General features: G+C 66.3%; 100 protein-coding genes and 2 tRNA genes (2 of these 102 only partly in view). 71 read left to right on the top strand and 31 right to left on the bottom strand.

Going from position 1 to position 115,343, the window contains the following annotated elements:
* From KW836_RS01820 to KW836_RS01740, 17 genes are all read left to right on the top strand, one after another.
* Positions 1 to 88 carry the final stretch of an SfnB family sulfur acquisition oxidoreductase gene (locus KW836_RS01820; protein WP_218342290.1) on the top strand. It extends 1,157 nt beyond the left edge of the window, so only the last 88 of its 1,245 coding nucleotides appear in the window; its start codon lies beyond the left edge, outside the window; its stop codon occupies positions 86 to 88.
* On the top strand, positions 81 to 1,451 hold the full coding sequence (locus KW836_RS01815) for an LLM class flavin-dependent oxidoreductase (RefSeq protein ID WP_218342289.1): 1,371 nt from the start codon (positions 81 to 83) through the stop codon (positions 1,449 to 1,451). The genes KW836_RS01820 and KW836_RS01815 overlap by 8 nt, the downstream gene beginning before the upstream one ends.
* 1,156 nt (positions 1,452 to 2,607) lie before the next feature.
* A complete protein-coding gene (locus KW836_RS01810; protein ID WP_218342288.1) occupies positions 2,608 to 3,414 on the top strand; it encodes a MetQ/NlpA family ABC transporter substrate-binding protein in 807 nt (268 codons plus the stop codon).
* 22 nt (positions 3,415 to 3,436) lie between these two features.
* Positions 3,437 to 4,030 carry an NADPH-dependent FMN reductase gene (ssuE, locus tag KW836_RS01805; protein ID WP_218342287.1) on the top strand — a complete coding sequence of 198 codons (594 nt, stop codon included), beginning with the start codon at positions 3,437 to 3,439 and terminating at the stop codon, positions 4,028 to 4,030.
* A gap of 14 nt (positions 4,031 to 4,044) precedes the next feature.
* The gene (gene ssuD, locus KW836_RS01800; RefSeq protein WP_218342286.1) at positions 4,045 to 5,217 is read left to right on the top strand and encodes an FMNH2-dependent alkanesulfonate monooxygenase; all 1,173 of its coding nucleotides are present in this window, start codon (positions 4,045 to 4,047) and stop codon (positions 5,215 to 5,217) included.
* The gene (locus KW836_RS01795) at positions 5,217 to 6,056 is read left to right on the top strand and encodes an ABC transporter permease subunit (protein ID WP_218342285.1); all 840 of its coding nucleotides are present in this window, start codon (positions 5,217 to 5,219) and stop codon (positions 6,054 to 6,056) included. The genes ssuD and KW836_RS01795 overlap by 1 nt, the downstream gene beginning before the upstream one ends.
* On the top strand, positions 6,056 to 7,276 hold the full coding sequence (locus tag KW836_RS01790; RefSeq protein ID WP_218342284.1) for an acyl-CoA dehydrogenase family protein: 1,221 nt from the start codon (positions 6,056 to 6,058) through the stop codon (positions 7,274 to 7,276). Before KW836_RS01795 ends, KW836_RS01790 begins: the two co-directional genes overlap by 1 nt.
* 10 nt (positions 7,277 to 7,286) lie before the next feature.
* Entirely contained in the window at positions 7,287 to 8,087 is an 801-nt protein-coding gene (locus KW836_RS01785; protein ID WP_218342283.1) for a methionine ABC transporter ATP-binding protein, read from the top strand.
* Positions 8,087 to 8,749 carry a methionine ABC transporter permease gene (locus KW836_RS01780; RefSeq protein WP_056566920.1) on the top strand — a complete coding sequence of 221 codons (663 nt, stop codon included), beginning with the start codon at positions 8,087 to 8,089 and terminating at the stop codon, positions 8,747 to 8,749. The genes KW836_RS01785 and KW836_RS01780 overlap by 1 nt, the downstream gene beginning before the upstream one ends.
* A 15-nt stretch (positions 8,750 to 8,764) precedes the next feature.
* Positions 8,765 to 9,598 carry a MetQ/NlpA family ABC transporter substrate-binding protein gene (locus KW836_RS01775; protein ID WP_239216400.1) on the top strand — a complete coding sequence of 278 codons (834 nt, stop codon included), beginning with the start codon at positions 8,765 to 8,767 and terminating at the stop codon, positions 9,596 to 9,598.
* Between the two features lie 34 nt (positions 9,599 to 9,632).
* Positions 9,633 to 10,532: an ATP-binding cassette domain-containing protein gene (locus KW836_RS01770; protein WP_218342282.1), complete on the top strand. Its 900-nt coding sequence runs from the start codon at positions 9,633 to 9,635 to the stop codon at positions 10,530 to 10,532.
* Positions 10,533 to 10,599: 67 nt separating this feature from the next.
* Complete coding sequence (locus KW836_RS01765; RefSeq protein WP_175123743.1) at positions 10,600 to 10,815, top strand: molybdopterin-binding protein; 216 nt, start codon at positions 10,600 to 10,602, stop codon at positions 10,813 to 10,815.
* A 132-nt stretch (positions 10,816 to 10,947) separates the two neighbouring features.
* Entirely contained in the window at positions 10,948 to 12,477 is a 1,530-nt protein-coding gene (locus tag KW836_RS01760) for a DUF3300 domain-containing protein (RefSeq protein ID WP_218342281.1), read from the top strand.
* A 23-nt stretch (positions 12,478 to 12,500) separates the two neighbouring features.
* On the top strand, positions 12,501 to 13,349 hold the full coding sequence (locus KW836_RS01755) for a DUF2950 family protein (protein ID WP_255595065.1): 849 nt from the start codon (positions 12,501 to 12,503) through the stop codon (positions 13,347 to 13,349).
* Positions 13,350 to 13,545: 196 nt separating this feature from the next.
* A complete protein-coding gene (locus KW836_RS01750) occupies positions 13,546 to 14,526 on the top strand; it encodes a hypothetical protein (protein WP_056565095.1) in 981 nt (326 codons plus the stop codon).
* Complete coding sequence (locus KW836_RS01745) at positions 14,510 to 15,310, top strand: polysaccharide deacetylase family protein (protein ID WP_218342279.1); 801 nt, start codon at positions 14,510 to 14,512, stop codon at positions 15,308 to 15,310. Before KW836_RS01750 ends, KW836_RS01745 begins: the two co-directional genes overlap by 17 nt.
* A gap of 2 nt (positions 15,311 to 15,312) precedes the next feature.
* Positions 15,313 to 16,320: a sterol desaturase family protein gene (locus tag KW836_RS01740; protein ID WP_175123739.1), complete on the top strand. Its 1,008-nt coding sequence runs from the start codon at positions 15,313 to 15,315 to the stop codon at positions 16,318 to 16,320.
* A gap of 128 nt (positions 16,321 to 16,448) precedes the next feature.
* On the opposite strand, the gene KW836_RS01735 is transcribed toward KW836_RS01740, so the two are convergent.
* Complete coding sequence (locus tag KW836_RS01735; RefSeq protein ID WP_218343239.1) at positions 16,449 to 16,955, bottom strand: acyl-CoA thioesterase; 507 nt, start codon at positions 16,953 to 16,955, stop codon at positions 16,449 to 16,451.
* A 77-nt stretch (positions 16,956 to 17,032) separates the two neighbouring features.
* Positions 17,033 to 18,646, bottom strand: a complete 1,614-nt coding sequence (locus KW836_RS01730; RefSeq protein ID WP_218342278.1) for a DUF1254 domain-containing protein — start codon at positions 18,644 to 18,646, stop codon at positions 17,033 to 17,035.
* Positions 18,647 to 18,932: 286 nt separating this feature from the next.
* Between KW836_RS01730 and fdnG the strand changes: the two genes are divergently transcribed.
* From fdnG to KW836_RS01695, 7 genes are all read left to right on the top strand, one after another.
* Positions 18,933 to 22,001, top strand: a complete 3,069-nt coding sequence (fdnG, locus tag KW836_RS01725; RefSeq protein WP_175123734.1) for a formate dehydrogenase-N subunit alpha — start codon at positions 18,933 to 18,935, stop codon at positions 21,999 to 22,001.
* A gap of 10 nt (positions 22,002 to 22,011) precedes the next feature.
* On the top strand, positions 22,012 to 22,911 hold the full coding sequence (gene fdxH / locus KW836_RS01720) for a formate dehydrogenase subunit beta (protein WP_175139597.1): 900 nt from the start codon (positions 22,012 to 22,014) through the stop codon (positions 22,909 to 22,911).
* The gene (locus tag KW836_RS01715) at positions 22,904 to 23,536 is read left to right on the top strand and encodes a formate dehydrogenase subunit gamma (RefSeq protein WP_175123732.1); all 633 of its coding nucleotides are present in this window, start codon (positions 22,904 to 22,906) and stop codon (positions 23,534 to 23,536) included. Before fdxH ends, KW836_RS01715 begins: the two co-directional genes overlap by 8 nt.
* Before the next feature lie 77 nt (positions 23,537 to 23,613).
* A complete protein-coding gene (fdhE, locus tag KW836_RS01710; protein WP_218342277.1) occupies positions 23,614 to 24,546 on the top strand; it encodes a formate dehydrogenase accessory protein FdhE in 933 nt (310 codons plus the stop codon).
* A gap of 24 nt (positions 24,547 to 24,570) precedes the next feature.
* Positions 24,571 to 26,001, top strand: coding sequence for an L-seryl-tRNA(Sec) selenium transferase (gene selA, locus KW836_RS01705; protein WP_218342276.1), 1,431 nt, complete (start codon positions 24,571 to 24,573; stop codon positions 25,999 to 26,001).
* Positions 25,998 to 28,007, top strand: a complete 2,010-nt coding sequence (selB, locus tag KW836_RS01700; RefSeq protein WP_218342275.1) for a selenocysteine-specific translation elongation factor — start codon at positions 25,998 to 26,000, stop codon at positions 28,005 to 28,007. The genes selA and selB overlap by 4 nt, the downstream gene beginning before the upstream one ends.
* A gap of 12 nt (positions 28,008 to 28,019) precedes the next feature.
* Positions 28,020 to 28,115: transfer RNA gene (locus KW836_RS01695), tRNA-Sec, on the top strand.
* 454 nt (positions 28,116 to 28,569) lie between these two features.
* Here KW836_RS01695 and KW836_RS01690 read toward each other — a convergent pair.
* Positions 28,570 to 29,217 (bottom strand): TlpA disulfide reductase family protein, encoded by a 648-nt coding sequence (locus KW836_RS01690; protein WP_255595064.1) that lies wholly within the window; start codon positions 29,215 to 29,217, stop codon positions 28,570 to 28,572.
* A 111-nt stretch (positions 29,218 to 29,328) separates the two neighbouring features.
* Between KW836_RS01690 and selD the strand changes: the two genes are divergently transcribed.
* On the top strand, positions 29,329 to 30,390 hold the full coding sequence (selD, locus tag KW836_RS01685) for a selenide, water dikinase SelD (RefSeq protein ID WP_218342274.1): 1,062 nt from the start codon (positions 29,329 to 29,331) through the stop codon (positions 30,388 to 30,390).
* A 144-nt stretch (positions 30,391 to 30,534) separates the two neighbouring features.
* Here the strand turns inward: selD and KW836_RS01680 are convergent, their stop codons facing one another.
* Entirely contained in the window at positions 30,535 to 31,452 is a 918-nt protein-coding gene (locus tag KW836_RS01680; protein WP_218342273.1) for a LysR substrate-binding domain-containing protein, read from the bottom strand.
* A gap of 171 nt (positions 31,453 to 31,623) precedes the next feature.
* On the opposite strand from KW836_RS01680, the gene KW836_RS01675 reads away from it, so the two are divergent.
* From KW836_RS01675 to KW836_RS01665, 3 genes are all read left to right on the top strand, one after another.
* The gene (locus KW836_RS01675; protein WP_218342272.1) at positions 31,624 to 31,893 is read left to right on the top strand and encodes a DUF2917 domain-containing protein; all 270 of its coding nucleotides are present in this window, start codon (positions 31,624 to 31,626) and stop codon (positions 31,891 to 31,893) included.
* Between the two features lie 2 nt (positions 31,894 to 31,895).
* Entirely contained in the window at positions 31,896 to 32,546 is a 651-nt protein-coding gene (locus tag KW836_RS01670; protein WP_218342271.1) for a 2-hydroxychromene-2-carboxylate isomerase, read from the top strand.
* Positions 32,547 to 32,675: 129 nt separating this feature from the next.
* Positions 32,676 to 32,849, top strand: a complete 174-nt coding sequence (locus KW836_RS01665; RefSeq protein ID WP_218342270.1) for a hypothetical protein — start codon at positions 32,676 to 32,678, stop codon at positions 32,847 to 32,849.
* 6 nt (positions 32,850 to 32,855) lie between these two features.
* Here the strand turns inward: KW836_RS01665 and KW836_RS01660 are convergent, their stop codons facing one another.
* Positions 32,856 to 33,233 carry a DUF779 domain-containing protein gene (locus KW836_RS01660; protein ID WP_218342269.1) on the bottom strand — a complete coding sequence of 126 codons (378 nt, stop codon included), beginning with the start codon at positions 33,231 to 33,233 and terminating at the stop codon, positions 32,856 to 32,858.
* A gap of 90 nt (positions 33,234 to 33,323) precedes the next feature.
* Positions 33,324 to 34,853 carry an aldehyde dehydrogenase gene (gene adh / locus KW836_RS01655; protein WP_175123722.1) on the bottom strand — a complete coding sequence of 510 codons (1,530 nt, stop codon included), beginning with the start codon at positions 34,851 to 34,853 and terminating at the stop codon, positions 33,324 to 33,326.
* A 222-nt stretch (positions 34,854 to 35,075) separates the two neighbouring features.
* On the opposite strand from adh, the gene KW836_RS01650 reads away from it, so the two are divergent.
* Complete coding sequence (locus tag KW836_RS01650; RefSeq protein ID WP_218342268.1) at positions 35,076 to 37,067, top strand: sigma-54-dependent Fis family transcriptional regulator; 1,992 nt, start codon at positions 35,076 to 35,078, stop codon at positions 37,065 to 37,067.
* 122 nt (positions 37,068 to 37,189) lie between these two features.
* Here KW836_RS01650 and trpC read toward each other — a convergent pair whose 3' ends face one another.
* The 6 genes from trpC to rpe form a co-directional block, all read right to left on the bottom strand.
* Complete coding sequence (trpC, locus tag KW836_RS01645; RefSeq protein WP_175123721.1) at positions 37,190 to 37,978, bottom strand: indole-3-glycerol phosphate synthase TrpC; 789 nt, start codon at positions 37,976 to 37,978, stop codon at positions 37,190 to 37,192.
* Entirely contained in the window at positions 37,975 to 39,006 is a 1,032-nt protein-coding gene (gene trpD, locus KW836_RS01640) for an anthranilate phosphoribosyltransferase (RefSeq protein WP_056565041.1), read from the bottom strand. The genes trpC and trpD overlap by 4 nt, the downstream gene beginning before the upstream one ends.
* Positions 39,007 to 39,017: 11 nt before the next feature.
* On the bottom strand, positions 39,018 to 39,584 hold the full coding sequence (locus tag KW836_RS01635; protein ID WP_105237103.1) for an aminodeoxychorismate/anthranilate synthase component II: 567 nt from the start codon (positions 39,582 to 39,584) through the stop codon (positions 39,018 to 39,020).
* Between the two features lie 56 nt (positions 39,585 to 39,640).
* The gene (trpE, locus tag KW836_RS01630; RefSeq protein ID WP_175123720.1) at positions 39,641 to 41,161 is read right to left on the bottom strand and encodes an anthranilate synthase component I; all 1,521 of its coding nucleotides are present in this window, start codon (positions 41,159 to 41,161) and stop codon (positions 39,641 to 39,643) included.
* Between the two features lie 287 nt (positions 41,162 to 41,448).
* Positions 41,449 to 42,156, bottom strand: coding sequence for a phosphoglycolate phosphatase (locus KW836_RS01625; protein WP_056319270.1), 708 nt, complete (start codon positions 42,154 to 42,156; stop codon positions 41,449 to 41,451).
* A gap of 10 nt (positions 42,157 to 42,166) precedes the next feature.
* A complete protein-coding gene (rpe, locus tag KW836_RS01620) occupies positions 42,167 to 42,895 on the bottom strand; it encodes a ribulose-phosphate 3-epimerase (protein WP_056565028.1) in 729 nt (242 codons plus the stop codon).
* 126 nt (positions 42,896 to 43,021) lie between these two features.
* On the opposite strand from rpe, the gene apaG reads away from it, so the two are divergent.
* The 5 genes from apaG (at position 43,022) to KW836_RS01595 (ending at position 47,842) form a co-directional block, all read left to right on the top strand.
* On the top strand, positions 43,022 to 43,396 hold the full coding sequence (gene apaG / locus KW836_RS01615) for a Co2+/Mg2+ efflux protein ApaG (protein WP_056319266.1): 375 nt from the start codon (positions 43,022 to 43,024) through the stop codon (positions 43,394 to 43,396).
* Between the two features lie 40 nt (positions 43,397 to 43,436).
* Positions 43,437 to 44,747 (top strand): murein transglycosylase A, encoded by a 1,311-nt coding sequence (locus tag KW836_RS01610; protein ID WP_175123719.1) that lies wholly within the window; start codon positions 43,437 to 43,439, stop codon positions 44,745 to 44,747.
* A complete protein-coding gene (locus KW836_RS01605; RefSeq protein ID WP_175139586.1) occupies positions 44,744 to 45,913 on the top strand; it encodes a UbiH/UbiF family hydroxylase in 1,170 nt (389 codons plus the stop codon). Before KW836_RS01610 ends, KW836_RS01605 begins: the two co-directional genes overlap by 4 nt.
* A gap of 116 nt (positions 45,914 to 46,029) precedes the next feature.
* Positions 46,030 to 46,818: a DsbC family protein gene (locus KW836_RS01600; RefSeq protein ID WP_175123717.1), complete on the top strand. Its 789-nt coding sequence runs from the start codon at positions 46,030 to 46,032 to the stop codon at positions 46,816 to 46,818.
* A gap of 67 nt (positions 46,819 to 46,885) precedes the next feature.
* Positions 46,886 to 47,842 carry a D-2-hydroxyacid dehydrogenase family protein gene (locus KW836_RS01595; RefSeq protein WP_218342267.1) on the top strand — a complete coding sequence of 319 codons (957 nt, stop codon included), beginning with the start codon at positions 46,886 to 46,888 and terminating at the stop codon, positions 47,840 to 47,842.
* Between the two features lie 77 nt (positions 47,843 to 47,919).
* Here KW836_RS01595 and ttcA read toward each other — a convergent pair whose 3' ends face one another.
* Both ttcA and folB read right to left on the bottom strand, forming a co-directional pair.
* Positions 47,920 to 48,888 (bottom strand): tRNA 2-thiocytidine(32) synthetase TtcA, encoded by a 969-nt coding sequence (ttcA, locus tag KW836_RS01590; RefSeq protein WP_175123715.1) that lies wholly within the window; start codon positions 48,886 to 48,888, stop codon positions 47,920 to 47,922.
* 1 nt (position 48,889) lies between these two features.
* Positions 48,890 to 49,249 (bottom strand): dihydroneopterin aldolase, encoded by a 360-nt coding sequence (gene folB, locus KW836_RS01585; RefSeq protein ID WP_056565007.1) that lies wholly within the window; start codon positions 49,247 to 49,249, stop codon positions 48,890 to 48,892.
* A gap of 121 nt (positions 49,250 to 49,370) precedes the next feature.
* Here folB and KW836_RS01580 point away from each other — a divergent pair, with 121 nt between their 5' ends.
* The 5 genes from KW836_RS01580 (at position 49,371) to KW836_RS01560 (ending at position 53,991) form a co-directional block, all read left to right on the top strand.
* Positions 49,371 to 50,273, top strand: a complete 903-nt coding sequence (locus KW836_RS01580; RefSeq protein ID WP_175123714.1) for an NAD(P)/FAD-dependent oxidoreductase — start codon at positions 49,371 to 49,373, stop codon at positions 50,271 to 50,273.
* A 223-nt stretch (positions 50,274 to 50,496) separates the two neighbouring features.
* A complete protein-coding gene (locus tag KW836_RS01575; protein ID WP_175123713.1) occupies positions 50,497 to 51,465 on the top strand; it encodes a tripartite tricarboxylate transporter substrate binding protein in 969 nt (322 codons plus the stop codon).
* A complete protein-coding gene (locus KW836_RS01570) occupies positions 51,466 to 52,131 on the top strand; it encodes a 3-oxoacid CoA-transferase subunit A (protein ID WP_175123712.1) in 666 nt (221 codons plus the stop codon).
* 1 nt (position 52,132) lies between these two features.
* Complete coding sequence (locus tag KW836_RS01565) at positions 52,133 to 52,843, top strand: 3-oxoacid CoA-transferase subunit B (RefSeq protein ID WP_218342266.1); 711 nt, start codon at positions 52,133 to 52,135, stop codon at positions 52,841 to 52,843.
* Between the two features lie 176 nt (positions 52,844 to 53,019).
* Positions 53,020 to 53,991 (top strand): tripartite tricarboxylate transporter substrate binding protein, encoded by a 972-nt coding sequence (locus KW836_RS01560; RefSeq protein ID WP_175139581.1) that lies wholly within the window; start codon positions 53,020 to 53,022, stop codon positions 53,989 to 53,991.
* A gap of 1,010 nt (positions 53,992 to 55,001) precedes the next feature.
* Here the strand turns inward: KW836_RS01560 and KW836_RS01555 are convergent.
* Positions 55,002 to 56,774, bottom strand: a complete 1,773-nt coding sequence (locus KW836_RS01555) for a M61 family metallopeptidase (RefSeq protein WP_175125095.1) — start codon at positions 56,772 to 56,774, stop codon at positions 55,002 to 55,004.
* A 28-nt stretch (positions 56,775 to 56,802) separates the two neighbouring features.
* Between KW836_RS01555 and KW836_RS01550 the strand changes: the two genes are divergently transcribed.
* The 17 genes from KW836_RS01550 to KW836_RS01470 all read left to right on the top strand — a co-directional run bounded on the left by KW836_RS01550 (position 56,803) and on the right by KW836_RS01470 (position 76,099).
* On the top strand, positions 56,803 to 57,579 hold the full coding sequence (locus tag KW836_RS01550; RefSeq protein WP_175139475.1) for an enoyl-CoA hydratase: 777 nt from the start codon (positions 56,803 to 56,805) through the stop codon (positions 57,577 to 57,579).
* A gap of 258 nt (positions 57,580 to 57,837) precedes the next feature.
* The gene (locus KW836_RS01545) at positions 57,838 to 59,391 is read left to right on the top strand and encodes a DUF1254 domain-containing protein (RefSeq protein WP_175125097.1); all 1,554 of its coding nucleotides are present in this window, start codon (positions 57,838 to 57,840) and stop codon (positions 59,389 to 59,391) included.
* Between the two features lie 394 nt (positions 59,392 to 59,785).
* Positions 59,786 to 60,199: an ATP synthase subunit I gene (locus KW836_RS01540; RefSeq protein ID WP_063955419.1), complete on the top strand. Its 414-nt coding sequence runs from the start codon at positions 59,786 to 59,788 to the stop codon at positions 60,197 to 60,199.
* A gap of 82 nt (positions 60,200 to 60,281) precedes the next feature.
* On the top strand, positions 60,282 to 61,163 hold the full coding sequence (gene atpB, locus KW836_RS01535) for a F0F1 ATP synthase subunit A (RefSeq protein WP_056564907.1): 882 nt from the start codon (positions 60,282 to 60,284) through the stop codon (positions 61,161 to 61,163).
* A 118-nt stretch (positions 61,164 to 61,281) separates the two neighbouring features.
* A complete protein-coding gene (gene atpE / locus KW836_RS01530) occupies positions 61,282 to 61,524 on the top strand; it encodes a F0F1 ATP synthase subunit C (RefSeq protein WP_003815363.1) in 243 nt (80 codons plus the stop codon).
* Positions 61,525 to 61,668: 144 nt separating this feature from the next.
* Entirely contained in the window at positions 61,669 to 62,139 is a 471-nt protein-coding gene (locus KW836_RS01525; protein ID WP_008167494.1) for a F0F1 ATP synthase subunit B, read from the top strand.
* A 12-nt stretch (positions 62,140 to 62,151) separates the two neighbouring features.
* Positions 62,152 to 62,691 (top strand): F0F1 ATP synthase subunit delta, encoded by a 540-nt coding sequence (locus tag KW836_RS01520; protein ID WP_175139473.1) that lies wholly within the window; start codon positions 62,152 to 62,154, stop codon positions 62,689 to 62,691.
* 28 nt (positions 62,692 to 62,719) lie between these two features.
* Entirely contained in the window at positions 62,720 to 64,261 is a 1,542-nt protein-coding gene (atpA, locus tag KW836_RS01515) for a F0F1 ATP synthase subunit alpha (protein WP_105237121.1), read from the top strand.
* 98 nt (positions 64,262 to 64,359) lie between these two features.
* Positions 64,360 to 65,265 carry a F0F1 ATP synthase subunit gamma gene (gene atpG / locus KW836_RS01510; RefSeq protein ID WP_105237122.1) on the top strand — a complete coding sequence of 302 codons (906 nt, stop codon included), beginning with the start codon at positions 64,360 to 64,362 and terminating at the stop codon, positions 65,263 to 65,265.
* A gap of 43 nt (positions 65,266 to 65,308) precedes the next feature.
* A complete protein-coding gene (atpD, locus tag KW836_RS01505) occupies positions 65,309 to 66,709 on the top strand; it encodes a F0F1 ATP synthase subunit beta (RefSeq protein WP_175125099.1) in 1,401 nt (466 codons plus the stop codon).
* A gap of 9 nt (positions 66,710 to 66,718) precedes the next feature.
* A complete protein-coding gene (locus KW836_RS01500; RefSeq protein WP_056327609.1) occupies positions 66,719 to 67,144 on the top strand; it encodes a F0F1 ATP synthase subunit epsilon in 426 nt (141 codons plus the stop codon).
* A 287-nt stretch (positions 67,145 to 67,431) separates the two neighbouring features.
* Positions 67,432 to 68,265: a helix-turn-helix domain-containing protein gene (locus tag KW836_RS01495; protein WP_255595058.1), complete on the top strand. Its 834-nt coding sequence runs from the start codon at positions 67,432 to 67,434 to the stop codon at positions 68,263 to 68,265.
* A 123-nt stretch (positions 68,266 to 68,388) separates the two neighbouring features.
* On the top strand, positions 68,389 to 69,462 hold the full coding sequence (hemE, locus tag KW836_RS01490; protein ID WP_218342265.1) for a uroporphyrinogen decarboxylase: 1,074 nt from the start codon (positions 68,389 to 68,391) through the stop codon (positions 69,460 to 69,462).
* Between the two features lie 336 nt (positions 69,463 to 69,798).
* Positions 69,799 to 71,904 (top strand): primosomal protein N', encoded by a 2,106-nt coding sequence (locus KW836_RS01485; protein ID WP_218342264.1) that lies wholly within the window; start codon positions 69,799 to 69,801, stop codon positions 71,902 to 71,904.
* Between the two features lie 350 nt (positions 71,905 to 72,254).
* Positions 72,255 to 74,318, top strand: a complete 2,064-nt coding sequence (locus tag KW836_RS01480) for a UvrD-helicase domain-containing protein (protein ID WP_218342263.1) — start codon at positions 72,255 to 72,257, stop codon at positions 74,316 to 74,318.
* 183 nt (positions 74,319 to 74,501) lie between these two features.
* Complete coding sequence (locus tag KW836_RS01475) at positions 74,502 to 75,356, top strand: class II glutamine amidotransferase (RefSeq protein ID WP_218342262.1); 855 nt, start codon at positions 74,502 to 74,504, stop codon at positions 75,354 to 75,356.
* Between the two features lie 125 nt (positions 75,357 to 75,481).
* Positions 75,482 to 76,099 carry a hypothetical protein gene (locus KW836_RS01470; protein WP_218342261.1) on the top strand — a complete coding sequence of 206 codons (618 nt, stop codon included), beginning with the start codon at positions 75,482 to 75,484 and terminating at the stop codon, positions 76,097 to 76,099.
* Between the two features lie 75 nt (positions 76,100 to 76,174).
* Here the strand turns inward: KW836_RS01470 and dapD are convergent, their stop codons facing one another.
* The 11 genes from dapD to KW836_RS01415 all read right to left on the bottom strand — a co-directional run bounded on the left by dapD (position 76,175) and on the right by KW836_RS01415 (position 88,739).
* A complete protein-coding gene (gene dapD, locus KW836_RS01465) occupies positions 76,175 to 77,152 on the bottom strand; it encodes a 2,3,4,5-tetrahydropyridine-2,6-dicarboxylate N-succinyltransferase (protein WP_175186071.1) in 978 nt (325 codons plus the stop codon).
* A 1,251-nt stretch (positions 77,153 to 78,403) separates the two neighbouring features.
* Positions 78,404 to 79,534 carry a M20 family metallopeptidase gene (locus KW836_RS01460; protein WP_175186070.1) on the bottom strand — a complete coding sequence of 377 codons (1,131 nt, stop codon included), beginning with the start codon at positions 79,532 to 79,534 and terminating at the stop codon, positions 78,404 to 78,406.
* A gap of 33 nt (positions 79,535 to 79,567) precedes the next feature.
* On the bottom strand, positions 79,568 to 80,473 hold the full coding sequence (locus KW836_RS01455) for a S9 family peptidase (RefSeq protein WP_218342260.1): 906 nt from the start codon (positions 80,471 to 80,473) through the stop codon (positions 79,568 to 79,570).
* Positions 80,473 to 81,483 (bottom strand): ABC transporter ATP-binding protein, encoded by a 1,011-nt coding sequence (locus KW836_RS01450; protein WP_175139462.1) that lies wholly within the window; start codon positions 81,481 to 81,483, stop codon positions 80,473 to 80,475. Before KW836_RS01450 ends, KW836_RS01455 begins: the two co-directional genes overlap by 1 nt.
* A 3-nt stretch (positions 81,484 to 81,486) precedes the next feature.
* The gene (locus tag KW836_RS01445) at positions 81,487 to 82,464 is read right to left on the bottom strand and encodes an ABC transporter ATP-binding protein (protein ID WP_175125110.1); all 978 of its coding nucleotides are present in this window, start codon (positions 82,462 to 82,464) and stop codon (positions 81,487 to 81,489) included.
* Complete coding sequence (locus KW836_RS01440; RefSeq protein ID WP_105237134.1) at positions 82,461 to 83,381, bottom strand: ABC transporter permease; 921 nt, start codon at positions 83,379 to 83,381, stop codon at positions 82,461 to 82,463. The genes KW836_RS01445 and KW836_RS01440 overlap by 4 nt, the downstream gene beginning before the upstream one ends.
* Before the next feature lie 6 nt (positions 83,382 to 83,387).
* Positions 83,388 to 84,365: an ABC transporter permease gene (locus KW836_RS01435; protein ID WP_175139461.1), complete on the bottom strand. Its 978-nt coding sequence runs from the start codon at positions 84,363 to 84,365 to the stop codon at positions 83,388 to 83,390.
* 62 nt (positions 84,366 to 84,427) lie between these two features.
* Positions 84,428 to 85,411: a succinylglutamate desuccinylase/aspartoacylase family protein gene (locus tag KW836_RS01430; RefSeq protein WP_218342259.1), complete on the bottom strand. Its 984-nt coding sequence runs from the start codon at positions 85,409 to 85,411 to the stop codon at positions 84,428 to 84,430.
* 133 nt (positions 85,412 to 85,544) lie between these two features.
* Complete coding sequence (locus tag KW836_RS01425; protein WP_175139459.1) at positions 85,545 to 87,158, bottom strand: ABC transporter substrate-binding protein; 1,614 nt, start codon at positions 87,156 to 87,158, stop codon at positions 85,545 to 85,547.
* 376 nt (positions 87,159 to 87,534) lie between these two features.
* On the bottom strand, positions 87,535 to 87,768 hold the full coding sequence (locus tag KW836_RS01420) for a hypothetical protein (protein WP_218342258.1): 234 nt from the start codon (positions 87,766 to 87,768) through the stop codon (positions 87,535 to 87,537).
* Positions 87,769 to 87,890: 122 nt separating this feature from the next.
* On the bottom strand, positions 87,891 to 88,739 hold the full coding sequence (locus KW836_RS01415; RefSeq protein WP_218342257.1) for an NAD(P)H-hydrate dehydratase: 849 nt from the start codon (positions 88,737 to 88,739) through the stop codon (positions 87,891 to 87,893).
* A gap of 119 nt (positions 88,740 to 88,858) precedes the next feature.
* Here KW836_RS01415 and KW836_RS01410 point away from each other — a divergent pair, with 119 nt between their 5' ends.
* Positions 88,859 to 89,692, top strand: coding sequence for an enoyl-CoA hydratase/isomerase family protein (locus KW836_RS01410; protein WP_175125116.1), 834 nt, complete (start codon positions 88,859 to 88,861; stop codon positions 89,690 to 89,692).
* A gap of 4 nt (positions 89,693 to 89,696) precedes the next feature.
* Here KW836_RS01410 and KW836_RS01405 read toward each other — a convergent pair whose 3' ends face one another.
* A complete protein-coding gene (locus tag KW836_RS01405; protein ID WP_218342256.1) occupies positions 89,697 to 90,434 on the bottom strand; it encodes an enoyl-CoA hydratase-related protein in 738 nt (245 codons plus the stop codon).
* Entirely contained in the window at positions 90,431 to 91,402 is a 972-nt protein-coding gene (locus KW836_RS01400; RefSeq protein ID WP_218342255.1) for a nitronate monooxygenase family protein, read from the bottom strand. Before KW836_RS01400 ends, KW836_RS01405 begins: the two co-directional genes overlap by 4 nt.
* 154 nt (positions 91,403 to 91,556) lie before the next feature.
* On the opposite strand from KW836_RS01400, the gene KW836_RS01395 reads away from it, so the two are divergent.
* From KW836_RS01395 to KW836_RS01380, 4 genes are all read left to right on the top strand, one after another.
* Entirely contained in the window at positions 91,557 to 92,180 is a 624-nt protein-coding gene (locus tag KW836_RS01395; protein ID WP_175139456.1) for a TetR/AcrR family transcriptional regulator, read from the top strand.
* Positions 92,181 to 92,233: 53 nt separating this feature from the next.
* Positions 92,234 to 93,382, top strand: coding sequence for an acyl-CoA dehydrogenase family protein (locus KW836_RS01390; RefSeq protein ID WP_175139455.1), 1,149 nt, complete (start codon positions 92,234 to 92,236; stop codon positions 93,380 to 93,382).
* 177 nt (positions 93,383 to 93,559) lie between these two features.
* Positions 93,560 to 94,789, top strand: a complete 1,230-nt coding sequence (locus KW836_RS01385; protein WP_105237142.1) for a CaiB/BaiF CoA-transferase family protein — start codon at positions 93,560 to 93,562, stop codon at positions 94,787 to 94,789.
* Between the two features lie 88 nt (positions 94,790 to 94,877).
* Positions 94,878 to 96,404, top strand: a complete 1,527-nt coding sequence (locus KW836_RS01380; protein ID WP_218342254.1) for a 3-hydroxyacyl-CoA dehydrogenase — start codon at positions 94,878 to 94,880, stop codon at positions 96,402 to 96,404.
* Between the two features lie 112 nt (positions 96,405 to 96,516).
* Here KW836_RS01380 and KW836_RS01375 read toward each other — a convergent pair whose 3' ends face one another.
* Positions 96,517 to 97,446: a cytochrome c5 family protein gene (locus KW836_RS01375; protein WP_218342253.1), complete on the bottom strand. Its 930-nt coding sequence runs from the start codon at positions 97,444 to 97,446 to the stop codon at positions 96,517 to 96,519.
* A gap of 231 nt (positions 97,447 to 97,677) precedes the next feature.
* On the opposite strand from KW836_RS01375, the gene KW836_RS01370 reads away from it, so the two are divergent.
* Positions 97,678 to 97,752, top strand: a tRNA-Arg gene (locus tag KW836_RS01370).
* A gap of 226 nt (positions 97,753 to 97,978) precedes the next feature.
* Complete coding sequence (locus tag KW836_RS01365; protein ID WP_218342252.1) at positions 97,979 to 98,890, top strand: LysR family transcriptional regulator; 912 nt, start codon at positions 97,979 to 97,981, stop codon at positions 98,888 to 98,890.
* Positions 98,891 to 98,920: 30 nt separating this feature from the next.
* Here KW836_RS01365 and KW836_RS01360 read toward each other — a convergent pair whose 3' ends face one another.
* The gene (locus KW836_RS01360) at positions 98,921 to 99,388 is read right to left on the bottom strand and encodes a Rid family hydrolase (protein WP_175125124.1); all 468 of its coding nucleotides are present in this window, start codon (positions 99,386 to 99,388) and stop codon (positions 98,921 to 98,923) included.
* 382 nt (positions 99,389 to 99,770) lie between these two features.
* On the opposite strand from KW836_RS01360, the gene KW836_RS28055 reads away from it, so the two are divergent.
* The 3 genes from KW836_RS28055 (at position 99,771) to KW836_RS28050 (ending at position 110,524) form a co-directional block, all read left to right on the top strand.
* Positions 99,771 to 102,911, top strand: coding sequence for an autotransporter outer membrane beta-barrel domain-containing protein (locus KW836_RS28055; protein ID WP_304505126.1), 3,141 nt, complete (start codon positions 99,771 to 99,773; stop codon positions 102,909 to 102,911).
* Between the two features lie 389 nt (positions 102,912 to 103,300).
* Entirely contained in the window at positions 103,301 to 106,648 is a 3,348-nt protein-coding gene (locus tag KW836_RS27790) for an autotransporter outer membrane beta-barrel domain-containing protein (protein WP_255595053.1), read from the top strand.
* A 501-nt stretch (positions 106,649 to 107,149) separates the two neighbouring features.
* Positions 107,150 to 110,524: an autotransporter outer membrane beta-barrel domain-containing protein gene (locus KW836_RS28050; RefSeq protein ID WP_304505123.1), complete on the top strand. Its 3,375-nt coding sequence runs from the start codon at positions 107,150 to 107,152 to the stop codon at positions 110,522 to 110,524.
* Positions 110,525 to 110,648: 124 nt separating this feature from the next.
* Here the strand turns inward: KW836_RS28050 and KW836_RS01325 are convergent, their stop codons facing one another.
* Complete coding sequence (locus KW836_RS01325; RefSeq protein ID WP_056327580.1) at positions 110,649 to 110,894, bottom strand: hypothetical protein; 246 nt, start codon at positions 110,892 to 110,894, stop codon at positions 110,649 to 110,651.
* A gap of 217 nt (positions 110,895 to 111,111) precedes the next feature.
* Between KW836_RS01325 and KW836_RS01320 the strand changes: the two genes are divergently transcribed.
* The 5 genes from KW836_RS01320 to KW836_RS01300 all read left to right on the top strand — a co-directional run.
* The gene (locus KW836_RS01320) at positions 111,112 to 112,236 is read left to right on the top strand and encodes a cupin domain-containing protein (protein ID WP_105237147.1); all 1,125 of its coding nucleotides are present in this window, start codon (positions 111,112 to 111,114) and stop codon (positions 112,234 to 112,236) included.
* Positions 112,237 to 112,303: 67 nt separating this feature from the next.
* Positions 112,304 to 113,215: a fumarylacetoacetate hydrolase family protein gene (locus KW836_RS01315; RefSeq protein WP_175125130.1), complete on the top strand. Its 912-nt coding sequence runs from the start codon at positions 112,304 to 112,306 to the stop codon at positions 113,213 to 113,215.
* Between the two features lie 11 nt (positions 113,216 to 113,226).
* Entirely contained in the window at positions 113,227 to 113,982 is a 756-nt protein-coding gene (locus KW836_RS01310; protein ID WP_175125131.1) for a GntR family transcriptional regulator, read from the top strand.
* Positions 113,983 to 114,010: 28 nt separating this feature from the next.
* Entirely contained in the window at positions 114,011 to 114,925 is a 915-nt protein-coding gene (locus KW836_RS01305; RefSeq protein WP_175125132.1) for a LysR family transcriptional regulator, read from the top strand.
* A 218-nt stretch (positions 114,926 to 115,143) separates the two neighbouring features.
* Positions 115,144 to 115,343, top strand: the beginning of a protein-coding gene (locus KW836_RS01300) for a tripartite tricarboxylate transporter substrate binding protein (RefSeq protein ID WP_175125133.1). 793 nt of this gene lie beyond the right edge of the window; the window shows 200 of its 993 coding nt (coding positions 1–200); it begins with the start codon at positions 115,144 to 115,146; its stop codon lies off the right edge, out of view.

Below are 115,343 nucleotides of genomic sequence, written 5' to 3'. Positions count from 1 at the left end.
CCATGCCGTCGGAAACTACTACCTCAACGACGCCCCGCCCGCGCGCGTGGGCACCACAGGATACGCCGGAGCGGCTCGCCATGGCTAAAAAGCAAATCCTCCTGAACGCGTTCAACATGAACTGCGTCGGCCACATCAACCACGGCCTGTGGACGCATCCGCGCGACACGTCCACCCAATACAAGACGCTGGAGTACTGGACGGATCTGGCCAGGCTGCTGGAACGCGGCCTGTTCGATGGCCTGTTCCTGGCCGACATCGTTGGCGTGTACGACGTCTACCAGGACTCGGCCGACATCACGCTGCGCGAGTCCATCCAACTCCCGGTCAACGACCCCCTGCTCACGGTCTCCGCCATGGCCGCCGCCACGCGCCACCTGGGCTTCGGCGTGACGGTGAATCTGACCTACGAAGCGCCGTACCTGCTGGCGCGCCGCTTCTCGACGCTGGACCACCTGACCAACGGCCGCATCGGCTGGAACATCGTCACCGGCTACCTGGAAAGCGCGGCGCGCGCGATGGGCCTGTCCGAACAGATCGCCCACGACGAACGCTACGACCGCGCCGACGAGTTCCTGGAAGTCGCCTACAAACTCTGGGAAGGCAGTTGGGACGACGACGCGGTACACGCCGACAAACGCGCGCGCCGGTACGCAGACCCGACCGCCGTGCGCCCGGTGGACCACACCGGCAAATACTACCGAGTACAGGGCTATCACCTGTCCGAACCCTCGCGCCAGCGCACACCGGTCCTCTACCAGGCCGGCTCCTCCGGCCGCGGCCAGGCCTTCGCCGCGCGCCATGCCGAGTGCGTGTTCGTCTCAAGCCAAACCAAGGAAGGCCTGCGCAAACTCGTCGCCGACGTCCGCGACGCGGTGGCACGCGAAGGCCGCAATCCGCGCGACATCAAGTTCTTCATGGGCGTGACAGTGGTGCCGGGAAGAACGGAAGCCGAGGCACGCGAGAAGCACGCCGAGTACCTGCGCTACGCCAACCCCGAAGCGGGCCTCGCGCACTACGCCAGCTCCACCGGCATCGACTTTTCGCGCTATGCCCCTGACGAGCCGATCCGCTACGTAAAGAACAACGCGATCGAATCGGCCGTCAAGAACCTGACCGTGGCCCGCACCGACCGCACGGTCAACGACCTGCTGGCCGACATGGCATTAGGGGGCAGATATCCGGCGCTGGTCGGCAGCGCATCGCAGATCGCGGACGAACTGGAATCGTGGGTGGCTGAAACGGATATCGACGGATTCAACCTGGCGAGGACGGTGACGCCGGAATGCTACGAGGACTTCATCGACATCGTGGTGCCTGAATTGCAGGAACGGGGGTCGTACAAGCGGGCGTATTCGGAGGGGTCTTTGAGGGAGAAGTTGTTTGGGGAGGGGAGGGGGAGATTGGCGGAGGGACACGTGGGGGCTGGATTTGGAGGTGTGTTGGTTTGAGATGTTTAGGCAGGGATTTGTAGGCGGCGTCAAGGCTACAGAGGCTGATCAGATCTCTGCAGGCTTGCTCAGATATTCCTAGCTGCGTCAGGTCTTCGTCGGCTGCGTCAGATCTTCGTAGGTCGCCCGACGCCGCGGTCCCCGTGGGCACGATCGCCCACGATTGCGGTCCGGAGCCTTCGCTCCGGACTTCCCCTTCGTCATCTTCGTCCGCCTTCGGCTCCCTTCAGATTCCCTCGGGCGCATCGACGGCGCTCGTGCCCACGGTGACCGCGACGCCGTGCTACTAGGGTCTTTGGTATGGGGCGCTGCAAGACCTGTGGTCAGGGAAGGAGATCTGCGGGGCCGCCGGGTTGCTGCCGCCCGGACGGCGGCAACCCGGCATCGGGTCGGTGGGGCGTCGTGGCGGTGTGCGCTTCGCGCCGGCGTTGATTGGTTTGCTAATGGCCCGCCGTCACGGGGGAGGAGCGGTGATGGGCGGCGCGTCGACGTTCAGCCACAACTTGCCGACCCGTACGCGCCGCCCATCGGGCACTGGAGTTCAATTGACGATTACTGCCGTCGTTGCCTGAACCCCTGCCGTCGCTGCCTGAACCTGCCGATGCCGTCTGCCGCTGCAGGTGTCTGACACCCTCGGAAGATGCACTTGGTATGAAGCGAATCTCGCCAGGGTGTCAGACACCTCATTCGGTCTTACGAATTCGAGGCTGTCAGACACCCAAACCCAAAAGCAGCCACACGCGAAGCGTCATCGCCACGACGCAAGACGCCGCGTAAGTCTCCGGAGGCCGCCCGCGCGGCCGAACGGAGACGGGCACCGCAAAATGCTTCTAGCCCGAAGGCATCTGCGCAAAAAGGCCAAGCACGCTGACCGCCCCGGGCCGCCACCGTGCCGGACGTCTTAAAAACTCAATCATCGCGCAAGCCGCCACCGTGCCAGACGTCTTAAGAACTCAATCACCGCGCCGTCCGCCACGTGCCGGACGTCTTAAGAACTCAATCCCACGCCGGCCTCCATCAGCAACCAAATCACCATCCGCGCTAACAACCCCACCCTGTGCACACATAACCTCATATCGACTAAGTATTTTTCGCCCGCAAACCCCGATGACAGAATCACCTCATCAAGCATTCACCTCATCGGACACAAAACGAAATGGCCTCCTTGCTCCGCCTCCTGACCACAGCAGCACTCACGCTCCCGTTCACCACAAGCGCACAAGCCCAGAACAACAGCAAGGACACCATCACAGTAGGCATCTCCGTAGGCACCGCTGAAAAAATCTTCGACGTCGTCAAGCAAGTCGCCGCCCGCGACGGCCTGCAGATCAAGCTCGTCAAATTCAACGACTACCAACTTCCCAACGCCGCCCTCAACGCCGGTGACCTCGACGCCAACGCCTTTCAGCACAAGCCCTTCCTGGACAACCAGATCAAGGCACGCGGCTTCGACATCGTTCCCGTCGGCCTTACCGTCACCGCGCCGCTAGGCTTCTACTCCCGCAAAATCAAATCGCTCGACGAGCTGCCCGAAGGCGCGTCCGTGGGCATTCAGAACGATCCCTCCAACGGCAACCGCGCCCTGCGTCTGCTTGCCGCCTACAAGCTCATCACCCTCAAGCCCGAGGCCGAGCAGAAGAACACCGCCACGCCGCTTGACGTCGTCTCCAACCCCCGCAAGCTCAAGCTGATTGCGCTCGACGCCGCGCAGCTGCCGCGGTCTCTTGATGATCTGACCGCTGCGTCCATCAACAACGACTACGCCGAACAGGCCGGTCTGGTGCCCGCCCGCGATGCCATCGGACGAGAGGCTGCCGATGGCCCCTACGCCAACCTCATCGCCGTGCGCACCAAAGACCGCGACCAGCCCTGGGTCAAGAAGCTGGTCTCCGCGTATCAATCGCCCGAGGTCCGCGCCTACATCGAGCGCGAATTCAAAGGCTCGCTTGTTCCCGCCTTCTAACGCATCGCCCCGGCAGATCACCATGAGCATCCTCACCCTGGCGGGCAGTCCGTCGCAGCGGTCCCGTTCCTCCGCGTTGCTCCGCCACGCCGCACAGATCCTGCGTGCACGCGGGCTAGGCATCAGTGAACTCGGCCTGCGCGACATCCCCGCCGAAGAACTCATCGAAGGGCATTACACCGGCGCGGCCGCCAACGCCCTGCGTGCGCGGGTTGCGGCCGCCGACGCCGTGCTCATTTCCACGCCCGTCTACAAAGCCTCGTTCTCCGGCGGTCTCAAAGCCGTGCTCGACCTGCTCGATGAAAAGGCACTCGCCGGCAAAGTCGTCTTGCCGATTGCCACCGGCGGCAGTCCCGCGCATCTGCTTGCCCTCGAATACGGCCTCAAGCCCGTGTTGTCCGCGCTTGGTGCGCGGCACATCCTGGCCGGCGTCTACGCCACCGACAAACAGGTGCGGCTCGATGAGTCGGGCAACGCCGACATCGACGACGACGTGCGCGGGCGGCTCGAGGATTCCGTCGAGCGTCTGTCCGAACACGTGCAGCCGCGCGCCGGCGCCGTCCACCCTGCCTACGACCTTGGCCGTCTCGCCCTTGCGGGCGGCTTCAGCGTCTGATCCGGAGTTTCAGCATGGATGTTTTCTGGTTCATCCCCACGCACGGCGATTCCCGTTACCTTGGCACCAGCCGTGGTGCGCGCGCCGCCAGCTATGACTACTTCCGCCAGGTCGCCGTCGCCGCCGACACCCTCGGTTATGACGGCGTCCTGCTGCCCACCGGCCGGTCCTGCGAAGATGCGTGGGTCGTGGCCTCCAGCCTCATCGGCGCCACCCGCAATCTGAAGTTCCTGGTCGCCATCCGCCCCGGCGTCAGTTCGCCGCAGGTGTCCGCGCGCATGGCCGCCACCTTCGACCGCCTGTCCGAAGGCCGGCTGCTCGTCAACGTCGTCACGGGCGGCGATCCCGGCGAGCTCGAAGGCGACGGCGTCTTCGTCAGTCATGACCAGCGGTACGCCATCACCGCGGATTACCTCAAGATCTGGCGCGGCATTCTTGAGAACAGCCACCAAGCTGAAGGCTTCAGCTTCGAAGGCGAGCAGCTCGTCTCCAAGGGCGGCAAGGTCATCTATCCGCCCGTCCAGAAACCGTACCCGCCGTTGTACTTTGGCGGCTCGTCCGAAGCCGCGCATGAACTCGCGGCCGAACAGCTCGACGTATACCTGACCTGGGGCGAACCGCCCGACGCTGTCGCGCGCAAGATCGCCGACGTGCGCGCCCGCGCCGCGCGGCATGGGCGCACCGTGCGCTTCGGCATCCGGCTGCACGTCATCGTGCGCGAGACCAACGAAGCGGCGTGGGCCGCGGCCGATGAGCTCATCAGCCATCTCAGCGAAGACGCCGTGCAGGCCGCGCAGGCCGCGTTCGGCAAGATGGATTCCGAAGGCCAGCGCCGCATGGCCGCGTTGCATGGCGGCAAGCTGACCGACGGCAACGGCGGCCGCGCGCACCTGGAGATCTCGCCCAACTTGTGGGCGGGCGTCGGCCTCGTGCGCGGCGGCGCCGGCACTGCGCTGGTCGGCGATCCCGAAACCGTCGCCGCCCGCATCCAGGAGTACGCCGACCTCGGCATCGACACCTTCATCTTCTCCGGCTATCCGCACCTGGAAGAGTCGTACCGCTTTGCCGAACTGGTGTTCCCGCTGCTGCCCGGCAAGGGCGAGCGCAAGCCGGGCAGCACCGTGCTCACCGGCCCCTTCGGCGAAGTCATGGCGACCGAGCTGGTGCCCAAGGAGTCGGCAAGCTGATGTCTGCCCCGCGCAAGCCTCCCAGCCCGAACCTGCGGGCCGCGCCTTGGCTGGTGCCCGTTCTGGCTCCCGCGCTGTCTCCACTGCTGGCCTCCCTGCTCGTTCTCGCCGCATGGCAGGGCGCCGCGCAGGCCGGCTGGCTGTCGGGCCGCCTGCTGCCCGCGCCATCGACGGTTGCCGCCGCCGCGGTGGCGCTGGCGCGCAGCGGCGAGTTGTGGAGCCATGCGGCCGCCAGCCTGGTGCGCGTGCTCGCAGGCCTGGTGTTGGGTGGCGGTGCGGCCTTGCTCCTGGGCGCGATGAACGCCACCGCCCGGCGCGCCGGCAAGCAGGCCGACGCCTTGCTGCAGGCGTTGGGCTTCGTGCCCGTGCTCGCGTTTGCGCCGCTCATCCTGCTGTGGCTCGGCGTGGGCGAGACGGCCCGGCTGGCGCTGTTGTCGCTGGGCGCATTCTTTCCGATCTACCGCCAGACGGTGCGCGGTATCCGCGCGGTGGATCCCGGATTGATCGCCACGGGCAGGTCTCATGGCTTGCACGGCTGGGCGCTGTTCCTGCACGTCATCCTGCCTGGCGCACTGCCGTCGATCCTGACGGGGCTGCGGCAAGGCCTGGGACTCGCGTGGCTGATTCTGGTGGCGTTGGAAGTGTTCGCGGCGCCGTCGGGCGTTGGCATCCTGGCCGAGCAGGGCCGCATCGCCGCGCGCGCCGACCTGCTGTTGCTCGGCATTGCGCTGTACGCCGCGATGAGCGCGGCGTCGCAGGCGCTGGTGCACCTGCTTGCGCGCCACCTGCTCCGCTGGAGCCCGGCGCATCGGCCCGAACTGTTTTCAAGGATCGATTGATGGCCAAGATTTCCCTGTTGCGCCAAGCGCGCCACGATGAAGGCGCAAGCGCCGGAGCGGCCGATGCGGTCGGTGCTGCGTTGGAAGCGTTGGCGGCCGAACTGGCTGTCACCGCAGTCGAACGCGACCGCGCTGGCGGTCATGCGGCCCATGAGCGCGAACGCATCCGCGCCAGCGGACTGCTTCGCCTGTCCATTCCCACCGCCTACGGCGGCACGGGCGCGGACTGGTCCACCGTGCTGGCGGCGGTGCGCCGCCTGGCCGAAGTCGACAGCGCGCTCGCGCACGTATTCGGCTTTCATCATCTGCAGGTCGCCGGCGTGCTGCTGTACGGCACGCCCGAGCAGCAGGCCTACTTTCTGGCGCCCACCGCCGAGCGCCAGCTCTTCTGGGGCAACGCGCTCAATCCGCTGGACCGCCGCGTCATCGCCCGCGCGGAGCTGGACGGCTACCGCATCGACGGCGTGAAAAGTTTCAGCTCCGGTTCGGTCGGGTCGGATCTGCTGACGTTCTCCGCCTGGCACAAGCCTTCGGGCACCGCGCTGATCGCCGCGCTGCCCACGCAGGCAGACGGCATCACCGTCAATCCCGACTGGGATGCGTTCGGCCAGCGCCAGACCGACAGCGGCACGGTGCGCTTCGATCACGTGCGCCTGGAGGCCATCCAGGTGCTGCAGGCGCCGGGCGTCACCCCAACCGCCCGCGCCACGCTGCGTTCGCAGGTGGCGCAGCTCATCATGACCAACCTTTATCTGGGCATCGCGCGCGGCGCCTTTCACGAGGCGCGCCGCTACGTGCGCGACGAGGCGCGGCCGTGGTTTGCATCCGGCGTCGATCGCCATGTCGACGATCCCTACGTGCAGGAGCGCTTCGGCGAATTCTGGCTGCGCGTGCAGGCGGCAGAGGCGCTGGCCGATCTGGCCGGATTGAAGCTGGACGCGGCGCCGGCGCGCGGACCGTCGGTCACGGCGCAGGAACGCGGCGAAGTCGCGGTGGCCGGTGCACAGGCCAAGGTGCTGGCGCATCGCGCCGCGCTGGCGGTGGGCTCGGAACTGTTTGAAGTGACCGGGGCCAGCGCCACTTCCGCGCGTTACGGCTACGACCGCTACTGGCGCAACGCGCGCGTCCACACCCTGCATGACCCGGTGTCCTACAAGATTCGCGACCTGGGTCGGTACGCGCTGCTTGACCAGGCGCCCGAACCCACCGCCTATTCCTGATGCAATCGCAATGACCGATATTTCCGACATCCCCGCCGTGCCGCAGCCCGTCATCCGCCTGGATGCGGTGAGCAAGTCGTTTGCCACGCGTGCGGGACGCTTTGACGCCGTGCGCAACGTGTCGCTGTCGATTCGCGCCGGCGACACGTTCGGCATCATCGGCAAGAGCGGCGCGGGCAAGTCCACGCTGCTGCGCCTCATCAACCTGCTGGAGCGGCCGGACGAAGGCGCCGTGCGCGTGGCCGGCACCGAACTCACCGCGCTGTCCAAGCGCGACCTGCGGTCGGCGCGGCAGAACATCGGCATGATCTTCCAGCAGTTCAACCTGCTGCAGAACGAGACCGTGTTCGAGAACGTGGCCTTTGCGTTGCGCGTGCACGGCGGGCGCAGCAAGACGCAGATCGCTGACCGCGTGCGCGACTGCCTGGAGATCGTAGGCCTGACCGACAAGGCGGCCAGCCATCCCGCGCAGTTGTCGGGCGGCCAGAAACAGCGCGTGGCGATCGCGCGCGCGCTGGCCAGCGAGCCGGCCGTGCTGCTGTGCGACGAGCCTACCTCCGCGCTCGACCCCGAAACCACGCGCTCGGTGCTGAGCGTGCTGCGCGACATCAACAAACGCCTGGGTGTCACCATCGTCATCGTCACGCACGAACTGGCCGTGGTGCGCGCACTCTGCCGCCATGTGGCCGTGATGGAAAACGGCGAGGTGCTGGAACAGGCAGAGATCTCGGGCGCCAACGTGCACCTGTCCTCGCCGCTGGGCCGCGAGTTGATTCGCGAAGCCACCCACCCCTACGAAGAGGTTGCATGATGCTGGACACCTTTGTGCAGTTGCTGCCCGAACTGGGCGTGGCGGTCGGACAGACCTTTCTGATGCTGGCCATTGCATTGGCCGCCTCCATCTTGCTCGGCGGTCCGCTCGGCATTCTCGTATTCCTGACCGGGCCCGGCCAATCGCTGGACCGTCCGGTGCTGCACCGGTTGCTGAGCTGGACGGTGAATACCGTGCGGTCGTTTCCTTTCATCATCCTGCTCGTCGCGCTGGTGCCGTTTACGCGGGTGATTGCGGGCACGTCGATCGGGCCGGTCGCCGCAGCGGTGCCGCTGTCCTTCGCGGCCATTCCGTACTTCGCGCGGCTGGTCGAGCAATGCCTGCGTGAAGTGCCGCGCGGCGTGATCGAAGCCGCGCACGCCGCGGGCGCGTCGGAGTTGCAGATCGTGCGCCGCGTGCTGCTGGTGGAGGCGCGTTCGGGCCTTGTGCTGGCCTTGACGGTGCTGGCCGTCAGCTTCCTGTCGTACTCGGCCGTGGCTGGCGTGGTCGGCGGCGGCGGCATCGGCGACCTGGCCATCCGCTATGGCTATTACCGCTTCCAGACCGACGTGATGGTGCTGACCGTGGCGCTGCTCGTGGTGCTGGTGCAGATCATCCAGTTCGCCGGCAATACCGTCGCGCGACGCATCGACAAACGCTGACCCCAAAGGACGCTCATGCTGCTTACCAATCGCCTCGCCCCGACGCTTGCCGTGCTGGCCGTGTTGGCCTTCGGGGGAACCGCCCACGCGGCCGACCCCGCCAAAAAAGAAATCGTGTTCGGCGCGACGGCCGGGCCGTACAGCGACCAGATCAAGCTGGGCATCAAGCCCATCCTGGAAAAGCAGGGGTATACGGTCAAGATCGTCGAGTTCAACGATTACGTGCAACCCAACTTTGCGCTGGCGCAGGGCGCGCTGGACGCCAACGCGTTCCAGCACATCGTCTACCTGAAGAACTTCGCGGCCAAGAACAAGCTTGAACTGTCCGAACTGGTCAAGGTGCCGACCGCGCCCATCGCCATCTACAGCAAGAAGTACAAAAGCGTCGACGCGGCGCCCGACGGCGTGAGCGTGGCGGTGCCCAACGATCCCACCAACCAGGCGCGCGCGCTGGTCGTGTTGCAGGAATTGGGTTGGGTGAAACTGCGCGACGGCTATGACCCCTTGCAGGTGTCTGAGAAGGACGTGGCGGTCAACGTGAAGAAGATCAAGATCATCCCGCTGGAAGCCGCGCAACTGCCGCGTTCGCTGGAAGACACCGACTTCTCGTTCGTGAACGGCAACTTCGCGCTGGCCTCGGGTCTGAAGCTGACCGAGGCGCTGGCGCTGGAAAAGACGACGCCCACCTACCAGAACCTGGTGGCCGTGCGCACGGCGGATCGCGACAAGCCGTTCGTCAAGGACATCGCAGCGGCCTACGCGTCGCCGGAGTTTCTGGCGGTCACCGAGAAGTCGTTCGCCGGCTTCGTGAAGACCGACTACCAGCAGAAGCTGGAGGCGGCCCGCTAGGGCCGCGGACAGGGGCATACGCCGGCAGGCCGCCATGTTCATCCACCCCAACGAGTTCGAGCTCTTCCAGCACCTGCAGGCGCCTGACCGCGCCGAGCGGGACAACGCGCCGGACGAGGACGCCGCGCGTCCTGCGCCTCTGCGTGTGACGTTGCGCAAGCTGGCCGGGCGTGTTGGCAGCGACGTGCTGCATCCGCTGGACCTGGACATCGCCGCCGGGGAATTTGTGGCGGTGGTGGGGCGTTCAGACAGCGGAAAGCGCGCGCTGCTGCGGATGCTGGCCGGCGACGCCACCCCGACCGGCGAACAGGGCGGCGCGCCGCAACGCTCGCCCGTGCTGTTCGACAACTTTCCGCTGTGGGCGCCAGACCATCGTGTTCGCGCGTTGCGGGCGGATGCCCGCCTGTTGCCGTGGAAGCGCGTGATCGATAACGTCGCGCTGGGATTGCCCGAGCGCCACCGGGCGCTTGCCGCGTTGCGGCAGATGGACCTGGCGCGCCACGCCAACGACTGGCCCGCCAGCCTGACCGACGCGCAGTGCCAGCGCGTCGCGCTCGCCCGCGCGCTGGCGCACCGGCCCGGCCTTTTGCTGCTGGACGAGCCCCTGGGCCGGCTGGACGCGCTGGCCCGGATCGGCATGCAGGGCGAGCTGGAAGCCGCATGGCGCCGGCAAGGCTTTACCGCCGTGCTGGCCACCCATGACGCCGCCGAGGCGGTGGCCGTGGCGGACAGGATCCTGGTGCTGGACGCGGGCCGCGTGACGCTGGACGTGCGGGTGGACCTGCCGCGTCCGCGCGTGCGCGGATCTGCTGCCTTTACGGCGCTGGAGGCGCGCGTGCTGCGCGCCGCGCTGGGACAACCCGACACGCCGGGTCCGGACGGCAGGCCGCTTGCGCCTGTCATCCAGATCCGGCATCTGAGGCTCGCGGTCTGACGCCGCGGGCCGGCAGGCACAACCCGGCGCCGCCGTGGCGCCATCCTCATCTTTCAGGAGCAACACCATGAGCATCCAGTCCATCAATGCCCGCAACCAGTTCCGCGGCAAGATCAAGGAAATCATCCTCGGCCCGGTGGTGTCCGAAGTCGACGTCGACACGCCCGCCGGCATCGTCACGTCGGTCATCACCACCCGCTCGGTCAAGGAACTGGACCTGCAGATCGGCACCGAGGTCCTGGCATTCGTGAAGGCGACCGAGGTGTCCGTCGCCAAGCTGTAGGCCGATAGGCGCGGTTCGGGCGTACTACCGCTGGCGCTTCCAAACGGCCAGCGTTAGGCATATATTGTCTTCGCGATATCCGGCGGTTCCCTCCTGGCTTGTGGCATCTTGCTCTGTGTGCGGAGAACGGAAATGCGGCGACTGCGAACGTGGTTCTTCGGCCTGATTTGCCTGGGGCTGTCACTCTCTTTTCCCGCCATGGCGCAGATCAAGCTGAGCAACGCTCAGCTTGATCAGTTGATGGCGCCCGTGGCGCTCTATCCGGACGCGCTGCTGTCGCAGATCCTGATGGGATCCACGTACCCCGATGACGTCGCGGCGGCGGCCAAATGGTCGGCCGCAAACGCCAACCAGTCCGGCGATGATGCGGTGCTAGCCGTCGACGCCGAAACCTGGGATCCCAGCGTCAAGTCGCTGGTGGCCTTTCCCTCGGTCATGGACATGATGGGCCGCGAGCCCGGCTGGGTGAAGTCCGTGGGCGACGCGTTCCTCGCGCAGCCCGAGGCCGTCATGGATTCCGTCCAGCGGCTGCGCGCCCAGGCGCAAAAGGCCGGCAACCTGAAAAGCACGCCGCAGCAGACGGTCAAGACCACCACCGCGAATGACAAGACGGTTGTGGTGATCGAGCCGGCGGATCCTCAAGTCGTCTACGTGCCCAGTTACAACCCCACGGTGGTCTATGGCGCGTGGGCGTATCCGTCGTATCCGCCTTATTACTATCCCCCGCCGCCGGGGTCGGTGTTTGCGAGTTCGCTGGTGGCCGGGATCGGATTCGGCATCGGCGTCGCGGCGATCAATTCGATGTGGGGCGACGCGAACTGGGGGCATGGCGACATCGATATCGACGTGGATCGCTACAACAACATCAACGTCAACAATCGCATCGACCGCAACAACGTCAACAACAATCGGTCAACGTGGCAACACAACGCCGCCAATCGCGGCAACGCGCCGTACGCGGACGCCGCCAATCGCCAGCGTTTCGACAGCCAGCGGCAGGCCGGCTTGCAGAACCGTGCGCAGGCGGGCGGCCAAGGGCTTGGCGCGGCGGGCTCGGCGCCGCCGGCCGGGTCACGCGATGCCGCCAGGCAGCGGGCGGCGCAGTCTTTTGAAGGGCGGACCGGGCAGCCGATCGCGGGTCATTCCGGCGCGGACGGTGGACGCGGCCAGGGGGCAGGCCGGGGCGACGGCGCGGCGGGCCGGGGGCAAGGGCAGGGGCCGCAAGCCGGACAGGGCGGACGGGACCGCGGCGCCGGGACGGCCGGTGTCTCGACCCAGGATCGCGCTCAGAACCGGTCAACCGGCGTCTCGACCCAGGATCGCGCCCAGAACCGGTCAACGGGCGTCTCGACCCAAGATCGTCCGCGCGACGGCGCGTCCAGCGTCGGGACGGCCGGCATCTCGACCCAGGACCGGCAGGCCGCCGCCCAGCGCCAGCGCGCCGACGAGGCGGCCGCGCGCGACCGGGCGCGCGCGTCGAACAGCCACAACGCGCTGAGCGGGGCGGGCGACGGCGACCGCATGCGGCAGCAAAACCAGCGCGGCGAAATGAGCCGCGGCGGCGGCGGGCATCGCAGCACCGGCGCCAGCGCGCCGCATCGTGGCGGCGGGGCAGGCGTCCATCGCGGCGGTGGCGGCGGGCGCGGCGGCGGCCGGAGATAGGCACCATGGACAAGGGACTTTCTATGACGATCGCTCGTTTGCGCGCGCTGTGCGTGGCTTCGGTCCTTGGGCTGGGCGTGGCGGCGCCCGCCATGTCGCAGGCCGTGTATCCCAGCGCCCAGGCGGCGGCGCAGGCGTTTACCGATGCGCTGGCCTTGAACGACGTCGACGCCCTGCGCACCGTGCTGGGTCCGAACCACCGGCAGCTCGTGCCGGGCGGCGTCGATCAGGAAAACATCTATCGCTACCTGGCGGCGTGGGTGCGCAAGCACGACATCGTCGCTGACGGCGGGCGTTCGTGGGTGGCGGTGGGCGATTCCGGGTGGACGCTGCCGGTGCCGCTGGTGCGCGCCGGCCAGGGATGGCGGTTCGACCCGGTGGCGGGCAAGGCGGAGATCCAGCGCCGCGCCATCGACCGCAATGAGCTGACCGCCATCGAAACCCTGCAGGAACTTCAGGCCGCGCAGACGCGGTATGCGCAAGGGGTCGGCCAGGGCCGGTACGCCACGCGGCTGGTCAGCCGAGCCGGCGAGCGCGACGGCCTGTACTGGCCCGACGTGCCCGGTGCGCCGCAGCAGGCCTTTGGCCCGGATGCGCTGGCGATGGGGCCCGACGTGCCCGTGGACGACGCGTGGTTCGGCTATCGATACAAGGTGCTGCCGGGTGGCGCGGGCAATACGTACCGCATCGTGGCCTGGCCCGCGCGTTACGGGCACACGGGCATCGGCACGTTCGTCGTGGGGCCGGAAGGCGGCGTGCTGGAGAGTGACCTGGGACCGTCCTCGGCTTCCCGCGCGGCGGCCTTGCGAGACGCCGATATCCGCACCGGAAACTGGGTGGACGCGAACGGTCAGCCGGCGCCTGCCAGGTAGGTTTTTCGGGGCCGTATGCCGCTTTTCACGCGCCTGTTGCGGGGTCGCAACAGGCTTGCGTGTTTGCCGTCAAAGCCTGCCGCCGCGCCGCGTTTCCGTCGTCACCTGTGACCCATTTGTCAGGCGCCTGTGCCTAAAATGGCGAGCACCGGGTGCCTGCCCGATTTCCCCTTGCCGGATCTCCAAATTGAACCCCATGTCTTTTGTCCGCTACGCCCTGTTCGGCGTGGGGATGGCGCTTAGCGCCGCGGCGGCTTCCGCCCCGATTTTTGTCCTGAATTCCCTGGACGCCAACGTCAGCATCATCGATCCGGCCACCTACAAGGAACTGCGGCGCGTGCCCACCGGCAAAGAGCCGCATCACCTGTATCTGACGCCCGACGAAAAGTCGCTGATGATCGCCAACGCCACCGGCGATTCCATCACCCTGATGGATCCCAAGACCGGCGAAGTGCAGCGCACGCTGACCGGCATCGTCGATCCCTACCAGTTGCAGTTTTCGCCGGACATGAAGTGGTTCGTCACGGCGGCCAACCGCCTGGACCACATCGACATCTATGCCTGGAAGCCGCTCGAAAAGGGCTTTGACCTGACGCTGGTCAAGCGCATCCAGGCGGGCAAGACGCCCAGCCACATCATGATCGACAAGCACAGCACGACGGCCTACGTCTCGCTGCAGGACAGCGATCAGCTCATCGCCATCGACCTGGCCACGCAGACGCCCAAGTGGACGGTGTCCACGGGCAAGACGCCCGCTGACGTCTTCCTGACCCCCGACCAGAAGACGCTGCTGGTGGCGCTGACCGGCGACTCGTACGTGGAAGCCTATGACGTCAGCAACGGCCCGGCCAAGCTGGTCAAGCGCATCCAGACAGCGGCGGGCGCGCACGCCTTCCGCGCGCAGGGCGACCACCGCCACCTGTTCGTCAGCAACCGCACCGCCAACTCGATCAGCCGCATCGACCTGCAGACGCTGGCTGTCGTCGACACCTTCCCGGTGCCGGGCGGCCCGGACTGCATGGACGTGCTGGCCGACGGCAAGACGCTGCTGGTCACCTCGCGCTGGGCGCGCAAGCTGACGGTGGTGGACCTGGAGCAGAAGAAGGTCGTCAACCAGGTGCCCGTGGGCAAGTCGCCGCACGGCGTATGGACCCTGAATCATGCGCCGACCCGCTAAGGGCAAAGCCCGGTCCGCGGTCCTGTGCCTGGCGCTGGCGACCTCGGTGGCCGGCGCGGCCCCGCAGGCCACCTGCGACAAGCCTGTCTACCTGACGTTCGACACCGGCCACATGGGCGTCGCGCCGCTGGTGGCCGACGTGCTGGCCCGTCACCAGGTCAAGGTCACCTTCTTTCTGGCCAACGAGCGCACGCTGACCGACGGCGCCAGCCTGGACGACGTGTGGGCGCCCTGGTGGAAGGCACGCGCCGCCGAAGGCCACGCCTTTGCCTCGCACACCTACGACCACGTCTACTGGCAGGGCGACCTGCCGGGCGGCAAGTTCCGCGTCAAACCCAGCGCCGGGCCCGACGCCGGCAAGCGCGCCGAGTGGACCGCCGAGCAATACTGCGCCGAAATCAAACGCTCCGTCACCCGGTTCCACCAGATGACGGGCAAGAACATGCTGCCGTTGTACCGCGCGCCCGGCGGCAAGACCTCGCCCGCGCTGCTGAAGGCGGCCAAGGCCTGCGGCTTCGAGCACGTGGGCTGGTCGCCGGCCGGGTTCCTGGGCGATGAGCTGCCCAGCGACAAATACCCCAACGCCAAGCTGCTGGACCAGGCGCTGCGCACCGTCAAGCCCGGCGACATCCTGCTCGCCCACCTGGGCATCTGGTCGCGCCAGGACCCGTGGGCGCCCGGCGTGCTGGAACCGCTGATTGAAGGTTTGCAGCGCAAGGGCTATTGTTTTGCCACCTTGAACACCCATCCGGCCTATCGCGACTGGATCGCTTCGCATCACTGATCATGGATACGCTTAGCCAACTCTTCGGGGACAGCCAGCAATGGCTCTTCGAGACGGCGATTCAGCCCGCGCTGTTCCACCTGGGCCTGAGCAACTTCATCGAGGACGCCTACGACGCCACCATGTGGCTGCTGGTCGGGCTGATCCAGATCGCGGTGCTGGTGCTGGTCCTGGGACCCCTGCAGCGCCTGCGTCCCGTGGAACCGGTGACCGACCGCCGCCAGATCGGCATCGACGTGCTGTACACGCTGATCCACCGTCTGGGCGCCTTCCGGCTGCTGCTGTTCTTCACCATCGACCCGTTCTGGGACAGCATCTTCGGCCAGCTGCACGTGTGGGGCTTTGCGCCGTTCCAGCTGGATCAGTACTGGCCGGGCGTGACCGACAAGGCATGGGTCAGCCTCATCATCTACCTGCTGCTGTTCGATGCGGTGGATTACTTCTACCATCGCGCGCAGCACCGTTTCGGCTGGCTGTGGGCGCTGCATGCCGTGCATCACAGCCAGCGCCAGATGACCATCTGGAGCGACGACCGCAACCACCTGCTCGACGACATGCTGCGCGACGTGCTGGTCGTGTTCGTGTCGCAACTGGTGGGCGTGCCGCCCGCGCAGTTCGTCATGGTGGTGGCCATCACCCAGCTGGCGCAGAGCTTCTCGCACGCGAATCTGCGCATGCACTTCGGCGCGCTGGGCGAACGCCTCCTGGTCAGCCCGCGCTTTCATCGCCATCACCATTCCATCGCCTACGACGCCTCGTCGCCGGGGCCGGTGGGCGGCTACAACTTCGCCGCGCTGTTTCCGATCTGGGACGTGCTGTTCCGCACCGCGCGGTTTGGGGTGGGCTACGGTCCCACGGGCATCCATGACCAGCAGGCCGAGCTGGGCGGACGCGACTACGGACGCGGGTTCTGGTCGCAGCAATGGCTGGGCATCAAGCGCATGATCGGCCGCGACCGCGAACCCGTGGCCGCGCCGCCGGCCCCGCCGGCGGGCATCGAGCGGGCATGAAAAACCCCCGCGGCTGGGTATCAGCGGGCGGGGGTAAGCAGGGCGCGGTCCGGACGACGGGAGCCGGCCAACGGATTCCAGAGCGGGGCAACGGGCAGACAGCTGCGTGCCTGTCTTCCCCGCGATGATCAGGCGCCCGGCGTTTCGTGCGTGGTTTCGCGCTTGATCTCGCCGTGGCGGCGTTCCATTTCCTGGCGCAGTTCGCGGCGCAGGCCGGCGGCCTTGAAGCGCTGCTTTTCCTCGTGCGTGCGGGGCTCCAGCGGCGGCACGGCGGTCGGGGCGCCCTTGTCGTCCACCGCCACCATCGTGAAATAACAGCTGTTGGTGTGACGCACCAGCTTCTTGCGGATGTCCTCGGTCACGACCTTGATGCCGATTTCCATCGACGTGCGGCCCGTGTAGTTCACGGCTGCCAGGAACGTCACCAGCTCGCCGACGTGGATCGGTTCGCGGAACACCACCTGATCGACGGACAGCGTCACGACATATTGGCCGGCGTACCGGCTGGCGCAGGCGTAGGCTACCTGGTCCAGATACTTGAGGATGGTTCCGCCGTGTACGTTTCCTGAGAAATTCGCCATGTCAGGCGTCATCAGGATGGTCATCGACAATTGGTGGCTAAAGGCGTCGTCCATGGCGGGCGGCTCATTCATGAATAAAACGCCAATGGTAGCGGCTGGCGGCTGACATCGCGCCGTATTTTTGGGGGCAGTCAGGGTTTCTTGGCGGGCGGCGTGGCGGCGGCGTTTGCCTGCGGCTTTGCCGCGCCAGACGGCGATGCGGTCTTGTTTGAGACCGGCGCTTCGGACGTTGCCGGGGCATCGGTCTTCGCGGCGTCTTCCGACGCAGGTTCGCCTGCCGCAGGTTCGCCATTTCCCCCATCAGCCGCCTCCGGCACATCCCGCCGCACCGCAGGCGGCGTCCACAAGCCATCCCGCACCGCCGGTCCCGGCAGATAAACCCGCAGCAGCATTCCCACCGGCCCGGCCGCCGGAATCGGCAGCCAGTTCGATTGATCTTCCGGCGGCGGCGCCGAGTGGCTGAAGACAAGATCCAGCGAGCCGTCCGCGTTGTAGCGCAGCGGATCGCGGCTGCCGAGCGCATGGCGGTTGACGGGGTTGGGCACGGGCATGCCCTGGCTGTCATACGCCGTCAGCGACCAGAACGCGCCCGCGTCGGGCAACTGGCCGGTCTCGAGATGCAGCGCATACCGGTGCGCGCCGTCCAGCAGCGCGCCGTCGCTGTCCGTGGCCAGCACCAGCACCGTCAGGTCCTCGGGCAATCCGCTGCCCGGCTGCGCCTGCGCGGCCAGCGCGCGGCGTAGCCAGTCGTTGCCATACACGCCGATGCTGCCTGTTTCCTGCAGCCAGCCGTCTGTGGCGCGCAGCGAATGGCCGGCGGCCGCCGCCATGCGGTCGCGCGCGGCGCGCACGCCGCGGCGCATGCCCTGCTTGGCGGAATGATCGAGCTTGTCGAAGTCGAACGGCCGGCCCGGCGCCAGCCCGACGCGGCGCAGCAGCGCCAGCACGGGCTGATCCGTCGCATGCGGCGGGTGCTTGCGCAGCAGTTCGGCAGCGTAGGTGAAGAACGCGTCGGTGGGCATCGAGTCCACCTGTTCGCTCACCGGGATTTTCAGATCGAGGGACGGGTCGGGCTTGGTGCGCGGCGCTTGCGCAGGCAGGTTCCATTGCGCCAGGGGCGTCAGGACGAAGCCGTCCTGCAATGTGTTTACCGCCGCCTGGTCGGCGGGGCCGTGCATTTCGATCATCCCCTTCGCCCAGACGTGCACGGTGGGGGCGTCGATGCGCGCCATGCCGGAGGGCAGCGTGCCGCTCCAGCCCGGGGGCACGATCACGGTGTTGCCCTTTGCGGTGCCTGTGGTGCGCTTGCCCAGCGTCGCGAAGACGTCGGTCCACATATCCAGCAGCGTCAGTGTGTAGAGCCGTCCCGCCGTGTCGGGCACGGACAGCACGACGGGTCCGTCCGTCAGATCCAGCCACGCGCTGCTGCGCAGCATGTCGACGTTCGCCCACGGCGTGGCCGCGCCCGGGCGGGGCAGGGTGCGCCCGTGATGGAACGTGTTGGCCGGCGCCCCATCGGCGCCCCGCGATGGATGCGTGAACTGCCGGCGGGTCAGGTCCATCGCCACCAGCGGATAGAAATACAGATAGCCTTCTGTCGCCGCCTGCTGGGCCGCCTCGGTGGCGGCGGCCGCGGGCGACAGCGCGGCGGGCGCCGCGTGGGCGGACGCCTGCGGCATCAGAACGAAGGGCGAGAAAGCCAGTGTCAGGGCGAGAACTCGGGCCAAGGGGGCAAGGCGGCGCATCGGCGCTCCAAGGACAAGCGGGAAAAAGGGCAGGCGGCGACCAGCGCAAACATGCTGCCGGATCACCGATGCCGCCGGCCATCGTAGCAGCGCTGCACTGCCGCAAAATCTGTGAAAAAAGCGCATTTTGCCGTCAAATTCGGACCAGCGCCGGCGTCTCCGGCATCGCCAGGCATGACGGACCCCGTATCGAAGGCCTATACTTCCTCACATTTCCCTGGAAGTCGTAGGGCTTTTTCGTCCTGGAAATTTCCGCTTCCTTCATTCACCAGGAGAGGAGTGCTTCATGGTCAACATGAATCGCCGCCAGTTCTTCAAGGTGACCGGTGCGACGCTGGCGGGCTCCAGCCTGGCCTTGTTGGGGGCTGCCCCCGGCACGGCCATGGCCGAGGTGCGCCAGTTCAAGCTTGCGCGCATGACCGAAACGCGCAACACCTGTCCCTACTGTTCGGTCGCCTGCGGTTTGCTGATGTACGGCTTGGGCGATGGCTCGAAGAACGCCCGCGCCAGCATCATGCACATCGAAGGCGACCCCGACCACCCCGTCAACCGCGGCACCCTCTGTCCGAAGGGCGCGGCCCTGATCGACTTCATCCACAGCCCCAACCGTCTTAAATTCCCGGAATACCGGGCGCCCGGTTCGGACAAGTGGGTACGGATGTCGTGGGACGAAGCCCTGACGCGCATCACCAAGCTCATGAAGGAAGACCGCGACGCGAACTTCGTCGAGAAGACCGCGGACGGCAAGACGGTCAACCGGTGGCTGACCACCGGCATGCTGGCCGCCTCGGCAAGCAGCAACGAGGTCGGTTACATCACGCACAAGACAGTGCGCAGCATGGGGATGCTGGCGTTCGACAATCAAGCCCGTGTCTGACATGGCCCGACGGTGGCAGGTCTTGCCCCGACGTTTGGCCGTGGAGCGATGACGAACCATTGGGTCGACATCAAGAACGCGGACATAGTTTTGATCATGGGCGGCAATGCCGCCGAGGCCCACCCGTGCGGGTTCAAGTGGGTTACTGAAGCCAAGGCCCACAACAAGGCCAAGTTGATCGTCGTGGATCCGCGCTTTACGCGTTCGGCGTCCGTGGCGGACTTCTACGCGCCCATACGCACCGGCACCGACATCATCTTCCTGGGTGGCGTCATCAAGTACCTGTTGGATCACGACAAGATCCAGCACGAGTACGTGCGCAACTACACCGACTTTTCGTTCATCGTGCGCGAGGATTTCGCGTTCGACGCCGGCCTGTACTCGGGCTACAACGCCGAAAAGCGCACCTACGACAAACAAAGCTGGGACTACGAGCGCGGCGACGACGGCTACGTCAAGACCGATCCCACGCTGCAGCATCCGCGTTCGGTGTATCAGCTGCTCAAGAAGCACTACTCGCGCTACACGCCGGAAATGGTCGAACGCGTCTGCGGCACGCCCAAGGACAAGTTCCTGACGGTGTGCGACATGCTCGCGTCCACGGCCACCACCAATCGCGCCGCCACGATCCTGTACGCGCTGGGCTGGACGCAGCATTCCATCGGTTCGCAGATCATCCGCACGGGCGCGATGGTGCAGCTGCTGCTGGGCAACATCGGCATCGCCGGCGGCGGCATGAATGCGCTGCGCGGGCACTCGAACATCCAGGGCCTGACCGATCTGGGCCTGATGTCGAACCTGCTGCCGGGCTACATGACGCTGCCCAACGAGCCTGAGCAGGACTACGCCAAGTACATCGACACGCGCACGCTCAAGCCGCTGCGGCCCAACCAGCTTAGCTACTGGCAGAACTATCACAAGTTCCACGTCAGTCTCATGAAGGCCTGGTGGGGCGGTGCGGCGACGGCCGACAACAACTGGGCGTTCGATTACCTGCCCAAGCTGGACAAGCTCTACGACATGCTTCAGGTCTACGAGCTGATGGTCCAGGGCAAGATGAACGGCTACATCGCGCAGGGCTTCAACCCGCTGGCGGCGGCGCCCAACAAGGCCAAGCTGAACGAGGGCTTCGCCAAGCTCAAGTTCCTGGTCATCATGGATCCGCTGGTCACGGAAACGTCCGAGTTCTGGCGTAACGCCGGCGAGGCCAACGATGTGGATCCGTCCAAGATCCAGACCGAGGTCTTCCGCCTGCCCACCACCTGTTTTGCCGAGGAAGACGGCGCGCTGGTCAACTCCGGCCGCTGGTTGCAATGGCACTGGAAGGGCGCCGAGCCCCCGGGCGAAGCCAAGAGCGACATCGAGATCATGGCGCTCATCTACACGCGCCTGCGCAAGATGTACGAACAGGACGGCGGCAAGTACCCCGACCCCATCGTCAACCTGTCGTGGCCCTATTCCAATCCGCAGAATCCCACGGCCGAGGAACTGGCCAAGGAATACACGGGCCGCGCGCTGGTGGATCTGGCCGATCCCAAGGATCCGACGAAGATCATGCGCCGCGCCGGCGAGCAGCTTGCCGGCTTTGCCGAACTGCGCGACGACGGCTCCACCGCCAGCGGCTGCTGGATCTTTGCGGGCGCCTGGAGTCCCAGCGGCAACCTGATGGCGCGCCGCGACAACAGCGACCCCACCGGCATCGGCCAGACCCTGAACTGGGCCTGGGCGTGGCCGGCGAACCGCCGCATCCTCTACAACCGCGCGTCGTGCGACCTGGAAGGCAAGCCGTTCGATCCGCGGCGCAGCGTGGTGTCATGGAACGGCAGGGCGTGGGTAGGCGCCGACATCCCCGACTTCAAGGGCGACGAGAACCCCGCGGGCGGCATGGGGCCGTTCATCATGAACCCGGAAGGCGTGGCGCGCTTCTTTGCGCGGGCGGGCCTGGCCGAAGGGCCGTTCCCGGAACACTACGAACCCTTCGAAAACCCGCTGGGCTACAACCCGCTGCACCCCAAGGCCAAGGGCGTCACCAGCAACCCGGCCGCGCGCATCTTCAAGGATGACCTCGCGGCGATGGGCACGGTGGAAAACTTCCCGTATGTCGCCACCACCTATCGCCTGACGGAGCACTTCCACTACTGGACCAAGAACGTCCGCATCAACGCGATTCTCCAGCCGGAGCAGTTCGTGGAGATCGGCGAGGCGCTGGCCAAGGAGCTGGGCATCCCCAACGGCTCCCGCGTCAAGGTGTCGTCCAACCGCGGCTACATCAAGGCCGTGGCGCTGGTCACCAAGCGCATCCGTCCGCTCACCATCGAAGGCAAGACGGTGCACCAGGTCGGCATTCCCATCCACTGGGGTTTCGTGGGCATCGCCAAGCCGGGCTTCCTCACCAACACCCTGACGCCATTCGTGGGCGACGGCAATTCCCAGACACCGGAATTCAAGTCGTTCCTGGTGAAGGTCGAAAAGGTATAGGAGAACCGACATGTCAATGCAATCCCTGGACATCAAGCGGCGCTCCGCCACCACCACGCCGCCGCCGGGCATCCGTGAACCCGTCACGGGCTCGGTGGCCAAGCTGATCGACGTCTCCAAGTGCATCGGCTGCAAGGCCTGCCAGAGCGCCTGCATGGAGTGGAACGACCTGCGCGACGAGATCGGCGTCAACGTGGGCGTTTACGACAACCCGGCCGACCTCACCGAGCACTCCTGGACCGTCATGCGCTTCTCGGAATTCGAGAATCCCGCCGGCGACCTGGAATGGCTGATCCGCAAGGACGGCTGCATGCACTGCGAGGACCCGGGCTGCCTGAAGGCCTGTCCCTCGCCGGGCGCCATCATCCAGTACAACAACGGCATCGTGGACTTCCACGAGGAAAACTGCATCGGATGCGGCTACTGCATCACCGGCTGTCCGTTCAACATCCCGCGCATTTCCAAAAAGGACAACAAGGCCTACAAGTGCACGCTGTGTTCCGATCGCGTCGCGGTCGGCATGGAGCCCGCGTGCGTCAAGGCCTGTCCCACCGGCGCCATCGTCTTCGGCACCAAGGACGACATGCACCAGCATGCGGCCGAACGCGTCGAAGACCTGAAGTCGCGCGGCTTTGCGCAGGCCGGCGTGTATGACCCGCCCGGCGTGGGCGGCACGCACGTCATGTACGTGCTGCATCACGCCGATCAGCCGGGGCTGTACCACGGGCTGCCTGCCGATCCGAAGATCAGTCCGATGGTGTCGTTGTGGAAGGGCCTGGCCAAGCCGCTAGGCCTGGCCACGATGGCGCTCACCGCGCTGGCGGGCTTTTTCCACTATGCGCGCGTGGGCCGCAACGAAGTGACCGAGGAAGACGAACGCAGGGCTGAAGAGGAGGTGCGCCATGAGTGAAGAACACCACTACCGCCGCATCAAGCGCTACACGCCGGGCGAGCGCACCAACCACTGGATCATCGCGCTCACGTTCATCCTGCTCGCGCTGTCCGGGCTGGCGCTGTTTCATCCATCCATGTATTGGCTGTCCAACCTGTTCGGGGGCGGACCCTGGACGCGCATCCTGCATCCGTTCATCGGGGTGGTGATGTTCGTCTGCTTTGCCGTGTTTGCCGGGCACATGTGGCGCCACAACCTGCTGACGCGCGCGGATCGCCAGTGGCTCAGGCAGCTCGACGACGTGGTCGAGAACCGCGAGGAAAAGCTGCCCGAGGTCGGCAAGTACAACGCCGGCCAGAAGCTGCTCTTCTACGTGCTGATCCTGTGCATGCTGGGGCTGATGGTCAGCGGCATCGTGATCTGGCGCGAGTATTTCGCGTTCTACTTCCCGATCGAAGTGATCCGCGCCGCGTCGGTGCTGCACGCGGTTTGTGCGCTGGTGCTGATTTGCGCGATCATTGTGCATATTTACGCGGCGATTTGGGTGAAGGGGTCGCTCACGGCAATGCTGCGCGGCTATGTCACCGCAGGCTGGGCGTGGAAGCACCATCGCGCCTGGTTCCGGGAGCAGGTGAAGAAGTAATCCCCGGCATGTCGTGATCGACGGCTGCTATCCTCTTTGCAGGCTGGCAGCCGTATTTGTTTTTCTGGAGACGAGAATTGCAGCGAATTCTTCCACGCGGCGAGATCGAAGCGCTAGACCATAACGCCATTCCCCGCATCACCCTGCCGGAACGGACATCCGTTTTCGCGGCGCGGGCGGCGCGCCTGCGGCAGCTTGCCGACGGCAATCCGGTCGGCGACTACCTGCAGCTCATGGCGCAACTGGTCGATGCCCAGCATCGCGCGCTGCAGGACTGCGCCGCGCCGCCCGCCACCGAAGACCGGATTTCGCTCGCGCAGGCGCATGGCATGCCGCCGCTGCAGGCCATCGGCTGGCCGCGCGATGCGCTGTGGCGCCGCATCCTGGGCCAGTTGCTGGACGACGTGTCGCGCGCCCCTGGCGTGCCCGCCGAAGCCCTCGACGTCTGCGCCGCACTGCGGCGCGCGCTGGCCGACGATCCCGAATCGCTTGAAGACCTGGCGCAGGCCGTGCTGTCCGAGCAGGACGAAGGCGTGGACAGCGCGGCCGCGCCCTTCGTCATGGCGGCGCTGCAGGTCTACTGGACGGACCTGGCCAACCGCTTCGATCCCAAGCAACTCCCCGTCGCCAGCCCGTTCGGCGTGTGTCCGGTGTGCGGCAGCCTGCCGGTCGCCAGCATCGTGCGGGTCGGCGGCCAGTACGAAGGCTATCGCTATCTGTGCTGCAGCCTGTGCGCGACGCAGTGGCACATGGTGCGGGTCAAATGCTCGCACTGCGAGGACGTGGAAAAGGTCGCGTACCAGTCCATCGAGGGCCGCACGCCCGCCATCAAGGCCGAAACCTGTGACAACTGCCACACGTACCGCAAGATCTTCTACCAGGACAAGGATCTGTACGTGGAGCCGGTGGCCGATGACCTGGCCAGCCTGATGCTCGACGTGCTGGTCGGCGAGGCCGGTTATTCGCGGTCCAGCGGCAATCCGCTGCTGTGGCATGGCGCCGAGGACTAGCGCCGCTCAATGACGGAGTCTCGCATGGCAGATCAACTGTCCGGCGCCGGCCTTGCCGCCGCGTCCGACATTCCTTCGCTGGACCGCCTGCTGAATGCCGACGCGTTCCAGCCGGCGCTGGCAACCCACGGCCGGACACAAGTGGTGGCGGCCCTGCGCCGTGACCTGGACGCGCTGCGCAAGCGCGCGCTGGACGGCGGCGTGCCGCGTCACGAGCTGGACGCGGCCGCGGTGGCGGCGCGCACATCAGCCGCGCTGGACGAGGCCGCGCGGCCCCGTCTGCGCGCGGTCTACAACCTGACCGGCACCGTGCTGCACACCAACCTGGGCCGCGCGCTGCTGCCCGACGAAGCGGTGGCCTCGGTGCTGCGCGCGCTGACCACGCCCGCCAACCTGGAGTTCGACCTGGACACCGGTGGCCGCGGCGATCGCGACGACCTCATCGACGATCTGCTGTGCGAGCTGACGGGCGCCGAGGCCGCCACGGTGGTCAACAACAATGCCGCGGCCGTGCTGCTGATGCTCAACGCCCTGGCGGATCGCCGCGAAGTCGTGGTGTCGCGCGGCGAACTGGTCGAGATCGGCGGCGCGTTCCGCATCCCCGACATCATGAAGCGGGCGGGCGCCAAGCTCGTCGAAGTCGGCACCACCAACCGCACGCACGCGGCGGACTATGAAAACGCCATCGGCCCGCGCACCGCGATGCTGATGAAGGTGCATTGCAGCAACTACGCGGTGACCGGCTTCACCAAAAGCGTGAGCGTGGCCGAGGTGGCGGCGCTGGCCCATGCGCGCGGTCTGCCGGCCACGGTGGATCTCGGCAGCGGCACGCTGGTGGACCTGACGCAGTTCGGGCTGCCGAAAGAAGACACCGTGCGCGAGACCATCGCTGCGGGCGCCGATCTGGTCACGTTCAGCGGCGACAAGCTGCTGGGCGGACCGCAGGCCGGCCTGTTGGTGGGCCGCGCCGACCTGATCCGCAAGATCAAGAAGAATCCGCTCAAGCGCGCGCTGCGTGTCAGCAAGCTGACGCTGGCGGCGCTGGAACCCGTGCTGCAGCTGTATCGCGCACCGGAGTTCCTGGCGCAGCGGCTGACGACGCTGCGCCTGTTGACCCGCCCGCTGCGCGATATTCAGCCGCAGGCCGAACGGCTGCGCGGCGTGCTGGCGCATGCCGCAGGCCCGGGCTATGCGGTCGAGGCGGTGCCGATGTTCAGCCAGATCGGCAGCGGCGCGTTGCCCATCGACCAGCTTCCCAGTTATGGACTGGCCGTGCGCCATGCGGGAACCGGCCGCCCCGGGCGGCATCTGGACCGGCTGGAGACGCTGTTGCGCAAGCTGCCGGTGCCCGTCATCGGCCGCATCGCGGATGACGCGTTGTGGCTGGACCTGCGCTGCCTGGAAGACCGCGACGAAGCCGCTTTTGCGGCGCAGCTGGCGGAGCCGCTGGCATGATCGTCGGCACCGCAGGGCATATCGACCACGGCAAGACAACGCTCGTGCGTGCGCTGACGGGCGTGGACACGGACCGGCTGAAGGAAGAAAAGGCGCGCGGCATTTCCATCGAACTGGGCTACGCCTACACGCCGCTCGCCAATGGCGACGTGCTGGGCTTCATCGATGTGCCGGGGCACGAGAAGCTCGTGCATACGATGGCGGCCGGCGCCAGCGGGATCGATTTCGGCTTGCTGGTGGTGGCGGCGGATGATGGCGTCATGCCGCAGACGCGCGAGCATCTGGCCATCCTGTCGATGCTGGGCGTGGCGCGCGGCGCGGTGGCGCTGACCAAGACGGATCGCGCGGATGCGGCACAACTGGATGCCGTGCGCGGCGAGATCGCGGCGTTGACGGAAGGGACGTTCCTGCAAGGCGCGCCGGTGTTCGGCACGAGTGCGACGCAGATGGCTCAGGGGAGCCAAACATCCCACGCGGCCCACGCCGAAGCACCAGCCGAGGCGGCGCACGCCGGCGATCCCGGCGTGGCGGCGCTGAAGGACTATTTGCACGCGCAGGCGCAGGCCCTGTCGCGGCCCGAGGCCACGGGCCTCTTCCGGCTGGCGGTGGATCGCGTGTTCACCTTGTCCGGGCACGGCACGGTCGTCACCGGCACGGCGCACGCCGGCCAGGTCCGCGCGGACGACGACGCGACCGATCTGCGCCTGATGCCGGCCAATACACGCGTTCGCGTGCGCGGCATCCACGCGCAGAACCAGCCCAGCGAGACGGGCTCGGCCGGCCAGCGGTGCGCGTTGAACCTGGCGGGCATCGACAAGAACGCTATCTCGCGAGGTGACTGGATCGCGGACGCGCGCTGCTTTCTGCCCTCGAAGCACGTGGATGTGGCGCTGACGCTGCTACCGTCCGCGGATGCGCCGGTGCGGGCGTGGGCGCCGCTGCACGTGCACATTGGCGCGGCGCGCCATGTGGCGCACGTGGTGCCGATCAGCACCGAGTCGCTGTCGCCGGGCCAGTCGGGATGGGTGCAACTGGTGTTCGACGAACCCGTCTGCGCGATGCCGGGCGACCGCTACATCGTGCGCAACGCACAGGCGACGCGCACGGTGGGCGGCGGCCGGGTGCTGGATCCCAATGCGCCGGACCGCAAGCGCCGGTCGGCGTCGCGGCTGGCGGGCCTGCAGGCGCTGACGGACATGCTGGATGGCGGCGGCCTGCAACCGGTGCTGGCGCATGCGCCGCAGGGCCTGGATGAAGCGGCATTGCAGCGTCTGACGGGCCTGCCGGTCAGCGATATCGCGGCGCCCGAGAGTGCGGTGTGGATCGAGCCGCGCAATGCGCAGGGCGCGCGCACGCTGATCCTGGACGCGCATTGGAAGGCGCTGCGCGATCGGACCGAGCAGGCGCTGGCGTCGTTCCACCAAAGCGCGCCCGACGAACCCGGTCCGGACAGCGCGCGGCTGCGGCGCATGGCGTTTCCTGCGATGCCCGACACGCTCTGGACATCGCTGCTCGACGAACTGCAACGCGACAGCCATATCGCGCGCAATGGTCCCTGGCTGCATCTGCCTACGCACACTGCGACGCTGGGAGCGGCCGAATCCGCGCTGGCAGCGCGTCTGTTGCCGCTGCTGGACGCGGGCGCGTTCGATCCGCCGTGGGTGCGCGACCTGGCGAAGCTGCAGGCGCAGCCCGAGGACGCCGTGCGCCAATTGCTGCGCAAGCTGCTGCGGCGTGGCGAGGTGGCGCAGGTAGTGAAGGATCTGTTCTATCACCGCGATCAGGTACGCAAGCTGGCGGCGCTGGCAGCAGACCTGGCCGCGCAGCCGCCGGGCTTGAATGCCGCGGTTTTCCGGGACGCGACGGGCCTGGGTCGCAAGCGGGCGATCCAGATCCTGGAGTTCTTCGATCGCGTGGGCTACACGCGGCGGGTGCGGGATACGCATGTGCTGCGCGGCGAAAGCGCGTACGCGGCGATGCAGCCGCCCGCCGAGCCGGTATCATAGGCGGTCCGCCACGGAAGGCATTCGTGCCCGGCGGCACGGCCGGGCTTCAAACCCGGTTGGGGGCGTCAGACGTTCCCAGGTAGGTTCGACTCCTGCTGCCTTCCGCCATTCGGGTTCTTCTGCCGCTCCCCACGCAGGTGTCTGATTCCCGTGCGAGATAGTCGTCGTGATACTGCGTCGTGTCCGGGTGTTTGACACCGGGGCTGATACTGGGTCGTGTCCGGGTGTCTGACACCGGGCTGTCGGTTTGTGTTCTTCTGCCGCCCGCGGCGTCGCGGGGTTCGCGTTGCGGGCCTCCGATGGCGGTCCGGAGCCTTCGCTCCGGACTTCCCCGTGCTCATCCTCGTCCGCCTTCGGCTCCCTTCGGATTCCGCCGGGCACCATCTAAACGGCCCGCAACGCGAACCCCGCGCCACCACGGGCTCTGTCAGTGGCTGATCGGGCGGTCGTCGGGGTGGACGGCGGACCAAGTGCCGATATACCCCGATGCAGGTGTCTGACACCCTTACGAGATGTCCGTCGCAGTGCGTTGCAGCGCCCCGGCGCAAATGGGGGGGCTCCATCAACTGCGCAGCATGCGCGTCACCACGCCGCCTATCTCGTGCGACTTCCAGTTCAGTTCACCCAGATGCCAGAACCGGATCGTGCCGGCACGGTCGACGAGATAGTTGGCGGGCAGCGCGGCGGCTTCCCACTTCTTCGATGCGGCGCTGTTGCGGTCGTGCAGGACCGTGCCGTTGATGGGGGTCTTTTTCAGGAAGGCGGAGATCTTGGCGGGCGCTTCGCCGACGTTGACGGCGACAAGGCGCAGGCCTTCTTCGCGATGCCGCTTGGCCATGGTCGACAGAACGGGGAGTTCGTCGCGGCACGGCTCACACCAGGTGGCCCAGAAGCTGACGATGACAACGCTGCCGCGCCACGCGGAAAGCCTTTGCTCGCGCCCGCCGAGGTCGGGCAGGACGAGCGGCAAGGCCGGGCCGGTCCATGGCGCCCAGTTGGGGCCGGTGGCGGCTTTCAATGCGTCGGCTGTCGGGGCGGCATTCTGGGCGGCACTGGGAGTGCCGTTCGGGCTGCCATTCTGGGCGCCATTTGCCGGGCCTTTTCCGACGCCAGCCGCGGCGTTGCTTGCCGCATTGTTCGCGGCGCCGGCCCACGCGGGCAGCGCCGCAAGCGACAGACCGGTTTGCAGAAGGCGGCGGCGGCTGATCAAGGCGGACTCCTGCAAGCGAGCGTTCAATGGCGAGGGCCTGGCTGCGTTCGATCATAGGGCCATTCACCGGGCCGGTGCTATCCTTTTTCCGACTGACTCACGGAGACTGAGATGACCCAGGATGTTGCGTCCACCAACGCGCCGCGCTTGACTTCCCTATCGCATGGCGGCGGCTGCGGCTGCAAGATTGCGCCGGGTGTACTGTCGGCGCTGCTGGCGCGGTTTGGCCCCGCCGCCAGCTATCCGAACCTGCTGGTGGGCACGGAAACCGCGGATGATGCGGCGGTGTACCGGCTGAACGACGAGCAGGCACTTATCGCCACCACGGACTTCTTCATGCCCATCGTGGACGATCCCTTCGACTTCGGCCGCATCGCCGCGACGAACGCGCTGTCGGATGTGTACGCCATGGGCGGCACGCCGATCATGGCGCTGGCGATCGTCGGCATGCCGATCAATGTGCTGCCGCACGACGTGATTGCCCAGATTTTGAAGGGCGGCGAATCGGTCTGTGCCGACGCGGGCATTCCGGTGGCGGGCGGCCACAGCATTGATTCTGTCGAACCCATCTATGGCCTGGCCGCGATGGGGCTGGTGCATCCGGACCGCATCAAGCGCAACGCGGATGCGCGCGCCGGCGACGTGCTGATTCTGGGCAAGGGCCTGGGCGTGGGCATCCTGTCGGCGGCGCTCAAGAAGAATCTGCTGGACGTGGACGGTTATCGCGTCATGATCGACACGACGACACGCCTGAATCGTCCCGGCCCCGCGCTGGCCGCGCTGGATGGGGTGCATGCGATCACCGACGTGACGGGCTTTGGCCTGTTGGGCCATGCGCTGGAGATGGCGCGCGGCGCCAAGCTCACGGCTCGCGTGCGGCTGGATGCTTTGCCCTGGCTGCCGGGTGTGCAAGCGTTTGCCGCCGACGGCGTGATCACGGGCGCGTCCGGCCGCAACTGGACGTCGTACGGCGAATCGGTGCGTCTGGGCGCCGGGGTGTCGGACACCCAGCGTGCTTTGCTGACGGATCCGCAGACCTCGGGTGGCCTGCTGGTGTCGTGCGCACCGGAAGCCGCCGATGCGGTGCTCAAGATCTTCCACGAACAGGGCTTCGGCCAGGCCGCCGTGATCGGCGAGATGGCAGCGGGTCCGGCGCAGGTCGTGGTGGACTGACCGGCAAGCTACACAGGGCACGGCGGGCTGCACCCGAGCGGTCTGGTGGTCGCCGGTCTGGTAACCAGGGCATGGGCGGCTGCTGTGCCACCCGCGTTCGCCCCTGCGCGCGCCCGCCGCGCCGTTCGCCGCGGCGACGTCCGCTCAACCCGTCAAATCCCGCGCCGTCGCCGCCGCCTGATCCACCAGCCACTGCGTGACGACGTCGGCATCCGGCGTGCTGCGCCGCGCGTTACGCACCAGCCAGTAGGCGTGTTCGGTGGCGCTGGCCGCGGGGCTGCCAACGAGGGCCAACCGCCGGTCCGTCAGCATGGGCGCAATCAACGCCAGCCGTCCCAGCGCGATGCCGTGGCCGGCCAGCGCGGCATGTACGATCTGGTCGTACTGGTTGAAGCGCAACATGCCTTTCGGGCGCACACGGCCCAGGCCGCGCGCGTTGAGCCATTCCGACCATTGCAGCCAGGGCCGCGTGGGATCGTCGAATTCCAGCAGCACATGGCGCTGCAGCTCGCGCGCATCCAGTTCGCGCGCGTTGAGCGACGGATGGGCCACGGGCACTACCGACTCGCCAAAGAGCCACACGGCGCCATCTGAGACCGTGTTGCGCTCGCTGTAGCGGATGGCGATGTCGACGGCTTCGCGGTCGATGTCGATGAGCCGGTTGTCGGCGGCCACGCGCACGTCGATGTCGGGATGCGCCGCCTGAAAATCGCCCAGCCGGGGCAGCAGCCACAACGAGGCCACGCCGATGGTGGTGGTGACGGTGACAGGCGTGCGCCGCTCGGGGGCGCGCAGTTGTTCGGTCAGGTCGCCGAGCTGACTGAGCCATACATCGGCCATCCGGAAAAGCTGCGCGCCTTCAGAGGTGAACGTCACGCTGCGAAACCCGCGCACCAGCAACGGCACCCCCAGATGGGCTTCCAGCGCGCGGATCTGGCGGCTGACGGCGGACTGCGTGACATGCAGATCCTGCGCGGCAAGCGTGATGCTCATGCGGCGGCCGACGGCGACAAAGCCGCGAACCAGATCAAGCGGAGGTAGTTTCGCTAGCGGATATGGCATTCGTGAAACTCATGCGTGTCGAGCGGAAAAGTCGCTTGAGCAATAGTACGCCGCGGGCGTCCAATATGACTCAGACGTTGGGTGACCGGGACCAGGTCGTGGTCATCCGCCGTGATCGCCGCTGCTGCGGCCGGGAGGGGCGCCATGTTCCAGTTATGTTGCACCGCAGGCATGTCATTCCGTTTGGGCGGCGGCTCGACTATGCTGCTCAAGCGCGCTTCGGGCGTCCGCATCGAGTGTCACGCTGGCGCCGTGTGGGTCTCCGAGTACCGCCGCTTCGACGACAGCGTGCTGCAAGCGGGCGAATCCCTGACCGTGCACAGCGATCGCGACGTCGTCCTCAGCGGCCTGCCGGATGCGCAGGTCGCGCTACTTTCGCAGGGCGGTCAGGCGCAGCGCGCCAGCGCCACGCCCCGCTGTGCAGGCCAACCGGAGTTCTAGCCATGACTGCGTCCTTGCCCGATACGCCCCGCATCGAAATGTGGTTCGACTTCGCCAGCCCGTACAGCTATCTGGCGATCGAGCGCATCGACCGTCTTGCGCGCGAGGCCGAGGTCAAGGTGGATTTGCGGCCGTTTCTGCTGGGGCCGATCTTCCAGGCGCAGGGCTGGAACGACACGCCGTTCCGGCTGTTTCCCGGCAAGGGCGCGTACATGATGCGCGACATCGCCCGCCTGGCCGAGAAGTACGGCGTGGTCTACAACCGCCCGCGCCTCTTTCCGCGCATGAGCGTGCTGCCTGCGCGCATCGCGCTGCTGGGCCAGGATGAACCCTGGGGACGCGATTTCTGCGTCGCGGTGTTCCGCGCGAATTTTCAGCACGACCTGGACATTCAGTCCGAAGACGTCGTGCGCGATCTGCTCATTGGCCTGTCTTTGGATGCCGATGCGCTCATCGCCCGGGCCAAGACGGAAACCGCCAAGGAGGCGCTGCGCAAGCAGGTCGACCGTGCACGTGACCTGGGCATCTTCGGCGCACCGACGCTTTTCGTGGAGGGGGAAATGTTCTGGGGCAACGACCGATTGGAAGACGCACTGGCGTGGACGCGCCGCAAAGCGCCGGCCAGCGCGTGGTCTCCGCATGCGGGCGTGTAGATAGCCGCGCCTGGCCCGCCGCCGCACCTCGCCGGCCGCACCTGGCCGGCCGCACGGCAACGGCTGTACGTCGTCAGCCGCTCCGCCCAATCATCCTTCGCAAGATTTCTCGTCAACGCATCATCAGCAATGAAAAACGCAAGCAGCGCCTATCGCGGTGCGCCCATGCCGGGCGGCCGTTCGTTCACGCAATTCCGCGCCGCCCGCATTCGGCGGGTGTCCTTCCAGTGGAAACAGGCCGAACGCGCCGGCCTTCAAGACGACACCCACTCCAAAGGCGGCGGCCACGGCAAGCGCGGCTAAGGCGCGCTATCCCTTCGTCACCGGCCCGACGTTCGCCCACTCTTCATCCGAGTACAGCCGCGACCGCAGCAGAAACCGCTTGCCCTCCGCGCTGTCCAGCGAAAACGCGCCGCCGCGTCCGGGCACGGCGTCGATGACGAGCTGGGTGTGTTCCCAGTAAGCGAACTGGTCTTCACCGATCCAGAACGGGCAGCCTTCCAGATCGCCCAACAGCACATCGGAGCCGCCCACCATGAACTCGCCCTGGGGATAACACATGGGCGAGCTGCCGTCGCAGCAGCCCCCGGACTGGTGAAACATCAGCGGCCCGTGCTTGGTGCGCAAGGTGTCGATCAGCTGGCGCGCCTCGTCGGTCGCAACCACGCGTGGCGTGTGCTCTGGCATGACGGGATTCCTCTGCAAGCGCGCCGGGCGGACCCGGCGCGCAGGTTGGCCGCGCAAGCGGCTTGGGTTGAAGGGATCAAGCCTGCCGGATCAGAAGAACCCCAGCTTCTTCGGCGAATAGCTCACCAACAGGTTCTTCGTCTGCTGGTAATGGTTGAGCATCATCTTGTGGTTCTCGCGTCCGATGCCCGATTGCTTGTAGCCGCCGAATGCCGCGTGCGCGGGATAGGCGTGATAGCAGTTGGTCCACACGCGACCCGCCTTGATCGCCCGGCCCATCCGGTAGCACGTGTTGGCGTCGCGCGACCACACGCCGGCGCCCAGGCCGTACAGCGTGTCGTTGGCCAGCGCCAGCGCATCATCCGCATCCTTGAACGTGGTGACCGCCACGACCGGCCCGAAGATTTCTTCCTGGAACACGCGCATCTTGTTGTGGCCCTTGAACACGGTGGGCTGCACGTAGTAGCCGCCTTCCAGCCCGCCCTGCATCTGCGCGCGCGAGCCGCCCGCCAGCACGTCGGCGCCTTCCTGCTTGCCGATGTCCAGGTAGGACAGGATCTTTTCCAGCTGCTCGGTGGAGGCCTGCGCGCCCAGCATGGTGTCGGCGTCCAGCGGGTTGCCCTGTTTGATCTCGGCCACGCGTTTCAGGGCGCGTTCCATGAACTTGTCGTAGAGCGATTCCTGGATCAGTGCGCGGCTGGGGCACGTGCACACCTCGCCCTGGTTCAGCGCGAACATGACGAAGCCCTCGACGGCCTTGTCCAGGAAATCGTCGTCCTGCGCGGCCACATCCGCAAAGAAGATGTTGGGCGACTTGCCGCCCAGTTCCAGCGTGACCGGGATGATGTTCTGCGACGCGTACTGCATGATCAGCCGCCCGGTGGTGGTTTCACCGGTGAACGCGATCTTGGCGATGCGCTTGCTCGATGCCAGCGGCTTGCCGGCTTCCAGCCCGAAGCCGGTCACCACGTTGACGACGCCCGGCGGCAGGATGTCGCCGATCAGTTCCATCAGCAGCAGAATGCCCAGCGGCGTCTGTTCGGCCGGTTTCAGCACCACGCAATTGCCGGCGGCCAGCGCGGGCGCGAGCTTCCACGCAGCCATCAGAATGGGGAAGTTCCACGGGATGATCTGGCCGACCACGCCCAGCGGTTCATTGAAGTGGTAGGCCACCGTGTCGTGATCGATCTCGGACAGCCCGCCTTCCTGGCTGCGGATGCACGACGCGAAATAGCGGAAGTGGTCGATGGCCAGCGGAATGTCGGCAGCGCGGGCCTCGCGGATGGGCTTGCCGTTGTCCCAGGTTTCCGCCGTGGCCAGGCGTTCCAGGTTGGCTTCCATCACGTCCGCAATCTTCATCAGCATGCGGGCGCGTTCGGCGGCCGGGGTCGAACCCCATTTCGGCGCGGCGCGATGCGCGGCGTCCAACGCCAATTCGATGTCGCGCTCCTTCGAGCGCGCGTTGCGGCTCAGGGTCTGGCCCGTGACCGGCGTGACGTTGTCGAAGTATTCGCCATCCGCGGGCGACTGCCACTTGCCGTCGATGAAATTGTCGTACTGCGTCCTGAGGTCCAGGCGGGTGCCGTAGGTCTCCGGGGTAACGCGGGTCGCGATATCCATGCTTGTCTCCGTATTGTTGGGATGGTGGCAGTGGGCTGCCTGTCCGGTATCAAGCAAAACGCATGCCAGTCGGGGCATCCCGGCTGGACAGCCCGCCGCACGCGTGCGAAAGTAGTTTTTCGCTTGTTCCATGTCGCAATCCGCGACGATGTCGCGCAACAGGTGTCGCGCAACGGGTGTCGCAGCACAGGCGTCGCAGAACGCCGGTCCCAGGAGACATACATGGCCTCTCACTCCGGTAGGCAGACGCTGACGCAGGCGCGCCTGCTCTTTAACCAGCAGGGCGCGGTGCCGGGCGGCATGGTTGCCGAACCCATCCTGCGTTCCTGGCGCCGCTGCGCCGACCTGGGCTTCGACATGCGTGGCGTGCGCCGCGCCGATCTCATGACGCAGGGCGAACTGCGCGAAGCCCAGCAGCGCAACGAAGCGCTGCGCCGCATGTCCGAACCCGCCATCGCCTATCTACGCCGCCAGGCCGGCGGCAGCAGCAACCTCGTCATCCTGTCGGACGCACAGGGCCTCGTGCTGGACTCGGACGGCGACACGGGTTTTGCGCATCGCGCCTCGCGCGTGGCCCTGATGCCGGGCGCGCCGTGGGACGAAGCCGCCGCCGGCACCAACGCCATCGGCACCGCGCTGGTCGAAGGCCGGCCCATCGCCGTGCACGGCGCCGAACACTATTTCGAACCCAACCGCATCCTGACCTGCGCGGCCGTTCCCATCACCGACAGCGAAGGACGCACGCTCGGCGTGCTTGATCTCTCCAGCCAGGCCCGCGACGTGCGCCCCGATGTGCTGGCACTGGTGCGCGGGGCAGTGGACCGCATCGAACACCAGTTGTTCGAAAGCGCCTATGAACCCTGCACGGTGCTGCGCCTGCATGCCGACCCCGCCGGGCTCGGCCAGCCCGGCGAAGCGCTGCTGGCCTTCCAGGGCGACCTGCTGATCGGCGCCAACCGGCGCGCGCTGCAGGCGCTGGCGCTGGCGGCGACCGCGCTGGGCGTGTACCGCTACGCGGACGTATTCGACGGCGACATCGAACGATGCCCGGACGCGACGGGCAGGGTGCACACACGCACAGGCGCGGTCTATCACGCGCGGCTGCGCATGCCGCGCACGCGCGCACCGCAACCGCCCGCCGCGCCCGCGTCGCGCGCGCCGGGCGCGCTGGCCAGGACGCCAGCCCCCAGCTTCGATGCCGCGACGCTGGGCGCGCTGGCGCGCGCCGTGCATCTGGCGGACGCCGGCGTGTCGATCCTGCTGCAGGGCGAAACGGGCGTGGGCAAGGAAGTGTTTGCGCGGCAGATCCATGCGCGCGGCCAACGCGCGGCCGGCCCCTTCGTGGCGGTGAACTGCGCCGCCTTGCCCGAAAGCCTGATCGAATCGGAATTGTTCGGCTACGAAGACGGCGCCTTTACCGGCGCGCGCCGCCAGGGCAGCAAGGGCCTGTTGCGGCAGGCGCATGGCGGCGTGCTGTTCCTGGACGAGATCGGCGACATGCCGCTGCTGCTGCAATCGCGGCTGCTGCGTGTGCTGCAGACGCGCGAGGTCTCGCCATTGGGCGCGGCGCGGCCCGTGCCGGTGGACTTCACCCTGGTGTGCGCCACGCATCGGCCGCTGGCGCACGAAGGCCCGGACGCACCGGTGCGTCCTGATCTGTACTTCCGGATTGCCGAATACACCGTCACGCTCGAGCCCCTGCGCGCGCGGGCGGACCGCCTGGAATTGCTGCGCGAGCTGTGGGCGGCGCAAGGCGCGGGTCCCGCGCTGCCGCCCGCCATTGAAGCCGTGCTTGCGGCATATTCCTGGCCCGGCAATTACCGGCAACTGGCGTCGGTGCTGCGCACGTTGCATGTGCTGGCGGGACCAGCGGGCAGGGTGGATGCGGACATGCTGCCCGCGGAATTGCGCGGCGCAGCGAGCGCCGCGAAGATCGAAGCCATCGCGTCGGGCGTCGCGACGTCGGGCGCTACTACGTCGGGCGTCGATACGTCGGGCATCGCGACGCCGGGCGTCGATGCATCGCGCACCGCAGCAACGACGAGCGCGCCGGCCATCGGCTCCGGCGATCTGCACGCCATGACGGACGCCGCCATCCGGGCCGCCTTGGCCGAGCACGGCGGTAGCGTCAGCCGCGCAGCGCGCGCGTTGGGCGTGCACCGCAGCACGGTGTACCGGCGCGGCGCTGCGTGGGGACTGGCTCGGCCGAAATAGCCGTTGGAAGTAGAAATGAGCGAGGGATCAGCCGATTGGCCGATCCCTCGTCTGGCGATGCGCCGCATGACGCATGCGCCGTCCGGCAAGGCAAGACGGCAACGCCGCCCGCCGCCGCGGGTTCACCCGATCAGACGCGCCAGTTCCGCGCCAGGATCCTTCGCGCGCATGAAAGCTTCGCCCACCAGGAACGCGTCGACCTTGTGCTCGCGCATCAGCTTCACGTCTTCCGGCTTGAGGATGCCGCTTTCGGTCACGACGCGTTTGCCTGCGGGAATGCGCGGCAGCAGGTCCAGCGTGGTCTGCAAGCTGGTCTCGAACGTGCGCAGGTTGCGGTTGTTGATGCCCAGCAGCGGCGTCTTGAGCGTGAGCGCGACTTCCAGCTCCTTGGCGTCGTGCACTTCGACGAGCACGTCCATGCCCAGCTCGATCGCCAACGTTTCGTAGTCGCGCAGTTGCGCGGGCGTAAGCGCGGCCACGATCAGCAGCACGCAGTCGGCGCCCATCGCGCGCGCGGCGACGATCTGGTAGGGATCGATCACGAAGTCCTTGCGCAGCACCGGCAGCGCGCACGCGGCCCGCGCCTGGCGCAGGTGGTCGTGCGAACCCTGGAAGAACTGCACGTCGGTCAGCACGGACAGGCAGGCCGCGCCGTGCACGGCGTAGGTGGCCGCGATTTCGGCGGGCGCAAAGCCCTCGCGGATGACGCCCTTGGAGGGCGAGGCTTTCTTGATTTCAGCGATGACGCCGGCCTTGCCTTGCGAGATCTTGTCTTCGATGGCTTGGGCGAAGCCGCGCACGTCCTGGCGCGCCTGCGCTTCGCGCAGGACTTCGGCTTCGCTGCGCATCTGGCGGGCGGCGGCGACTTCCTCGGCCTTGACGGCGAGGATCTTCGCGAGAATATCGTTCATTTCTGGAATGTCCGGGTGTATGCGCAGAATTCTTCCAGCTTGGCTCGCGCCGCGCCGGTGGAAATTAGTTCAAATGCTAGCGCTAAGGCTTCGGGAATGGAATCGGCTTTGTTGCCGGCATAGATGGCGAGCCCGGCGTTCAGGGCGACGATGTCTCTGGCCGCGCCTTCGACATTCTCCAGCGCCTCTATGACAAGCTCGCGCGACTGCTCGCGATTGGACACCTTGATGCTCCTGTTGGACATCATGGATAGCCCGTAGTCCTCGGGATGAATCTCGTACTCGCGGACCACGCCGTCCTTCAGTTCGCCGACCATCGTGGCCCCGCCCAGCGAGGCCTCGTCCATGCCGTCCTTGCCGTGCACGACCAGCACGTGGCGCGAGCCCAGGCGTTCCAGCACGCGCACCTGGATGCCGACGAGGTCGGGGTGGAAGACGCCCATCAACTGGTTGGCGGCGCCGGCCGGGTTGGTCAGGGGACCCAGGATGTTGAAGATCGTGCGCACGGCCAGTTCCTTGCGGACGGCGGCCACGTTCTTCATCGCGCCGTGGTGGGCGGGCGCAAACATGAAACCGATGCCGGTCTCCTGGATGCATTCGGCCACCTGCTCGGGCGTCAGCACCAGGTTGGCGCCCAGCGCCTCCAGCACGTCGGCGCTACCGCTGGACGACGAGGCGCTGCGGTTGCCGTGCTTGGCGATCGGCACGCCGGCCGCGGCTGCGACGAACATCGCAGTTGTGGAAATGTTGAACGTGTGGCTGCCGTCGCCGCCCGTGCCGCACATGTCCAGCAGGTCGTTCGGATTGGGCGTGACCACGGGCGTGGCGAACTCGCGCATGACCTGCGCCGCGGCGGTGATCTCGCCCACGGTTTCCTTTTTGACGCGCAGGCCCATCAACAACGCGCTGGCGATCTGCGGCGACATCTCGCCGCGCATCAGCATGCGCATCAGGTGCAGCATTTCGTCGTGGAAAATTTCGCGGTGTTCGATGCAGCGCGTCAGCGCTTCGGAGGGGGAAATCGTCACGGTGCGTCCTTTCAGGCGAGGTTCAGGAAATTGCGCAGCAGGGCGTGGCCGTGCTCACTCAGTACGGATTCGGGGTGGAACTGTACCCCGTATAGCGGCAGGGTCTTGTGCCGCACACCCATGATGTCGCCATCCGGCGCCGTCGCGGTGACCGCCAGGCAGTCCGGCAGGGTGGCCGGATCGATGGTCAGCGAGTTGTAGCGGATGACAGTGTACGGCGTCGGCAGGCCTTCAAAGATGTCAGTGCCCGTGTGCGACAGCTGGATCGTCTTGCCGTGCATGATCTGCTGCGCGCGCACGATGTCGCCGCCGAAGGCCGCGCCGATGGCCTGGTGGCCCAGGCACACGCCCAGGATGGGCTTCTTGCCGGCGTACGCCTGGATCAGCGGCACCGAGATGCCGGCCTCGGCCGGCGAGCACGGGCCGGGCGACACGCAGATCTGGTCGGGATTGAGCGCAGCCACTTCTTCAAGCGTGATCTGGTCGTTGCGCGCCACGCGAACGTCCACGCCCAGCTCGCCAAAGTACTGCACCAGGTTGTAGGTAAAGGAATCGTAGTTGTCGATCATCAACAGCATTTTTTTCTCCTCGGGGCCGTTCTGCGGCCCGGGCGGTGTCGTTTTGGCCGCGAGGCTCAGATGGGTTCGTCCAGGCCGTGTTGCACCTGCTCGGCCGCGCGCAGCACGGCGCGCGCCTTGGCTTCGGTCTCGGCCCATTCGGCTTCGGGGTTCGAATCGGCCACGATGCCCGCAGCCGCCTGCACGTACAGCGTGCCGTCCTTGATGACGCCGGTGCGGATGGCAATGGCCACGTCCATCTCGCCGCCGTAGCTCAGGTAGCCGGCCGCGCCGCCGTAGATGCCGCGGCGCACGGGTTCCAGTTCGTCGATGATCTTCATGGCCTCGACCTTGGGGGCGCCCGTCAGCGTGCCGGCCGGGAACGAGGCGCGCAGGACGTCCATGCTGCTCATGCCGGGGTTCAGGGTGCCGGTCACATTCGACACCAGATGCATCACATGCGAGTAGCGCTCGATCACCATGGTGTCGCTCACCTTCACCGAGCCCACCTGCGCGACGCGGCCCACGTCGTTGCGCGCCAGGTCGATCAGCATGACGTGTTCGGCGATCTCCTTGGGATCGGCCTTCAGTTCGGCCGCCAGCGCCGCGTCTTCCTCAGGCGTGCCGCCACGCTTGCGGGTGCCGGCCAGCGGACGGATCGTGATCTGCGACTTCGGCTCGCCGTTTTCCACCGTGCGTTCCTGGCGCACCAGGATCTCGGGCGATGCGCCCACCACCTGGAAATCACCGAAGTTCCAGAAGTACATGTAGGGGGAGGGATTGAGCGACCGCAGGGCGCGGTAAAGGGAGAGGGGCGAATCGCGGAAGGGCTTGGCGATGACCTGGCCGATCTGCACCTGCATCAGGTCGCCGGCGGCGATATGTTCCTTGGCGCGCAGCACGGCCGCCAGGTAGTCCTCTTTCTTGAAATCGCGCCGTTCCTCGGTCTGCATGCTGGCGTGGCTGTACGGAATCTCCACGGGGCGGCGCAGACGCGCGCGCAGGTCGGTCAGGCGCTGCTGCGCGCGGCTGTAGGCCTCGGGCTGGCTGGGGTCGGCATAGACCATCAGGTAGATACGGCCGGCCAGGTTGTCGACGATGACCAGTTCGTCCACGTGCATCAGCATCAGGTCGGGCGTGCCGCCTTCCATGCCGGCCGGGAACGGCTTGACCGCGGGGCCCAGGCACGGCTCGATGTGGCGCACGGTGTCGTAGCCGAAGTAACCGGCCAGGCCACCGCAGAAGCGCGGCATGCCCGGGCGCAGCGCGACCTTGAAGCGGCTCTGGTATTGCTCGATGAAGGTCAGCGGATCGCCGTCGTGCGTCTCGGCGACCTTGCCGTCATGCAGCACTTCGGTGCGCGTGCCGCTGGCGCGGATCACGGTGCGCGCCGGCAGGCCGATGAACGAATAGCGGCCGAAGCGCTCGCCGCCCACCACGGATTCCATCAGGCAGGTCATGCGGCCGGCCAGGGGACCGGAGTGCGCCAGTTTCAGGTAGATGCCAAGCGGGGTGTCCAGGTCGGCGTAGGTCTCGGCCACCAGCGGAATGCGGTTGTAGCCTTGTGCCGCAAGGGCCTTGAATTCGATTTCGGTCATGTCGGGTCTCGTAAGCGGTGTCTGCTTTCGGACCGGGCACGCAACAAAAAACCCGGTCCAGTTGACTGGTTCCGGGTTGGGCGCTGTTTACACAGTGTCGGCGCTAGGCGGCAAGGTCGCGTCTAGGGCCGGGAAGGGGAATCATCGCCACCCGGAAGACAAACGCCACCAACGCCACGAGGCGCCGAGCATTTGGTTCTGGATGGAAACGTTCATTTAGCGGTTCGGTAATGAAGTACGCGGAAGTGATGCGCGGTAGTGAATTCTTGCCTGGGTTGCGACGTGCTTCAAGCGGGGACTTTTGCTGCGTTCTGGTTTTGATTCCAGAGCGCGACCCACTGGGCGGCGTCAACAAGCGTGTCAACTATACCATCGACATCCAGCTCGCGCACGTCACGTCCTTCGTTGTAGCCATATGGCACCACCAGGACCTGCGTGCCGGCGCTGCGGCCCGCCTGCGCGTCATTGATCGAATCGCCGATCGTCACGGCCTCGTTCACGCCCACGCCCATCAGGTCGCACGCATGGTGGATCTGGTCGGGATCGGGCTTGCGGCGCTCGCAGGTGTCGCCGCACACCACGGCCTCGAAAAAGCCCGCCAGCCCCGTGCGCTGCAAGAGCGGCAAGGTGAATTCCGTGGGCTTGTTGGTGACCACGGCCAGCTTCAGGCCCTGGTCGCGCATGAGTTTCAGGCCTTCGATCACGCCCGGGTAGACCTGCGCGCGCTCGCCGTTGACCAGGTGGTAGTGGCGGTAGAAAGCCTCGCGGGCGCGCTGGAATTCGTCGGGCGCCGGGTCGGCGGCATCGAGCGAACCGGCCAGGCTGCGCCGCACCAGGTTGTCCACGCCCTTGCCGACGAACGTGGCGACCACGTCCTCGCGCAGCGCGATCATGCCAAGTTCAACACGCATGGCGTTGGCGGCAAAGGCCAGATCGGGAATGGAGTCGAGCAGGGTACCGTCCAGGTCCAGCAGCGCGGCGCGAAAAGCGGTCATGTCGGGTTCCTTAGACAGCGGTGGTTTCGCCGATGGCGATCTGGTCGCGCATGGCCTTGATGATGCCGGCGTAATCCGGCTTGCCGAAGATGGCCGAGCCGGCCACGAACGTGTCCGCGCCCGCGGCGCGGATCTCGGCGATGTTGTCGATCTTGACGCCGCCGTCCACCTGCAGAACGATCTCCTGGCCGCCGGCCTGCATCCACGCATCGATGCGGGCGCGGGCCTCGCGCAGCTTGGTCAGCGCCGCCGGAATGAAGCTCTGGCCGCCAAAGCCCGGGTTCACCGACATGATGAGCACCAGGTCGATCTTGTCCATGACGTAGTCCATGTAGGACAGCGGCGTGGCGGGATTGAAGACCAGACCGGCCTTGCAGCCGCTTTCGCGGATCAGGGACAGCGTGCGGTCCACGTGGGCGCTGGCGTCGGGGTGGAAGCTGATGTAGTCGGCGCCGGCCTTGGCGAACTGCGGCACCAGCGCGTCCACGGGCTCGACCATCAGGTGCACGTCGATCGGCACCTCGACGTGGGGGCGGATCGCGGCACAGACCATCGGGCCGATCGTCAGGTTGGGGACATAGTGGTTGTCCATCACGTCCACGTGGATCCAGTCGGCGCCCGCGGCGACGACGTTGCGGACTTCCTCGCCCAGCCGGGCGAAGTCAGCCGACAGGATGCTGGGAGTAATGCGGGTGGAGGCCGTTTGCTTGGACATGATGTTCGGGGTCGGGGAGGGCATAATGTGCCATTATTGCAGTTTGAGGCGCCGCAGCGGGTATGCCCCGGCTGGCGCGCCTGAAATTCCGTCTTTCAAGCGTGGGCGCCCATGTTCCGCCGCCCGCGTGCAGCCACACAGGGAAGGACTGTGAAACCTTACGACCTGAGCGTCTCTGTCTCTCCGCGCTTCGTGCCCGAACAGTCCGACCCCGGCGAACAGCAATTCGTGTTCGCCTACACCGTCCGCATCACCAATACCGGTGAACATCCCGCGCAGGTGATCAGCCGCCACTGGATCATCACCGACGGCAACCAGCGCGTGCAGGAAGTGCGCGGCCTGGGCATCGTGGGGCAGCAGCCCCTCCTGGCCCCGGGCGAGACCTTCGAATACACCAGCGGCTGTCCCCTGCCCACGCCGGTGGGCACGATGCGCGGCATCTATCACTGCGTCGGCGAGAACGGCATTCCGTTCGAGGTGCCGATCTCCGAATTCGTCCTGGCCATGCCGCGCACCTTGCACTGAGTATGGTCCGGCCTTCCGTTGCACGTTTTTCCCTCTGCACATGAAGCGCATTCTTAGCCTGTCCGTGCTGTCGATCCTGCTGGCGGCATGTTCCACCCCCTCCGATATTCCCCCTGATTCCGGATCCGGCCTGCCGGCTACGCCCGGTGCTCGCACGCCCGCGGCCGACGGCCCGCTCGTCGTGCCGCCGCTGGGCTCGTTGCCCGACACCCCGCCGCGCGCGCTGGCCGGCAAGTTGAAGCCGGCCAATTGGTCCGAGCTGCCCGGATGGAGCGCCGACGACCTGTCGCAGTTCTGGCCCCTTTTCCTGCGCAACTGCAAGGGTCTGATGCGGCCCACCAGCGGAAACCTGGCCGCGCCCGCGCGTGCCACGCCGCGCGCCTGGCAGCCGGTCTGCGCCGCGGCCATCGACCCGGCCCGCGCGCCCGCCGCCGGCGACGCCGAAGGCGTGCGCCGCTTCCTGCAGACCTACCTGCAACCGTGGCGCCTGAATGCGGCCGACGGCAAGCCGGCCACCAATACGGTGACGGGCTACTACGAACCCCTGGTGCGCGGCTCGCGCCGCCAGGGCGGTGTCTACCAATGGCCGCTGTACGCGGTGCCCGCCGACCTGCTGACGATCGACCTGGGTTCCATCTACCCCGACCTGGCCGGCAAGCGTGTGCGCGGCAAGCTCGACGGCAAGCGCGTCGTGCCGTACGACACGCGCGCCGCCATCGAATCGTCGTCCGGCCGCCGCCCGCCCGTGGTGGTCTGGGTGGACGACCCCGTGGACAACTTCTTCCTGCAGGTCCAGGGCTCCGGGCGCGTGCAGCTGACCGACGGTCCCGACGCCGGCAAGACCATCCGCGTCGCCTACGCCGACCACAACGGCCAGCCCTATGTGTCCATCGGCCGCTGGCTGATCGACCGCGGCGAACTCACCGCCGACCAGGCGTCCATGCAGAACATACGGGCCTGGGCGCAGCGCAATCCCAAGCGTGTCCAGGAAATGCTCAACGCCAATCCGGCCGTGGTGTTCTTCCGCGAAGAGGCGGTCGTGGATCCTGAACAAGGCCCCAAGGGCGCTTATGCCATCCCGCTGGCGCCGCGGCGCTCGGTGGCGGTGGACGCGACCTTCGTGCCGCTCGGCACGCCGCTGTTCCTGTCCACCACCTATCCCGCGTCGGACCGGCCCTTGCAGCGCCTGGTGTTCGCCCAGGACACCGGCACCGCCATCCGGGGCGCGGCCCGCGCCGACTTCTACTGGGGTTACGGCGAAGAAGCCGGCCAGCAGGCCGGCCGCATGAAGCAACGCGGCCAGATGTGGCTGCTGTGGCCCAAACAGGCCGGGGAGCCTTCCGCACGATGAGCCATCAGATCGTAGTTTGCGGGGCCGGCATCGTCGGCCTGTCCACCGCCCTGGCGCTGGCCCGCCGCGGCCAGCGTGTGGCCGTCCTGGCGCCGCGCGCCGCCGTGCCGCCCGCCGATCCCAACCGCTATCACCCCCGCGTCTACGCCATTTCGCCGGCCAGCCAGCGCTTCCTGGCCGACATCGGCGTGTGGGATGCCATGCCCGCGTCGCGGCTGATGCCCGTGCAGGCCATGGAAATCCACGGCGACGCGGACGGCCAGGTCAACCTCAATGCCTGGCAGGCCGCGCTGCCGCAACTGGCCTGGATCGTCGAATCCGGCGAGATCGAGCGCGTCCTGATCCAGGCCGTGCGCATGTTCGGCATCGCGTGGCTGGAAGACCGCTGCACCGGCTACCAGAACGGCGCGATCGACACCGAGAGCGGCGCCCGCATCCAGGCCGAACTCTTCGTCGGCGCCGATGGCGCGGCCTCGCCGCTGCGCGAGGCGGCCGGGCTGAAGCACGAAGCCCAGTCCTACAACGACACCGGACTCGTCGTGCATCTGGACGCGGAATTGCCGCACCAGGGCACCGCGATCCAATGGTTTCGCGACGACGGCGTGCTGGCGCTGCTGCCGCTGCCCGATACCGCGGACGGCCCCCAGGTTTCGATGGTGTGGTCCATGCGCAGCGAGCTGGCCCAGCAACTGCTGGACCTGCCGCAGGAAGCGCAGACCGCCCGCCTGGAGGCGCTGCTGGCCGAGGCTGCCGAAGGGCGGCTGGGCCGCCTGAAGGTCCGCAGCAAGCTGCACGGTTTTCCGCTGACGCTGGAGCGCGCCCAGATGGTGGCGCCCGGCATCGCGCTGGCCGGAGACGCCGCGCACCGCCTGCACCCGCTGGCGGGACAGGGCCTGAACCTGGGGCTGGGCGACGTCGAGGCGCTGGCCCGCATCGTCGCCGAGCGCGAACCCTACCGGCAGGCCGGCGACCTGCGCGTGCTGCACCGCTACCAGCGGGCGCGCGCCGAACCGGTCCTGGCCATGCGGCTGGCGACCGACGGGCTGCACAAGCTGTTCGGATCGAAGGCGACGCCGCTCGTCTGGCTGCGCAACGCCGGCATGCACTGGGTCGAGGGCGCGCCGCTGATCAAGCGCCGGCTGATCGCGGGGGCGTCGGCCAATTAGGACTGACCCGGCCCCGTCTGATACGGATCCGCCCACCCGCCGCCTGCCGCGGCCGCCCGACCCGGATCGGTTACGCTTTCCGGCTGAGCACACGACTGACAAGACCAGGAGTACCGATGAAATTCCGCATTCCCGCCACGCTGGCGGCCTGTTTCCTCGCCGCGGGTATCGGCTTGTCCGCCACGGCACATGCGCAGGGCGCAAAATCCGTCTCCACCCAGTCCGTGGGGCAGGCGGCCAAGGGCGAAAAAAGCGTCTCCACCACCGAACTCGATCCGCAGTCGGCCGCCGTCAAGGAGCGCTTTCAGCAACGCTTCTCCGGCATGAACGTCACGACCGTGCGCCGCACGCCTTATGGCCTGTTTGAAGTGCAGCTCGGCATGGACCTGATCTACACCGACGAAGGCGTGACGTGGGTCATGGAAGGACCGCTGATCGACGCCGCCACGCGCCGCGACGTCACCCGCGAATCCCAGGAAAAGCTCAGCGCCGTCACGTTCGACCAGCTGCCGCTGGACCTGGCGATCAAGCAGGTCAAGGGCGACGGTTCGCGCAAGGTCGCGATCTTCGAAGACCCCAACTGCGGCTATTGCAAGCAGTTGCGCAAGACGCTCGAAGATGTGGACAACCTGACCGTCTACACCTTCCTCTACCCCATCCTGTCGCCGGATTCCAAGGTCAAGGTGCGCAATGTCTGGTGCGCCAAGGACCAGGGCAAGACCTGGGACGACTGGATGCTGCGCGGCAAGACGCCGCCCAACGCCAATTGCGACGTGCCCGAAGACAAGCTTTTGGAGCTTGGCCAGCAGCTGATGGTGCGCGGCACGCCGACGCTGTTCTTTGCCGACGGCTCGCGCATCAGCGGCGCGCTGCCGCTGGACCAGCTCAAGGCCCGTTTGAACTGACCGGCGCGCGTCGCGCCGGCCCGGGAAAGGGGGGCGCGGCAAGCGCCATCCCTCCCGGAGACAAGACTTGAAAATCGCAATACTCGACGATTACCACGACGTAGCCCGGCGCTATGCGGACTGGACCTCGCTGGGCGGCGACGCCGAGGTGCAGATCTTCAACAACTTCATTCCCGACGACCAGGTCGAGGCCTCGCTCGAGCCCTTCGACGTGATCGTCGCCATGCGCGAGCGCACGCCATTTCCCGCCGAGCGCATCCGCGCCCTGCCCAAGCTGCGCCTCCTGGTCACCACCGGCATGCGCAACAACGCCATCGACATGCAGGCCTGCGCTGAGCAGGGCATCGTCGTGTCCGGCGCGCCCGGCAGTGCCGACGCCAACACCGCCACGGCGGAACTGGCCTGGGCGCACATCCTGGGTCTCTTCAAGCATCTGCCCGCCGAAGACGCCGCCATGCGCCGCGGCATGTGGCAGACGGCCATGCCCGAGCCGCTGGCCGGCAAGCGCCTGGGCGTGGTGGGCCTGGGCAAGCTGGGCGCCGCGGTGGCCAAGGTGGGTCTGGCCTTCGGCATGGACGTGGTGGCCTGGAGCCCCAACCTGACCGACGAGCGCGCCGAGGCCGCCGGCGTCACGCGCGTGGACAAGCACGAACTCTTTTCCACGTCCGACGTGGTGAGCCTGCACCTGATCCTGTCCGATCGCAGCCGCAACGTGGTCGACGCCACCGCGCTGGCCGCGATGAAGCCGACCGCGTATCTGGTCAATACCTCGCGCGCCGGACTCGTCGATCAGGAAGCGCTGATGGACGCATTGATCAAGTTCCGCATCGCCGGCGCGGGGCTGGATGTGTATCCCGAAGAGCCGCTGTCGCCCACCGACAGCGTGCGCGACCTGGACAACGTGATCCTGACCCCGCACCTGGGTTACGTCAGCCGCGAAAACTTCGAGGCCTTCTACCAGAACTGCCTGGAAGCCGTGAAGGCGTGGGCAGCGGGCTCGCCGATCCGGGTGTTGAACGCCTGATTGCGCCCGAGCAAAAAAATGGGGCTGCCTATCGCAGCCCCATTTTCATTTGGGATGGTCGCGTTGCACGCGGCGCATCACCCGCGCGAGAACACCACTTTCTTCTCGACGATCGCGCCCGGTTCCAATGCCGGCGGCGTATCGCCGCACGCATCGTCCGACTCGTCCGTGGGATCGACCGTATCAAACGCCGTGTCGCCGTTGGCATCCGGCACGCCCGTGGGCTTCAAGCCGACGAAATCGAACAGGTCGCGGTCCATCAGATGCGAAGGCACCACCCGCGACAGCGCGTTGAACACGTTCCACGACCGGCCCGGGTGCTGCTTGTCCCATTCCTTGATCATGCGGCCCACTTCCTTGCGCTTCAGGTTCTCTTGCGACCCGCAGAGATTGCACGGAATGATCGGGAACTGCTTGAGTTCGGCGTAGGCGATCAGGTCGGACTCGACAACGTACGCGAGCGGGCGGATCACCGTGTGGCGGCCGTCGTCGGACACCAGCTTGGGCGGCATGCCCTTGGCCTTGCCGCCATAGAACAGGTTCAGGAAGAACGTGGCCAGGATGTCGTCGCGATGATGGCCCAGCGCGATCTTCGTGGCGCCCAGTTCCGATGCGACGCGGTACAGAATGCCGCGACGCAGCCGCGAACAGAGCGAGCACATCGTCTTGCCCTCTTCCAGCACGCGCGTCACGATCGAATACGTGTCCTGCGTCTCGATGTGGAAGGGGACGCCCAATTCCTTCAGGTACTGCGGCAGGATGTGGTCAGGAAAGCCCGGCTGCTTCTGGTCCAGGTTCACCGCGATCAGTTCAAACTTGAACGGCGCGCGCTTCTGGAGCTGCAGCAGGATGTCCAGCATGGCATAGGAATCCTTGCCGCCGGACAGGCAGACCATCACGCGGTCGCCTTCCTCGATCATGTTGTAGTCGGACAAGGCGCGCGTGGTCTCGCGCGCCAGCCGCTTGGTCAGCTTGTTGCCTTCGTGGCGTGCCTTTTCGTCGGCGGGCGTGCGAAATTGCACGCCGGGGGGAGCGATATCGTTCATGTCAGCGATTGATCTGGATTTCCACGCCCACCGCCGCACAGTCGGAGAAGGCCATGGGCTTGCTGATGCGCAAGCGCAGCGCGCGGATTTCCTGGAAGTCCGCCAAGAGGCGCGCCGCTACTTGTTCGGACAGGGTTTCGATCAGGTTCACATGCGCCTGCGTGCATTCCTCGACGATGGCCTCGCGCAGCCGGCGGTAGTCCAGCACGCTGTGGATATCGTGGTCGTCCACCGAACGCTGGATGTCGACGTCGAATTCGGCATCGACGTGCAGGGGCTGGGTGGCGCGGCGCTCGTGTTCGAGGATGCCGATGCGGGCGTCGAGCGCAAGGCCGGAAAGAATGATGCGGCGAGTGGGCATGATGAAAACCTGGGTGGAATAGCCCGAATTGTAAGGCGGCGGCGGATGGGGGGACGCGCTGGCTACAATTCGGCCATGTCCGGGCGCCCGCGAGGCGCCGGCGCAGTCAATAAGGGGTGAAATGCAACAGATGCACGATTCGGTCATTGTAGGCGGCGGCCCGGCCGGCGCCTCCTGCGCCCTCTGGCTGGCCCGCCTGGGCCTGTCGCCGCTGCTGGTCGAGGCCAGCGCCCGTCTGGGCGGGCTGGGCAATGACAACCCGTTCGCCGACGACTGGATCGCCGTCTTGCCGGGCGTGACCGGCCAGCAGGTGGCCGCCAACATCGACACCAGCGTGCGCGCCGCCGATGTGCCGGTACGGCTGGAAACCCGCGTCACCGGCGTGCGGCCCTGCAAGGGCGGCATCGAGGCCACGCTCGCCGGTCCGGACGGCCAGGAAACCCTGGCCCGCGCCCGCACTCTGGTCATCGCCTCGGGCGTGCGCGCCAAGGGGCTGCCCGACCACCCGCCGGGCGCGTCCTGGCCGGGCGTGCTGATCGGCCCCGGCTCGCCCATCGTGGCGCAGGATTATTCCGGCCTGTCGGTCGCGGTGCTGGGCGGGGGCGACAACGCCTTCGAAAACTACGTCTACGTGCGCAACCGCGGCGCGCGCAATGTCCATCTCTACGCCCGCAGTGTGCGCGCCCAACAGCAATGGGTGACGCGCGCCGGTACCGAAGGCGTGCACATCGGACCCTACAAGGTCGACCCGGCCACCCGCAGCGTGGACGGCCGGCAGTACGACCTGATCCTCGTCTTCTACGGCTGGGAACCACAGGCCGCGTTTGCCGACGACCTGAGGCTCGCGCGCGACGAGCGCGGCTACATCCGCACCGACTTCGCCACCGCCGAGACCAGCGTGCCCGACATCTACGCCATCGGCGAGGTCGCGCACCGCATGCATCCGTGCGTGGTGACGTCGATGGCGGACGGCGTGGTCGCGGCCAAGGCCATCCAGCGGCGCTGGGAGCGCGCGGGGGCGTAATACCCGACGCCCGGCGGCCGCCACTGAACACGCCAGTCGGCCGCCGCAGCGTTGGCCGGCAAGGCCATCGTGGCGCCCGCGGCAGTTAAACCGCGTCGGCCAGAATGCGTACTTCAGCCCAGGCGAACCCACACCTCCGGATTCCGGAATAGGCAATTGCCACCCCCGCGCCCACACTCGTGCTCACGAGTTGACCAATCAATGGTCACGCAGGGAGACAAGCATGATGTGTGCGCATCGCTGGCTGGCAGCCGGCGCGATGGCCATCGCCATCGCGAACCCGGCGCAGGCGGCCTGGCCTGAACGGCCCATCACCCTCATCATCCCGGCCGCGCCGGGCGGCACCACCGACATCTCGGCACGCCTCATCGCCGATAAGCTGTCCGCCAAGCTCGGCCAGCAGGTCATCGTGGAAAACCGCGCCGGCGCCGCCGGCATCATCGGCGCGCAGGCGCTGGCGCGCGCCAAGCCCGACGGCTACACGCTGCTGATGGGCAACATCGGCCCCAACGCCATCAACTACGCGCTCTACAAGACGCTGCCCTACAAGCCCGCCGACTTCGCGCCGGTGACGCTCGTGATTTCGGTGCCCAACGTCCTCGTCGTCAACGAAGCCTCGCCCGCCCGCAGCGTGGCCGATCTGCTGGCGCAGGTCAGGCAGGATCCTTCCAAGGTTTCCTTCGGCAGTTCCGGCGCGGGCCAGTCGCCGCACCTGTCCGCCGAAATGTTCAAGCAGCGCGCCGGCATCCCCGGCACGCACGTCGCCTACAAGGGCGCCGGCCCCGCCGTGGCCGCGCTGCTCGGCCAGCAGTTCACCTTCATGATCGACAACCTGCCCAGCTCCATGCCGTACATCCAGGCCGGCAAGCTGCGCGCGCTGGCCGTCACCAGCGACAAGCGCCTCGCCGAATTGCCGGACGTGCCGACCATGGCCGAGGCCGGCGTCAAGGACATGGTGGTCACCGCGTGGTTCGGCCTGGTCGCACCCGCCGGCACGCCGCAGGACGCCATCGACAAGCTTTACGCCGCCACGCGCGACGTGGTGCGCAGCCCCGAGATCAGCGAGCGCTTCAAGACCATGGGCGGCCAGGCCGGCGGCAACACGCCCGTGGAGTTCGCGGCTTTCATCGACCAGGAACGCGCCCGCTGGAAAAGCATCGTGGACGCCGCGGGTCTCGTGCAGGAGCAATAGGTGATCGACAAGATTCAGGAATCCATGGCGCAGGCCGTGGCCGTCATTCCCGATGGCGCCTCCGTGCTGGTGGGCGGCTTCGGCGAAGCCGGCGTGCCCTACGAACTGCTGCACTGCCTGGCCGAACTGGACCGGCGCAACCTCACCATCATCTCCAACAACGCCGGCACCTTCGAACGCGGCATCGCCGCGCTGTTGGTGCGCAAGCAGGTCCGCAAGATCATCTGTTCGCACCCGCGCCCACCCAACTCCGAGGCTTTCGCCCGCGCCTACCGCGCAGGCGAGGTCGAACTGGAATGCGTGCCCCAAGGCACCCTGGCCGAACGGCTGCGCGCGGCCGGCGCTGGACTCGGTCCGTTCTACACGCCCACCGGCTACGGCACCGAACTGGCAGAAGGCCGGCGCCAGGAAGTCATCGACGGCATCGGCTACGTGCTCGAGCAGCCCCTGCGCGCCGACTACGCCCTCATCCGCGCGCACCTGGGCGACCGCTGGGGCAACCTCATGTACCGCCACGCCGCGCGCAACTTCAATCCCGTCATGTGCATGGCAGCGGGACACGCCATCGCGCAGGTCGACGAGATCGTGCCGCTGGGCGCGCTGGTGCCCGAACAGATCATGACGCAGGGCATCTTCGTGAAATCCGTCGTGCGCGTGGAGGCCTGACATGCAAGACATCATCGGCCTGACCCGCCAGCAGATCGCCCAGCTTCTGGCCAGCGACATTCCCGATGGCGCCACCGTCAACCTCGGGATCGGCATGCCGACCCTGGTCGGCGACTACTTGCCCAGCGGCCGCGAAATCCTGCTGCACAGCGAAAACGGCATTCTCGGCATGGGCCCCGCCGCCACCGGCAACGACATCGACCCCGACCTCATCAACGCCAGCCGCCAGCCCATCACCTTGCTGCAAGGCGCGTCCATCACCGAACACACGATCTCTTTCGCCATGATGCGCGGCGGCCACCTCGACTACGCGGTCCTGGGCGCCTTCCAGGTGTCCGAACGCGGCGACCTCGCCAACTGGAAAACCGACGCCACGAACGCCATCCCCGCCGTCGGCGGCGCCATGGACCTGGCCGTTGGCGCCAAGCAGGTCCTGGTCACCATGGAACACCGCGGCCGCGACGGCACGCCCAAGATCCTGCGGCAATGCACCTATCCGCTCACCGGCAAAGGCGTGGTGTCGCGCATCTATACGGACCTTGCCGTCATTGACGTCATGCCCGTGGGTCTGGAGGTGCACGCGATGAAGGCGGGGGTAACCGAAGACTTCCTGCGGTCGGTCACCGACGCGCCGCTGCATTTTCCGCAATCGCCGCGAACGATCGTCGTGGATGACACGGGCGTGCCGCGATACGCGCAATCGACCCGCTGACGCAGACGCGCCGCGACACACGTAAGCGGGATTCTGCGCGGGGCGCGTCGCGATGTGCGTAAGCGACCGGCTTGCGCAGCCACGCCGAGATGTGCGCAAACGACTGGCAGGCGCAGCCGTTCCTGCCGCCCTGATGATGACCCACGTCCGCCCCGCGCTGGGCAAAGGAGCTACCGATGATCCGTTCAATCCTGGCAGCCGCGTCGGCAAGCGTGCTGTGTCTAGGCGCCAGCGCCGTCGCGCACGCCGCGCCAACCTATCCGGACAAGCCCATCACCTTGCTGATCCCGTACCCGCCGGGCGGCAGCGCAGACATGCTCGCGCGCCCGCTGGGCGCAGAACTCCAGAAGAAGTGGGGCCAACCGGTCGTCCTCGAATACAAACCCGGCGCAGGCGGCGCCATCGCATCCGCCCAACTCGCGCGCGCCAAGCCCGACGGCTACACGCTTCTCATGGTGCTGGCCGCCCACACCATCAACCCCAGCCTTTATCCCTCGCTGCCCTACGACACCCGCAAGGACTTCGCGCCGGTCTCCCTCGTCGCCACACTACCCATGCTCGTCGCCGCCCCGCTCGCCACGCCCGCCAACACCGTCAGCGAACTCATCGCCTACGGCAAGGCCAACCCCGGCAAGCTGAGCTTCGCGTCCGCCGGCAACGGCAACACCAGCCACCTGGCCGCCGAGATGTTCAAGAACCAGACCGGCGCCGACATGATGCACGTGCCGTACAAAGGCAGCGGTCCTGCAGTCGTTGCGCTGCTAGGCGGCGAAGTGTCCTTGATGTTCGACAGCATCTCGACCTCGCTGCCGCAAGTGCAGGCCGGCAAACTCAAGGCAATCGCGGTCACCGGCGAACACCGGTCTCCGCTTCTGCCCGACGTCCCGACCGTCGCCGAAACCGTTCCCAACTTCGTCGTCAACGGCTGGTACGGAATATTGGCGCCGGCGGGCACGCCGGGGGCGGTGGTTGATGCAGTCAGCAAGGGAATTGCGGAGGCGGTGGCAGTGCCTGCGTTGAAGGGGCAGTTGGCGGGGTATGGGTATGAGGTGGTGGGGTCTACGCCTGGGGAGTTTGGGGCGCATATCGAGCGGGAGTTGGGGACTTGGAAGAGGGCGGTTGAGGTGTCTGGGGCTAAGGTGAATTGAAGGGCGATAGATCTACGTAGGTCGCCCGACGTCGTGGTCACCGGGGAGGCGATCGCCCACGATTGCGGTCCGGAGCCTTCGCTCCGGACTTCCCCTTCGTCATCTTCGTCCGCCTTCGGCTCCCTTCAGATTCCCTCGGGCGCATCGACGGCGCTCGCCTCCCCGGTGACCACGACGCCGTGCTACGAGGGTCTTTGGTATGGGGCGCTACAAGACCTGTGGTCAGGGAAGGGGATCTGCGGGGCCGCCGGGTTGCTGCCGCCCGGACGGCGGCAACCCGGCATTGGGCCGGTGGGGCGTCGTGGCGGTGGTCGCTTACGCGCTGGTGACGGTTGGTTTGCTAATGGGCCGCCGTCACGGGGGGGGGGGGCGGTGATGGGCGGCGCGGCGACGGTCAGCCAGAACTTGCCGACCGGTTCGCGCCGCCCATCGGGCACTGGAGTTCAATTGACGATTCTTGGCGTCTTTGCTTGAACTTCGCGAGAGCCTCTGCCGCTGCTGGTGTCTGACACCCTTCGCAGACGCACTTGGCCTGACGCGAATCTCATTGGATGTCGGACACCTGAAGCAGAGACGCACTTGGTATAAGGCGAATCACACTTGGGTGTCAGACACCTAGAGCCGAAGCAGCCACACGCGAAGCGTCATCGCTACGCCGCAAGACGCCGCGTAAGTCTCCGGAGGCCGCCCGCGCGGCCGAACGGAGACGGGCACCGCAAGATGCTTCTAGCCCGAAGGTCTCTGCACAAAAAGGCCAAGCACGCCGACCGTCCCAATGGCCAGAAGACTTGAATTGCCAGAGTCCGGTGCGGTGGCGGCCCGGGGCGCGCGGGGCGTCGATAAGCCCGAGGGAATCTGAAGGGAGCCGAAGGCGGACGAAGATGACGACGGGGCAGTCCGGAGCGAAGGCTCCGGACCGCAATCGTGGCCCCGCGCGCCCCGGGCCGCCACCGTGCCGGACGTCTTAAAAACCCAAGCCTAGGGGAAGCCACGGGACCATCCCAAACGCCTCAAACCAACACACACTCCGAAGCCTCAGGCCCACTCAACCGCACCCGAAACTCCCTCAGTTCATCCCGCCGAAACACATGCACATTCACCCGATCCCCAGCCCGGTACTGCGCCAATAACAGCTCCAACCCCGCCGGCGCATCCACCCGCAACCCATCGATCGCCACCAGCACATCCCCGGCAGATAACCCACCCTTATGCCCAGCCCCGCCTTCAAGAACAGTCGCCAGCGTCAGTGACTCACCTTGCTTGCGCGTCCGCACGTCCAATGACGGAATATTGGCCGACGCCTTCCACTGCAGCTTCACTCCCTGCGTTTCAAGCAAGTCAGCCAACGGCACATCCGCCGTCCCGTAAGCATGGCGAGCGATGAACCGGCGCGTATCCACGCCCGTCGCTTCCTCGATCAGCGCGGGCAATCCATCTTCCGGCAACCCCTGCGGCTTGCCCCGATAGAAATCCCGCCCATAGCGATCCCACAACAACCGCATCACATCATCCAGCGAACGCGCGCCAGAAGATTCGTCCCGGATCAGCAGATCCAACCCCAGCGCCACCAACGCGCCCTTCGTGTAATAGCTCACCAACGCGTTCGGCGAATTCTCGTCCTGCTTGTAATACCGCGTCCAAGCATCGAAAGAGCTTTCGGCGACCGACTGCTTATGCCGCCCCGGCGTGCGCGCCACGCTCGTGATCGTCTTGCCCAGCAGACGCAGATAATCTGCACGCGTGATCGCGCCCGAGCGCAACAGCAGCAGATCGTCGTAGTAAGACGTAAAGCCCTCAAACACCCACAACAACCGCGTCAGATCCGGCTGCGAAAGATCGTAAGGCGCGAACACATCCGGCTTGATCCGCTTCACGTTCCAGGTATGGAAATACTCGTGGCTCACCAGCCCAAGGAATCCCCGGTAGCCGTCGCCCTGGCCTTGCTGGCCCAGCACAGGCAGGTCCTTGCGCGCCGTCATCAGCGCCGTACTTGCGCGATGCTCCAGACCCCCGTAGCCGTCGCCCGTCACCATCGTCATGAACACATAGCGGTCCGCGCTGTCCAGGAACGGCGCCCGCTTCGTGCGCGGTTCGAAAAACGCAATCTGCGTCTCGCAGATCTTCTTCACGTCTTCCGTAATCCGCGCCAGATCCAGATTCGGCGCAACCCCCGTGAACACCAGCTCGTGCTCCGCGCCGTGCGCCACAAAGCGCGACACCTGCGGCGTGCCCATTTCGACAGGGTGGTCGATCAGCGCGTCATAGTCCGGCGCCAGATACAACCCGAACCCGTGCCGCCGCGCCGCGCCCTTGTGGCCTGCGGCCTCGGGCAGGCTCGTGTACACCTTCCAGCCGTCGATGCCTCGCGGCGGCGCCAGGTCCACCAGGCAGGGTTCATGGTCCTGGCCCTGCACGCGCAGGAACACGCTCGTACCGTTGAAGAACCCGTGCGTCTCGTCCAGATGCGCGCCGCGCACCGACAGATCCCACGCATACACCGTGTATTCAATCCGCAGCGGCCCCTCGCAAGGCGCTGCCTGCCACGTGTGGTTGTCTGTTTTGTCGACATTCACCCGCCGCGTTCCCGAATACGCGGTCAGCGACTCGATCTGCCGCGAGAAATCGCGAATCAGGTAGCTGCCCGGAATCCATGCCGGCAGCGACAGGCGCTGGCCCGCGGGCGAGGGCGATGCGATCGTAAGGGTTATCCGGTAGCGGTGGCCGGCGGGATCGTGCGGCGCAAGGCGGTAAAGTATGGGCGGTACGTCATCAATTTTTTTCATGGCTCATATCTTATTACCGGAGACATTCATGAGCGAGTCGTTTGTACTGGTCGAAACCCGGGGCCGAGTCGGCCTGCTGACGCTGAATCGTCCCAAGGCGCTCAACGCGCTGAACGATCAGCTCATGGATGAACTCGGCGCCGCGCTGCTCGCGTTCGAGGCCGATCCCGAAATCGGCTGCGTCGTCATCACCGGCAGCGAAAAGGCCTTTGCCGCCGGCGCTGACATCGGCGCCATGAAAGACTGGTCCTACATGGACGTCTACGGCAGCGAATACATCACCCGCAACTGGGAAACCCTCAAGCGCATCCGCAAGCCCGTCATCGCCGCGGTCGGCGGCTATGCGCTCGGCGGCGGCTGCGAACTCGCCATGATGTGCGACATCATCATCGCCGCCGACACCGCCAAGTTCGGCCAGCCCGAAATCAAGCTCGGCGTCATTCCCGGCGCCGGCGGCACGCAACGCCTGCCGCGCGCCGTCGGCAAGGCCAAAGCCATGGACCTCGCGCTGACCGCCCGCATGATGGGCGCCGAAGAAGCGGAACGCGCCGGTCTCGTCTCGCGCGTCGTTGCCGCCGACAAGCTGCTCGAAGAAGCCCTCGACGCCGCCACCGTCATCGCCTCCATGTCGCTGCCCTCCGTCATGATGGCCAAGGAATGCGTCAACCGCGCATTCGAGGGTTCGCTCAACGAAGGTCTGCTGTTCGAACGCCGCGTCTTCCACTCGCTCTTTGCCACCGAAGACCAGAAGGAAGGCATGGCCGCGTTCACCGAAAAGCGCAAACCCGACTTCAAACACCGTTAATCCTTGTTACGTCCAGGCCTGCATCCACAGCAGGCCCTTCATTGCCCCGCGCGCCCTATGACGGCGCGCTTTTTCATGGCCATCTACGGGCAATCCCCAGGTTTCGCCTTGAAACTTCTGGCTAGCACCTTGTTGCAGACTTCGGCCCTATCCTGATTGAGCGTCATCCCGAGGTGCCGCGCCAGAGCGGCTTGCCCCCCACACTGGCAAGTCCCGCGCGGCGGCTCGATTGCAAACAAAATCAAGAAGGAGCCTTGCATGCGTATACCTACCGCTACCCGCCGGCTGTCCACGGCTGCGCTCGCCGGCGCGCTCAGCGTCTGCTTTCTCAATGTTGCCCAGGCTCAATCGCCGCAGTCCACGCTGCGGCTGGTCTCCGAGACGCCTTATCAGGCCGGCCAGGCCGCCGCACCGCAGATGAGCGAGGCCGAGTTGCGCGACACCGCCATCGACGCCTACGTCTATGCGTATCCCATGGTGCTGATGGAACTGGCCCGCCGCCAGGCCACGGCCGTGCAAAGCCCGCTGGACGGCAAGGCGCCGATGAACCAGTTCGGCCACAAGGCCGCCTTCCCCGACCCGCGCGCCACCGACGCGCCGTGGCCCAGCGCCGACGCGCTGTATTCCAGCCTGTGGTTCGACGTCTCGCGCGCCCCGCTCATCATCAGCCTGCCTGACACCGGCGGCCGCTACACCGTGCTGTCCGCGCTGGACATGTGGAGCGACGTCTTCGCCTCGCGCGGCACGCGCACCAACGGCCATGGCGCCCAGTCCTTCGCCATCGTCGGTCCGCACTGGAACGGCACCGTGCCGGCGGGCGTCGACGTGATCCGCGCCCCGACCTCGACCGGCTGGCTGATCGGCTGGACGCAGGCCGGCGGTCCGCAGGACTACGCCGCGGTCAATCAGATCCAGTCCGGCATGACGGCGCGTCCGCTGCTGGTGCCCGTGACCCCGGCCACCACGCCCCGCGGCCGCAATGCCGGCAACGCCTTCCCGCAGACCGGCTCCAGTGTTGGCACCGCACCGATCGGCAGCACGCTGCCCATGCCGGCCCCGGCGACCACCGTACCCGATGGCACCCCGGCCGAGCAGGTCGCGGGCATGGATGCCGCCTCGTTCTTTGCCGTGTTCTTCGACGCGCTGCGCAACAACCCGCCGCATGCCAACGACACGCCCATGCTGGACCGCATGCGCCGCATCGGCCTGGATGACCGTCAGCCCTTCTCGTATGGCCGTCTGAGCCCGGCCGTGCAGCAGGCCCTGACGGATGCGCAACCGCTGGCGGGCCGCCGTATCGCCGACAACGTCTCGCGCCTGGCCACACCGATCAACGGCTGGAACACCGTGCTGACGGGCATCGGCACCTACGGCACCGACTACACGCGCCGCGCCGCCATCGCCTACGCCGGCCTGGGCGCGCCGACGCCGGAAGACGTGCTGTATCCGGTCACCGTGTCTGATTCGAAGGGCCGTCCCCTGGACTCGAACGAAGACTACGTGCTGCACTTCGACAAGGGTCAACTGCCCCCGGCGCAGCTCTGGTCGCTGCATGTCTACAACAGCAAGTACGGCTTTGCCGAAAATCCGGCCAACCGCTACGTGATCCGCAGCACCGACGGCCTGAAGTACAACGCCGACGGCTCGCTCGACATCTACGTCCAGCGCCGTGACCCGGGCGAGTCCAAGCGCGCCAACTGGGTCAGCACGCCGGCCGCCGATGGTCCGTTCGTGCTCAGCATGCGCCTGTACGCGCCGCAGAACAGCGCCCTGGACGGGCAGTGGGCGCCGCCGCCGGTCAAGGAAGACTAAGGTCCGGCAAGGGCGCGTTCGGCAAGCGCCCGTCTGTGAAGCCCATCGGGCGCGCGGTTTCCTGCAAGGGGCCGCGCGCCTTTTCATGAGGGGCGCGCGCTTGCGGACACGCCTCGGCGGGCCGCTCGCTCGTCCCCAATTTTTCTGTCGCAAGCGGGCGTTGTTGCCGCCTTACAAACGGCCGAAAGTTCATTTGCTAGGGTGCAAAAAACCAAGCTATACTCTGCGGGTTTGACGCTTGCGGGATAAGAAACATGCGCCTAAAAAAGCGCGTCGATTCCCTCAGGGCCAAGTTAAGCGGGGAAGTTTGATGCAGCAGAGCTCCATGCAGCAAGGGCAGGGGAAGAAACCCGGTCTGAGGCCCAGCCTGGATCAGGATTCGATCGATCCGGATGTGGTGGAAGTTCTGGTACTCAGTGACGCGGATCGCGCGGCGCTGAATGCACAAGCTAGCCGTGGGCTCTTGTTGGCATTGGCGGCGCAAGGCGCCATGGGGCTCGCAGCAGCAGTAATAGCGGGGGTTGTCGGAGGGGCGGCGGCAGGTTGGTCGGCGCTGGCGGGGGCAGGAGCGTATTTCATACCCAATGCGTTGTTCGCATTGCGCCTGGCTGTCAGCGTTCGGGCCGGTAAGGCCAGTCCCTTTACCTTTCTCTCTGGTGAGTTGATCAAGTTGTTCGCAACGGCATTGCTGTTGTGGCTGCTTTCGCGTGTGACGCATGACTGGCTTGTGTGGCCTGCCGCGTTGCTCGGTCTGATACTCACATTGAAAGGCTATCTCCTGCTTCTGATGTTCCGCAGGCTGTCTTAGCGCCGAGTAAGTTGCGGCAAACGAAATCGTGGAATCGTCCGGTTCGCAAGGACCGGGCATACAGCAAATAGGATAGGTTCAAATGGCTGCTGCCAGCGACGTGTCGCCTCAATCCGCGTATATTCAGCATCACTTGGTGCATCTGAACAATACGGGTGAGAAACAGAGCGCTATTGCTCAGTTCGACATCATCAATTACGACTCGTTGTTCTGGTCCGGCCTGATGGGCCTGATCGTCATTTTCTTCCTGTGGCGCGCCGCGCGCCGCGCCACCAGCGGCGTTCCTTCCCGCTTCCAGGCCTTCGTGGAAATGATCGTCGACATGGTCGATGACCAGGCCAAGGGCATTGTCCACAATGCCAAGAGCCGTCTTTTCATCGCCCCGCTGGCCCTGACCGTGTTCCTCTGGATCATCCTGATGAACGCGCTGGACCTGCTGCCCGTCGACCTGCTGCCCTCCATCTGGCGCCTGACCGGCCTGGGTGCTGAGCACGGCGATCCCCTCTATTACCACCGCATTCTGCCGACCGCCGACCTGAACGTGCCGATGGGCATGTCGCTGGGCGTGCTGCTCCTGATGTTCTACTACGGCATCAAGATCAAGCAGCCGGGCGGCTTCGTCAAAGAACTGTTCACCGCGCCGTTCCATGCGCATGGCCTGGGCGCCATCGTGCTGGCTCCGTTCAACCTGCTGCTGAACCTGATCGAATACGCCGCCAAGTCCGTGTCGCTGGGCATGCGGTTGTTCGGCAACATGTTTGCCGGCGAACTGATCTTCATGCTGATCGCTCTCCTGGGCGGCGCCTGGACCGGCTTCAACGGCGCCAGCATCGGCTTGGGCATCGGCCACATCCTGGCCGGCTCGATCTGGGCAATCTTCCACATCCTGATCGTTCTGCTCCAGGCCTTCATCTTCATGATGCTGACGCTGGTGTACCTCGGCCAGGCTCACGAAGGCCACTGATCCCCCGAATTTCCGGTGTCGGCCACCCGGCCGGCATCGGATAGCAAGATTATCTTGCATTGAGCTGTACCTCTTATTTTTCAATTTTTGACTTCAGATTTCTAACCAAGGAGTTGTCATGACCAACGTCGCTTTCGTTGCCCTCGCTTGCGGTCTTATCATCGGTCTGGGCGCTATCGGCGCTTGCATCGGCATCGCACTGATGGGCGGCAAGTATCTGGAAGCTTCGGCTCGTCAGCCTGAACTGATGAACGCTCTGCAAACGAAGATGTTCCTGCTGGCTGGCCTGATCGACGCGGCATTCCTGATCGGCGTGGGTATCGCCATGCTGTTCGCCTTCGCCAACCCGTTCGTCGGCTAAGGCACCGCCCGCCGGCAAATAGGTGGGTCATGACGCTGTCGGCGATGAGAGCAACGGCTCCATCGCCGGTCAGCAAAGTATCGAGTGCTCCGCGACGCCCCTTTCCGGGTGCGGTCGGAGCCGCAAGGTGTTAAAGGAACGACCGTGAATCTGAACGCGACGATCATTTTCCAGATGCTCGTGTTCTTCGTTCTGGGCTGGTTCACGATGAAATTCGTGTGGCCTCCCCTGACGAAGGCGATGGACGAGCGCCGCCAAAAAATCGCCGACGGCCTGGCCGCCGCCGAGAAGGGCAAAGCCGACTTGGCTCAAGCCCAGGCGCGCGTCAGTCTGATCGAGGCTTCTGCCAAGTCCGAAAACCACGCACGCATCATCGAGGCCGAGAAGCAAGCCGCCTCCCTGATCGAACAGGCCCGCCGCGAAGCGGAAGCCGAACGTGCCCGCATCGTGGCGCAGGCTGCCCAGGATGCCGCGCAGGAAGTCCAGCGCGCCCGTGAAGCGTTGCGCGACGACGTCGCCGCGCTGGCCGTCAAGGGTGCTGAACAGATCCTCAAGCGCGAGGTTGACGCCCGCGCACACGCCGAGCTGCTGAACCAGCTCCGCGCGCAGCTCTAATCCGGGACCGTCATGGCTGAACTTTCCACTGTTGCCCGGCCCTACGCTGAAGCGCTCTTCAGCGCAGCGCGCGACGACAAGGCCGGTTTGCCGGCGTGGGCCGACCTGGTCAGCGTAATGGCTCAGGTCGCCTCCAACCCCGACGTGCGCGAGGCCATGGCCGACCCGCGTCTGGGTGACAAGCAGCGCGTCGAACTGTTTACCGGCCTGATCAAGGCCGATTTTCCGCAGGCCGCCCGTAATTTCATCGAGCTGCTGGTCGAAAACGACCGGCTGCTGCTGCTGCCCGAGATCGCCTCGCAATTCGTCGCGCTGCGGAATCGTCACGAAGGCACGGCGCAGGCGGAAATCACCAGCGCGTTCGAGCTCAGCGATGCCCAGGTCAAGGATCTGGTCGGCGCGCTCGAACAAAAATTCGGCCTCAAGCTCAAGCCCAGCGTTACCGTCGACCCGTCGTTGATCGGCGGCGTGCGCGTGGCCGTCGGCGACCAGGTGCTCGATACTTCCGTACAAGCCCAATTGGTCCGCATGCGCGATCAGCTCGCCGCTTAAGGCTACTAACAGGATTCCAGGAGTCAATATGCAACTCAATCCCTCCGAGATCAGCGAACTGCTCAAGAGCCGCATCGAGGGCCTGGGCGCTTCGGCTGATGTCCGTACTCAGGGCACCGTCGTGTCCGTGACCGACGGTATTACCCGCATCCACGGCTTGTCCGACGTGATGCAGGGCGAAATGCTCGAATTCCCCAACAACGTTTTCGGTCTGGCGCTCAACCTCGAGCGTGATTCCGTCGGCGCCGTTATTCTGGGCGACTACACCGGCGTTTCCGAAGGCGACCAGGTCAAGACGACCGGCCGCATTCTGGAAGTTCCGGTCGGTCCGGAACTGAAAGGCCGCGTGGTCAACACGCTGGGCGAGCCCATCGATGGCAAGGGCCCTGTCAACGCCAAAGAAACCGACATCATCGAAAAAGTGGCGCCTGGCGTTATCGCCCGCCGCTCGGTGTCGCAGCCGCTGCAAACCGGCGTCAAGGCTATCGACTCGATGGTTCCCATCGGCCGTGGCCAGCGCGAACTGATCATTGGCGACCGCCAGACCGGCAAGACCGCCGTGGCCGTCGACACGATCATCAGCCAGAAGGGCAAGGGCGTCACCTGCGTGTACGTCGCTATCGGCCAGAAGGCTTCGACGATCAACAACGTGGTCCGCAAGCTCGAAGAGCACGGCGCGATGGAATACACCATCGTCGTGGCCGCGTCGGCTTCCGACTCCGCCGCCATGCAGTACCTGGCCGCTTACGCCGGCTGCACGATGGGCGAATACTTCCGCGATCGTGGCGAAGACGCCCTGATCGTTTATGACGATCTGACCAAGCAAGCCTGGGCCTACCGCCAGGTCTCGCTGCTGCTGCGCCGTCCGCCGGGCCGCGAAGCCTACCCGGGCGACGTGTTCTACCTGCACTCGCGTCTGCTGGAGCGTGCTGCTCGCGTCAACGAAGAGTACGTCGAGAAGTTCACCGAAGGCGCCGTCAAGGGCAAGACCGGTTCGCTGACCGCGCTGCCGATCATCGAAACCCAGGCAGGCGACGTGTCGGCCTTCGTTCCGACCAACGTGATCTCGATCACCGACGGCCAGATCTTCCTGGAAACCGACCTGTTCAACGCCGGTGTCCGCCCCGCAATCAACGCCGGTATCTCGGTGTCGCGCGTCGGTGGCGCTGCCCAGACCAAGGTCGTCAAGAAGCTGTCCGGCGGTATCCGTACCGACTTGGCGCAGTATCGTGAACTGGCCGCCTTCGCGCAGTTCGCCTCTGACCTGGACGACGCCACCCGTCGCCAGCTCGAGCGCGGCAAGCGCGTCGTTGAACTGCTCAAGCAGCCGCAATACCAGCCGCTGCAAGTGTGGGAACTGGCCGTCACGCTGTACACGGTCAACAACGGCTACCTGGATGACGTGGACGTGGCTCAAGTGCTGTCGTTCGAGAAGTCGCTGAAGGATCAGCTCAAGAGCAAGCACGCTGCTCTGATCCAGCGCATCGAAGACACCAAGGAACTGTCCAAGGACGACGAGGCCGAACTGGCCGCCGCCGTTCAGGAATTCAAGAAGCACGGTGCTTTTTAAGAAAGTGATGGGTTAGGCGTCCCAGGCGCCTCACCCATCCTTCCCGGATGGTTGAGGCGCGAGCGGAACCCATCGGCCAGTCTTCACAGGAAAGCGCAATGCCCGGAATTAAGGAAATCCGAACCAAGATCAAGAGCGTGCAAAACACGCGCAAGATCACCAAGGCGATGGAAATGGTCGCCGCATCCAAGATGCGCAAGGCGCAGGAGCGGATGCGTGCAGGCCGTCCGTACGCCACCAAGGTGCGCGAGATTGCTGCGCACCTGATGCAGGCCAATCCCGAGTACAGCCACCCGTACCTGGTCGAACGCGAAATCAAGGCGGTCGGCGTGGTCATGGTGACGACCGACAAGGGTTTGTGCGGCGGCTTGAACACCAACATCACGCGTGTGACGTTGGGCAAGCTGAAAGAGTTCGAGAAAGCCGGCATCGCCGTGCAGGCGACCGCTTTCGGCAACAAGGGCGTGGGTGTGCTGACCCGTATCGGCGCCAAACTGGTTTCCCAGGAAGTGCAACTGGGCGACAAGCCGCAACTCGACCGCCTGCTGGGCGCGATCAAGGTGCAGCTGGACGCCTACCTGGAAGGCCGCATCGACGCGCTGTACGTGGCCTCGACCCGCTTCGTCAACACGATGAAGCAAGAGCCCCTGTTCCTGCGTCTGCTGCCGTTGGCCAGCGGTTTGGAAGATCCGTACCAGACGGGCGCCGATAGCCTGGCCAAGACCTCGGAAGTGAAGTCGGAATACAGCTGGGATTACATCTACGAACCCGACGCCCGTAGCGTGATCGACGACCTGCTGCAGCGTTACGTTGAAGGCCTGCTGTACCAAGCCGTGGCCGAGAACATGGCTTCGGAGCAGTCGGCCCGGATGGTCGCCATGAAGGCGGCGTCGGACAACGCCAAGAAGGTCATCGGCGATCTGCAACTGGTCTACAACAAGACCCGTCAGGCCGCGATCACCAAAGAAATTTCGGAAATCGTAGGGGGCGCTGCCGCCGTTTGAGGCAGGCAGCATCCCGTCAAAAGCTATCAAGCAAGGAATCGACATGAGCAACGGAACCATCGTTCAGTGCATCGGCGCCGTGGTGGATATTCAGTTCCCCCGCGATCAAATGCCCAAGATCTATGAAGCGCTTACTCTGGCCGACGAGGGTTCCTCGTTCGCCGAAAAGGGTCTGACGCTGGAAGTGCAGCAACAGCTGGGCGACGGCGTGGTACGTACCATTGCGCTGGGCTCCAGCGACGGTCTGCGCCGCGGCATGAAGGTCACCGGCACGGGCGCCCCGATCTCGGTGCCCGTCGGCACCGGCACGCTGGGCCGCATCATGGACGTGCTGGGTCGTCCCATCGACGAAGCCGGCCCGATCCAGCACGAAGAAAAGCGTGGTATTCACCAAGCCGCTCCCCGTTTCGACGAACTGTCGCCGTCGGTGGAACTGCTGGAAACCGGCATCAAGGTTATTGACCTGGTGTGCCCGTTCGCCAAGGGCGGCAAGGTCGGCCTGTTCGGCGGCGCCGGCGTGGGCAAGACCGTGAACATGATGGAACTCATCAACAACATCGCCAAGCAGCACAGCGGTTTGTCGGTGTTTGCCGGCGTGGGTGAGCGTACCCGTGAAGGCAACGACTTCTACCACGAAATGGAAGAGTCGAACGTTCTGGACAAGGTCGCCATGGTGTTCGGTCAGATGAACGAACCCCCCGGCAACCGTCTGCGCGTCGCGCTGACCGGCCTGACGATGGCCGAGAAGTTCCGTGACGAAGGCCGCGACATCCTGTTCTTCGTGGACAACATCTACCGCTACACCTTGGCCGGTACCGAAGTGTCCGCACTGCTGGGCCGTATGCCGTCCGCCGTGGGTTATCAGCCCACGCTGGCCGAAGAAATGGGCAAGCTGCAAGAACGCATCACGTCGACCAAGACCGGCTCGATCACCTCGATCCAGGCCGTGTACGTCCCTGCGGACGACTTGACCGACCCGTCGCCTGCCACGACCTTCCAGCATTTGGACTCCACCGTCGTGCTGTCGCGTGACATCGCCGCCCTGGGTATCTACCCGGCCGTCGATCCGCTCGACTCCTCCAGCCGCCAGCTCGACCCGCAAGTCGTCGGCGAAGAGCACTACTCGGTTGCCCGTGGCGTGCAGCAGACGCTGCAGCGCTACAAGGAACTGCGCGACATCATCGCGATTCTGGGCATGGACGAACTGTCGCCGGAAGACAAGCAGGCCGTGGCCCGCGCGCGTAAGATCCAGCGCTTCCTGTCGCAGCCGTTCCACGTTGCTGAAGTGTTCACCGGTTCGCCCGGCAAGTACGTTCCGCTGGCCGAAACCATCCGTGGTTTCAAGATGATCGTCAACGGCGAGTGCGACTCCCTGCCGGAACAGGCGTTCTACATGGTCGGTTCGATCGACGAGGCCTTCGAGAAGGCCAAGAAACTGCAATAAGGAACCGATATGGCTACCCTGCATGTGGATGTGGTCAGCGCAGAGGAAGCGATCTTCACCGGCGAGGCGAAGTTCGTGGTTCTGCCTGGCGAGTCGGGTGAACTGGGCATTCTGCCCGGCCACACCCCGCTGATCTCGCGCATACGCCCCGGAACGGTCAAGATCGTTCGTGCCGACCAAGGCGAGGAAAACATCTTCGTCGCCGGGGGTATCCTGGAAGTTCAGCCGGGCAGCGTGACGGTCCTGGCCGACACGGCTATCCGTGCCGCCGACCTCGACGAAGCCCGCGCCCTGGAAGCGCGCCAGAAGGCCGAACTGGCCCTGGCCAACGCCAAGGACAAGGCTGACATCGCTGTCGTCGAAGCCGAGCTCGCCATGCTGGCTGCGCAAGCCATCGCGGCGCGCAAGCTGCGCCAAGGCGGCCGCTCGCACTAAAGCGGCAATGCGGTTTCCGGGCATGTCCCGGCGTACAAAAAAGCGGCCCTGGGGCCGCTTTTTTTCATTCCTGCTTATTGCAGGGTGTCTGACACCTGAATGCGTCCGATATTTTTGCAGGGTGTCTGACACCTGAATGCGTCCGATATTTTGCCGAGCCCGCGCCAACCTGCGCCGCCCCACGGCGCTACGCCCTGTAGCGGCCTGCCGCAATGCGTTCACTACGAATAGTCGGCACGGGGTCTGCAACAGTAGCCTTCAGTTTTTGCGATGCAAACGAGGAAGGCATGCGAGACGTGCTGGATTGCGGGGTGCTGCTGGCGCCCGGTCATGAATCGACGATGGGCGCCTGGATCGCCGGCCATCAGGCCAAGGTGACGCGTGTGCGGCTGCATCCGGTGTCCCTGGCTCCGCCGGCGCTTGCCGAGGCGCCGCCGGACTCCCTTGCACAGCAGGCGTTGTCGCTGCGGCGCTATGACGCTTGCATTCTTCCCGTGGCGCCGTCTTCGCTCGCCTGGGCCCGCATGGCCTTGCAGCAGGCGCGCGGCGCGCTCACGACGCCCGTTCTGCTGCTCATCCACGACGTCAAAGCGCCCGCCATTCTGGACTTGCTCAGTCTGGGCGCGGCGGACTTCATCTCGCAGCCGGTGTGCGTCGAGAGCCTGCGGGTGCGGCTGGTTCGCCTGGCTCGCCGCGGCGCCGTGCGCCGTGCCGGCGTGACGGGTAGCGTCCATGAGCATCCCGTCAACTATCTGGGCGAGCATGCAGAGGCGCAGAGCGCCGAGCACGCGGTATATCCGCCCCACGCATCTCGCGCGGGATCCGCGCGTCCAAAGGTGCCGGCCGACATCGTCGAGCACGCCTTGAGCAGCTTGCGGCACCAGTACCGGCGTGGCGTGCCAGAAACATTCCGGGCGGCGAAGGCGCAGGTGGTGAACGGCTTCGAGCGCGAATACATCCGTCACGCGCTGTCGCGCCACGGCGGCAACGTCGCGCAGGCCGCACGTGCTTGCGCCAAGCACCGCCGCGCGTTCTGGGCGCTGATGCGCAAGCACGGCATCGAAGCCGCGCCTTACCGTCAGGCGGCGCTGGCCGCGGCGCGGATGCACGACATGGGTTGATTAACCAGGCGGCACGCCCGCAGCCGCCGCCCATTGCGCCCGCTCAACCCCGTCAACGCGGGCGCGGCCCGCCTTGTCAGCCAAGGGAAGTAAACTCACGGCTTCCGATCATCGAGGTTAGCCGTGTCTGCTCCCCGTTTGAAGAACGATGTGTTCTTGCGCGCCCTGATGCGCGAACCCGTGCCCTACACCCCCATCTGGCTCATGCGCCAGGCGGGTCGCTATCTGCCCGAGTACCGCGAGACGCGTGCGCGTGCAGGCTCGTTCATGGGGTTGGCGCAGAATCCGGACTATGCCTCGGAAGTCACGCTGCAGCCGCTGGAGCGCTACGACCTGGACGCGGCCATCCTGTTTTCGGACATCCTGACCGTGCCCCACGCGATGGGCCTCGGGCTGGACTTCGCTGAAGGCGAAGGCCCGCGCTTTGCGCATCCCATCCGCACCGAAGAAGACGTCGCGCGCCTGGCGGTGCCCGACATGGACAAGCTGCGGTACGTGTTCGACGCGGTCAGCACGATCCGGCGTGATCTTGACGGCAAGGTGCCGCTGATCGGCTTTGCCGGCAGCCCGTGGACCATCGCCTGTTACATGGTCGAAGGCAAGGGCAGCGACGACTACCGTCTTATCAAGACCCTGCTGTATTCGCGTCCCGATCTGCTTCACCGCATCCTCGAGATCAACGCCGAAGCCACGCTGCAATACCTGAACGGCCAGATCGCCGCCGGCGCGCAGGCCGTCATGCTGTTCGACAGCTGGGGCGGGGTGCTGGCCGACGGCCTGTTCCAGCAGTTCTCGCTGGCCTACACGAAGAAGGTCGTCGCCGGTTTGACCCGCGAGCACGAAGGGCGGCGCGTGCCGGTCATCGTCTTCACCAAGGGCGGCGGCCAGTGGATTGAAGACATTGCGGCCTGTGGCAGCGACGCAGTGGGCCTGGACTGGACTGTGGATCTGGCGGTGGCCCGGCGCCGCACCGGCGACTCGGTCGCGTTCCAGGGCAATCTGGATCCGATGGCGCTTTTTGGCGGTGCCAGCGCCATTCGCGCGGAAGCGCGCCGCGTGCTGGACGCGTTTGGCCCGGTGGGCAAGGGCGGCCATGTGTTCAATCTGGGACATGGCATTTCGCGCTTCACTCCGCCAGAAGCTGTAGCTGAATTGGTCGATGAAGTCCACCAGTACAGCCGCGCCTTCCACGCGTAAGTAAGTGAACGCTTCGGCCCCAAGGACCGAAGCAGATGGGCCGCCCGGGCGACTTGTGCACATTAAATCCGGGGTCGGGGAAAACCCTCCCCAAGCTGGCTTACAATCTGGAAACCGGCTTCAAGTGCTTGTTTTATATCGGAAAATGTCGCTTATCAACAGGGATGCAATAGTTTGTGCATTCTTGCCATATTCCAATTTCTGATGTTGCTCTCGCCTTTTCCCCAAAGTTATCCACAGGCGCCGGTGGATCAATGGCGCGGCGGCGAGCGAGAATCCTCCAACGTGGCGCCGAGCGGTCCTCATACTTTCGGCTAGTCCTATTTCATTAGATCAATGTCCCCCGACTCCATGCCTGACGCGCAAGCCAATCCCGACACCGCAGCGGTGTGCTGGGTGCGCGTCGCGCTGGACGTGCCGCTGCCCGGCCCGTTCGATTACCGCAGCGACGCGCCGATTCCGGCCGGCCTGCGGGTGATCGTTCCGTTCGGCCGGCGCAAGATGATTGGGGTGGTCGTCGACAACCCCGCAGAGCCGTCTTTCGAGCCCAAACAGATCCGTCCGATCGAGGCGGTGCTGGACGATCTGCCACCTTTTGACGAAGCGTGGTTGCGCATGGCGCGCTTTGCGGCGGACTACTATCAACGCCCGTTGGGCGAGGTGATGCTGCCCACGCTGCCGCCGCCGCTGCGCAAGCCCACGTCCTACCAGGGCAAGCGGTCCGGAGAAGGGCCCGTGGCGCGCATGGATGCGCGCAAGCGCAAGACCGCGCGCGCGCCGGCCACGCCGGATCAGCCGCCGGCGCTGAACGAGGCCCAGGAGGCGGCGGTGCAGGCCATCGGCGCGCTGGGAGGCTTCAAACCGGTGCTGCTGCACGGCGTGACGGGCAGCGGCAAGACCGAGGTCTACCTGCGTGCCGCCGAGAAAGTCCTGGCGGCGGGGCGGCAGGTGCTGCTGCTGGTCCCGGAAATCAATCTGACCCCTCAACTCGAAGCCGCGCTGCGGGCGCGTCTGGAAACGCTGGTCGGACCCGAGGGGCTGGCGGTGATGCACAGCGGGCTGTCCGACGGCGAGCGGCTGCAGGCGTGGACCCGCGCCCAGCGCGGCCAGGCCCGCATGCTGCTGGGCACGCGCATGTCGATCTTCGCCCCGCTGACCGAGCTGGGCCTGATCGTGGTCGACGAAGAACACGATACGTCCTACAAGCAGCAGGACGGACTGCGCTATTCGGCGCGCGACCTTGCCGTGTGGCGCGCCCACGATCTGAACATTCCGGTCGTGCTGGGGTCCGCCACGCCGTCGCTGGAAACCTGGCAGCACGCCGAGCGTGGCCGTTACCTGCGCCTGACGTTGCCCGGCCGCGCGCGGTCCAGCGAGCTGCCCAAGATCCGCCTGGTGGATACGCGCCGCCTGCAGATGAAGCAAGGGCTGTCGCCGCAGCTGCTCGAGGCCATCGGCCAGCGGCTCGAGCGCAAGGAACAGGTGCTGATCTTCCTGAACCGGCGCGGTTATTCGCCGGTGCTGCATTGCCAGTCCTGCGCGTGGGTCAGCAATTGCCCGCGCTGCACGGCCTTTACCGTGCTGCATCGCACGGACTTTCGCGGCCATCGCCTGCAGTGCCACCACTGCGGCTATCAGGCCCCCGTGCCGCGCGCCTGCCCCGAATGCGGCGACCAGGATCTGGCACCCATGGGCCGGGGCACGCAACGCGTCGAGGAACACCTGGCCGAACTCTTTCCCGAGGCGCGCATCCTTCGCATCGACGCCGACAGCACGCGCAAGAAGGGCAGCGCCGAAGCGCTGTTCGCGTCCGTCCACGCCGGCGAGGTCGACATTCTGGTCGGCACGCAGATGGTGGCCAAGGGGCACGACTTTGCGCGGTTGGGGCTGGTCGGCGTGCTGAATGCGGACTCTATGCTGTTCGCCCATGATTTCCGCGCGCCCGAACGCCTGTTCGCGCAGCTGATGCAGGTGGCCGGCCGCGCGGGCCGCCATCAGGGCAACGGCGAAGTGCTGATCCAGACCGGCTATCCCGAGCAGCCCGTGTACCAGGCCTTGCTGCGCCACGACTACGCCGGGTTCGCGCGCCACGCGCTGCACGAGCGCGAAAGCACCGGCTTGCCCCCTTACGTCTACCAGGCGCTGCTGACCGCCGAGGCGCGCGAACTCAAGGTGGCGCAAGCGTTCCTTGAGCAGGCCCGCGTGCTGCCCGAGGGCGAATGGGCGGCCGATTTTCCCGGCATGGACGCGATCATGCTGTACGACCCCGTGCCGCTGCGCGTCGTGCGCGTGGCCAACATCGAGCGCGCGCAGCTGCTGGCCGAAAGCAGCAGCCGGCCGGCGCTGCAGGCGTTTCTCGCATCGTGGTCGCATCACCTGCCTTATCTGGCGAACGAGGCGCGCGTGCGCTGGCAACTGGAAGTCGATCCGCTGGAAATCTGATAAGCGATAGGGCGGCCCGCTCGTGCGACGGGGCGCCGCGGCCCCGCGCCGCTGGCTGGCTGTCGCGCATCGCAGGACTCCCCGTGTACCGTTCGCCGCTGCGACGATGCGCCGGTGTTGCACACCTGCGGCCACGTGGGGCGCCTCTGCGGCAACCCGCCGATGCGCCTTCGACCCGATTGTTCTATGATCGTCTTCCTCTATCGCGCCGGCGCGGCAGACCCGCTGCGGCGGCTGCGCCCGTCCCCTTTTTCTCGCGTTTTTCCGGCCCATTGACGGGCAGCGGCAGGCCTCTCGCGTGCCGGCTGCGTTGGCATGGCCGCCGCGACGCATGACGATCTGAATCTCCAATGTCCGCAAGCGAACCGATTGGCCACGGCATGAATCCCGCGCAGCGGGAGGCGACGCTCTACCTGGACGGCCCTTGCCTCGTCCTGGCGGGCGCCGGCAGCGGCAAGACGCGCGTCATCACGCAGAAGATCGCGTACCTGCTGCGCGAATGCGGCTACATGGGCCGCAACGTCGTCGCGCTGACCTTCACCAACAAGGCCGCCCGCGAAATGGACGAGCGCGTGAAGACGCTGGTCGACCGCAGGCTGTCCAAGGGCCTGATCATCAGCACCTTCCACTCGCTGGGTGTGAAGATGCTGCGCGAAGAAGCGCGCAACGCGGGCCTGAAACCCACGTTCTCCATCCTGGACGCCGACGACGCCATGGGCATCATCCAGGAACTGCTGGCGACCACCGACAAGGCCCGCCTGCGCCACGTGCAGGGCATCATCTCGCTGTGGAAGAACGCGCTGCTGGAGCCGGACGACGCCGCGCGCGAAGCCATCACCCCGGGCGACGTCGAAGCCGCCAACGTCTATCGCAGCTACGCCGCCACGCTGGCCGCCTATCAGGCGGTGGACTTCGACGACCTCATCCGCATTCCTGCACAACTCCTGGCCAGCAACGAAGAAGTGCGCACCCGCTGGCAGAACCGCGTGCGCTACCTGCTGGTGGACGAATACCAGGACACCAACGTGTGCCAGTACCGTCTGGTGCAGTTGCTGACCGGCCCGCGCGCCATGTTCACCGCCGTGGGCGACGATGACCAGGCCATCTACGCCTGGCGCGGCGCCACCATCGAGAACCTGGCCAAGCTGACCACCGACTACCCGAACATCAAGCTCATCAAGCTGGAGCAGAACTACCGTTCGGTGCAGCGCATCCTGGCAGCCGCCAACCAGGTCATCGAAAAGAACCCCAAGCTCTTCGAAAAGAAACTGTGGTCCGAGCTGGGCGTGGGCGAACCGATCCAGGTCTCGGCCATGGACGGCGAGGAGCAGGAGGCCGAATCCATCGCCATGAAGGTGTCCGCCGCGCGCTTCGAACGCCAGGCGCAGTGGAAGGATTTCGCCATCCTTTACCGCAGCAATCATCAGTCGCGCATCCTGGAACAGGCGCTGCGCAACTTGAAGATTCCGTACACGATCTCCGGCGGGCAAAGCTTCTTCGACAAGGCGGAAGTGCGCGACATTCTGGCCTACCTGCGTGTGCTGGCCAACGACGATGACGACCCCGCCTTCATCCGCGCGGCCACCACGCCCAAGCGCGGCATCGGCCAGGCCACCTTGCAGGCGCTGGGCCAGTACGCCGCCAGCCGCGAACTGTCGCTGCTGGCCGCCGTGGCCGAGACCGGCCTCGAAAGCGTGCTGGCGCCGCGCCAGATTGACCAGCTGCGCACCTTCGCGGAATTCATCCGCCGCATGCAGTGGCGCGCCGGCCGCGGCGCGGCCTCGGGCAAGGACGCGGCGCCCGCGGAACCCGCGGGCGCCATCCTCGACGACCTGCTCGAAGCCATCCAGTACGAACGTCACCTGTTCGAACTCTTCGAAGAGCGTCCCGCGCAGACGCGCTGGCAGAACGTTCTGGAGCTGACCGGCTGGCTCAAGCGCAAGGCCGAGGAAGACAACATGTCGCTCTTCGATCTGGTGCAGCACGTGGCGCTGGTCACGATGCTGGAGCGCGGCGAGGAAGAAGCGCCCGACGCCGTCAAGATGTCCACGCTGCACGCCTCCAAGGGCCTCGAATACCCGCACGTGTATCTGGCCGGTGTGGAAGAAGGCCTGCTGCCGCATCTGGGCAAGGACGACGAAGTCGGCGATCCTGCGCGCGCCGCCGAAAACCTGGCCACCCGCATTCAGGAAGAACGGCGCCTGATGTACGTGGGCATCACGCGCGCGCAGCGCAGCCTGCACCTGAGCTGGTGCAAGCGCCGCCGCCGCGCGCGCGAAGACCTGGTGCGCGAGCCGTCGCGCTTCATCGAGGAAATGGGCCTGGGCGACGTGCGCATTCAGGAGGACGACGCGACGGCCGCCATGAGCCCCAAGGAGCGCATGGCCATGCTGAAGGCGCTGCTGAACAAATAGGGGCGGGGCGGACCAGGGGCGCGACACACAGGGGCGCGATACACAGGCCTCCACACACAGGGGGCTACAAACCCGGCGCAACACGCGACGGCATTGCAGGCGAAGACGGGGGGCGTAAGCCAAGACTTGAAGGAACGCGCGCCCCGCTCCTACACTGGCCTATCCGGATAGAAGGAGCGCATCATGTGCCGTTGGCTGGCTTACACCGGTAGTCCCCTGCAGATGGAGAGCGTGCTGTTCAACGCCAAGCACTCGCTCATCGAACAAAGCCTGCATTCCCGCCTGGGCGCCACCACCACGAATGGCGACGGTTTCGGGCTGGGCTGGTACAGCCGCCCCATCGAAGGCCGCCCCATCGAACCGCCGTTCCGCTATCGCAGCGTGCATCCGGCCTGGAACGACCGCAATCTGCGCGAGGCCGCCCGCGCCATCCACGCACCGCACTTCGTCGCGCACATCCGCGCCGCCACCGATACCCCCGCGCAAGAAACCAACTGCCACCCTTTTCGGCACGGCCAATGGCTGTTCGTGCACAACGGCCTCATCCGCGACTACCCGCTGCTGCGCCGTGATCTGATGCTGATGATTGCGCCCGCGTATTTCGGATCGCTGGAAGGCTCCACGGATTCCGAGGTGATGTTTCTTCTGGCCCTTACGTTCGGCCTGGACGAAGACCCTATCCCCGCAATCGCCCGCATGGTGGGCGCGGTCGAGGAAACCGGCCGGCGCCACGGCGTGGCGCATCCCATCAACATGACCGTATGCGCGCTGGACGGCGAGCGCCTGATCGCGGTGCGTTATTCCAGCGAAGGCGACTCGCGCACGCTGTTTCACAACACCTGCGTGCGCCACCTGCGCGAACTCTACCCCGACAACGCGCAGATCGCCGCCATGGACGACGATGCCTTCCTGCTGTTGTCAGAGCCGCTGTCGGACATGGCCGGTGTCTGGGAAGAAGTGCCCGAATCCACCGCGATCATCGCCGGACGCGGCGACGTGCAGCACATGCGTTTTGCGCCGATTCCGCCGGGCGAGTGATTTCCGTTCAACGTGCGGGAATTGGGGTCATCAAGCACGTATTCCGCATATGGGGGAGAATACGGCTCGCAAGACATTGCGACGTCCTGGGCCGCGATAGCACCCCAATCCATTCAGGAAGTTGCATGACAGATAGAGAAACCCCGCAGGCCATAGACGCATTCGCGGTGTTTACCCGCACGGGGAGCGCCCCGGATTGCTTTGAATTGCACGAAAACGGAGTCGTCAGCCAGGAAGGCGGCGCCCGCACCTACACCGCATTTGCGGACATCCAGGATCTCTGCCTCTACACCGGCCAGCCGGACTCGCCAGCAGGATCCGCCGACCGCCTGGCGTACCGCAGCGCCGCGCAAGGCGCCTGGACAGTCGCCACCGGCATCGACGAATTCCCCGCGTTCATGGACGCCTTCCGCTCCCACTACGTGGGGCGCCGGCTGCCGGTTCTGGAATCGCTGACCGAGCAGGGCGCGCGCGTCACATTCCGTTATATCACCGGCGGCACCTTCCCCAACCTTGAAACGCGCGAAGTGTCCTTGTCCGCACAAGGCCTGCACATCGACGGCGTCACGTGGCCCTACGAGTCGCTGCAGCCCATCGATCTGAACGACTGGACCGACACGGTCACCCTGCAGGACGACAGCGGCAAGACGGTCTTCTCATGCCGCGTGGCGCGCATCCTGAGTTCCGACCTCTTCGTCAACCTGGTGTACAACCAGCTGGGGCAAACGGCGGAATACGCCTGACGCCAAGGCGCCGGCTCGGGTGACCGAGCGCACGCCGCATGATTGATATGGCCGCTCGCAGCGGCCATATTCCATTCAGTGCCCCGAATGCAGCGCGGGATTCAACGTGCCCCACGCCGCGGTCCGCACCAGCGCTTCCACCGCGCCGGTCTGCGAGTTGCGGCGGAACAGCAGCCCGTGCTGACCGGCCAGCGACACCGCCTTGACCACCGCGCCCTCCGGCGTCAGCACCCGTGTGCCGGCGGTGACGTAGCAACCGGCCTCGACCACGCAATCGTCGCCCAGCGAAATGCCGATGCCCGAATTGGCGCCAAGCAGGCAACGCTTGCCGATGGACACCACCTGCTTGCCGCCACCCGACATGGTCCCCATGATCGACGCGCCGCCGCCAATATCGGTGCCATCGTCCACGATCACGCCCGCACTGATGCGGCCTTCGACCATGGACGCGCCGAGCGTGCCGGCGTTGAAATTGCAGAACCCTTCATGCAGCACGGTGGTGCCCGGCGACAGATGCGCGCCCAGCCGCACACGCGCCGTGTCCGCGATACGCACGCCACTGGCCACGACGTAATCGGTCATGCGCGGAATCTTGTCCACGCCGCGAATTTCCAGAACCTGCCCGGTGGCGCGCAGATGCCAGCGCAGCGCGTCAACCTGATCCACCGCACAAGGCCCCACCGAGGTCCACGCGACGTTGGCGAGCACGCCAAACAACCCATCCAGATTGGCGTCATGCGGCCGGATGAGCCGATGACTGAGCAGATGCAGACGCAGATAGGCGTCGTGAGCATCAGCGGGCGGCTCGTCGAGCGAGGAAATGGCGGTGCGCACGGCAACGATATCGACCTTGCGGCGCGTGTCCCGGACGAGCGCCGTGGCCACGTGCTCGCCAAGCGCGGCGCGCGCTTCCTCAGGCGTCAGATGACGAGTCCCGGTGGGAGGGGCGTTGTCGGCGAGCGAGGGACGCGGATACCAAGTGTCAAGGATGGTGCCGTCGGCGGCTAACGTGGCTAGGCCGTAAGCGATGGCGCTGGTGGGGGCGGCGGACATGAGAGATGGTGGGGGATGGCGATTTTGGTGGGCGACATTCTAGGCGAATGGGTCTGGGTGTTGGTGGTTTTGTCTGCGGATTTAGCTTTACCTAGGTGTCTGACACCCGCTAAGACGGTGATCCGAGTTGAGGGTCGTCTTCCCAGGGTGTCTGACACCGGCCCTCGAGACATCAGCCTTTCGTGACGACAGGTCTTCGTAGGTCGCCCGACGCCGTGGTCACCGGGGAGGCGAGCGCCCACGATTGCGGTCCGGAGCCTTCGCTCCGGACGTCCCCTTCGTCATCTTCGTCCGCCTTCGGCTCCCTTCAGATTCCCTCGGGCGCATCGACGGCGCTCGCCTCCCCGGTGACCACGACGCCGTGCTACGAGGGTCTTTGGTTTGTGGCGCTACAAGACCTGTGGTCAGGGAAGGGGATCTGCGGGGCCGCCTGGTTGCTGCCGCCCGGACGGCGGCAACCCGGCATTGGGCCGGTGGGGCGTCGTGGCGGTGGTCGCTTGCGCGCTGGTGACGGTTGGCTTGCTAATGGGCCGCCGTCACGGGGGGAGGGGCGGTGATGGGCGGCGCGGCGACGGTCAGCCACAACTTGCCGACCGGTTCGCGCCGCCCATCGGGCACTGGGATTCAATTGACGATTAATGGCGGCTCCGCTTGAACTTGGCGAGAGCGTCTGCCGCGGCCGGTGTCTGACACCGAATCGATTGCCGTCGCTGCCTGAACCTGCCGATAGCGTCTGCCGCTGCCGGTGTCTGACACCCTCGGGAGATGCGCTTGGTATCACTTGAATCTCACCTAGGTGTCAGACACCTAGACCAAATGCAGCCACACGCGAAGCGCCATCGCTACGCCGCAAGACACCGCGTAAGTCTCCGGAGGCCGCCCGCGCGGCCGAACGGAGACGGGCCCCGCAAGATGCTTCTGGCCCGAAAAGATCTACACAAAAATGCCAAGCACGCTGATCGTCCCAGCTGCCTAAAGACTTGAATTGCCAGAGTCCGGTGCGGTGGCGGCCCGGGGTGCGCGGGGCGTCGATAAGCCCGAGGGAATCGGAAGGCAGTCGCCGGAGGCGACAACGACGATGACGACGGGGCAGTCCGGAGCGAAGGCTCCGGACCGCAATCGTGGCCCCGCGCACCCCGGGCCGCCACCGTGCCGGACGTCTTAAGAACTCAACCACCCGCCCGCCCGCCACCGTGCCGGACGCCTCAAGAACTCAGCTCTTCGCGCAACAAAACGCGAAAAACCAAACCCTTAAGCCAAATCCCGCAGCAGCAATTCCCAAAACTTCAACCGCTGCTCCAACGTAGACACCAGCACATACTCATTCAACGTATGCGCGCCATCTCCATCAGCTCCCAACCCATCCAGCGTCGGAATACCCATTGCCGACGTGAAGTTGGCATCGCTGCCGCCACCCGTCATCGGCGCATCTTCAAGCAAGAAGCCCGCGCGATCCGCAAACCCCTGCACCAAGGCCAGCAACGCAGCCGCCGCCTCCGTCTTCACCATCGGCGGACGGTTCAGTTCCACGTCGATGTCCAGTTCAACGTCCGGACCCACCGCGCACAGTTCACGCATCCGGCGCAGCACGTCTTCCGCGGCGCCCATGTCAGGCACCCGGAAATCCACCACGCAGCGGCACAGCGCCGGAACCGTGTTCGTGACCGTACCGCCCGCGATGGTCCCCACGCTCACCGTGATGCCACGGTCGTAGTCCGTCATCGCTTCCAGCGCCAGCACCTGGTGCGCCATCTCGCGGATCGCGCTGCGGCCCTTCTCGTGTTGCATGCCTGCGTGGGCCGGGCGGCCCTTCACGTTCAGATTCAGCATGCCCGTCCCCTTGCGTGCCGTCACGCACTTGCCGCCGTTGGGGCGGGCCGGTTCGCACACCAGCGCGTACTTGGCATTGGCGGCGAAGCGTTCGATATGCGCGCGCGAGGCGTGGCTGCCCGTTTCTTCGTCCGGCACCACCAGGAAATCCACCGGCAGTTGCGTCGCGCCCGGACGCGCCACGCCGGCCAGCGCCGTCAGCGCCAGATAGATGCCCGCCTTCATGTCATAGCTGCCCGGGCCGTAAAGACGGTCGCCGTCGATGCGCACCGGGTTTTCCAGCAGCGTGCCCACCGGATGCACCGTATCCATGTGCGCCAGGATCAGGATGCCCGGACGCGTATCGCCCGGCGCGCGGTTGGTCGCGTACAGCAGCGGGCCCGTCGTGGGCCCCAGCGACGACAGCTCCACCGTCAGGCCGGCCGCAGCCGCGTAGTCGGCGATGATGCGCGCCATCGCGGCGATGCCTTCCGGGAAGTTCGACGGCGACTCGCATTGCAGCCAGCTTTGAATGCCGGCGACGATCTGTTCAGTGCTCTGGGTGTTGGACATGGCGGTATCGGATTTCAGCAATGGAAAAGGAATTCAGGCGATTTGCTGGCCGGCCAGGCGGGCGAGCTCGGCATCGTCGGGCATCTTGCCATCGAACCACAGGCTCGCGCACACGGCGGACATCGCGCGGCCGTCGTGGCCGATGCCCGGCACTACCTGCAGCTTCCAACCAAACGGCACGCCGCGGCGCTCGGCCTCTTTGCGGCCGAATTCGAAGTAGTTTTGCGCACGGGCAAAGCGGTGCGGGCCCTGGCGCATTGCCGCGGGCTCGGACGGCAGGTTGGGATCGTTGGTCTCGATGTCCTTGTCGCCCGCCAGGATCGTCATCGGGTAGGCCAGCAGCTTCACCAGATGGTCCTCGGTCAGCCCCACGCCGTCCATGCCCTCGGGATAGGGATAGTCGAACGTCGGTAGCGTGTACCAGCCCGGATTGCCCGCCGTCACCGCCTTGAACGGCGCGTGCGGCTGGCTGCTCATCAGGCGGTGGACGAATTGGCCGCCCGCGCTGTGGCCGAACAGGTAGACGTTCTGCCCGTCGGTGATCTCGCCGGCGATCATGTCCTTGATGACGTTGCCCACCAGCGCATACGTCCAGCCATCGATGTGGCGCGGATTGCCGCCGGCTGAAAACACCCGGCCGTTGTTGTAGCTTTCAACGCCCGGCCAGATCTCGTTCGAGAACGTCAGCGCCACGATCAGCAGCTTGTGCTTGTCGGCGGCTTCGACCCAGAAATCGCGGTATTCGTCGCCGTTGCGCAGCACGCCGTGCTGCACGATCACCACCGGGCAGTCCGGCGTGTAGCCGTAGGGGCGGTAGGTCTGCAGCTTGAACGGACGGTCGTAGTTGCGGTCCTCGTCCACGTACAGGATCGCGTTGCGGCCCGCATGGCCCATTTCGATGGCGATGCGGTCCACGTTGGACATATCGGAAGGTTTCATCAGGCGCTCGCTTCGTTCAGGTGGCAGGCCGACCAGTGGCCCGCCGAGATTTCTTTCAGGGCCGGCGCCACTTCACGGCAGCGCGGCATCGCGTGGGGACAGCGGGGGTTGAACGTGCAGCCGGACGGCGGATTCAGCGGCGACGGAATCTCGCCCTTGATCGGCGTGAACTTGCGGCCGCGGCGCGCCACGTCCGGCACTTCGGCCATCAGCGCCTGCGTGTACGGGTGATTGGCGCGGGCAAAGATTTCGGCCGACGTCGAGATCTCCACGATCTTACCCAGATACATGATCGCGACGCGGTCCGAGATGTGCTTGACCACGCCCAGGTCATGGCTGATGAACAGGTACGTGAAACCGTGCTGTTCGCGCAGGTCCATGAACAGGTTGATCACCTGCGCCTGGATCGACACGTCCAGCGCCGCCACCGGTTCATCACAGACCAGGAATTTGGGCGCCACCATCAGCGCGCGGGCGATGCCGATGCGCTGGCGTTGACCGCCCGAGATCTGGTGCGGGAAGCGGTCGCGGTATTCGGTGGCCAGACCCACTTCCGTGAGCGCCTGGTCGACGCGGGCGGGGATCTCGTTGGGAGGCGCCAGCTTGTGCACCTTCAGCGATTCGCCCAGGATCTGCCGCAGCCGCTGGCGCGGGTTCAGCGAGGCCTGCGGATCCTGGAAGATCATCTGCACGCCCAGCGTGTACGCCAGCTTGTCGGCGCCGCGCAGGCGGTTGGCGTCCAGGCCCTGGTACAGCAGCTCGCCTTCGGTCTGGCGATGCAGGCCGGCCACGACGCGTCCCAGCGTGGACTTGCCGCAACCGGACTCGCCCACCAGGCCCACGACTTCGCCGCGTTTGATGGACAGGTCCACGCCGTTCACCGCGTACACGGTGCGGCGGTCGATGGGGCGGCCGGTCAGGGCGAGAATGCGTTGGGCCAGGTCAGGCCGCTGCTCGAAGCGCTTGTGGACGTTCTTGAGCTCGATGACGGGGGTATCGGCTTGGCTCATTGCTTACTGTGCCTCGCGGGCAATCGGCACGTAACAGCGATAGCTGCGCGAACCTTCGGTGGTGACGGAGGGGGCCTGCTCGGTGCAGCGCGTGACCGCGTTGACGCAGCGCGGCCGGAACGCACAGCCCGACGGGCGGCCCGCCAGGCTGGGCGCCATGCCGTTGATCTGGTGCAGGCGCGCGCCCGGCTGCGTGGCGCCGGGCATCGAGTCCAGAAGGCCCTTGGTATAGGGGTGGCGCGGCGCATCCAGCACCTGTTCGACCGGACCGCTTTCCACGATACGGCCGGCATACATCACGGCCACGCGGTCCGCCAGCTCGGCCACCACGCCCAGATCGTGGGTAATCCAGATCAGCGCCGTGTTGTGCTCGCGGCAGATCTGCTGCATGCGGTACAGGATCTGGCCCTGGATGGTGACGTCCAGCGCAGTCGTGGGTTCGTCGCAGATGATCAGGTCGGGTTTGTTCAGCATCGCAATCGCGATCGCCACGCGCTGACGCATGCCGCCCGAGAATTCGTGCGGATAGCTCTTCAGCCGCTTTTCCGGCGACGGGATGCCGACCATGGCCAGCGCCTCGCGGCAGCGTTCCTCGGCCTGGGCGCGCGGCACGTCCTCGTGCGTCAGGATGGCTTCCATCATCTGCTCGCCGATGCGCAGCACCGGGTTCAGCGTCATCAGCGGGTCCTGGAAGATCATGGCGATGCGGTTGCCGCGCAACTGGCGCATCTGCTCTTCAGACAGCTTGCGCAGGTCCGTGCCCTTGAACTTCACTTCGCCGTCGACGACTTCGCCCGGCGGGTCGATGAGGCCCAGCAGCGAAAAGCCTGTGACCGACTTGCCCGAACCGGACTCGCCCACCAGGCCCACGATCTCGCCACGGCGCACGGTCAGGTCGACACCGTCGACCGCCAGCCACGCGCCGGCCTCGGTATGGAATGCAGTGCGCAGGCCGCGCACATCAAGAAGAATGTCGCTCATGCTCGACGAGGATCCAGGCTTTCGCGCAGGCGGTCACCCACGATGTTGATGGAGAGGATGAGAACCAGGAGCGCAATGCCCGGGAACAGGCTGATCCAGTAGTCGCCCGACAGCAGGTACTGGAAGCCGTTGGAGATCAAGAGGCCCAGCGACGGTTCGGTGATCGGCACGCCCACGCCCAGGAACGACAGCGTCGCTTCCAGCGCGATCGCGGTCGCGATCTGGATGGTGGCGAACACCATCACCGGACCCAGGCAGTTGGGCAACAGGTGAAAGAGCATGATGCGCCACGCCGGAAAGCCCAGGTTGGCTGCGGCCTCGACGTATTCCTTGCGGCGTTCCTGCAAGGCGCGGCTGCGCATGATCCGCGCGTAGTGGCCCCATTGCACAAGGACAAGCGCCAGGATCACCTTGTCGACCCCCCGGCCCAGCACCACCAGCAGCACCAACGCCACCAGAATGGTCGGAAAGCCCAGGATGAAGTCGACGATGCGCATCAGCACGGTGTCGACCCAGCCGCCGATGTAGGCGGCCACCAGGCCGATCGCGCCGCCGATGGCGGTTGCCAGCACGACGGCGGACAGGCCCACCATCAGGCTGATGCGCAGGCCATACAGGATGGCGCTGAGCATGTCGCGGCCCTGGTCGTCAGTGCCCAGCCAGGCGATGCTGCCGTCCATCAGCGCCTGGCGCGGGGCCAGGCGCCCGTCCATGAGCGACAGGTTGGCCAGATCGTACGGATTCTGCGGCGCAAAGAATGGCGCGAAGACCACCAGGATGATCAGGACGGCCAGCGCGATGACCGAGCCGCGCACCGTGGGGCGCGCATGCAGTTTTTTCAGGATGGCGGCGCGCCGGGGCGTCTCGGCCAGAGGCTGGACGGTGCGGGTGCGGCCGGGATTGGGAGAGTTAGCCATGGCGGTTCAATGAGCGGGGGCCACGAGCTGCACGCGCGGGTCGAGCGCGGCGTACAGGATGTCCACAACCAGGTTGATGATGACGAAGATCAGCGTGACCAGCATCACGTAGGCGACGACGACGGGGCGGTCGAGCTGGTACACGCTGTCGATCAGCAGCTTGCCCATGCCGGGCCACGCGAACACGGTCTCGGTGATGGTCGAGTAGGCGATCAGCGTGCCGAACTCCATGCCGATGACCGTGACCACCGGGATCAGGATGTTGCGCAGGATGTGGCGGCGCACGATGCGGCCGGGTTTGACGCCCTTGGCGCGCGCGAACTTCACGTAGTCCTGGCTGCGGGCTTCCACCACGCCGGAGGCCGTCAGGCGCAGCACCAGGGCGATGTTGGCCAGCGCCAGGTTGATGGCGGGCATGATCAGGTGCGACCAGCCGTCGGCGGTCAGGATGGACAGGCGCACGCCCAGCACGGTCACCGTGTCGCCGCGGCCGGTGGCGGGCAGCCAGCCCAGCCAGACGGCGAACAGCAGGATCAGCATCATGCCCTGCCAGAAGTTCGGCAGCGAAAAGCCCAGCACGGACGAGGCCATGATGCCGCGGCCCACATACTCATCGCGGTACAGACCTGCGATCAGGCCGAGCGGAATGCCGATCACACAGGTCAGCATGATCGCGACGATCACGAGCTCGAACGTGGCGGGAATGCGCTGCACGATCAGTTCGATCGCCGGGATGCCGTGCACGAAGGACGTGCCCAGGTCGCCGTGCAGCGCGCGCCACAGGAAGCCTGTGTACTGCTGCCAGACGGGCAGGTCCAGGCCCAGGCGGGCGATCATCGCCTCGCGCGCGGCCTGGCTGGCTTCGGGGCTGACCAGCAGCTCGATCGGGTCGCCCACGGCATACACCGCGAAGAAGACCACGACCGAAACGGCCAGCAGCACGAACAGACTCTGTATCAGTCTGCGTAGGATGAACAAGGCCACGAGATGATTTCCTTGGTGGGCTCAGGGGTTGGGGAAAAGCCGGGGGTTTGGCAGGCCGTACGCTACGCAATCGGCTGCGCCAGGCGCACGACGGTGACGCCGGGCCGCAGGTTGGCGGTGGACGGCATGATGAGCACGCAGTTGTCGTACGGGGTGGTGACGGGCTCGCCTTCCGACCAGCCGATGACGGTGCCCGCCTTGGGCAGCATCTCCAGGCCCTTCCAGGCCTCGGCGAAACGGAAGTCGGCGCTCTTGGCGGCGACAGCGTGCGTGACGCGCAGCGCGCGCTGCAGCGGCGCGCCGGGCGCGAACCAGGCGGCGGGGATGTCGCTGCGGTCCACTGTGCCGGCCTGCACCAGAAAGCGCGCCATCTGGTCGGCGGCCACGCCGCGCGCCTCGGGGGCGCCATGGAAACCGCATTCAATCAGCAGGGACCGCGTGCCGTTGTCGCCGGCTTCGCCGAAACGGCCGAAATCGCGCATGCGCACGCCGGCAGCGTGGCCCGCGTCGGCAATGATGGTGGCGGGATTGCCCAATGCCAGGGCCAGATCGATGTTGCGCTGCTCCAGGCCGGTCAGCTGCAGCGGCACGTCGGAATTGCTCATCGAATGGAAGTCGAGCAGCCAGTCCGCCTGTTCCACCCACGGACGGAGCTCGGCGGCGCGGCGGCGCTCTTGGGAGATCGGCGCGGACAGCTTGTCCTCGCTCCAGACGCGATTCATGTCTTCGTCCACGAAGCGCGCGGGGGCGTAATTGCGGGCGTCGAAGCGGTCGAAAGCCGCCAGGTTACAGAACGCCAGCGTCAGCGTGCCGCGGCGCGGGCGCAGGCCGGCGGCAAGCAGGTCCTTCAGCGCCCAGGCGCCGCACAGTTCGTTGCCGTGGATCAGCGCGCTCAGCATCACCCGCCTGCCGGGCGCGCCGGAATCGAAATGCCAGACGCCGGGCGTGTCGGTGTTGCCCACGCGCTCGGCCGACAGGTCCGGACAGGCCAACAGGAAAGGACGGGGGGCAGGGGCGGACGAAGACGGGGGCAAAGACGTGGGCATGGCGGTTCCGATGAAGCGAGACGATTGTAGGGGATGGGGCGGGGGGCTCGGGCAAAGCGGGGCGCATTTGCGCCGCCACAAGGCAAAACGGCTGCACGAGGCAGCCGTTTCTTCTTTACTCAGCCCTGCCGGCTCACTTGGCGTCGGGCTTGACCGAGGTGGCCAGGGTGTACTGGTCGCGGCGGCCTTCGTACGAGATGCCCTTGCGGTATGCCCAGATGCTGCTTTCGAAGTGCAGCGGGATCAGCGGCACGTTGTCCAGGGCGATCTGGGTGGATTCCTGCAGCAGCTTTTCGCGCTTGGCGGGGTCAACCGTCACGATGGCCTGCTTGTAGACCTTGTCGAAGTCGGCGTTCGAGAAGCCGCCGTAGTTGCTGGTGCCCAGGCTGACGGGCGAATCCAGCGTGGCGACCCACAACTGGAACAGCGCCGAGGCTTCACCGGTTTCCGCCGGCCAGCCGCCCATCGAGAAGCTGAACTCGCGCTTGGCGCGCTTGGGGAAGTAGATGGAGGCGGTCATCGCGTCCACGTTGGTCTTGATGCCGACGCGCGACAGGTACTGGGCGACGGCTTGGGCGACCTGGCCGTCGTTGACGTAACGATCGTTGGTGGACGACAGCGTCAGTTCAAAGCCGTTCGGGTAACCGGCTTCGGCCAGCAGCTTCTTGGCGCCTTCCGGGTCGTACTTGATTTCCGGGGCCTTGGGCAGCGCGCCGAACATGCCGTCGGGCATGAACTGGAAGGCCGGGGTTGCCATGCCATCCATGATGCGGGCGGTGATGGTCTTGCGGTCGATGGCCATGTTGATGGCCTTGCGCACGCGCAGGTCCTGCAGCGGGTTCTTGCCGTCGGCGCTCTTGACGAACGGGCTGGGGTTGCGGCCCACGTCCGGCTGGAAGAACACCAGGCGGGTGGACGGCGTGGCCACGAAGCCGAACTTCGGGTTGTCCTTCAGGCGCGGCAGGTCACGCGCGGCGGGGTTTTCGATCATGTCGAAGTCGCCGGACAAAAGGCCGGTCAGGCGCGGGCCGGCGGACGGCACCGGCACGAACTTCACTTCCTTCCAGTGCGGCTTTTCGCCCCAGTAGTTCTCGTTGCGGACGAGTTCGATGCCGGTGCCCTTGACGTAGGACTTCAGCATGTAGGGGCCGGTGCCGATGGCGTCCTTGCCGTTGTTGAAGTCGACCACCGTGGGCCAGGCGCCCGTCACGCCGCAACCCTTCTTGGGGTCATACGTGAGCTTGCCGTGCTCGACGATGCCGTTCCAGATGATCGGCAGCGAGCGGGCCAGTTCGGCCGGCATCAGGGGGAAGGGTTCGCCCGTCTTGATGATGACGGTGTGCGCGTCCGGCGTCTGGACGTCGGTGATGCGCTTGGTCATGTCCATGTAGGACTGCGACACGTTGGTTTCGTTGTTCAGCGTGCGGCAGATCGTGAACAGCACGTCTTCGGACGTGAACGGCTTGCCGTTCGAGAACTTGACGTCGTCGCGCAGCTTGAATTCCCAGGTCAGGTCGTCCAGGGTCTTCCAGGAAGTCGCAAGCTGGGGAACCAGCTTCATGTCGGCGCTGCGGCCCACCAGCGAGTTGTAGACGTGCGCGGAGAACGCGTCGTTCTGCGTCATCTTGTGATAGTGGGGGTCCGCCGAGGTCGGTTCGGCCGACAGGCCGATCTTCAGCGTCTGGGCTTGGGCGGCTGCCAGGGGAATGGCGGCGGCCACAAGGGCCAGGGTGGTGCGCAACTTCATGGTGACAACTCCGGATGGGGAACGAACCGGATCGTGCAGGCGGCCACGCGCGCCAGGGGACGACTGCGTCGGCCAGGGGGCTTGCGGGGAAATGTCGCCAGGGCACGACGGCAAGGGGCCGATTATCGGTAGGGGGTTCGCGCGCTGTCAATGCGCAGCGGCAATCGGGGCGCTAGGGAAAACGCCGAGAGGGGAAGGGAGAGAGGGCGTCGCGCGGTCCCTCTTGGGACCTCTCGCGACGCGATGGCGCCGGTGAGGGGACGGGCGCCGAAACGTTGCGGCGGGCGCCTGGGGAGGGCCAGGCGGGCGCGGCAACGGCAGCGCGCCAGGCTGAGTCGCGGGAGATTGGTCGCGATTCAGCCTGGCGCGGCTGTTATTACCACTGCGATCCGGAGAAGCGCGAGCTGGCGGCGCGAGCCTTGTTCATCGATTCGTTCACTTCGTCGATGAAGGTAAAGACGGCGGCTACAGCGGCTGCTACGGATTGGCCAGCCTTCTTCAGGCTGGTCAGCGGGTGAGAATTCGGTTGGTTTTCGAGAGCGCCGCGGAGCAGGTCACGCTCCAGCGCGTCGGTCAGGCGGGCAGTGTTGTTCAGGGTCAGTTCGCTCATGGTTTGGCTCCAGTCCGTTTCGTCATGGGGTAAACCATTATAGGGATAACCCTAGGCCAATAGCAATCTCATTTTAGGGGAAAACCCTAGTATGTTGTAAAAATGTTTTGTCGGGCTTGGACTTAGCGCGCGTTGCGCAGGGCGCGGGCGGCGTCGGCCAGCTCGCCGGCCGTCAGGCCGATGGGGCCGACACCCTGGGCGACGAGCGCATCGGCGGCGGCGCCATGCAGCCAGACGGCGCCGAGCACGGCCTGGTCCAGCGGCAGCTTCTGGGCGATCAGCGCGCCCAGCATGCCGGCCAATACGTCCCCGGTTCCGGCGGTGGCAAGGCCCGGGTTGCCCGTGGTGTTGATGTGCAGGCCGCCGTCCGGGGCGCACACCACGGTGCCGGCGCCCTTGAGCACCACCCACGCCTGAAAGCGCTGCGCCAGTTGCCGGGCGGCGGCGGGGCGGTCGCGCTGGATGGTGTCGGTGCCGACGCCCAGCAAACGGGCGGCTTCCGCCGGGTGCGGGGTCAGCACGACGGGGCCCGCGCCCCAGGTCGGCCGGATTTCGCCGCGGGCGAGCAGATTCAGGCCGTCGGCGTCCAGGACCAGCGGCGCGTGCCGCCGCAGGACGAACAGTTCCGACAGGGCGTTGGCGGCCAGCGCGCCCGTGCCGATCCCGCAGCCGGCGACCCAGGCGGTCACGCCCCAGTCTTCTTCCAGCAGCGAACGGAAGTCGCGCAGCATCAGTTCGGGTTGCAGCGGGTCGCAGGGCAGCGGCAGCGTTTCCTGCACGAAACCCACCAGCACCTTGCCGGCGCCGGTCTTCAGGGCAGCGCGGGCGGCGAGCAGGGCTGCGCCGGTCATGCCGGGACCGCCGCCCACCACGCCTACGGTGCCGAAGCTGCCTTTGTGCGAGTCGTCCGCGCGGGGTGCGAACAGGGCGGGCAACGCGGCGCGGTCAATGGGGACGGCGGGGGTGTTCATGGGGTGAGGCTCCGGAGGGAAATCGTCTTGGCGGGTCGGCCGTATCCACTATAGTGCGCAAAAACGCGGCCGCCTTGGGGCGGGGTGCGAACAACCAAAGACCAGACCCGGAGCAGACAATGACCGACATCACGCTGGAACACTATTCGGCCTACGAATCCCTGAAGCTGCGCCGCCATCCTGGCGGCGTGCTGGAACTGATCATGGGCGCCAAGGGCGGCGTGCCGGGCAAGCTGTCCACGGCCGACGACCGGATGCACCGGGAACTGGCCGACATCTGGCGCGACATCGACACCGATCCGGACACGCGGGTCGTGGTGATCCGCGGCGAGGGCAAGGGCTTCTCGGGGGGCGGCGACCTGGATCTTGTGCAGCAGATGGCGGACGACTTCGACGTGCGCACCCGCGTCTGGCGCGAGGCGCGCGACCTGGTCTACAACATCATCAATTGCAGCAAGCCCATCGTGTCGGCCATGCACGGCGCGGCGGTGGGGGCGGGGCTGGTGGCCGGCCTCCTGGCAGACATCTCGATCGCGGCGCGCGATGCCCGCATCATCGACGGGCACACCCGGCTTGGCGTCACGGCGGGCGACCACGCCGCCATCGTCTGGCCACTGCTGTGCGGCATGGCCAAGGCCAAGTACTACCTCATGCTGTGCGAGACGGTGTCTGGCGAGGAAGCCGAACGCATCGGCCTCGTGTCGCTCTGCGTGGACGAGGCCGAGCTGATCGGCAAGGCGTTCGAGGTGGCCAACAAGCTGGCGGCCGGGTCGCAGACGGCGATCCGCTGGACCAAATATTCGCTGAACAACTGGCTGCGCATGGCCGGACCGACTTTCGACACGTCGCTGGCGCTGGAATTCATGGGTTTTGGCGGCCCGGACGTGCGCGAGGGCATCAATTCCCTGCGTGAACGCCGGGCGCCGAACTTCCGGCCCGATTCGCCCTTCTGACGCGCTATTTCTTGAAGAACTTCGCGAACGCCGCCTGCGCCTCTTCGGTCTGCAGGCGGGCGCGGAACTGCTGGGCTTCGTAGTCCAGCATCTCCTGGATGGCCTGGCGGTCCGCCCGCTTCATCATGGCCTTGGTCAGGCGCAGCGCGGCCGGGGGCTGGCGCGCCAGGTCCGCTGCGGTGGCTTGGGCCGCAGCCAGCGCCTCGCCTTTGGGTGTGACGGACGTGGCCAGGCCGGCGTCCACCGCCTCCTGCGCCGAAAAAGCTTTGCCCTGCATCAGCCACTGCGCTGCCCGGCGGCCCACCAGGCGCGGCATAAGCAGGCTGGACGCGCCTTCCGGACACAGCCCCAGGGCGACAAACGGCATGCGCAGGGTCGCGCCTTCCCCGATGTGGACAAAATCGCAGTGCTGCAGCAGCGTCACGCCGATGCCGATGGCGTAACCCTCGACCGCGGCGATGACGGGTACGTCGGCCGTGGTCAGCGCGCGCAGGAACGTCAGCCCGGCGCTGTCGCCCGCCCCGCGTTCGGCCTGGAAGTCGCGCAGGTCGTTGCCCGCCGTGAAATGTTCGCCCGCGCCCGTCAGGATGACCGCCGAGACCGCCACGTCCGCGCTGGCGAGCGAAATCTGCTCGGTCAGGGCGGCATAGGTGGCGGTGTCCAGCGCATTGCGGCGGTCCTGGCGGTCGATCGTCAGCGTGAGGACGGCGCCGTCGCGCGCCACCTTCAGTCCGGCGCTCATGCGTGCGGTCCCGTGGCCAGGCGGGCCTTTGCTTCGGCGTATTCATGCCGCAGCGTGTCGACGATCTTGCGGGTCGGCTCGACGCTGGCGATGCCGCCCACGCCCTGGCCGGCGCCCCAGATGTCCTTCCAGGGCTTGACGCGGGTCGTGCCGAAATTGGATGCGCCGCTGTCCGGGGCGGGCAGGTTGGCCGGATCCAGGCCGGCGGCCGCGATGCTGGCCTTCAGGTAGTTGCCCGGGATGCCGGTGAAGAACGGCGTGTACAGAATGTCCGAGGCGCTGGCCTCGACGATCGCGGCCTTGTAGCCGTCGCTGGCGTTCGCTTCCTCGCTGGCGATGAAGCGCGTGCCCATATAGGCGAAGTCCGCGCCCATGGCCTGCGCGGCCAGGACGTGCGCGCCCGAGGTGATGGCGCCCGACAGGATCAGGGGGCCGTCATAGAAGCGGCGCACTTCAGAGATCAGCGCGAAGGGGCTGAGCGTGCCGGCATGGCCGCCCGCGCCCGCGCACACCAGGATCAGCCCGTCCACGCCCGCTTCCAGCGCCTTTTCCGCGTGCCGGATCGTCGTCACGTCATGGAAGACCTTGCCGCCCCAGTCATGCACGCCCTTCACGAGGTCGCCGGGGGCGCGCAGGCTGGTGATGATGAGCGGAACACGGTGGCTGGCGCATACCGCCAGGTCCTGTTCCAGGCGGTCGTTGGACTGGTGGATGATCTGGTTGACGGCAAACGGCGCGACGGGGGCGCCGGGATTGGCCTCGCGGTAGGACGCCAGACCGGCCTGGACTTCGTCCAGCCAGTCGGTAAGAAGCGTCTGCGGGCGCGCATTCAGCGCGGGAAACGACCCCACGATGCCGCTCGTGCACTGCGCGATAACCAACTTGGGATTGGACACGATGAACATCGGGGCACTGATGACCGGCAAGGACATCTGGCCATACAAATCAGTCACGAGGGGATGGGGCATGGGGCGTCGTCTCGTTGTAGGTTTTGGAGTATATTAATTACCTACCGACCGTCCGGTAATTAATTAATATTTATTTAACGGCATGCGCGGAATGGCTGTCAATTGCGGTTCGCCAGAACCCTCCGGCCTCGCGCGGCCCCTGCCAAAGGCGTCCATGGGCATCACCCCCCAACCCATTCAGAAACGTGCCCGTGCGGGCCGGCCACCCACCCTGGCCGCCCCGCGCGAACGCATTCTGGAAGAAGCCGCCAAGCTGTTCGCGCGCAGCGGCTACGACGGCAGCTCCATTGCCGACCTGGCGGGCGCAATCGGCGTGTCCAAGGCGGCCATCTATCACTACTACCCCACCAAGCAGGACATCTACGACGCCATCATCCTCGAGGTGCTGGAGGGCCTGACCCACACCGTCGGCCGTGACGTGGCCGGCGCCGAGGGCGGCGTGGCCCGCCTGCGCGCTTTCATGGTGGGACATGCCCGGTACTTCGAGCAGCACCACGCCCAGTTCGTGACGATGCTGATCGGGTATTCCGGCATGGCGCTGTCCGAACGCGAAGATGCCGCCCGCCTGCGCGACAGCTACGAGAAGCAGCTGCGCGACGTGATCGCGCAGGGCGTGGCCGAAGGCGCATTCCGTGTGCTGGACGTGGCCGCCACCGGCCGCGCCGTGCTGTCGATGCTGAACTGGATGGTGCGCTGGTACAAGCCCGGCCAGGGCGACAGCGCCGAATCCATCGCCGACGGCTATTTCGATCTGCTGGTGGGCGGCATGCGCGCCTGAACCGGCCGCCACCCCCCGTTCTTGACCCATATCCGCTTATAGAGACCTCCATCATGGCCCTCGACACCGAAACCCTGAATCTCCTGATCGACGCCGTCCGCCGCTTCGTCCACGAACGCCTGATTCCCGCCGAGGACGAACTGGCCGCCAGCGGCGAAGTGCCGCCGGACATCGTCAACGAAATGCGCGACCTGGGCCTGTTCGGTCTGTCGATCTCGCCGGACTACGGCGGCCTGGGCCTGACGATGGAAGAAGAGGTCCGCGTTGTGTTCGAACTGGGCCAGACCTCGCCCGCCTTCCGCTCGCTGGCAGGCACCAACATCGGCATCGGCTCGCAGGCCATCGTCCTGGCCGGCACCGACGAGCAGCGCGCCAATTACCTGCCCAAGCTGGCCAGCGGCGAGCTCATCGGCTCCTTTGCGCTGACCGAGCCCGATGCCGGTTCCGACGCCATGTCGCTGCGCGTGTCCGCCGAGCGCGACGGCGACTTCTACGTGCTGAACGGCACCAAGCGCTACATCACCAACGCGCCCATCGCCGGCCTGTTCTCGGTCATGGCGCGTACCGCGCCCGAGCGCCGCGCCAATTCGATCTCGTGCTTTCTGGTCGAAGCGGGCACGCCGGGCCTCATCATCGGCAAGCCGGACAAGAAGATGGGCCAGGCCGGCGCGCTGACCAGCGACGTCGTGTTCGACAACTGCCGCGTGCCGGCCAGCGCGCTGCTGGGCGGCGAAGAAGGCAACGGCTTCCGGACCTCCATGCGCGTGCTGGACAAGGGACGCCTGCACATTTCCGCGCTGTGCGTGGGCATTGCCGACCGCCTGTTGCGCGACGCCGTGCAGTACGCCACCGAGCGCAAGCAGTTCGGCCAGCCCATCGCCGAGTTCCAGCTCATCCAGGCGATGATCGCCGACAGCCAGGCCGAGCTGTATGCGGCCCGCTGCATGGTGCTGGACGCCGCCCGCATGCGCGACCGCGGCGAAAACACCACCATGCAGGCCGCCTGCTGCAAGCTCTTCTCCACCGAAATGGTGGGCCGCGTCGCCGACCGCGCGGTGCAGATCCACGGTGGTGCGGGCTACATGTCCGAATACGCGGTGGAACGCTTCTACCGCGACGTGCGCCTGTTCCGCATCTTCGAAGGCACCTCGCAGATCCAGCAGCTGGTCATCGCGCGCGAGACCATCAAGGCGCATTCCTGATCTTTCCGTCGCCAGACGTCCGGCCAACGCGTTCCAGAGGCTAATATCCAGTCTGACGAATGTTGATCGGAAGGCGGCCCCCGCGGGCCGCCTTCTGGCATGACGGAATCCCAGTCCGCCCGGCGCTTCTCCGCGGGGCCGGAAGTTCTCATTTCCCTTCTAGCGAAAAGATTACCGATGTCGCAACGTCCCGCTCCCCTCACCGGCATACGCGTGCTGGATCTGACCCGTGTGCTGGCGGGTCCCTGGTGCACCCAGAACCTGGCCGACCTTGGCGCCGAGGTGATCAAGATCGAACGGCCCGGCTCGGGCGACGATACGCGCGCCTGGGGCCCCCCGTACCTGAAGGACGAAGCGGGCCACGACACCACCGAGGCCGCCTACTACCTGTCGGCCAACCGCAACAAGATGTCGGTGGCGCTGGACATCGCGTCGCCGCGCGGCGCGGAGCTGGTGCGCGAGCTGGCGCTGCAAAGCGACATCCTGGTTGAAAACTTCAAGGTGGGCGGCCTTTCCAAGTACGGCCTGGACTACGAGAGCCTGAAGGAACTGAACCCGCGCCTGATCTATTGCTCGATCACGGGCTTCGGCCAGACCGGCCCGTACGCCAGCCGTCCCGGCTATGACTTCATGATCCAGGGCATGGGCGGCCTGATGAGCATCACGGGCGAGCGCGACGACCTGCCCGGCGGCGGTCCGCAGAAGGCCGGCGTGGCCGTGGCCGACCTGATGACGGGCATGTATTCCACCGTGGGCATCCTGGCCGCGCTGCACGAGCGCGCCCGCAGCGGCCTGGGCCAGCACATCGACATGGCCCTGCTGGACTGCCAGGTCGCCATGATGGCCAATCAGAACCTGAACTTCATGACCTCCGGCGTGGCCCCGCGCCGCGCGGGCAACGCGCACCAGAACCTGGTTCCCTACCAGGTGTTCGCGGCCAGCGATGGTCACCTCATCGTGGCCGTGGGCAACGACAGCCAGTTCCGCAACTACTGCGGCGCGATCGGCCTGCCCGAGCTGTCGGCCGACCCGCGTTTCGCCACCAACCCGCAACGCGTGAAGAACCGCGAGGAACTCGTGCCCCTCTTGGCCGAGCGCATGGCCACCGGCGAGCGCGACCACTGGCTCGCGGCGCTGGAAGGCGTGGGCGTGCCGGCCGGGCCCATCAACACGCTGGACCAGGTCTACGAAGACCCGCACGTCCTGGCCCGCAACATGAAGCGCGAGCTGCCGCATCCGGCCGCCGGCACCGTGCCCGTGGCCGCCAGCCCGCTGAAGTTTTCCGGCAGCCCGGTCGAGTACCGCCGCGCGCCGCCCATGCTGGGCGAGCACACCGAGCAGGTCCTGTCCGAGAAGCTGGGACTGTCGGCCGAAGAAATCCAGGCGCTGGCGCAGAGCCGGGCCTGATGCGCGCGCGAAGGCGGCCAGTCCGCTGTCGCGCACGCCGCGCCGCGCCGGGCGCACGATCCATTCCAATACAGGCAGGAGAGAGTTGATGACGGAGATTCAAACCATCGGCGTCGTGGGCGCCGGGGCCATGGGGCGCGGCATCGCGCAGATCGCGGCGCAGGCCGGCCTGCGCGTGCGTCTGTACGACACCAGTTTGGAGGCCATTGCGGCCGCGCGCGAATCCTTGCGCCAGACCTGGGAAAAGCTGGCCCAGAAGGGCAAGCTGACCGCCGCCGACGCACAAGCCGCGCTCGAGCGCGTCGAATCGGCCACGGCGCTGACCGACATGTCGAACTGCCAGCTCGTGGTCGAAGCCATCGTCGAGCGGCTGGACGTCAAGCGTGATCTTTTCGCCGCGCTGGAAGGCGTGGTGTCCGACGACTGCATTCTGGCGTCCAACACCTCGTCGCTTTCCATCACCGCCATCGCAGCGGCCTGCAAGCGTCCGCAACGCGTGGCGGGCTATCACTTCTTCAATCCCGTTGCGCTGATGAAGGTGGTCGAGGTCATCGACGGCTTGCGCAGCGCGCCGGAAGTGGGCGACGCCCTGGCCGAGCTGGCCCGCCGCATGGGCCACACGCCTGTGCGCGCCAAGGACATGCCCGGTTTCATCGTCAACCACGCCGGCCGCGGCATGAATACCGAAGGCCTGCGCGTCGCGCAGGAGGCGGTGGCCACCTTCGCCCAGGTCGACGCCGTGATGCGCGAGCAGGCGGGCTTTCGCATGGGACCGTTCGAACTGCTGGACCTGACCGCGCTCGACGTCTCGCATCCGGTGATGGAATCCATCTACCGCCAGTTCTTCGACGAGCCGCGCTTTCGCCCGTCGCCGATCACGACCGTGCGTCTGGCGGGCGGGCTGATCGGCCGCAAGGCGGGGGAGGGCTTCTACGTCTACGCCGACGGCCAGAAGCAGGTGCCGGCCGAAGCGGCGGCGCCCGCGCTGCCCGAGGGCCTGAAGGTCTGGGTCAGCCCCAAGCACGGCGAAGGCTACGCCCGCGCTTCCGCGCTGGTTGAAAAGCTGGGCGGCACGCTGGTCACGGGATCGACGCCGGATGCCGATGCGCTGATTATCGTCACGCCGTTCGGTGAAGACGTGTCCACCAGCGTCTCCGCGCAAGGCCTGAACGCGGGCCGCACGGTTGGCCTGGACACGCTGTATGCGTTCGATAACGCGAAGCGCCGCACGATCATGGTCTCGCCCGCGACCGAGGACAAGTGGCGCGACGCGGCCCATGCACTGCTGGCCGCCGACGGCGTGCCCGTTACGGTGATCGAGGATTCGCCCGGCTTCATCGCGCAACGTATCGTGGCGCACATCGTGAACATCGCCTGCGATATCGCGCAGCAGAAGATCGCCACGCCCGAGGACATCGATCTGGCCGTGACGCTGGGGCTGGGTTACCCGGTAGGCCCGCTGGCTTTGGGCGACAAGCTGGGCGCCGATCGCATTCTGGAAATCCTGAAGAGCATGCAGCGTGTGACGGGCGACACCCGTTACCGTCCCAGCCTGTGGCTGCAGCGCCGCGTGCAGTTGGGCATGTCGCTGGTGAAGACGTCGGCGGCGGACTGATCGCTGGGTGGCGAGGTGTCTGACACCTTTGCCACGCGAAGCCGGGTCACCGGATAAAAAAAGCCCCTTGAAGATTCAAGGGGCTTTTTATCGCCTGCGATGCGGGCCGGTATTACTTGGCGGCGTTCACCATGAACTCCACGGCGGCGCGGATGTCGTCTTCCGAGGCGTTGGCTGCGCCGCCCTTGGGAGGCATTGCGCCCTTGCCCGTCATGGCGACCTTGACCATCGCGTCCATGCCGGTCTTGATGTAGGGCTCCCAGGCGGCCTTGTCGCCGAACTTGGGCGCGTTGGCCACGCCCGTGGCGTGGCACGCGAAACAGGCCGTCTTGTAGAGCTGTTCGCCCGCCGGGTTGACGGCGGCGGCCTTTTGCTCGGGGGCGGGAGCGGTAGCAGCAGGAGCGGCGGCAGCCGGTGCGGCGGCGGCAGGAGCCGCGGCGGCGGGCGCGGCGGCAGCGGGAGCCGCCGGCGCCGGTGCAGCGGCTTGCGCGGCCGGTGCCGCTTCGCCTTCCTTCTTGGCGCCGTCTTCAGCGGGGGCTGCCGGTTCCGGCAGCGAGGCGCCGGACTTGTTGGCCATGTAGACCACGGCGCGCGCGACTTCGTAGTCGGACAGGGCCGGGTTGCCGCCCTTGGCGGGCATGCCGCCCTTGCCGTGCAGCGCGACCTTCATCATCTCGTCGTAGCCAGCCTTGATGAAAGGCGCCCACGCGGCGTTGTCGCCCAGCTTGGGTGCGCCAGCCACGCCAGCGGTGTGACAGGCCGTACAGACGGTGGCGAAGACCTGTTCGCCGGTCTTGAAGACCTTGGGCGCGTTGGCGTCGACCAGTTCGAATCCCGCAACGGGCGCGATCCGCCGTGCGACGGCCTCGCCGGACAAAGCGTCCGAGCCGGCGCCGGTCTTGGTGCCGGTGACCACCATGTTCACCAGAAGGATGATGATGGCGATGGGAACCACGAAAGCCAGGACGATCGTGACGATCAGTTGCTTCGGGGTCTTGATGGGGGAGGAGTGCTCTTCTATGTGTTCCTGCTCGTTGCTCATGACCTAATCCTGCTAACGGGTACCGGGGGCGCCTGGCGGCGGCAACAGAAAATCAGAACTGCACAAGTCGGCGGCAACTCATGCCCGCCTGCAAGCAAACGCTGGATTATATAACGGTGTCATGGACGATCGTCCAATGAGAAAGGACGGGTTTTCGATGAGTTTGCCGGAGGATTTGATCCAGTTCATGCAGAACGCGTAAAACTGGGTACAATACCGCCTCCTTGCGCTGCGCCCGTAGTTCAATGGATAGAATGAGAGTTTCCGAAGCTCTTGATACAGGTTCGATTCCTGTCGGGCGCGCCAACTGATTAAAGCAGTGCGTTGTTCCGGGCCCTTCATGGGCCCTTTTTTGTTTTCGCCGATACTGCGGGCGAAAGCCCGTGGACAAAATCGCGCGGGCACAATCGCGAGGGCAAATCGCGAGGGCAGGATCACCGACGATTCCTAATAATCCGCCGCGAAAGAGCATCCGCCAATCATCGTGCCGTCCAAACCCGCAAAAACTCAGACGCACTCCGATCGCCCTTCCATGGGACAGCGCGACGCGGCGCAACAGTTGTCATGGGATGACCTGCGCATCATCAAGACACTGAGCGACTGCGGCAATCGGTCGATCGCTGCCGAAAAGCTCGGCATCAATGCCTCCACCGTCTCGCGCCGCGTGGCGCACGCCGAAGCCGCGTTGGGCGTCGCGTTGTTCGACCGGCGGCACGCGGGCTACAAGCTGACGCCTGAGGGCACGGAGCTGCGCGCACTGAGCGAGCGCGTCGAACTCGATGTCGTCAGCGTGGCCCGACGCATTTCCGGTGCCGCGCACGATCCGCAGGGCACGCTGCGCGTCGCCACCAGCGATTCGCTCCTGCTGTATTTCCTGACGCCCATCATTGCTGAATTCAGAGCCGCGCATCCCTCATTGACCGTCGAGGTGCTGGTCGGCAACGGCACACTGGATCTGGCGCGGGACGAATCCGACGTCGCGCTCAGGGCGACGCGGCGCCCGCCCGAGAGCTGGGTGGGACGCAGACTGGCAGGCATCGCGTGGGCGCCTTACGGGGCTGCGCAGCAATTTGGCCGCAAGACACCCGCCGCCGAACGCCTTTACGAGCTGGATTGGGTGTCGTACGCGGGCGGGCTGTCCGGGCTCAAGGCCGCGCACTACCTTGAAAGCCGTGTCGCGCCATCCCGCATTGCCTACCGGTCGGACTCGGTTGCCGCGGTAAGCGCGGGTATCTCGGCCGGCCTGGGCATGGGCTACCTGCCTTGCATGCTGGGCGACGCGATGGCCGATGTGGTGCGCGTCGGTCCCGTCGTGCCGGAGCTTCAGGATGAGCTTTGGCTGCTCACCCATCCTGACATCCGCGGATCCCGGCGCGTCCAGGCTTTCATGCGCTTTTGCGCCGCGGCCGTGGCCAAGCAGAAGGCATTGATCGAGGGCCGCTAGGCCCTTTTCCCGCCAATCAGCAGTGCCCGGTCAGCCGGCATCCTTGGGACGCAGGATGGCCTTGCAAGCGATCTCGATCAACTGCGCAGGCATCGCCAGACGCGACACGCCGATCAGGTTGCTGGCCACTTGCGGACGGTCGGTGCCGTACGCGGCCTTGCGCACCTTGCCCGCCGCTGCAAAGGCGGCATCCACATCCAGCACATACAGCGTTTCTTCGACGACGTTATCCAGCGTGGCGCCGAATTTGCCCAGCAACACCGCCAGGTTCTCGTAGGTGGCGCGCATCTGCGCTTCCATCGTGGAGAAGTCGCGCGGCTTGCCTTGGTCGTCCAGCTCGGCCGGCGCGATCAGGTTGCCGTCCTGGTCGTGGTTGAGCTGGCCCGACACATAGATTTCGTTGCCCACCTGCACCGCCTGCGCATAACCATAGGCGTCTTCCCACGGCACGCCCCAGTAGGCGGTTTTCTTGTCGAGCGGGTTCGCTTGCGTCGTCATGGTTTTCTCCTTGGGGATATGGGAAAGAAGGTGGGTGATCAGAAGGCTCCAGCGTAACCGTGGCACGAAGTTCCCGGAGCGCATTACTGCGCTTTCAAGATGCAAATTTGCACTTTGAATGCCGCCGGCATGAATACACCTTTGCCGCCGCAAACGTTCCGGTGGGCTGGCACGTTATCGAATTCAGAGCAACCGAGACTCGTCGGATTCCCAAGCGGACGTTGATCCTGATAAGCGGGTCGCGCCATCGGAGTAAACGTACTCTGGGTGTGGCCGGGGAGCTTGAACACAATCGATCACACCGACGCGATGCGCTTTGACGAACAGCCGAGCTGAACGAACAGAAGCCGCGCGTCAATCCAACACCCAGGATGATCGATTGATGCTCGTGGATTCCCGCGCGGCGCTGCGCCGCGCAGATTCAATGCTGTTTCCCAATGCCAGAACAACCGCGATCAAGCTCTGCCTTGGTCTGTTGCTGCTGTCCGTGAACATGTCACACCAACCCGATGCCTGGGGCGCGATCGTGGGTGTTTCGGGGGCCGGCGGCCTCGGCGGCGCACCCAATGGAGGCCGCGGCGGCGATGGTGGCAACGGAGATGCCGCCCTGGACCTGACGACGTCATACACCATGGTCGGCGACGTCGAGGGCGGGGCCGGCGGCGGCGGCGGGGGAGGCGGTGGCGGCGGGCATGGTCACTCCATGGGGGGAGCGGGTGGCGACGGCGGCAACGGCGGAGTCGGCGTCGTCATCTCAGGCGACGCGGTGGTATTGCACAACGATGGCTGGTCGATCCGCGGCGGCAAGGGCGGCGGTGGCGGAGGGGGAGGCGGCTCCACTTTCCACCCCTCCGTAGAGCCGGACGGCGGTCGCGGTGGTGACGGCTCGATGGGCGTTGACGGCGCCGCCGGCGGGGGCGGCGGAGGCGGCGCACACGTCCGGGCGGCCTTCGGCGGAGACGGCGGCAACGGGGGAGAAAATGGCCTGACTGCCGGCGGGGGCCCTCCAGGCGTCTCCTGGGCTGGCGGCGGGGGCGGGGGCGGGGGTGCTTCCGTCAACGGGGGGGCGCCGGGCGCAGACGTGTGGCCGATCCTGATCGAGGGCATTGGGGGGGCGGGCGGCATTGCCGGCGGGGCATCCGGCGTCAACGGAGGCGATGCCAAACCGTATGAAGGATTCGCCGCAGGGGGTGGGGGCGGCGGAGCGCCAGGCGGCGATGGCGGTGGCGGCGGGCAGTACTCGCGTTTCGATACGAATGGGGGTGGCGCAGCCGGCAGCAGCAATCACGGCGTCTATGTCACGGGGGCCGGCTCCGTCATCATCAACGCGGGCTCCATTGTGGCGGGGCCGGTCAACCAGGACACCGCGATCCAGTACGCGGCGACCGCCAGCAATTCGACCTTGATGCTCCGCGAAGGCAGCCTGATTCAGGGGCTCGTCGATGCCACCGAATCGAGCGGCACAAACACGCTGGTCCTGGATGGCGGCGCTGCGCAGGCGTTTGACGTGGGCAAGATCGGCGCCGGCGCGCAGGGTCAGTATCTAGGCTTCAACGCATTCGAGAAAGCGTCTCACGGCACGTGGGCGCTCACGGGTTCGCCCGCGCTGGCGCTTACGCCTTGGACGCTTTCCGGGGGATGGCTCGCGATCACGGACGACGCGGCGCTGGGAGACACGGCGGGCGGCCTCATCTTCGAGGGCGGCGGATTGCAGTTGAACGCCAGCATCACATCGCAGCGCGATTTTCAGTTGCGCGGTGATGGCGCGGTCCACACTGCCGACGGCACCGTGTCCGTGATGCACGGAACGATCAGCGGCGCCGGCAACCTCACCAAGACCGGGGCCGGAACATGGATCATCGAACGCAACGACACCGGATCGGGCATTACCACGCCGGCGGCACAGCTCACGCATACAGGCGCCACGCGAGTGGATGAGGGCATGCTGGTCATTAAAGGCACGAGCCTGGGGCGGGCCGATCATGCGGCCAGTGTTGCTGGCGCCAGCAATGCGGCCTTGTACCTTGCCAACGGTGCCGTGCTCGACGGCCAGATGAACGGACCGAATCTCGTCATCGATGCGACGAGCCGATGGAACGTCCTGGCCGATACCCCTCATGCCTCGGCGGGAAACAATCTCAGCACCGTCAACGCGCTTCAGCTTGCCGGCAGCATTGCCTTCGCACCGCCCGACGGGTCCAACAACGAGGTCGGCCGGACACTCACCGCCAACAACCTGGCGGGCGCGGGCGGGCAAGTCCAGTTGCACGTCAGTCCGACCGGCGCTGCGGATCATCTGACGCTGACCCAGGGCGCCACGGGGTTGACCTACCTGAAGATCATCACGCCCGGCGGCTTCGGAGATCCCATGGCCGGCGACGGGCTGTTGGTGGTCAAGGCCGGCGCCAGCACCGACCATGCGTTTCGCCAATCCCCAGGACAACCCACGCTGGCCGGCGCGTTCAACTACGGGCTGGTGCACGGCGCGCGAAACGGCGCAGCCGATCTGGCCAACAACTGGTATCTGTTCAGCGATGTCCGCCCCGAGGTGTCCATCTACTCGCAGTTGGGCAATCAGGCCTTGCGGCAGTCCGAGGTGGCGGTGGGTTCGTTCAACGAACGGATGGGTGCGACCGAAACACTGGCGCGAACGGTCTACCCGTATGTGTGGGCGCGATCGTTCGGGGTCCTCGAACGCCGGGATGGCGCACCCATGGGGATCCGGCAAGCGAACGTCGCCGTGGATTCGCGGCTGGGCGGGCTACAGGTGGGAACCGACCTGTTCGTGGCCAGCAGAGGCGCCGGCCGCCGGAGCGCGGGCGTGTTCGCTACGGCAATGGCTTCACGCAACGACGTGGCGCACTATCAGGCGTTCACGCGTTCGACTGTGGCTGCCGGCCACAGCGATCAGACCATGTACGGCCTGGGCGCCTACTACACGTTGATCGACGGCAAAGGCGGATACGCCGATTTCGTCGCGCAGGTCAGCCGCTACGGTGTGAAGGCCCATTCGCGCGGCGCGCAAGGTTTGTCTTTGCAGACGTCCGGATGGGGCGCCGCGTTGTCCGCCGAAGCCGGCAAAGCCTTCGACATCAATGAAGCCAGCGGACTGCGCATCGAGCCGCAAGCTCAGGTGATGGTCCAACACGTCAGACTGCGCGACAGCGAAGACCGCGTCGGGCCCGTTGCGCTGCCGGGAGTGCGCGCGCTGCACTCGCGTGTGAGCCTGAAGGTTTCCAAATTCTGGGACGCGCAACCCGAGACGTGGCACCACGGCTGGCTGATGCTGAGCTATCGGCACACGCTGGGGAAATCCTCCAGTACTTACCCCACCGCCACGCAGGGCGACATCTCGTTCGACAACGATCTGGATGGGTCGCGCGTGGGCCTGACGGCGGGCTACGACCGGCGCGCGGGCAGGAACACTTTCGTCAACGTGCAGGTGCATGCCGAACAGGGCTTGGGCGGCGCGTCAGGGTTGCGGGCGGTGGGCGGCTCGGTTGGGGTGAAGTACCTGTTCTAGCAATCGCGCGAAGCATGGGTCCGCCGGATAACTGGCAGTGTCTTGCAATGTGCGCCATAGCGATCGTCTGATTTTGCCCGGCGACTGATTCTTATGAAGGCTCTCGCGACATCGGAGTAAACCTACTCTGGGTGAAGTCGGGGCGCATAAAGAGAATCTGAGACACCGACGACAGAGGCTTGAACGCTTTGCAGCGTGCTTCCGTCGTTCGATGTGATTAACCGGATTACTCAAACGCGCAACCGGCCACTCCGGTATTCCACGTTCTTACGAGATCAAAGTAGCGATTCTGCATGTAGCGTCACCTGAGCTTCAGGTGCTGTTGAATTCGTGAAGCCGCGCGTGAATCCACCACCCAGGATGAACCATTGATGTGTACGGATTCTTGCTTGGCGTCGCGACATGCGGTTTCGATCTCAAATCGAACCGACAAGGCGCGCGGTATTGCGCTTAGGCTTTGTTTTGGTCTGTCTTTGATTTCTTTGGGCATGTCCCCTCATCCTGCTGCGCGCGCGTTGATCGTCGGCGAGGCGGGGATGGGCGGCGTAGGCGGGGCTGCCAATGGGGGTACCGGCGGCGACGGCGGGGATGGTTATGCCGCCTTGGATCTCACGACGTCTTACACGACCTATGACGACATTGAAGGCGCGCCCGGCGGCGGTGGCGGCGGTGGTGGCGGGGGCGGGCCAGGAAACTTCGACGGCGGCGGGGGCGGAGCGGGCGGGAACGGCGGGCACGGCATCGTGATCTCTGGCGACGGCGTGATCCTGCATAACGCCGGCTACTCGATCAGCGGCGGCAAAGGCGGTGGCGGCGGGGGCGGGGGTGGCGGCAGCTACAGTGAGGATGCGGTCAGCGACGGCGGTCGGGGTGGTAATGGGTCCGGAGGAGAAGGCGGTGGCGCTGGCGGGGGCGGAGGGGGCGGCGCGGATATCAACCCCGGCGGGATCGATGGAACGGGTTACGGCGGAAATGGCGGCAATGGGGGTGAAAATGGCATGCCGGGTGGCGGCGACGTCCCGGGTACCTCTCCCTATGCAGGTGGCGGTGGCGGTGGCGGCGGTACCTACACCAACGGCGGGTCGGCGGGCCAAGGGTTATTCAATAGCCAAAGTCCGGGTGTAGGCGGATCGGGCGGTATGGCTGGCGGTGAGGTCGGCGTAGACGGTGGCCGGGCAAATCCAGGAACGGCATTGGAAGGATGGGGTGGGGGCGGCGGAGGCGGCGGGGCCGCCGGCGGATCTGGCGGCAATGGCGGGCGTGGGTCCGGATTCGAAGGGGGGCCTCCAGGCGGCGCTGGCGGCAACAGCGGTCACGGTGTCTATGTCACCGGCGCCAACACCATGATCATCAATTCCGGAACGATATCTCAAGGGCCGGCGAACCAGAACACCGCCATCAAGTATTCAGCCACGGCTCGCGATTCCACGCTTGTTCTGCAAGCGGGCAGCCAGATCATCGGCCTGGTCGACGCCACGGAGTCGGGCGGCAAGAATACGCTGGCTCTGGATGGCGGCGCCGCGCTGGCCTTTGACGTCAGCCAGATCGGGAGTGGCGCGCAGGCGCAATACCTGGGCTTCAATGCTTTCGAAAAAACGTCGGCCGGAACATGGACGCTGACAGGAACGCCCAGCCAGACCCTCACACCCTGGACCCTGTCGGGCGGGTGGCTCGCGATTGCCGACGACGCCATCCTGGGCGACGCGGCCGGCGCCGTCACGTTCAACGGCGGCGGACTGCAACTGGATGCCGACATCCTGACGCAGCGCGACATGCAGTTCGCGGGAGAAGGCGCGATCCGTGCGGCGGACGGCACGGTATCCGTGATGCAAGGCGCGATCACGGGATCGGGCACGCTGACCAAGACCGGCGCGGGCACGTGGATCATCGACCGCGACAATGCCTTTGCTGGCGACACGCTGATTGACGATGGCGTGCTGCAGCTCGGCACGGGTCAGACCGCAGGATCGTTGGGGGCGGGCGCTTTCGAGAACCACGCCGTCCTGGCCATCGATCGCGCCGACGCGGTCGTCATGTCCAACGCCATATCGGGTACGGGCGAACTGCGACAGGCAGGCCCGGGCACGACCACGCTGACCGGACCGCTCACCTATACCGGTGTCACGCGGGTGGACAATGGCACGCTCGTCCTCGACGGCACATCGTTGGGCCAGGCCGATCATGCGATCGCCCGGGTCATCGGTGCAGGCAGTGCGGGTCTGGGCCTGGCCAACGGCGCCACGCTCGAAGGTTGGGTGGATGGGCCGAGTCTTTCCATCGACGCGTCCAGCCGGTGGCACATCTTGACCGACGCGTCCAACCCCGCGCAAGACAACAACCTCAGCACGGTCAACGAACTCCAGCTTGCCGGCAGCGTTGCCTTTGCGCCACCCGCCGAATTGACCACCGATGCGATCGGACGCACGTTGTCTGCCAACAACCTGGCAGGGGGCGGTGGTGAAGTGCAGCTGCACATGATTCCCACCGCGGCTGGCACCGTGGATTACCTGACCTTGAACGCCGGAGCGACGGGCTTGACCAATCTGACGCTCAACGCCCAGGGCGATTTTGGCGATCCGCTTCGTGGAAACGGCTTTCTGGTGGTCAAGGCGGGCGCCAGCACGGACAACGCGTTCAGGCTGACGCCGGGACAGGCCCCGCGAGGCGGCGCGTTCCGCTACGTGCTGGCGCATGGCGCGCAGGACGGCTCGCCGGAACTCGCCAACAACTGGTACTTGATCAGCGAAGTCCGCCCCGAAGTCTCCATTTACTCGCAGTTGGGCGGGCAAGCGTTGCGGCAGTCCGAACTGGCGGTCGGCACTTTCAACGAACGTATGGGCGCCACCGAAACGCTGTCTCGGAAGGTATACCCGTTTGCCTGGGCCAGAACGCTCGGGGGTTGGGAAAACCGCGACGGCGCGTCGCGCGGCATTCTGCAATCACAGGTCGCAAGCCGCACGACGCTGGGCGGGCTGCAGGTGGGAACGGACTTGTTCGTGACCAACACGGGGATTCGCCGCAACAGCATTGGGGTGTTCGGGACTGCGATGGTCTCGCGCGCGCAGGTGGATCATTATCAGGAATCCACGCGTTCAACGATCGATGCCGGCCGCAGCGATCAGACGATGTACGGCCTGGGCGCGTACTACACGATGATGGACGGCAAGGGCGGGTATGCCGACTTCGTCACGCAGATCAGCCGGTATGGTGTCCAAACGCAATCGAGCGGCGCGGGCGGCATGTCGCTACAAACATCGGGGTGGGGCGTGGCGCTGTCGGCCGAAGCCGGCAAGGCGTTCGACATCGGCGACGCGTCCGAAGGGCTGCGAATCGAACCGCAAGCGCAGGTGATGGTCCAGCACATCAAGCTGCGCGATAGCGATGATGACCTTGGCCGCGTGGCGCTGCCCAAATCTCATGCGCTGCATTCGCGCGTGAGCCTGAAGCTGTCGAAAGCCTGGGGCGAGCAGGACGATGCGCAGAACCACGGCTGGCTCATGCTGAGTTACCGGCACACGCTGGGGGACTCGACCAGCTCCTACCAGACGCTGACGCAAGGCGATATCGCGTTCGACAACAAGCTGGACGGATCGCGCGTGGGCCTGTCGGCGGGCTATGACCGGCGGGCGGGCAAGAACACGTTCATCAATGTTCAGCTGAATGGCGAGCAGGGCCTGGGGGGCGAGTCGGGGCTGCTCGCCGTGGGTGGATCGGTCGGCATCAAGTATCTGTTCTAGCGAACACAGAACATCCCCCGCGTAGGCGCCCCGCCGCATAGCGGCTGCGCGGGTATTCGCCCCTTTAGGATCAGTCGTATTTCGACGGCTGGAATCGATGGCTTTGGAAGTTTGCGGGCCAACGGAGTAAACGTACTCTCGGCGAATCCTGCGTGCATACACAGAATCAATTGCGCCGACGATATGGGTATCAATAATTACTTGAGATTACCCAGCCGACGTCGCGCGATGTCATTAATCGGAATTCAGCGCGCAACCGGCACGTCCGGTGTTCCACGTTCTTAAAACCTCAAGCAGACGATTTCGCCTGGTGCAGCCCGATGCGCCGGGTGCAATTGTTTTCGTGAAGCCGCGCGTGAATCCACTACCCAGGATGAACCAGAGATGCACACGGATTCTTGCTTGGCGTTGCGACACGCACATTCGACCCCGACTCAAATCCACAAAGCGCGCGGCATCACGCTCAGGCTTTTCTTTGGCCTGTCCTTGATCTCCCTCGGCATGTCCCCGCATCCCGCTGCGCGCGCGCTGATCATTGGCGAGGCGGGCATCGGCGGCGTTGGCGGGGCTGCCAATGGCGGCAGAGGCGGGGACGGCGGGGATGGCATTACCGCCCTGGATATCACGACGTCCTATACGACCTATGACGACATTGAAGGGGCGCCCGGCGGCGGGGGTGGCGGCGGCGGGGGCGGTGGACGCGGCGGTATCGTGGGGGGCGCGGGAGGCTCGGGAGGTAACGGCGGGCACGGCATCGTGATCTCGGGCGACGGCGTGGTCATGCAAAACGACGGGTACGCGATCAGCGGCGGCAAGGGCGGCGGCGGCGGGGGCGGTGGCGGGGGCGCTTTCCATATGACCGTGTCCAGTAATGGCGGCCGCGGTGGTGACGGAGGCGGGGGCGCGGGCGGCGGTGGCGGCGGCGGGGGTGGCGGCGGCGCGGACCTCACCTTTGGCGGCGCGTTTGGGGCAGGCTTTGGCGGAGATGGGGGACACGCGGGTGGCAATGGTTCGTCGGGCGGAGGCAATGTCCAGAGCCCAGGGGCCAGCAAGTTTGCAGGCGGTGGCGGCGGGGGCGGCGGCACCTACACCCATGGAGGAACGCCCGGCCAGGCTTTATTCGAGAGTCAGATTTCCGGCATGGGTGGCGGGGGCGGCATCGCCGGCGGAGAGTCGGGGGTAGACGGCGGCATCGCCAACCCTGAAGCGGCCGAAGCGCTGGAGTTGGGGTTGAGCAGGCAAGAAATCGATGCCGTCCTGGACGGCTACGGCGGTGGCGGAGGCGGCGGCGGGGCGGCTGGCGGATCGGGCGGCAACGGCGGGCCTGGCAGCTACGTCGAGGGCGGCCCCGCAGGCGGCGCCGGGGGCACGAGCGGTCACGGCGTCTACGTTACGGGCGCCAACTCCGTAATCATCAATACGGGCACGATATCGCAGGGCCCGGAGAACCAGGACACCGCCATCAAATATGCCGCGACCGCCCGCGATTCCACGCTGGTGCTCAAGGCGCAGGGCGGCTGGGACAACCCGGACAGCCAGATCATCGGCCTGGTCGATGCCACGGAATCGGGCGGCACGAATACGCTCGTTCTTGATGGCGGTTGGGACGCCCGCCAGGACTACGACAACAACGTCTTCGATGTCAGCCTGATCGGAACCGGTGCGACCGGACCGGCCCAATATCTGGGCTTCAATGCCTTCGAGAAAACGTCGGCCGGAACATGGAAGCTGATAGGCGGGACCGGCCAGGTCGGAACGCCGTGGACCCTGTCGGGCGGGTGGCTCGCGATTGACCACGACAACAATCTGGGTGATCGGTCAGGCACGCTTACCTTCAACGGCGGCGGGCTGCAGGTGGAGGCCGCGACGGTGATGGACCGTGACATGCATTTCGCCAGAGACGGCGTGATCCGGACAGGAAATCCAGAGCTGGCGACGCAAGGGCAGGCGACGGACGTACACCTGTCCGGAAACATCACCGGATCGGGCGCGCTTATCAAGACCGGCGCGGGAACCTTGTCCATCGGTCGTGACAATGACGCCTTTTCCGGCGCGGTCGTCATCGAAGAGGGGGTGCTTCAGCTTGGCACCGGCGGAACGCAATACGGCGGATCTCTGGGCGCGGGCGCGATCGAAAACAATGCCGTCCTGGCGATGTCTCAGCACCGGGGCGCGTTCTCCAATGTCATATCGGGTAGCGGCGAGCTGCATCAGTTGGAAGGCATGACGACGCTGACGGGCCCGCTCACGTACACCGGCATCACGCGGCTATTCGACGGCGCGCTTGAGATCCGGGGGACGTCGCTGGGCCAGGCCGATCATGCGGTCGCCCGGGTCGTGGGTGCGGTTGGCGCCGATTTGCGTCTGGCAGGCGGCGCCACGCTCGACGGTTGGGTGAATGGACCCAGTCTCGCCATCGACGCGACCAGCAAATGGAACGTGCTGACCGATGCCTCCAATCCCGCGCAAGCAAACAACCTCAGCACCGTCGGTGAACTTCGGCTCGAAGGCAGCGTCGCGTTTGCACCGCCCGCGGACTGGACGCACGATGAGATCGGCCGAACGTTCACCGCCAACAATCTGGTGGGCAGTGGCGGCGAAGTGCAACTGCACTTGGGCCCCCCCGCCAACGGCGCAGCGGATTACCTCACCTTGAACGCCGGGGCCACGGGGCTGACCAATCTGACGATCAACACCGACGGCGGCTTCGGCGATGCCTTCAGCGGAAACGGCTATCTGCTGGTCAAGGCCGGCGCCAGCACGGACAACGCATTCCAGCAAACGCCTGGACAAGCTTCGCGGAGCGGCGCGTTCCACTACGTGCTGACGCATGGCGCGCTGGATGGCGCACCGGAACTTGCCAACAACTGGTATTTGATCAGCGAGACCCGCCCCGAGGTCTCGCTGTACTCGCAGCTGGGCGGCCAAGCCTTGAGGCAGTCCGAAGTGGCGGTGGGAACGTTCAATGAACGCATGGGCGCCACCGAAACGCTGGCGCGGAAGGTTTACCCGTATGCGTGGGCCAGAACGCTGGGCGGATGGGAAAACCGCGATGGCGCGTCGCGCGGCATCCTGCAGTCTCAGGTGGGAAGCCGCACGACGCTGGGCGGCCTGCAGGTGGGTACGGACCTCTTCGTAACGAGCCAGGGCATCCGCCGCAGCAGCCTGGGCGTGTTCGGCACCGCGTTGGTATCCCGAGCCGACGTGGATCATTTCCAGGCATCCACGCGTTCGACCATCAATGCCGGCCGCAGCGATCAGACGATGTACGGTCTGGGCACCTACTACACGATGATGGACGGCAAGGGCGGGTATGCCGACTTCGTCACGCAGATCAGCCGCTATGGCGTGAAAACCCAATCGAACGGCGCGGATGGCATGTCGATGCAGACGTCGGGCTGGGGCGTGGCTTTGTCGGCCGAAGCCGGCAAGGCGTTCGACATTGGCGATGCGTCTAGTGGACTTCGACTCGAACGTCAGGCGCAGGTGATGGTCCAGCACGTCAAGCTGCGCGACGGCGATGATGACGTTGGCCAAGTGGCGTTGCCGGCATCGCAGGCGCTGCATTCGCGCGTGAGTCTGAAGCTGTCCAAGGCGTGGGGCGAGCAGGACGGCGCGCAGAACCACGGATGGCTGACGCTGAGCTACCGGCACACGCTGGGGGAATCGTCCAGTTCCTACCAGACGCTGACGCAAGGCGACATTGCCTTTGACAACAAGCTGGACGGATCGCGCGTGGGGCTATCGGCGGGCTACGACCGTCGGGCCGGCAAGAACACGTTCGTCAATGTGCAGTTGAACGCCGAGCAGGGATTGGGCGGCGCTTCGGGCTTGCGCGCGGTGGGTGGCTCGGTGGGGATCAAGTATCTGTTCTAGCGTTCGCAGATCAGGCGTCTGCGAATGACGGATCCCACGGAGGTACTGGCTGCGTGCTGGCATTGCACGCCAAGCCATTGAATCGCCCGCCCCGCGAGCATGCGGGGCGGGCGATTTCCGTTGGCTAGTCGTCCAGTGAAGGCACGGTGCCGATCTGCATCAGGATGCGCGGCGATTCCATGTCGCCGGTTTCCTTGTCGATCATCACTTCATAGGCCGCGACGCCGGCAAATTTGGAGGCCATGGAATTCGCGATGCGGATGGCTCCGAATTCGCTGCTGGCCGGGCGGATTTCCCCGGGGGCGACGCCATTGGCGGCGGCGCGGTAGGGAACGACGATGTACTGAACGAGATGAGCAGCTTCTGACACAGGAATTCTCCCCTGGACGACAGTTTTTCGGGCGAGCGCAATGTATCACGTCGCACTGTGTTTTTGTACAGTATTTTTGCCACGGTCGCCAAGATATTTTTGCGAAGCGACTTCGCCGTTCAAGGAAAACCCCTAGCGTTTCGCCATTGCCCGCCCTCTGGCCCCGCGCTTAGTATTTTCGAAAATCCTCAGCGTTTTATAAAACCAGGGGCACGGAATGGAAGCGAACCGCTACGACGCCTACCGCGAAGACACCGCGGGCCGCGCCAATGTGGCCGACTCGCCGGAGCGGGTGGCCTATTACCAGGAGCTGGCGCGGCTGGAGACCGGCGCGCTGTGGACGGTGGCGAACAAGATCGAGCCGTGGGCGCCGCGGTCGGCGTCCGTGCCCGTGGTCTGGCGCTACCAGGACCTGCGCGGTCACGTGCTGCGGTCCGCCGAACTGGTGTCCCCCGAAGAGGCGGGCCGCCGCGTCATCTACCTGAACAATCCCGGCCGGCGCGACGTGGCGGCCGCGGTGGGCTGGCTGTATTCCGGGCTGCAGGTGATGCGGCCGGGTGAGCTGGCGTCCGCGCACGCGCACACGCATTCGGCGCTGCGCTTCATCATGGAAGGACAGGGCGCGTTCACGGTGGTGGACGGCCACAAGATGACGCTGGGGGCGAATGATTTCGTGCTGACGCCGAACGGCACCTGGCACGAGCACGGCGTGGCCGAGGACGGCACCACCTGCATCTGGCAGGACGGCTTGGACATCCCGCTGGTCAATGCGCTGGAAGCGGGCTTTTATGCCGTGCATCCAGACCTGAACCAGACCGTCACGCACCCGGTGGACGACACCAGCGGCGCGTGGGGCGGCGTGGCGCTGCGGCCGCAGGTGTCCGGCTGGACCAAGCCGTATTCCCCGCTCTTCAAGTACGAATGGGAGCCTACGTACGAGGCGTTGCGCCGCTACGCGCGCACCACCGCGGGCAGTCCCTACGACGGCATCCTGCTGGAATACGTCAATCCGGCGACGGGCGGCCCCGTGATGCCGACAATTGGCGCCAGCATGCAGCTGCTGCGTCCCGGCGAGCACACAAAGGCGCACCGGCATACCGGCAGCTTCATCTACCAGGTGGCCAAGGGCAGCGGTTTTTCCGTCATCGACGGCAAGCGCTATGACTGGACCGAACGCGACATCTTCTGCGTGCCGTCCTGGGCCATCCACGAACACGCCAACCTGTCGTCCAACGACGACGCATGCCTCTTCTGTTTCAACGATCTGCCCGTCATGCGGTCGCTGGCCCTGTATCGCGAGGAAGCGGTGCAGGACAACGGCGGCCATCAGCAGCTGATCTAGTTTCTGAACGCAAACCGCCGCGCCGTGGCGGCCGGTTCCATCAACCTTTGACCTTCTGGAGTTCCCGATGCGCCTGGTGACCTTTCGCGCTCATCCCACCGCCGCCGCCCGCCTGGGCGCGCTTGTCGACGGCTACGTGATCGACCTGTTCCTGCTGGGTCAGGAAGGCGGGGTCGACTTGCCCGACGACATGTTGGAGTTCATCGATCTGGGGCCGGTGGCAGTCGCGCAGGCGACGCGTCTCTTGGACACGTTCCGTGGCAACTGGCCGGTGGGCAGCGCGGTGCCGCAGGAGAACGTGAAGCTGCTGGCGCCCATCCCGCGTCCGCGCAAGAACATCTTCGGCATCGGCTTGAACTACGTGGAACATGTGGCCGAGTCCAGCCGCACGCTGGACACGTCGGCCGACCTGCCCAAGCAGCCCGTCATCTTCTCCAAGCCGCCCACGACGGTGATCGGACCGGGCGACGCCATCGAGCACAACGCGAAGATCACGCAGCAACTGGACTGGGAAGTCGAGCTGGCGGTGATCATCGGACGCCGCGCGTCGCGCGTGGCCGAGGCCGATGCGCTGTCGTACGTGTTCGGCTACAGCGTGATGCTGGACATGAGCGCGCGCGATTGCCGCCGTGCGGGGCAATGGATCTATTCCAAGGGGCAGGACACCTATGCGCCGTTCGGTCCGTGCATCGTGACCGCCGACGAAATTCCCGATCCGCAGGTGCTGGACCTGTGGCTGACAGTCAACGGCGAAAAGAAGCAGGGCTCGAACACGCGGCACATGCTGTTCAAGGTGCCGTTCCTGATCTCCGACATCAGCGCGGGCATCACGCTGGAGCCGGGCGACATCATTGCCACCGGCACGCCGGAGGGCGTGGGCGCCGGCCGCAAACCGCAGGAGTTCCTGTGGCCGGGCGACGTGGTCGTCGCGTGCGTCGAAGGCATCGGCACGCTGCGCCACCCGGTGGTGGCCGTCTAGGAGCGCCGCGCTTGAAACCCAGAATCAAGGCCCCGCGTGAGGATGCGGCGGCAAACGGCGGCGCCGAGATCGAAGACATCACGCTGTCCGAACAGATCTACCGGCAACTGCGCCGCGACATCATGCGCGGCGCGTTTGCGCCGGGCCAGTCGCTGCGGCTGGAATTGCTGCGCCAGCGCTATGGCGGCAGCTTTTCACCGATCCGCGAGGCGCTGAACCGGTTGCGCAGCGAACGCATGGTGCTCACCACGACGTCGCGCGGGTTTCGCATCGCGCCGCTATCCGTGGACGAAATGCGCGATGCCTGCGAGACCCGCATCCTGATCGATTGCGACGCGTTGCGCCGGTCACTGGCCAACGCCGACGACGCCTGGGAGGCGCGGCTGGTCGGGGCGTTTCACGCATTGGCGCTGGCCGCGCGGCGGGCCGACGCCGCGCCGGGACTGGACCCGGACCGCGAGGACGCACTGGAAGCGCGTCACCAGGATTTTCATCAGGCGCTGATCGGCGCCTGCCGCTCGCCCTGGCTGCTGGACCTGTCCGCGCAGTTGTACGCGCAGACCGAGCGCTACCGCCGGCCGGCGCGCGCGCAAGCCATGGCGTACGGCCCTGAACGCGATGTTGACGACGAGCACCGCGCGCTGCTGGATGCGGCGGTGTCGCGCGATGCGGATCGCGCGGTGGCGCTGCTGGCGGCGCACTACCGCGAGACGGCGCAGGTCATCGCGCGCATCCTGTCCCTGCCCGAGGGACAAGCGGCGGCCTAGCACGCGCGATGCCGTAAGCTTGTCGTCCATGGCAGACCTGAAACTCCTCGAAGACCTGATTGCGCTGGCGCAGACCGGCAGCTTCGTGCGTGCGGCCGAGCTGCGGCACGTCACGCATCCCGCTTTCGGGCGGCGCATCCGTGCGCTGGAGACGTGGGCCGGCACACCGCTGGTGGAACGCCAGCGCCTGCCGGTGACGCTGACGCCCGAAGGCGAGACGCTGCTCAAGACGGCGACGCAGGTCGTCGAGCAGATGGGGCTGGTGCGCCATCGCATCCGCAGTTCGGGCGCGGGCGGCGAGGCCGTGCTGCGCATCGCCACGGGCCGCAGCCTGGCGCGCACGCTGGTGGCGGACTGGATTGCGCGGCTGCGACACCGCACGCCACGCGTGCTGACGGACGGCACGCAGGTGGAGCTGTCCACCGGCAAGGCGCAGGACCTGGTGGTGCGACTGGAGCAGGGCAAGGTCGACCTGTTGTGCTGCTACGAGCATCCGGCGCTGTCCGTGCCGCTCAGCCCTTCGCGCTACCGGTATATGACGCTGGCGACGGACAAGCTGGTGCCGGTCAGCCAGATGGATACCCGGGGCCGGCCGCGTTTTCTGCTGCAGGAGGGCGGGGCGCCCGTGCCGCTCATCACCTACACCGGCGGGCTGGCAATGGAGCGCATCGTGGGGGATCGGCTTGAGGCCACGCCGTATGCGCTGACGCCGTTTGTGCGCAGCGATTCCCTGGACGCGGCGCATGGCGCGGTCGCCAAGGGTGTGGGGGTGGCTTGGCTGCCGTGGTCCATGGTGGCGGCCGACTGCCGGCGCGGCGCGCTGGCTGAGCTGGGCGGGCGCAGCGACGAGATCGCATTCGAAGTCCGCCTGTACCGTCCGCGCGCGCGGCTGACCGACCTGGCCGAAGCCGCCTGGGAAGCGACGGCGAATCGCAAGGCGTGAATTCAGGTCTGGCCTCGGGTCCGGATTCCTGCGCCTGAAGTTCAACGTCTTTTGTTCAGTAGCTGGAGTTCAGCGACCATATCTCGCCGCCAGAATCCCGATCAGCACAACGATGTGCCGCTTTGGCACGGGCTGCCCCTGGGCCGCGCTCGAAAATAGCTCCCGAAATCAAATGAGACGGCTCCGCCGTCCACCCACAGCACCCCAGGGAGAAAGTCATGAAGTCCATCTTGAAGCCGCTGCGTGCGGCGCTAGTCTCGTTGTGTGCCGCCTCGGCGCTTGCCGCGGCCCCTGCCGCGAGCGCGGCCGATTATCCGTCCCGCAGCATTTCGCTGATCGTCGGTTACCCCGCAGGCGGCAGCCTGGATCTGACCGCGCGCCTCTTGGGCGAAGAACTGGGCAAGCGCCTGGGCCAGAC

This window comes from Achromobacter sp. ACM05 (assembly GCF_019218915.1).
Classification (GTDB): domain Bacteria; phylum Pseudomonadota; class Gammaproteobacteria; order Burkholderiales; family Burkholderiaceae_B; genus Achromobacter; species Achromobacter animicus.
This window is presented reverse-complemented; position numbering and strand designations above follow the sequence as displayed.

Coding starts and splice junctions, on each gene's coding strand:
- KW836_RS01815 (WP_218342289.1), top strand. CDS start 81: ATGGCTAAAAAGCAAATCCTCCTGAACGCGTTCAACATGAACTGCGTC.
- KW836_RS01810 (WP_218342288.1), top strand. CDS start 2,608: ATGGCCTCCTTGCTCCGCCTCCTGACCACAGCAGCACTCACGCTCCCG.
- ssuE (WP_218342287.1), top strand. CDS start 3,437: ATGAGCATCCTCACCCTGGCGGGCAGTCCGTCGCAGCGGTCCCGTTCC.
- ssuD (WP_218342286.1), top strand. CDS start 4,045: ATGGATGTTTTCTGGTTCATCCCCACGCACGGCGATTCCCGTTACCTT.
- KW836_RS01795 (WP_218342285.1), top strand. CDS start 5,217: ATGTCTGCCCCGCGCAAGCCTCCCAGCCCGAACCTGCGGGCCGCGCCT.
- KW836_RS01790 (WP_218342284.1), top strand. CDS start 6,056: ATGGCCAAGATTTCCCTGTTGCGCCAAGCGCGCCACGATGAAGGCGCA.
- KW836_RS01785 (WP_218342283.1), top strand. CDS start 7,287: ATGACCGATATTTCCGACATCCCCGCCGTGCCGCAGCCCGTCATCCGC.
- KW836_RS01780 (WP_056566920.1), top strand. CDS start 8,087: ATGCTGGACACCTTTGTGCAGTTGCTGCCCGAACTGGGCGTGGCGGTC.
- KW836_RS01775 (WP_239216400.1), top strand. CDS start 8,765: ATGCTGCTTACCAATCGCCTCGCCCCGACGCTTGCCGTGCTGGCCGTG.
- KW836_RS01770 (WP_218342282.1), top strand. CDS start 9,633: ATGTTCATCCACCCCAACGAGTTCGAGCTCTTCCAGCACCTGCAGGCG.
- KW836_RS01765 (WP_175123743.1), top strand. CDS start 10,600: ATGAGCATCCAGTCCATCAATGCCCGCAACCAGTTCCGCGGCAAGATC.
- KW836_RS01760 (WP_218342281.1), top strand. CDS start 10,948: ATGCGGCGACTGCGAACGTGGTTCTTCGGCCTGATTTGCCTGGGGCTG.
- KW836_RS01755 (WP_255595065.1), top strand. CDS start 12,501: ATGACGATCGCTCGTTTGCGCGCGCTGTGCGTGGCTTCGGTCCTTGGG.
- KW836_RS01750 (WP_056565095.1), top strand. CDS start 13,546: ATGTCTTTTGTCCGCTACGCCCTGTTCGGCGTGGGGATGGCGCTTAGC.
- KW836_RS01745 (WP_218342279.1), top strand. CDS start 14,510: ATGCGCCGACCCGCTAAGGGCAAAGCCCGGTCCGCGGTCCTGTGCCTG.
- KW836_RS01740 (WP_175123739.1), top strand. CDS start 15,313: ATGGATACGCTTAGCCAACTCTTCGGGGACAGCCAGCAATGGCTCTTC.
- KW836_RS01735 (WP_218343239.1), bottom strand. CDS start 16,955: ATGGACGACGCCTTTAGCCACCAATTGTCGATGACCATCCTGATGACG.
- KW836_RS01730 (WP_218342278.1), bottom strand. CDS start 18,646: ATGCGCCGCCTTGCCCCCTTGGCCCGAGTTCTCGCCCTGACACTGGCT.
- fdxH (WP_175139597.1), top strand. CDS start 22,012: ATGTCAATGCAATCCCTGGACATCAAGCGGCGCTCCGCCACCACCACG.
- KW836_RS01715 (WP_175123732.1), top strand. CDS start 22,904: ATGAGTGAAGAACACCACTACCGCCGCATCAAGCGCTACACGCCGGGC.
- selA (WP_218342276.1), top strand. CDS start 24,571: ATGGCAGATCAACTGTCCGGCGCCGGCCTTGCCGCCGCGTCCGACATT.
- selB (WP_218342275.1), top strand. CDS start 25,998: ATGATCGTCGGCACCGCAGGGCATATCGACCACGGCAAGACAACGCTC.
- selD (WP_218342274.1), top strand. CDS start 29,329: ATGACCCAGGATGTTGCGTCCACCAACGCGCCGCGCTTGACTTCCCTA.
- KW836_RS01680 (WP_218342273.1), bottom strand. CDS start 31,452: ATGCCATATCCGCTAGCGAAACTACCTCCGCTTGATCTGGTTCGCGGC.
- KW836_RS01675 (WP_218342272.1), top strand. CDS start 31,624: ATGTCATTCCGTTTGGGCGGCGGCTCGACTATGCTGCTCAAGCGCGCT.
- KW836_RS01670 (WP_218342271.1), top strand. CDS start 31,896: ATGACTGCGTCCTTGCCCGATACGCCCCGCATCGAAATGTGGTTCGAC.
- KW836_RS01665 (WP_218342270.1), top strand. CDS start 32,676: ATGAAAAACGCAAGCAGCGCCTATCGCGGTGCGCCCATGCCGGGCGGC.
- KW836_RS01660 (WP_218342269.1), bottom strand. CDS start 33,233: ATGCCAGAGCACACGCCACGCGTGGTTGCGACCGACGAGGCGCGCCAG.
- adh (WP_175123722.1), bottom strand. CDS start 34,853: ATGGATATCGCGACCCGCGTTACCCCGGAGACCTACGGCACCCGCCTG.
- KW836_RS01650 (WP_218342268.1), top strand. CDS start 35,076: ATGGCCTCTCACTCCGGTAGGCAGACGCTGACGCAGGCGCGCCTGCTC.
- trpC (WP_175123721.1), bottom strand. CDS start 37,978: ATGAACGATATTCTCGCGAAGATCCTCGCCGTCAAGGCCGAGGAAGTC.
- KW836_RS01635 (WP_105237103.1), bottom strand. CDS start 39,584: ATGCTGTTGATGATCGACAACTACGATTCCTTTACCTACAACCTGGTG.
- trpE (WP_175123720.1), bottom strand. CDS start 41,161: ATGACCGAAATCGAATTCAAGGCCCTTGCGGCACAAGGCTACAACCGC.
- KW836_RS01625 (WP_056319270.1), bottom strand. CDS start 42,156: ATGACCGCTTTTCGCGCCGCGCTGCTGGACCTGGACGGTACCCTGCTC.
- rpe (WP_056565028.1), bottom strand. CDS start 42,895: ATGCCCTCCCCGACCCCGAACATCATGTCCAAGCAAACGGCCTCCACC.
- KW836_RS01610 (WP_175123719.1), top strand. CDS start 43,437: ATGAAGCGCATTCTTAGCCTGTCCGTGCTGTCGATCCTGCTGGCGGCA.
- KW836_RS01605 (WP_175139586.1), top strand. CDS start 44,744: ATGAGCCATCAGATCGTAGTTTGCGGGGCCGGCATCGTCGGCCTGTCC.
- KW836_RS01600 (WP_175123717.1), top strand. CDS start 46,030: ATGAAATTCCGCATTCCCGCCACGCTGGCGGCCTGTTTCCTCGCCGCG.
- ttcA (WP_175123715.1), bottom strand. CDS start 48,888: ATGAACGATATCGCTCCCCCCGGCGTGCAATTTCGCACGCCCGCCGAC.
- folB (WP_056565007.1), bottom strand. CDS start 49,249: ATGCCCACTCGCCGCATCATTCTTTCCGGCCTTGCGCTCGACGCCCGC.
- KW836_RS01580 (WP_175123714.1), top strand. CDS start 49,371: ATGCAACAGATGCACGATTCGGTCATTGTAGGCGGCGGCCCGGCCGGC.
- KW836_RS01575 (WP_175123713.1), top strand. CDS start 50,497: ATGATGTGTGCGCATCGCTGGCTGGCAGCCGGCGCGATGGCCATCGCC.
- KW836_RS01565 (WP_218342266.1), top strand. CDS start 52,133: ATGCAAGACATCATCGGCCTGACCCGCCAGCAGATCGCCCAGCTTCTG.
- KW836_RS01560 (WP_175139581.1), top strand. CDS start 53,020: ATGATCCGTTCAATCCTGGCAGCCGCGTCGGCAAGCGTGCTGTGTCTA.
- KW836_RS01555 (WP_175125095.1), bottom strand. CDS start 56,774: ATGAAAAAAATTGATGACGTACCGCCCATACTTTACCGCCTTGCGCCG.
- KW836_RS01550 (WP_175139475.1), top strand. CDS start 56,803: ATGAGCGAGTCGTTTGTACTGGTCGAAACCCGGGGCCGAGTCGGCCTG.
- KW836_RS01545 (WP_175125097.1), top strand. CDS start 57,838: ATGCGTATACCTACCGCTACCCGCCGGCTGTCCACGGCTGCGCTCGCC.
- atpB (WP_056564907.1), top strand. CDS start 60,282: ATGGCTGCTGCCAGCGACGTGTCGCCTCAATCCGCGTATATTCAGCAT.
- atpE (WP_003815363.1), top strand. CDS start 61,282: ATGACCAACGTCGCTTTCGTTGCCCTCGCTTGCGGTCTTATCATCGGT.
- KW836_RS01520 (WP_175139473.1), top strand. CDS start 62,152: ATGGCTGAACTTTCCACTGTTGCCCGGCCCTACGCTGAAGCGCTCTTC.
- atpA (WP_105237121.1), top strand. CDS start 62,720: ATGCAACTCAATCCCTCCGAGATCAGCGAACTGCTCAAGAGCCGCATC.
- atpG (WP_105237122.1), top strand. CDS start 64,360: ATGCCCGGAATTAAGGAAATCCGAACCAAGATCAAGAGCGTGCAAAAC.
- atpD (WP_175125099.1), top strand. CDS start 65,309: ATGAGCAACGGAACCATCGTTCAGTGCATCGGCGCCGTGGTGGATATT.
- KW836_RS01500 (WP_056327609.1), top strand. CDS start 66,719: ATGGCTACCCTGCATGTGGATGTGGTCAGCGCAGAGGAAGCGATCTTC.
- KW836_RS01495 (WP_255595058.1), top strand. CDS start 67,432: ATGCGAGACGTGCTGGATTGCGGGGTGCTGCTGGCGCCCGGTCATGAA.
- KW836_RS01485 (WP_218342264.1), top strand. CDS start 69,799: ATGTCCCCCGACTCCATGCCTGACGCGCAAGCCAATCCCGACACCGCA.
- KW836_RS01480 (WP_218342263.1), top strand. CDS start 72,255: ATGTCCGCAAGCGAACCGATTGGCCACGGCATGAATCCCGCGCAGCGG.
- KW836_RS01475 (WP_218342262.1), top strand. CDS start 74,502: ATGTGCCGTTGGCTGGCTTACACCGGTAGTCCCCTGCAGATGGAGAGC.
- KW836_RS01470 (WP_218342261.1), top strand. CDS start 75,482: ATGACAGATAGAGAAACCCCGCAGGCCATAGACGCATTCGCGGTGTTT.
- dapD (WP_175186071.1), bottom strand. CDS start 77,152: ATGTCCGCCGCCCCCACCAGCGCCATCGCTTACGGCCTAGCCACGTTA.
- KW836_RS01460 (WP_175186070.1), bottom strand. CDS start 79,534: ATGTCCAACACCCAGAGCACTGAACAGATCGTCGCCGGCATTCAAAGC.
- KW836_RS01455 (WP_218342260.1), bottom strand. CDS start 80,473: ATGAAACCTTCCGATATGTCCAACGTGGACCGCATCGCCATCGAAATG.
- KW836_RS01450 (WP_175139462.1), bottom strand. CDS start 81,483: ATGAGCCAAGCCGATACCCCCGTCATCGAGCTCAAGAACGTCCACAAG.
- KW836_RS01445 (WP_175125110.1), bottom strand. CDS start 82,464: ATGAGCGACATTCTTCTTGATGTGCGCGGCCTGCGCACTGCATTCCAT.
- KW836_RS01440 (WP_105237134.1), bottom strand. CDS start 83,381: ATGGCTAACTCTCCCAATCCCGGCCGCACCCGCACCGTCCAGCCTCTG.
- KW836_RS01430 (WP_218342259.1), bottom strand. CDS start 85,411: ATGCCCACGTCTTTGCCCCCGTCTTCGTCCGCCCCTGCCCCCCGTCCT.
- KW836_RS01425 (WP_175139459.1), bottom strand. CDS start 87,158: ATGAAGTTGCGCACCACCCTGGCCCTTGTGGCCGCCGCCATTCCCCTG.
- KW836_RS01420 (WP_218342258.1), bottom strand. CDS start 87,768: ATGAGCGAACTGACCCTGAACAACACTGCCCGCCTGACCGACGCGCTG.
- KW836_RS01415 (WP_218342257.1), bottom strand. CDS start 88,739: ATGAACACCCCCGCCGTCCCCATTGACCGCGCCGCGTTGCCCGCCCTG.
- KW836_RS01410 (WP_175125116.1), top strand. CDS start 88,859: ATGACCGACATCACGCTGGAACACTATTCGGCCTACGAATCCCTGAAG.
- KW836_RS01405 (WP_218342256.1), bottom strand. CDS start 90,434: ATGAGCGCCGGACTGAAGGTGGCGCGCGACGGCGCCGTCCTCACGCTG.
- KW836_RS01400 (WP_218342255.1), bottom strand. CDS start 91,402: ATGCCCCATCCCCTCGTGACTGATTTGTATGGCCAGATGTCCTTGCCG.
- KW836_RS01395 (WP_175139456.1), top strand. CDS start 91,557: ATGGGCATCACCCCCCAACCCATTCAGAAACGTGCCCGTGCGGGCCGG.
- KW836_RS01390 (WP_175139455.1), top strand. CDS start 92,234: ATGGCCCTCGACACCGAAACCCTGAATCTCCTGATCGACGCCGTCCGC.
- KW836_RS01385 (WP_105237142.1), top strand. CDS start 93,560: ATGTCGCAACGTCCCGCTCCCCTCACCGGCATACGCGTGCTGGATCTG.
- KW836_RS01380 (WP_218342254.1), top strand. CDS start 94,878: ATGACGGAGATTCAAACCATCGGCGTCGTGGGCGCCGGGGCCATGGGG.
- KW836_RS01375 (WP_218342253.1), bottom strand. CDS start 97,446: ATGAGCAACGAGCAGGAACACATAGAAGAGCACTCCTCCCCCATCAAG.
- KW836_RS01365 (WP_218342252.1), top strand. CDS start 97,979: ATGGGACAGCGCGACGCGGCGCAACAGTTGTCATGGGATGACCTGCGC.
- KW836_RS01360 (WP_175125124.1), bottom strand. CDS start 99,388: ATGACGACGCAAGCGAACCCGCTCGACAAGAAAACCGCCTACTGGGGC.
- KW836_RS28055 (WP_304505126.1), top strand. CDS start 99,771: ATGCTCGTGGATTCCCGCGCGGCGCTGCGCCGCGCAGATTCAATGCTG.
- KW836_RS28050 (WP_304505123.1), top strand. CDS start 107,150: ATGTCCCCGCATCCCGCTGCGCGCGCGCTGATCATTGGCGAGGCGGGC.
- KW836_RS01320 (WP_105237147.1), top strand. CDS start 111,112: ATGGAAGCGAACCGCTACGACGCCTACCGCGAAGACACCGCGGGCCGC.
- KW836_RS01315 (WP_175125130.1), top strand. CDS start 112,304: ATGCGCCTGGTGACCTTTCGCGCTCATCCCACCGCCGCCGCCCGCCTG.
- KW836_RS01305 (WP_175125132.1), top strand. CDS start 114,011: ATGGCAGACCTGAAACTCCTCGAAGACCTGATTGCGCTGGCGCAGACC.